Genomic DNA, 115,090 nt, shown 5'->3' with positions numbered 1-115,090 from the left:
TGGCCGGCCGCTGACCGCGACCGGCGCCGTGCGGCTCGCCTCCCAGCCGTCCCCGCCACGTGCGTCACGCCCGGGCGCGACGCACGGGTGACGGAGCGGTGACGACCCTCCGCCATCGTGACGGGGTGGGGGTCGACCTCACCGCTGCTACCCGCACCCGCCCCTCGGGACCGGGTCGGGATCCGGGAGCACCGCTCCGCGGAGCGAGCGGGGCCGACCACGGACGAGGGGGACGACCATGACCGCCACGGACACGCCACGCCTGGACGGCGTCCACCACCTCAAGCTGCCGGTCAGCGACCTGGCCCGGTCCCGCGCGTGGTACGAGAGCCGGCTCGGCTACCGACTGCACATCGAGTTCGTCGAGGACGGCTTCCTGAGGGGAGTGGCGCTGTCCCACCCCCGCGGTGGTCCGGAGCTCGCCCTCCGGCTCGACCCGGATCGGGCTGCCGCGGTGGCGGGGTTCGACTACTTCTCGATCGGCGTGCCGTCCGAGGAGGACATGCACGACCTGGCCGTCCGGCTCACCGCGCTGGGGGACGAGCACGGCGGCGTGCACCGTACGTCGATCGGGTGGATCCTCCCCTCCACCCACGACCCCGACGGCCACGAGGTGCGGTTCTACACGACCCAGCGGCACGCGGGTGTCCCGTCGGACGGGGTCCTGCGCACCGACGACCTGCAGGAGGTGGCGCTCGGACGCGCCCGTGACCGCGGCGCCGGACCGCTGGCCCGGAGCTGAGCGGTCCGGAGGAGCGACCATGTCCACTCGCCTGATCCGTGCCGCCGCGGGCGACACCTACGACCACCTGGGCCTCCGCCTCCGGGTCCGCCTCACCGGCCAGGACACCGGCGGGAGCCTCGCGCTCATCGAGCACGTCGGGAAGCAGGGAGCGGGGTCGCCGCTCCATCGGCACACCCGCGAGGCCGAGACGTTCGTCGTCCTCGACGGAGCCCTCGACGGCTGGTCCGACGGCGAGCACACGGACGTGTCGGCCGGCGACTCCCTGCACCTGCCTGCCGGCACCGAGCACGCCTACCGGATCCGCAGCGACACCGCGCGCTTCCTCCTGCTCCTCACACCGGCCGGGTTCGACCAGTTCTTCGTGACCGACGGCACGCCCAGCGATCCCGGGACCGAACTGCCGCCCGTCCCCGGGCCTCCCCTCCGGAGGCGGTGGAGCGACTCGCCCAGGTGCTCAGCGAGTACGGGGTGACGATCACCGGCCCGCCACCAGCTCCGTGACGCCGTCACCCGAGACGCCGCCGTCCTGTGCGCGAATCGCCCCCGGGGCCCACGAGGGTCGAGGATCCGGCGATCCGCAGGTCCCCGTACGGCCTGCGGTCAGCCGGGCAGCCCGGCCAGGAAGGCGTCCGCCCGCTCCCGGCCCGCGCCGAACAGCCGGCGGAGGAACGCGGGCCTGCGGTCCAGCTTGCTGGGCAGGTCGAGGTCGAGGTCCAGGGTGATCTCACGGATCTCGATGCGCCGGTACGGGTCGCCGAGCCGGTCCGCCCACTCGCTGACCCTGCGGATGAAGAACAGCTCCTGCTCCAGCGACAGGTTGCCGGCCAGCTCGTTCCGCCGGTCCGCGATGTCACCCACCGTCCTCGGCTCGGTGGCCCGCGCGCGCGGGTTGACCCGGACCACCCAGATCTCGTCCGGGCCGGCGTCGGGCAGTTGGCGCACCGGCGGGTTCTGGCTGAACAGCCCGTCCCAGTAGTGCCGGCCCCGCTCCTCGACGGCGCGGAAGAGCAGCGGAACGGCGGCCGAGGCCAGCACGGCGTTCGCGGTGATCTCCCCGCGCCGGCTGGAGAAGGCCTGGAAGTCGCCGCTCAGCACGTCGACGGCGCCGACGAGCAGCAGCGGCTGGTCCTCCGGCGGGGACTCCTGCAGCCGGGCCAGCCGGTCGACGTCCACGTGGCGGGTCAGCAGGTCGGTGAAGGCCGGACCGGCGACGTCCGGATAGAGGTAGGGGCTCACCGTCGGGAGCGTCACCCGCCCCTCCAGCCGGGCCAGCCCGACCAGCCAGGCGTTCGCCGCCCTGTCGCTCAGCGTGGTGGCCGCGTTGTCCTCCCAGAAGCGCTCCAGCAGCCGGCCGGCCTCGGCCGCGCCGCCGGTCAGCAGGCCGTACCAGGCCAGCAGGGCGCAGACCGCGCCACCCGAGGTGCCGGACAGCGCCACCACCCTGTGGTCCTCGTCGGCCAGCAGACGTTGCAGCACACCGCCGGTGAACGCCGTGTGGCTGCCGCCGCCCTGACACGCGATCGCGACCGTTCTCATCTGGAGTGCCTCCCCCTCGCATCGAGGTGCCCACCATCTCCCAGCCCGGCGGTCGCTGCCGCACCGGCACGTACCCGACGGGGGTGCGCCACCCGGTCCGCCGGGTCACGTGCCGAGGCGCAGGACCACCCCACCCTCGATGACCTCGGGCGGGCTCACCGTCAGGTGGGACAGGTCCTGCTCCGGGTCCCTCGACGGTCTAGCGCAGGCGAGGTCTGCACCAGCCGGTAGCCCGCTGCAGACCTCGGGCACCCACCGGGCCGTCCGTCGTCCAGTGGCCGCTCGTGCCCCCGTCCGCCCTCGGGACCTCACCCGGGTGGGATGTTGTGGTTCACGTGGAAGAGGTTCCCCGGGTCGTAGCGCCGCTTGACCTCGACGAGCCGCTCGTACTTCCCCGGTCCGAAGACCGTGCGGGGGTCGGACCCGCGGTGCCCGGCCGGCTCGTGCCCCTGGAAGTTGACGTACTGACCCCCGGTGGCGAACGGCTCCATGTCCGCGGACAGGCCCCGGACGAACGCGACCCGGTCGGCGTCGTCGGCCGGATCGCCCCAGAAGCCGTAGATGTTCAGCCAGAACCGGGCGGCCCGGTTGGGGAACGGGGTCGCTCCCTCCGGCACGCGGCCGAACGCGCCGCCCATGAGGTGGACGTCGAACGCGGTGCCGGTCCAGGTCTGCTCGGCCCCCCGGCGGACCAGGACCTCGATCACCGGGTCGTCCAGCCGGTCGAACGAGGTGTTGCGCCAGTACGCCCGGACGCCCTTGGGGAAGACGGGGTCGAAGGCCTGTTGCCACTCGACCCAGCGCATGTCGCCGACCTCCTCCTCGTCCGGCGGGGCGAGCTCCCGCAGCCGGCCGACCAGGGCCTCCCCGGTGGCGCGGTCGGGCGCGGCCCAGGCGAACCCGACCAGCAGCAGGGGCTCGTCCCCCATCTCGGCGACGGGCGGTGGGGTCATGGTCGTCGTGATCGGCGTCATCGCGTCCGGCAGGTCCCGGGTCCACTCCTCCAGCGCGGTCCACGCCTGCCGCCATCGGTCCTGCCGGTAGACGAGGTTGCCGGCGAACACGCGCGGCCCGTGCGGGTAGGCACGGAACGTGAAGGCGGTGACGACGCCGAAGTTGCCACCGCCACCGTGCACGGCCCAGAAGAGGTCGGGGTGCTCGTTCGCGTCGGCCGTGAGCTGCCGGCCGTCGGCGGTCACCAGCTCCACCGAGACGAGGTTGTCGGCGGCCAGCCCGTGCGGCCGGGTGAGCCAGCCGACGCCCCCGCCGAGGGTGAGCCCCGCGACCCCGGTGGTGGACACGACCCCGCCCGGGACGACGAGCCCGTGCGGCTCCGTGGCCGCGTCGACGTGGGCCAGCGTGGCGCCCGCCTCGACGCGCACGGTCGGCGCCGCCGGGTCGACGGACACCGCGTGCAGGTCCGCGAGGTCCAGCACGAGGCCGTCGTCGACCGCGCCGTTGCCGGCGACGTTGTGGCCACCGCCGCGCACGGCCAGAGCCAGTCCGTGCTCCCGGGCGTACGCGATGACCGGGGCGACGTCGCCCACGCCGGCCGCGCGGACCACGGCCCAGGGACGGCGGTCCACCATCCCGTTCCACACGGCGCGGGCGCCGTCGTAGCCCGGGTCGTCGCGCCCGGTCACGGTGCCCGTCACCCGGGTGCGCAGGTCGTCCAGATCGGGTCGCAGCACTGAGGTGGTCATGGCGCCCCCTCGTCCGGCCGGGTCGTCCTCCGGCCATGCTCCGCCGGGCGCCGACGGCTCTCCAGGGGCGAAAGGACCCCGTCTGCCCGGCTGCCGACCGCCGCCGGCAGCGGTCAGGTCGACGGCGGGGCTGGGGGTGCGCCGGTCGGCGGGGTGCCGGCGGGGCCACCGCCGGGCGGCGCGCCACCGGGGACGCCGGACGGCGCGCCGTCGCCACCCAGCCCGCCGCCGACCGCCGAACGCACCCGTGCCCCCCGAGCCCTGAGGGACTCCAGGGCAGCCGGGACCCCGTCCACCACCACGGCGTCGGCGCCCGCCTCGAGCAGCGCACCGGCCAGGTGGACGTCCGGGCACCAGACCATCAGGCGGCGCCCGGCGCCGTGCACGAACGGCAACGTGTCGGCGACGGTGATCGGGTCGACCGTTCCGGTCCCGCGGTCGGCGAGGGACCCCACGTGCAGCCCGAGGACGTCGACGTCCATGTGCGCGCAGGCGGCCACTGCGGCGTCGAGGGGGAACCGGTGCCAGGTGAGCCAGCCCAGCGGCAGCGAGGGCGCCTGGGCGCGCAGCGTGCCCAGCGCCGCGGGGTCGAAGGACGTGACCAGCAGCTGACGGCGGCGCGCCTCGGCGGCCACGACGAGCGCCAGCAGGGCCGCGGTGGTGCGCGCCGGCGATCGCAGGCTGTCGTCGATCGCGGACTTGAGGTCCACATCCAGCCCGACCTCGGGCGGCAGCCGCTCCAGCAGTGTGTGCAGCCGGAGCGTGCCGCGCCGGTCGGCCTCAGCCGCGCCGATGTCGGCCACGCGGGTGCCGTCCGGGTACGCCTCGTCGTGCGCCACCACCAGGACGTCGTCCGCCGTCCGCCGGACGTCGGCCTCCACCCAGGTCATCCCCAGCGCGGCCGCCGCCGTGAACGACCCGAGGGTGTTCTCCGGGTGGCCGCGCACGACCCCGCAGCCCAGGCCCCGGTGCCCGATGAGCGCCGGCCCGCCGCCGAACACCCGGGCCGCGGGTGGGCGGGGCACGGCTCCGACGGGCTCACTGCGGGGCCGGGGCACCCCGATGGGCGTCATGGACGGCGTCCCCTCTGTTCGGGACGAGGCTCGGGCAGGCCGTTCGGCGTCCATTCCACCGCCGCGGTCGGCGCACGTCGATGGGGAACGGCGCCATCCGGTCCGGTCAGCGGCGCAGGGCCCGCACCAGCCGGCGGACGCCGGTCCAGGTCACGGCCGCAGCGGCGACCCAGGGCCCGGCCACGAGCACCGGGTCGAGGACCTGGTGCCGCGCGTCGCTGCGCCCGCGCCGCGAGCGCAGCCCGCCGCGGGTGAGCTCGCTGCGCAGCCCGGTCGCCGGCACGTCCGGGCGCCCGGAGGCGAACGAGCGCAGGTGGCTCCCCCACGCGTCGACCCGGTCGCCCACGATGAGCAGCAGCCAGTGCGCCAGCCGGCCCTCGCTGAACCGCCGGTAGGCCAGCTTCCGGATGGCCCCGGAGAGTCCCCTCAGCGGCTGCGCGGTGCCGAAGACCGGGGTGAGGAAGGCGTGCTCGATCGACCGCTCGCGCGGCTCCTTCTCCGGCTGGCGCTCCGGGAAGTCCCAGTGCGCGCCGGTGGTGTCCGGCGCGTACTGCAGCCGGGGGTGCGACGGCCGGTCCGCGGGGTCCAGATCGGCCCCCCAGCCGGGGATCCGGGCCCGCAGCTGCTCGCGGGTCTCGGTCGGTGTGCGCTTGTCCCGGACGTACGCGCTCGGGATGGCGGGGTCGGTCACGGTTCCTCCTCAGGCCGCGTCAGGCAGGACCAGCGGCTTGATGCAGCCGTCGAGCTTGGCGGAGAACACGTGGTAGGCCTCGGCGATGTGCTCCAGCGGGAACCGGTGGGTGACCATCGCCCGCGGCGTCAGGTGGCCGTTGCGCACGTGCTCGAACATCCGCGGCCACTGGCGCTTCACCGGCGTCTGGTTCATCCGCAGGGTGAGCCCCTTGTTCAGCGCGTCGCCGAACTTGACCGCGTTCGGGATCGGCCCGTACGCGCCGACGACGGAGACCGTGCCGCCCTTGCGCACGCCGTCGATCGCCCAGTTCAGCGCGACCGGGGAGCCGCCCTGCAGCTTGAGCTTGGTCCCGGTCACCTGCTGCAGGAAGTTCCCGTCGGCCTCCGCGCCGACCGCGTCGATGACGACGTCGGCGCCGAGGTGGTCGGTCTGCTTCTTCAGCTCGACCACGACGTCGTCGTACTCGTCGTAGTCCAGGGTCTCGGCGTAGGCCATGGTCCGCGCCTTCTCCAGGCGCTCCTGCAGGTGGTCGACGACGATCACCCGCCCCGCCCCCATCAGCCACGAGGACTGGGCCGCGATCAGGCCGACCGGCCCGGCACCGAGGACGACGACCGTGTCGCCCTCGGCGATGTCGCCCAGCTGCGCGCCGAAGTACCCGGTCGCGGCGGCGTCGGTCAGCAGGACGGCGTCCTCGTCGTGCATCCACTCGGGGATCCGCACCGGACCGACGTCGGCGAACGGCACGCGCACGTACTGCGACTGGCCGCCGTCGTAGCCGCCGGTGGTGTGCGAGTAGCCGTAGATGCCGCCGACCGCGGTGGCGTTGGGATTGACGTTGTGGCAGTTGGAGTACAGGCCCCGGACGCAGAACCAGCACGACCCGCAGAAGATGTTGAAGGGCACCATCACCCGGTCGCCGACCTGCAGGTTCTGCACCGAGGACCCGACCTGCTCCACGATCCCGATGAACTCGTGGCCGAAGGTGTGCCCGATCCGGGTGTCCGGCATGAGGCCGTGGTAGAGGTGCAGGTCCGAGCCGCAGATCGCGGCCAGCGTGACGCGCACGATGGCGTCGTTGGGGTGCTCGATGGCGGGGACGTCCTTCTCCTCGACCCGCACCTTGTAGGGACCCCGGTAGACCATGGCCCGCATCGCAGGACCTCCTCGCACTCGCGGGTGGCAGAGCGACCGCCCCCCGTCCGCCGGGAACGGCTCCCCGGCGTCCTCCGCACCCTGACCGACCGGCCGGCCGGCGGCCAGTCGGGGCGACCCGGGCACCGGTTCCCCCGGACGGGTGAGGCCCGCCGGGCAGCGCTGGAGGAGCCGGGCCGCGAGGCCGAGGACACCTGCATGTTCACCGCACTGCACGAGCGGCTCGCGACAGCCCTGCCCGAGGGCCGGCACCTGCCGGAGGAGGTCTGGCGCCGCCGGCACCGCGCGGTCCTCCGGGTCGCCGGGGGGCAGGCGGTGGGCCTGGGCGTCATGGCGCTGCTGCTCGGCCGGTCGCCGCTGACCGCCGGGCTGCTCGCGCTCGCGGTCGCCTACCCGCTGGTGTTCACGGTGCTGCCCGGCGCCGGCCGCGGGCTGCGCTCGGCGGCGGCCACGGCGTCCCTCCTCGCCGCCTCGGTGGTCCTGGTCTACCTGATGGAGGGCCTCACCGAGGCGCACTTCCACTTCTTCGTCATGGTCGGCCTCGCCGCGCTGTACCAGAACTGGGTGCCCTTCGGGATGGCGCTGGCCGTCGTCCTCGCCCACCACGGCGTCGTCGGCACGCTGTTCCCGCAGGCGGTGTTCGGGCACGGCAGCGCGCAGCACTCGCCGTGGACGTGGTCCCTCGTGCACGGGGCGTTCGTGCTGGCCGCGAGCCTGGCCCACCTCGCCGCCTGGCGGCTCAACGAGCAGCAGGGGCTGCGCGACCCGCTCACCGGCCTGGCCAACCGCACCCTGCTGCTGGAGACCACCGCCCGGATGCTGGCCCGGCGCTCGGGTCCCACCAGCGTGCTGTTCCTCGACCTCGACGACTTCAAGGACGTCAACGACTCCCGCGGGCACGCCGTCGGCGACGAGCTGCTGACCACGGTCAGCCAGCGGATCACCGGCTGCGTGCGCTCGGTCGACCAGGTGGCCCGGCTGGGCGGGGACGAGTTCGCCGTCGTGGTCGCCGGCTCCGCCCGCACGGCCGCGGAGGTCGGCGAGCGGGTGCTCGGCGCCCTGGCCGACCCCGTGGTCGTCGACGGCCGGGCGATCCACGTGCGGGTGAGCATCGGCGTCGCCGACTCCACCTCGGCCGGGGACCGCTCCGCGGACACGTTGCTGCGCAACGCCGACCTGGCGATGTACCTGGCCAAGTCCTCCGGCAAGAACCGCGTGGTCGTGTACGCCGAGGGCATGGAGCGGGCCGCCCAGGCCAAGGCCGAGCTGATCACCGACCTCGACTCCGCCGTCGCCGAGGGCCAGCTCGCCGTGCACTACCAGCCGACCGTCGAGCTGGGCGAGGGCGTGACCACCGGCTACGAGGCGCTGCTGCGCTGGCAGCACCCCACCCGTGGGCTCGTCCCGCCCCTGGAGTTCATCCCGCTGGCCGAGGAGAGCGGCGCGATCGTCGAGATCGGCCGGTGGGTGCTGACGGAGGCGACCCGCCAGGCCGCGCAGTGGTCGCGGGAGGCCGGTCGGCCGATCGACATCGCGGTCAACCTCTCCCCCCGCCAGCTGCTCGACGACGACGTGGTGTCCACCGTGCGGGCGGCGCTGGCCGACAGCGGGCTGCCCGCAGCGCAGCTGACCCTCGAGGTGACCGAGGGCGTGCTCATCGACGACGTGGAGGCGGTGGTCGACGTCCTCCGGGCGCTGCGCGGCCTGGGCGTCCGCATCGCGATCGACGACTTCGGCACCGGTTACTCGAGCCTGTCCTACCTGCGCCGCCTGCCCGCGGACGTCGTGAAGATCGACCGCAGCTTCGTGCAGGACCTGGGCTCCGGCGGGCGGTCGACCACCCTGGTGGCCTCGATCATCGAGCTGGCCCGCAGCCTCGAGCTCGAGGTGGTCGCCGAGGGCGTCGAGACCGAGGAGCAGCACGCCGTCCTCGGCCGGCTGGCCTGCTCGCACGCCCAGGGCTACCTGTTCGGCCGTCCCCAGCCGGCCGCCGTCCAGGACCCGGCCACCTCCGTGGAGGTGCCGCTGCCCCGCACGGAGGCGCTGCTCGCCGTCCGGTCCTGACCGACCCGGTCAGGACGGCCGGTCGCCCACGGCGACCGGCCGGTCCGGGTCGGCGCTGTACTGCGACCAGGAGCCAGGGTGGAGCCGCCCGTGCGGGAGGCCCGCCAGTTCCAGCGCGAGCAGGTTGTGGCAGGCCGTCACCCCCGAGCCGCAGTAGGACACCACGTCGGTGTCGGCGGTGACCCCGGCCGCGGCGAAGGTCGCGCGCAGCTGCTCGACCGGCAGGAAGCGGTCATCGACGCCGAGATTGGCCCGGCACGGCACGTTGACCGCGCCGGGCACGTGGCCGGCGCGCGGGTCCACCGGCTCCCGGTCCCCGCGGTAGCGCTCGGGGTCGCGCGCGTCGAGCACCACTGCGGCCGGGTCGAGGACGTCGTCGACCCCGGCCAGCCGCTCCGCCGGCCACGGGCGGGCGGTGAACACCGCCGGGGCCCGCTCCGGGACGGCACGCTCCAGCGGCCCGTCCCACGCCGCCGTGCCCCCGTCGAGCAGGGCCGCGTCGTGCCCGGTCACCCGCAGCATCCAGACCAGCCGGGCGGCGACCACCCCGCCGGCGTCGTCGTAGGCCACCACGGGATCGGCGTCGCCGACGCCCAGCCCGGCCATGCCCTCGGCGAAGACCTCCGGCTCAGGCAGCGGGTGGCGTCCGGCAGCGGGGTCGGCGGGCGCGGCCAGCCACCGGTCGAGGTCGACGAAGACCGCGCCCGGCAGGTGCCCGGCGTCGTAGGCGGCGCGACCGGACCGGCCGTCCAGGTACCAGCGCACGTCGGCCAGCACGACCTCGGAGCGGTGCGCGCGCAGCCAGGACAGGTCGACGACGGGAGGCAGCACGGCGGCGACCCTACGACCGGAACGGGTCACCTGCGGTCGCGCCCGGGCCCCCGCACGCGCGAAGCGGCTGCCTCAGTCCCGAGGCAGCCAGGTCAGCACGTGGTCCATGGTGCCCGCCCCGCCCGGGAACGCCTCCGCCGGCTCGAGGTGGCGCACGGTGCGCCACTGGCCGGGAGCCCAGGCACGCAGCACCAGCCCTTCGTCGGAGAACGCGATGAGCGCTCCCCCCTCGGTGACCAGCATCCCGGCCTCGACCCGCTCGTCCTGGTCCTCCACGACCTGCACCGTCCACGCCGGCATACCGTGCTCCCCCTGGCCCGGGGCATCTCTGTTCGACACCCGGTTCCAGAAACCAACCGGGCGCGGTCCCGGTCGTCAACGCTCGCCAGGCGCGCCCTCGCCCTGCGTAGCGGCACCATGCCGAGCGGATCTGGGCTCAGGCGCGCCAGGCCGGGCGCAGCAGCCGCCGGAGAACAGGCGCCCGGAGTGCCCGGTCCGGCCGCGTCGAGGCCCAGGTCCGCCCGCCGGTGCGCAGGCCGAGGCCGATCAGCCGGCGCAGCAGGAGGACCGCCGCGGCGGTGGCGAGCGCCGGCCAGCCCGTTTCGCCGACCAGCCGCAGCAGACCGGCGGCGACGAGCAGGTCGAGGAACACCGGCAGCGCCGCCGCGGGACGTCGGGTCGCGACCAGCGCCACCAGGCCGGCCAGCAGCGCCGCCGCGGTGACCAGCAGCGCCAGCGTCCCGGCGACCTCCTGCAGCGCCGCGGTCACGTGGCACGCGCCTGCCGCGACCCGGTGCCCTCGTCGGCCCGTTCCTCGGCGAGCTGGCGGCGCTCCTCGGCGATCTCCTTGGCGAGGAAGTAGTTCAGCGCCGTCCGGATCGCCGCCACCGCGGCGAGCTGGCCGAGCTCGCGGAAGCTGGGTGCCACCGCCGTCCGCAGCACGTCGCTGGCCAGCTGGAACTCCAGGCCCAGCGCCAGGAAGCGGCCCAGGGTGAGCCGGACCGGCACGAACGCGCCGGCGTCGCGCTCGCGCAGGCCGACGACCACGAAGCGGGCGAAGGCCCACAGCGCCCCGACGACGATCACCACGGCGCCGCACGCCTCCACGATGGGGACGAGGACACCGACCACCTCCACCAGCAGTTCCTCCACGGCCGCGCCCTACCCAGCACGTTCCGGCAGCACCCGGCTCGTCGAGGTGGGCTCGCCTGTTCGGCGGGTACCGGCCGTTCCGGATCCCACCGGCTCCCGGGAGGAATCGAGTGACGCCCTCGGACGCGCGCGCTCGCGCGCTGCGCAGCGGCGGCGATCGGCGTCCCGGGCAGGAGCCGGCTGCGCCCCCCGCCCCCGGAGGGCACTCCACGGCGCCCTTCGAGGCACCGGCCCGGGCCGCGACGGCGGTCTCGGGCGCGGCCGTGGCCGCCGTCGTCCTGGTCGAGCTGGCCGTCCCCGGTGGATGGGGCGACGCCGCGTGGGTCGTGCTGGTCGCGGGCCTGCTGCTCGGCCTGCCGCACGGTGCGGTCGACCACCTGGTGCCCGCCACGCGGCTGCGCTGGCCGCTGTCCCGGGTGGCCGGCTTCGCCGCCGGTTACGCCGCGCTGGCCGCCGGGGCCTGGCTGGCCTTCCGCGCGTGGCCGGGCCCCGCCCTGCTGGTGTTCGCCGCCGTCTCCGCCTGGCACTTCGGCAGCGGGGAGACCTCCTTCGCCGACCTGCGCGCCGGCCGCCCGGTGCGGCGCCGGGCGGCCGCGGCGCTCGTCGTGGGCGCCGTCGTGCTGCTCGTGCCCCTGGCCCGCGGGACGGCCGGGACGGCGGCGGTCGTCGCGGCCGTCGTCCCCGGCACCGACGGAACGCTCCCGCCGGGCGTGCGGACGGCGGTGCTCGCGGTCGTGCTGCCGGCCGCGGCGCTCCTGACGGCGCAGCTGGTGCGGCGGCGGCACCGGCTGGAGGCGGCCGAACTGGCCGGTCTCGTCGTCCTGGTGCTCGTCGTCCCGCCGCTGGCAGCCTTTGGCGTCTACTTCGGCTGCTGGCACTCCGTGCGGCACGTGGCCCGCGTGGTCGCCGAGGACCCGGGCAGCACTGACGACCTGGCCGCCGGCCGGATCGGCCGGCCGCTGCGCCGCTTCGCGGTCCGGGCCGCGCTGCCGACGGCCGCCGTCCTCGGCGTGTTGTGGCTGCTGTGGTCGGCCGCCGGTGGGTGGCGTGCCTTCGTGGCCACCGACCTGCCGCTGCTGGCCGCGCTGACGCTGCCGCACGTCCTCGTCGTCGGCTGGCTGGACGCCGCTCACCGCCCGCCGGGCCGGGACGGCCTCAGGCCGCCGGCTCGCCGAGGACGTCGGCGAGGGTGAGCCGGTCGGCCCCCGGCCGGTCCACGACGGTCACCGGGTCCGTCCCGGCTCCCCCGGCCGGCTCCGTGACGGTCTGCAGCAGGGAGCTCCAGCGGATGGCGTGCCGGCGCATCGACCGTGCCGGGACGGCCCGCCCGCGTGCGGTCTGCCCGCTCTCGGCGAGTTCCTGGGACGCGTTCAGCAGCACCAGCCGCACCGAGCGTCCGGCACGCTGCGCGGCGCGCAGGACGGCGGCCCGCCACCACAGGCGGGTCCAGGGGTCGGTGAGGACGACGACCGGCGCGGGCCCGGAGACGACGCGGAGCACCCGGATCCGGTGCCAGGCGTGCACCAGCGGCCGGACCAGGCGGTACGGGAGGCGCGCGCCCGCCGCCTGCACCCGCGCGGCGACGTCCTCGGAGTCCAGGCCGACGACCCCCGGCGACCGCTCGGCCAGCAGCCGGCGCAGCAGCGTCGTCTTGCCGCTCCCGGGGAGCCCGCCGACGACCACCAGGACGCCGTGCGGTGTCGCACCCCTGGAGGCCCGGTCGGCTCCGGTGGGGGCCGGGCCGGTCTGCACCACCACGTGCGGTCACCTCCTCCGTCTGTACTCCCCATGGTCACCGCAACGGCTCGGAGACAGCGGTGGGACGGCTGTGGGATCGCTGTGGGGTGCGCCCGTTCGCGTTCCGTCCACAGCTCGCTGACCTGCGCGTTAGGCGAGCCTCAGCTTGCTGGCGGGGTCGCCGGGGCCGTGCCAACCTGGGGCATGACCTCTCTCCAGGACATGCCCCGGGTTCAGGACTGCGCCGTCAGCAGCTGCTCGTACAACGCCGAGCACAACTGTCACGCGGGCGCGATCACGGTGGGGGGCGACCACGCCCACTGCGGCACCTTCGTGGAGATCAGCTTCCGCGCCGGTCTGGACCGCAACGGGATGGTCGGCGCCTGCCACCGCTCCGACTGCGTGCACAACGACAAGCTCGAGTGCCACGCCGCCGGTGTGCGCGTCGGGCCGGGCACCGACGCCGCCGACTGCCTCACCTACGAAGCCAGGTGACCTGAGGGAACGGCTCCGCTGCGAGCCCTGCCGGCAGCGGGTCCTTCGCCTACGAGGCCAGGGAGTCCAGGTCCCCCACCGACTCGGCCGTCAGCCCGCCGGCCGGGTCGGCGCGCAGCGCGCCGTCGGCCACGGCCAGCGCCGCGACCGGGTCGTCGTCGTCCACCAGGACGGCGCGGCCACCGGAGGCCACCGGGCGCAGTGCTGCGAGGACGGCGCGACGGTCGGGTGCGGCCAGCCCCTCGGTGAGCCGGTCGATGAGCACGATCGTGGCCCCCTGCTCGCGCACGGCCTCGATCGCCTCGATGCGCCGGTGCACGTCGTCGTCCGCGGCGGCCGCGAGGCGGTGCACCCGGACGGCGGAGTGGCCGGAGGCGCACCGCCCGCTGTCGTCGTCCAGCGCGGCCATCACCCGGCGACGGGCTGGTGCCGGCCCCAGCAGCACGGTCACGTCCCCGACCGGCAGTCGCAACCCCACCCGGACCTCCATCGCCTCGTCCCGCCCGCCGTCCGACGGGTAAGGCGAGGCTAACCTCCGTCCGGCGCCGCCGTCCAGCCCCGCCGGCTCCCGGGAACAGCGGAGCGGCGCCGCCCCCGGCGGGGACGGCGCCGCTGCTGCGCGAGGGGTCAGTCGTTGTGGTGGCCCCACCAGCCACCGTGGCCCCACGGGCGGTCCTCGTGCGTCGAGTTGACCCACTCGGTCACCCGCTGCTCCACGTCGGCCAGCCGCTTGTTGGCCACGTCCTGGGGCATCCCGCTCTCGACGGCCTTGGCGATGCCCTCGCGCTGGGCGGTGACCAGGGCGTCGACGAGGGTGTCCACTGCGACGCCCTTCTCCTCGGCGACCTTCGCGAGGGTGGCCCCCTCGGCCTCCAGCGCGGTGCGCAGCTCGTCCTCGGTCATGCCCAGCGCCTCGGCGGCGGCCTCCAGACCGTGCCAGCCGCCGTGACCCCAGTGGCCGCCGAGGCCGGAGTCGCCCAGCGTGGTGGCCACTTCGTCGGCCTGCTCCTGGCTGATCGACCCGTCGTCGACCAGGCCGGAGAGCGCGTCCTTGATCCGGTCCACGACGGACGTCGACGTGCTGTCCGCGTCCTCGGTCTGGGCGACAGCGGGGACGGCCACGGCCAACCCGGTGAGCGTGAGAGCGCCGGCTGCGGCGGCGACGACCAACTTCTTGCGCACGGTTGTCTCCTCGATCCGCGGCCGGACTGTCCAGCCGTCGAGGAGATGATCGACCCGGAACCTGTGACGGAGCTGTCAGTGCCCCGTGCCCTCCCTGGGGATCGAGGGCTCCTCGCCCGGCTGCTCCTCCACCCGACGGACGAGTGCGCGTGCGACCGCGCCACCCGTCCGGAAGCAGCACGGATGCGGCCGTGGCCGCTACGGTGACGCCCGTGCGCGGCGGGGAGGTCGGGACGACCGGCGTCAGCCGGTCTCCCCGGGGCTACCCCGGGGCAGCGCAGCGAGCAGGGCACGGCGTCAGCCGCCACCAGGAGCGCTCCGCGCACGACCTGGCGACTCCCTCAGGGAGCGGCTGCCTCCTCCGCCGCGCACGCCGGTGACGGCCGGCACCCGGTCCTCCCCCCCGCGGCCTCGGGCACCGCCACGGCGCTGCTGGCCGGGCCGTGGTCGCGGCGGACGATGGTCCGCCGGGTCGCGGTCGCCCTCGGCTTCGCACGCGCCCCGCGCTGGCCCGGCTGCTGGACCTGGACCAGGCCGACCTCGCCTGGTTCGCTGACGTCCGCGTCCTGGAGCGCACCGTCGACGAACCGCTGCGCCACTACCGCTGGCACGCGGTCGAGCGCCGCGGCCGGCTGCGGCTGCTCGCCGAGCCCAAGCCGCGGCTCAAGGAGGCCCAGCGGCGGCTGCTGCGGCACGTGCTCGCCCCGATCCCGGTGCACGACGCCGCCCACGGCTGCGTGCTGGGCCGGTCGGTGCGGACGGCAGCCGCGCCGCAGGCCGGCCGCGCCCTCGTCCTCGGCATGGACCTCGAGGCGTTCTTCGCCTCGGTGTCCGCCCCGCGGGTCTGGGGTCTGCTGCAGGGCACCGCCGGGCTGACCGAGCCGGTCGCCCACCTGGTCACCGCACTCGGAACGACGACCGCGCCGGTGTCGGTGTGGCGCGCCCTGCCGCTGCCCGGCGGAGTGGAGGCGCGGGAGCGGCACCGGCGGCTGGCCGCGCCGCACCTGCCCCAGGGTGCCCCGACCTCGCCGGCGCTGGCCAACCTGGTCTGCTTCCGCCTCGACCGCCGGCTGGCCGGCCTCGCCGCGAGCTGCGGCGCCCGCTACACCCGGTACGTCGACGACCTGACCTTCTCCGGCGACCGGCGGATCCGGGGCGACCGGCTCGCCGCGCTGGTCACCGAGGTCGCCGCCGAGGAGGGGTTCCGGGTCGACCCGGCCAAGACCCGGGTCGCCGGGGCAGGCTCCCGGCAGCGGGTGCTCGGGGCGGTCGTCAACGCCCGGCCCACGCTGCCCCGACCGGAGCGCGACGCGCTGCGCGCGCTGCTGCACAACTGCGCCCGGCACGGCTGGGCCACCCAGACCCGCGGGCACGATCCGGCGACCTTCCGTGAGCACGTCCTCGGCCGGGTGGCCTGGGCCGCCGCGCTGGACCCGGTGCTCGGCGAGCGGCTGCACGCCCTGGCCGCGCGCATCGACTGGAGCTGACCCCCGGCTCACAGGTCGACGGCCATCGTCCCGTCGGCGGCGCCCGGCACCGGGGCGAACCCGACCGAGCGGTAGAGGCGCACCGACGGGTTCCCGGCCTCGACGCTGAGGCTCACCCGCCCGATCCCCCGCCGGCGGGCCTCGTCGAGTGCCTGCCGCAGCAGCCCGCCGCCGATGCCCCGCCCGCGGTGGCCGGACCACACGGAGAGGCCGAGCTCCGGGACGCCGTCCGCCACGAACCCGTAGCCCGGGTCGTCGCCGTCGAGGAACAGCGCCCACACGACGCCGACGGTCAGGCCCCGGGTCCCGGCCACGAACCCGAGGTCGCCGCGCTCGGGCCGGAACACGGTGTAGTGGCGCAGGTCGGGCCGCTCGTCGACGTCGCGGGAGGTGAACCGCTGCTCCCCCGACCGGTTCACGTTCGCCAGGGTCGCCGTCCGCAGCAGCTCGCGGTCGCCGGCGGTGAGCGGGCGGGTGGTCACCTCGGTCGCCACGGGGACCTCAGATGAGGAAGCGGTAGGCCGTCGTCCCCGGGGCGACGTGCTGGATGCGCAGCGGGCTGGCCTCGATCCGCGCCAGCAGCGCCGGGAAGTCCGCCGCGCTGCCGAGCTCGATGCCGGTGAGCGCCGCCCCGGTCTCCCGGTTGTCCCGCTTGACGTACTCGAACAGCACGATGTCGTCGTCCGGGCCGAGCACCTCGTCGAGGAAGCGGCGCAGCGCGCCGGGCTCCTGCGGGAACTCGATGAGGAAGTAGTGCTTGAGGCCGCGGTGCACCAGCGAGCGCTCGACCACCTCGCCGTAGCGGCTGACGTCGTTGTTGCCGCCCGACAGCAGGCAGACCACCGTCTGCCCCGGCTCGACGGGCACCAGCCCGCCGGTCAGCGCGCCGGTCGCCAGCGCCCCGGCGGGCTCGGCGATGACACCGTCCACCTGGTAGAGGTCGAGCATCTCGGTGCAGATCTGGCCCTCCGGCACCGCGACCAGCTCCGCACCCGCGTCGCGCACCAGCGGGTAGGTCACGTCGCCGACCCGGCGGACCGCGGCGCCGTCGACGAAGGTGTCCAGCTGCGGCAGCTCCACCGGCGTCCCGGCGGCCAGCGCCGCGGCCATGCTCGCCGCCCCGGCCGGCTCGACCCCGACGACGCGGGTGCCGGGGCTGTGCAGCCGCAGCCAGGTCGCGCAGCCGGCCAGCAGGCCGCCGCCGCCGACGGGCAGGACCACGACGTCCGGCGGCGTGGGCAGCTGCTCGAGGAGCTCCAGCGCCACGGTCGCCTGCCCGACCACGGTGGGGACGGCGTCGAAGGCGGGCACCAGGGTCGCCCCCGTGTCACGCGCGAGGGTCAGCGCGGCGGCCGCCGCCTCGTCGTAGGAGTCGCCGGTGACGACCAGGTCGACCGTCTCCCCGCCCAGCGCGGCGATGCGGTCCCGCTTCTGGCGCGGCGTCGTCCCCGGGACGACGACCGAGCCGCGCACGCCCAGCGCCCGGCAGGCGTAGGCGACGCCCTGCCCGTGGTTGCCGGCGCTGGCGCACACCACGCCGGCGGCCTGCCGGGCGGCGTCGAGCTGGCTGATCGTGTTGTAGGCGCCGCGGATCTTGTAGGAGCGGCCGACCTGCAGGTCCTCCCGCTTGACCCAGACGTCGGCGCCGGTGGCGCCGGACAGCCGGGCGCTGCGTTGCAGCGGCGTCCGCTCGGCCACCCCGCCCAGCCGGCGAGCGGCCGCCTCGACCTCGGCGCCGAAGCGCTCCGCCGTCCCGGGGTCTGCGACGTCGACGCGGTTCTCCACGCGTCCATCCTCCGCGACCGGCGTCCGGGCGCCGGGTCGAGGCCGCGCGGTGCCGGGCCGGCCGGGGTCGACGCACGCTGGGGTGGTGAGCCCGCAGACCCCCGACAACCCCGCGACCCGGCGCGGCGTCGTCCGCCTGCTGAACACCACCGGCGGGCGGTTGCTCTGCCTGGCCGGCGCGGTCGACGCCGCTGCCGTCGAAGCGTTCTGGCGGCGCTACGGCCGCGAGCCGGCGCGGATCGACCGCATCGACGCCCGCTCGGTCACCGCGCTGTCCGAGCCCGGGCGCGAGCTGCTGCTCGACCACGTCGAGACCGCCGAGCTCGCCGGCCGGCCGGTGGAGCTGCGCCCCTCCCCCGCGGTCACCCGCGTGCTGACCGGCCGGGAGCGCGGCGCCGGTACCGGCTGACCGCGCGGCCCCGGGCGCCGCGGTGCCCCCCACGCCACCGTGCCCGGCCCCGTCCGGCGGGTCCGCCGGACGGGGCCGGGCACGGCCGGACCCCGGGGGGTCACTTCCGGATGAGGGCCCCGAAGCGCGCGCAGCTCTCGTCGATGGCGGCCTGGGCGGCGGGCGAAACCGTCCCCATGTCGAAGAAGCCGTGGATCAGGCCGTCGTAGCGCCGTACGTCGGCATGGACCCCGGCCGCCTCCAGCGCCTCGCCGTAGGCCTCGCCCTCGTCGCGCAGCGGGTCGTACTCGGCGGTGACGATGACCGCCGGCGGCAGGCCGGAGAGGTCGGCGCCGTGCAGCGGGGACAACCGGGCGTCCTTCGCGTCCTCCCAGGCTCCGGCGTAGTGCCCGTAGAACCAGTCCATCGTGTCCCTCTCGAGGAAGTAGCCCTTGGCGTTCTGCACGCGGGAGGGGTACTCGCCCTCGGCGTCGACGGCGGGGTAGATGAGGAACTGCCCGGCCAGCGGGGTGCCGTCGGCGGTGAGTTGCTGGGCCACGACCGCGGCGAGGTTGCCGCCGGCACTGTCGCCGGCGACCGCGAGCCGGTCGTCCCCGCCCAACTCGTCCAGGTGCCGGGCCACCCAGCGGGCCGCGGCCACCGCGTCGTCGGCCGCAGCGGGGAACGGGTGCTCAGGGGCCAGCCGGTAGTCGACCGCGACGACCACGGCGCGGGACCCCCGGCAGATGTTGCGGGCCATGTTGTCGTGGGTGTCCAGGTCGCCGATCACCCAGCCGCCGCCGTGGAGGAAGACGACGGTCGGGAAGGGCCCCTCGCCCTCGGGCCGGTAGACCCGCGCCCGGAGTTCGCCCTCGGCGCCGGGGACGGTGCGGTCCTCGGTGCTCGCCACGGGGACGATCTGCTCGGGGGTCCGGGCGCCGTGGGTGAGCTGCAGGTACAGGGCGCGCCCCGCCTCGGGGCTCCCCTCGTACATGGGCGGCGCGCCGGACTCGTCGAGCACGGCGAGCAGGGCGGCGGTGTGCGGATCGACCGGCACGGGGATCTCCTGACCTTCGGTGATGGGGGTGGTGGGGTGCGCGGCGGCGCGCGTCGGCGTCCGCCGGTGGACCGCTGCTGCGGCTCAGCTGTACTGCAGGGACTTGTCGTCGAGGTCGGCAGCGGGCAGCGCCGTCCGCTCGTGCGCGTACTCCTGCAGATGGGTCCACGGCTCGCGGTCGCCCTGCTTGAACAGCAGGTGCATCGAGCGCAGCACGTAGCCCGCGTTGAAGTTCTCCGGGTCGGCCCACGGCAGCAGCGGCATGTCGGCGTCCTCGGGACGCAGGGTGGGGACGACGGTCGTGGCGCCCTGCTCCTCCATGTGCGCCAGCAGCCGGCACACGAACTCGCTGACCAGGTCGGCCCGCAGCGTCCAGCTGTTGCGGAAGTAGCCGAACACGTAGGCCATGTTCGGCACGCCGCTGATCATCACGCCGCGCCAGGTGACGCGTTCGGGGAAGTCGACCGGCTCGCCGTCGACGGTGAACGCGACCCCGCCGAAGAGGCTCAGGTCGAAGCCGGTGGCGGTGACGACGACGTCCGCCTCGAGCTCCTCCCCCGAGGTCAGCCGGATCCCGGTCTCGGTGAACGTCTCGATGGTGTCGGTGACCACCGACGCCGTCCCCTCGCGCAGGGCCGTGAACAGGTCCCCGTCGGGGACGACGGCGAGGCGCTGCTGCCACGGGCGGTAGCGGGGGTTGAAGTGCTTGTCGATGTCGAACCCCTCGGGGAGCAGCGGGCGCATCGACTCGATGAGGAACGCCCGCAGCTCGTCCGGGGACTCGAACGACATCCGGGTGATCTCGTCGCTCTCGGCGATGTAGGCGCGCCGGAGGATCTCGTGGGTCCACTCGTCCGGGACGTCCAGGGCGCGCAGCGTCTCCGCCAGCTCGTGGGTCTTGGGTCGGGCGAAGAAGAACGTCGGCGACCGCTGCAGCATCGTCACGTGCCCGGCGGTCTGCGCCAGGGCCGGGACGAGGGTCGCCGCGGTGGCGCCGGAGCCGATGACGACGACGCGCTTGCCGGCGTGGTCGAGGTCGTCGGGCCACTGCTGCGGGTGCACGACCACGCCGCCGAAGCGGTCCATGCCCGCCCACTGCGGCCGGTGGGGGCCGGAGTGGTCGTAGTAGCCCTGGCACATCCACAGGAAGCCGGTGGTGAACCGCAGCTGCTCCCCGGTGTCCTCCCGGGTGACCTCCACCGTCCAGCGCCGGTCCTCGGTGGACCAGCTGGCAGCGGTGACCCGGTGCCGGTAGCGGATCACCTCGGCGAGGTCGTCCTCGTCGATGACCTCGTCGAGGTAGGAGAGGATCTCCCCGGAGGTCGCGATCGAGGGCCCGCGCCACGGCTTGAACCGGTAGCCGAAGGTGAACAGGTCGCTGTCCGAGCGGGCACCGGGGTACCGGTGGGTCCACCAGGTGCCGCCGCGGGCCTCCAGCGCATCGAGGACGACGAAGGACCTGCCGGGGAACCGCTCCCTCAGGTGGTGGGCGGCTCCGATCCCGGAGATCCCGGCACCGACGATCAGCACGTCGACGTGTTCGGTCTCCTGTGCCGCCTCCACTGCCCGTTCGGTCAGCGTCATGCCCGCACCTCCGCTCTCCTCGTGATCTGGACCACACGGACGGTAGGAAGCGATCCGGGTGTGAGCCATGGCACGATCGGCCACGAGTTGATAGATCCGGCCAATCCCGTCGACGCCGCCGCCCGCGGTACGGGCAGCGCGGCGCTGCTGTGCGCGCTCGCGGCCGAGCACGGCCTGCCGGCCGCACGGGTGCTCGCCGGCACCGGCATGGACGAGGCGGCACTCAACGACCCGGCCGCGGAGATCACCGCCGCGCAGGAGGTGCGCCTCATCGCCACGCTCGCCGACGCGCTGCCCGAGACGATCGGCCTGGCGGCGGGCGCGCGCTACCGGCTGACCACCTACGGGATCTGGGGCTTCGCGCTGCTCTCCAGCCGCACGATCCGGGAGAGCAACGCGGTGGCCATGCGCTTCCTCGACCTCACCTACGCCCTGACCCGCATCAGCGCGCAGGAGGGGGACGGCGAGGTCGCGTTCTTCTTCGACGACCTCGACCTGCCCGAGCCGGTGCGGCGGTTCGTCCTGCTGCGCGACAGCACGGCGGCGCTGCAGCTCTGGCGGGAGCGGCTCGGCCAGGCGGTGGTGCCGCTGCGCGTGGCGCTGCGGCTGCCCGACCCCCCGGACCCGGGGCCGTACGAGGCGGCCTTCGGGGTGCGGCCGGTGTTCGCGGCGCCGCGCTCGGTCGTGGCCTTCGACGCCGGGCTGCTCGACTCCCCCCTCCCCCAGGCAGCCCCGCTGACCGCCGCCCTGTGCGAGGCGCAGTGCCGTGATTTGCTCGACCGCCGCCAGTCCCGCCGCGGCACCAGTGGCCGGGTGCGCGACCTGCTGCTGCGGGACCCGCGGCGGATGCCCGGCCAGGAGCAGGTGGCCGCCGAGCTGCACCTGAGCGTGCGGACGCTGCGCCGGCACCTCGACGAGGAGGGGACGAGCTTCCGCGCCGTCGTCGAGCAGACCAGGGAGTATCTCGCCGAGGAGCTGCTGGTCACCGCGGGCCTGAGCATCGAGCAGGTCGCCGAGCGCATCGGCTACTCCGAGGCGTCGAGCTTCGTGCACGCCTTCCGGCGCTGGAAGGGCACCAGCCCGCGCCGCTGGGCGCAGTCGTCCCGCGCCCGCGCCGGCGGGTCGGACGGCACGGGACGACCGGCCCGGGCCCACCGGCCCGTCGGCACCTGAGCCCGGCACGTCCGGGAGCCCGCCGGCGCGGACCGGCCCCGGCGGCGTGGGTGGACCGACTGCACCCGGGGTACCCGGGCGCCCATGAGCGGGAAGTCGGCGGAGGACTACGCGGACGACTACACGGATCCGGAGCTGCGCGAGCGGCTCAAGGAGGAGATCAAGGCGGGCGACCGCGGCGGGGGGCCCGGGCAGTGGAGCGCCCGCAAGAGCCAGCTGCTCACCCGCGAGTACGAGGCGAACGGCGGCGGTTACCGGCACGAGGGCGAGCGCACCGCGTCGCAGCAGCACCTGCAGGAGTGGACCGAGCAGGAGTGGCACACCGCCGACGGCGGCGATCGCGCCCGCGGCTCCGACGGCACGTCGCGCTACCTCCCCGACGCCGCCTGGCAGCTGCTGAGCGACGAGGAGAAGCGGGCCACCGACCGCCGGAAGAAGAGCGGCGCGGACCAGCACGTCGCCAACACCGACGCGGCACAGGAGGCCCGCAGGGCCGCCGAGCTGATCGACGTCGACGCGGCCGAGGCGCGCAAGCGGGTCGGGCAGATGTCCGGGCGCTCCCAGCTCGACCGCGCCGAGCGGGCCGAGCGCGAACTCGGCAAGGGGCGCACGACGGTGCTCGAGGCGATCGAGCACCGGCGCGGCCGCACCTAGTCCGCCGCGGCCGGAGCCGGCGGGGGCGGGGTCCCGGTGTCCCCTGATCCCGCTCGCGTGGGGTATGACGACATCGACGTCGCCGCCGCCTGCCGGCCGCGACAGGAGCTCGGCCGGCAGGCGGCGGAGCGGCGGGACGGGTCGAGCACGGTGCGCCGCGACGTCGCGGCCGACCGGGAGGGAGCGGCATGAGGGTGGCGCTGTTCGCCACGTGTCTGGTGGACACGGTGGCGCCGCAGGTCGCGATGGCGACGGCGAGGCTGCTGGAGCGGCTGGGCCACGAGGTCGTCGTCCCGGCCGGTCAGGCCTGCTGCGGGCAGATGCACGTCAACACCGGCTACCGGCGCGAGGCGGTGCCGATCGTGGCCAACCACGTGCGCGCCTTCGCCGGCGCCGAGGCGATCGTGTCGCCGTCCGGGTCGTGCGTGGCCTCGATCCACCACCAGCAGGCCATGGTGCTGCGCCGGGCCGGCGAGGAGGAGCTGGCCGCCGAGGCCGAGGCGCTGGCCGGGCGCACCTACGAGCTCTCCCAGTTCCTCGTCGACGTCCTCGGGGTGACCGACGTCGGCGCCTACTACCCGCACCGGGTCACCTACCACCCGACCTGCCACTCGCTGCGGCTGCTCCGGGTGGGCGACCGGCCGCTGCAGCTGCTGCGCGCGGTCCGCGGGCTGACCCTCGTCGAGCTGCCGGCCGCCGAGCAGTGCTGCGGCTTCGGCGGGACCTTCTCGGTGAAGAACGCCGACACCTCGACGGCGATGCTGACCGACAAGATGGCCAACGTGCTGTCCACCCACGCGGAGGTGTGCACCGCCGGTGACGCCTCCTGCCTCATGCACATCGGCGGTGGGCTCTCCCGGCTGCGGTCGGGGACGCGCACCGTGCACCTGGCCGAGATCCTGGCCTCGACGGAGGACGCCGTGAGCCCGCACCAGACCACGCAGCCGGCCATCCCCGCGGGGACTGCCGAGGTGTCGGCATGACCACCGCTCCCGAGCGCACCGAGCCCACGCCGCTGGCCCCGGGAGCGCCGAAGTCGGGGACGACGTTCCTCGGCCTGCCCACCGCACCCCGCGGGGTCGGCCACCTGCGCGGCGACCGCTCCTTCCCGGACGCCGCCCGCGGCGCGCTCCGCGACGGCCAGCTGCGGGCCAACCTCGGCCACGCGACGAGCACCATCCGCGCCAAGCGGGCCGCGGTCGTCGGCGAGGTGCCCGACTGGGAGCAGCTGCGCCAGGCCGGCAAGGCGCTGAAGACCGCCACCATGGCCCGGCTCGACGAGCACCTGGTCGAGCTCGAGCGCCAGGTGACCGCCCGCGGCGGCACGGTGCACTGGGCCCGCGACGCCAACGAGGCCAACGCGATCGTCACCCGGCTGGTCCAGGCCACCGGCACCGACGAGGTGGTCAAGGTCAAGTCGATGGCCACCCAGGAGATCGGCCTCAACGAGGCGCTCGAGGACGCCGGCATCACGGCGCACGAGACCGACCTCGCCGAGCTGATCGTGCAGCTCGGGGACGACGCGCCCAGCCACATCCTGGTGCCGGCGATCCACAAGAACCGGGCCGAGATCCGCGAGATCTTCCTGCGGACCATGCCGCAGTTCCAGGGCCCCGACGCCGATCGCGACCTCCCCGCCGAGCCGCGCCGGCTGGCCATGGCCGCCCGCACGCACCTGCGCGAGCGGTTCCTGCGTGCCCGGGTGGCCATCAGCGGCGCCAACTTCGCCATCGCCGAGACCGGCACCCTCGCCGTCGTGGAGAGCGAGGGCAACGGCCGGATGTGCCTGACCCTGCCGCAGACGCTGATCACCGTCATGGGCATCGAGAAGCTGCTGCCGACCTGGCAGGACCTCGAGGTGTTCCTGCAGCTGCTGCCCCGCTCCTCCACCGGGGAGCGGATGAACCCGTACACGTCGATGTGGACCGGGGTCACCCCCGGCGACGGTCCGCAGGAGTTCCACCTGGTGCTGCTCGACAACGGGCGGACGGCGGTGCTCGCCGACGAGGTGGGCCGCGAGGCGCTGCACTGCATCCGCTGCTCGGCCTGCCTCAACGTCTGCCCGGTGTACGAGCGCACCGGCGGGCACTCCTACGGCTCGGTGTACCCGGGCCCGATCGGCGCCGTCCTCTCCCCGCAGCTGACCGGTGTCGAGGACAACGCCTCGCTGCCGTACGCCTCGTCGCTGTGCGGTGCCTGCTACGACGCGTGCCCGGTGGCGATCGACATCCCCTCGATCCTGGTGCACCTGCGCGGCGAGCACGTCGAGGCGCAGGAGCGGACGACGCCGGAGGCGGTGGCCTTCAAGGCGCTGTCGAAGGCGATGTCGAGCCCGCGGCTGTGGCACCTGGCGCAGCGGGCGGCGGGCCTGAGCCGGTTCCTCGCCCGCGGGAAGCCTACGATGCCGTCGATGCTGCCGCCGCCCGTATCGGGCTGGACCCGCAGCCGCGACCTGCCCACCCCGCCGCGGGAGACCTTCACCCAGGCCTGGGCTCGGGAGCACGGGGCCCAGTCGTGACGAGCGCTCGTGAGGAGGTGCTGGGCCGGATCCGCACCGCGCTGGGCGAGAACCGGCCGGAGGTGCGAGTCCCCCGCGACTACCGCACCGCCGACGATCGCCCGGCCGAGCAGCTGCTGGACGTCCTCCTCGACCGGCTCGAGGACTACAAGGCCTCGGTGCTGCGCTGCGGCCCGGACCAGGTCGGCGCCACCGTCGCCGCCGCCCTCGACACCGGCCTGGGCGCCGGCTGGGACCCCGGCGCCGTCGTCGTCGCCCCCGGGGTGCCGGCCGGCTGGCGGCCGGACGGCGCCTCCGAGGACGACGGCCGCCCCGCCGTCGAGCTGGCCGCGTTCGCCGCGACGCTGACCGGGATCGCGGTGGCCATCGCGGAGACCGGCACGCTGGTCCTGGACGGCGGCCCGCTGTCCGGCCGGCGGGCGATCTCGCTGCTGCCCGACTGCCTGGTCTGCGTGGTCGAAGCCGGGCAGGTCGTCGGCGGCGTCCCCGAGGCGCTGCACCGGCTGGACCCGAACGCGCCGCTGACGATGGTCAGCGGCCCGTCCGCGACCAGCGACATCGAGCTGCAGCGGGTCGAGGGCGTGCACGGCCCGCGCACGCTGGTCGTGGTGCTGGTCGCCTGACGCCGGTCAGGTCGTCGGGCCGGCGCCGGGCGACTCCGGGGCCGCGCTGGCGCCGGCGCCGTCCCCGGTCGGCGGACTGTTCTGGGGCGAGCTGCTCGGCGTGCCGGCGTCCGTGCCTCCTCGACTCCGAGGTGAGCTGCTCGGCGTAGCGGTGTCCGTGCTGTCGTCGGTCGACGCGGACTCCTCCGAGGGCAGCGACGTCCCGCTGCCCTCCGTCGGCGAGGGCTGCTCCGGCGACGGCTCGGCGGAGGGCTCGGCGGAGGGCTCGGCGGAGGGCTCGGCGGAGGGCTCGGCGGAGGGCTCGGGCGTTCCCGGGGTGGTGTCATCGGACGGCGGGGTCGGCGTCGCGGCCGGCGTCTCCGCCGGAGAAGACTCCTCGGCCGGCGCGGAGTCCTCGGTCGAGGCGGACTCCTCCGCCGGAGCGGGGACCTGGGCCGGAGCAGCGTCCTCAGCGATCGATGCCGGCGCGTCCTCGGCGGGCGTAGGAGGAGCGGACTCCTCCTCGGGTGCGGTGGGCGACGCCGCGACGATCACCGCCACCTGGTCCCCCGGCCGGACCTCGGTGCCGGCCGGGTCGAGCGCGGTGACGGTGCCCGGCGTGACCCCCGGCGTCACCTCCGCCTGCCGGCCCACGGTCAACCCCAGTCCGGTCAGCTCGTCGGCGACCTCCTCGACCGGACGCCCCACGTACTCCGCGGCGGTCAGCACGAGACCCGGGTCCGCCGATGACGGCGCGACGGCCGACGGCGGCACGGCCGCCGGCGGCGGCGCGACGGCCGTGCTGTCGCCGTCGCCGAGCCCGCCGACCAGCACGACCGCGCCCCCGCCGAGCAGCAGGACCGCGACCGCGGCCAGCGCCAGCAGCAGCGGCCGGCGGCGGGAGCCGCGGTCGTCGTCGTGGGGACGCCGCGGCAGGCCGGTCGGCGCCCTGTGCGCCGCCGGTGGTACCGCTGCGGCGACGGCGGCCGGGGCGATCGGCCGGGTCGGCGCCGCGGTGCCGGACTGGCCGTGGACGGTCTCCTCGATGGCGTGACGGAACGCGTCGCCGTCGGGCAGGCGCTGCTGGGGGTCCTTGGTCAGCGCGGCGTCGATGAGGTGCCGGACGTCGGGCGGGACCTCATCGGGCAGCGGGTCGGGGTCCTCGTACACGTGCTTGAGCGCCACGGTCACCGGGTTGGTGCCGGCGAAGGCGGCGTGTCCGGTCAGCGACTCGTAGCCGACCAGGCCGAGTGCGTAGACGTCGCTGGCCGGGCCGACCCGCTCGCCGGCGGCCTGCTCGGGCGACATGTACTGCGGGGTGCCGATGACCTGGCCGGTGCCGGTCAGCGGCACGCTCTCGGCCGAGCAGGCGATGCCGAAGTCGGTGAGCTTCACGCTGCCGTCGGGGCGGACCAGGATGTTGCCGGGCTTGACGTCACGGTGGACCACGCCGGCGCGGTGCGCCTCCGCCAGCCCGGCGGCGGCCTGGGACAGCACCGAGAGCGCGGCACCGGGGTCCAGCGGCCCCTCCTCGGTGAGCAGCGTCGACAGCGGCGCGCCGTCGACCAGCTCCATGACGAGGAAGGCGACGTTCTCGCCGGTGTCCTCCGCCGTCCCCTCCCCGTAGTCGAGGACGGTGGCGATGTTCGGGTGGCTCAGGGCCGCGGCGTGCCGGGCCTCGGCGCGGAAGCGGGCGAGGAAGGTCTGGTCGTCGGCGTACTCGCTGCGCAGCACCTTCACCGCGACCGGCCGGTCCAGCATGGTGTCCCGACCGCGCCAGACCTGCCCCATCCCGCCTGTGGCGATGAGCTGTTGCAGTTCGTAGCGGCCACCCAGGGTCTGTCCTCCCCCGTCGACCGTGGTCACACCGCACCCCGTCCCGTGCTCGCCGGCTGGGTCCCTCCGCTGCTGGCGGCCCCGGGAGGCATCGCCGCGGCGGCCCACGCAGCACCCGCGCCGGTCGGGCGGGCGTGGCTGCGTCATGCCTCCCTGCCCAACCCCGGGACGAACTGAACGACCCGGTCCGGCCGGACCCCGACACACCGGGCGGTCACTCACGCACGGTCGTGGCCGGGCGACACGGCGCCGAGGTGTGCGTCCCGAGCCGGCGAGCGGGAGGGCGTCGGGCGGCCCCCTCCAGGGCACCGCCCCGAGCGTGCGAGGGGTGGGGAGCAGGGGTCCTCCGACTCAGGACAGGACGACGAGCAGGTCACCGCCCTCCACCTGCTGGACGCCGCCGATGGCCAGCCGCTTGACCGTGCCGGCGACCGGCGCGGTGATCGCGGCCTCCATCTTCATCGCCTCGATCGTGGCGATCGGCTGCCCGGCCTCGACGGTGTCGCCCTCGCCGACCTGCAGGGTGACCACGCCGGCGAAGGGCGCCGCGACCTGGCCGGGGTCGCTGCGGTCGGCCTTCTCGGCGGCCTTGACCTGCGCGTCGACCGAGCGGTCGCGCACGCTCACCGGCCGCAGCTGCCCGTTCAGCGTGCACATGACCGTGCGCATGCCGCGCTCGTCGGGATCGGAGACGGCCTCCACGCCCACCAGCAGGGTGACCCCGAGCTCGAGGTCGACGGCGTGCTCGTCGCCGGGGCGCAGCCCGTAGAGGAACTCCTTGGTCGGCAGCACCGAGACGTCGCCGTAGGAGTCGACGTGCGCCTCGTACTCGCGCGTGGGTCCCGGGAAGAGCAGCCGGTTGAGGGTCTGCCGTGGCCGCTCGGCCAGCCCGCGCTCGTCGTCCGCGGACAGCTCGGCCGGCGGCTCGGCCGGACGGCGGCCCTCCAGCGCCCGGCTGCGGAACGGCTCTGGCCAGCCGCCGGGCGGGTCGCCGAGCTCGCCGCGCAGGAAGCCGATCACCGAGTCGGGCAGGTCGTACTTCCCGGGCTCGGCGGCGAAGTCCTCGACCTTGACACCGGAGCCGACCAGCTGCAGCGCCAGGTCGCCGACCACCTTCGACGACGGCGTGACCTTGACCAGCCGGCCCAGCAGCCGGTCGGCGGCGGCGTAGGCGTCCTCGACCTCCTCGAAGCGCTGCCCCAGGCCCAGGGCGATCGCCTGCTGGCGCAGGTTCGACAGCTGTCCGCCGGGGATCTCGTGGGTGTACACCCGCCCGGTCGGCGCCGGCAGCCCGGACTCGAAGGGCGCGTACACCCGGCGCACCGCCTCCCAGTACGGCTCCAGGTCGTTGACCGCGGCCAGGTCCAGGCCGGTGGCCCGCTCGGTGGCGTCGGTCGCGGCCACGATCGCCGACAGCGGCGGCTGGCTCGTCGTCCCGGCCATGGAGGCCACCGCGCCGTCCACCGCGTCGACCCCGGCCGACCAGGCGGCCAGCAGGGTGGCCAGCTGGCCGCCGGCGGTGTCGTGGGTGTGCAGGTGCACCGGTGCGTCGAAGCGCTCGCGCAGCGCGGTCACCAGCCGGGCGGCGGCCGGTGGCCGGAGCAGGCCGGCCATGTCCTTGATCGCCAGCACGTGCGCGCCGGCGTCGACGATCTGCTCGGCCAGCCGCAGGTAGTAGTCCAGCGTGTAGAGGTCCTCGCCGGGGTCGGAGAGGTCGCCGGTGTAGCACAGCGCCACCTCGGCGACCGCCGTTCCGGTCCCCCGGACGGCGTCGACCGCCGGGCGCATCTGGCCGACGTCGTTGAGCGCGTCGAACACCCGGAAGACGTCGATACCGGTGGCCGCGGCCTCCCGGACGAAGGCGTCGGTGACCGCCTCGGGGTAGGGCGTGTAGCCCACGGTGTTGCGGCCGCGCAGCAGCATCTGCAGGCAGATGTTCGGGACCGCCTCCCGCAGCGCGGCCAGCCGGTCCCACGGGTCCTCGTGCAGGAACCGCAGCGCCACGTCGTAGGTCGCCCCACCCCAGCACTCCAGGCTGAACAGCTGCGGCGCGGTGCGCCCGACGTGCCCGGCGACGGCGAGCAGGTCCCGGGTGCGCACCCGGGTCGCCAGCAGCGACTGGTGGGCGTCGCGGAAGGTGGTGTCGGTGACCGCCAGGGCCGTCCGGGCGCGCAGGTCGGCGGCGAAGGCCTCGGGGCCGGCCGCGATCAGGCGCTGCCGGGAGCCGTCCGGCGGCGGCGTGCGCAAGTCGAGGTGCGGCAGCTTCTGCACCGGGTCGACCAGGTGCGGCCGCTCCCCGTGCGGCCGGTTCACCGTGACGTCGGCCAGGTAGGTCAGCAGCCGGGTGCCACGGTCCGCGGAGCTGCGCGAGGTGAGCAACTGGGGGCGCTGCTCGATGAAGGAGGTGGTGACCCGCCCGGCGGCGAAGTCCGGGTCGTCGAGCAGTGCCTGCAGGAACGGGATGTTCGTGGCCACCCCGCGGATGCGGAACTCGGCCACCGCACGCCGGGCGCGGGCGACCGCGATGCCGAAGTCCCGGCCGCGGCAGGTCAGCTTCACCAGCATCGAGTCGAAGTGCGCACCGACCTCGGCGCCCAGCGCCGAGCCGCCGTCCAGCCGGATGCCGGCGCCGCCCGGCGAGCGGTAGGCGGTGATCCGGCCGGTGTCCGGGCGGAAACCGTTGGCCGGGTCCTCGGTGGTGATCCGGCACTGCAGCGCCGCACCCCGGAGCATGATCGTGTCCTGCGACAGGCCCAGGTCGGCGAGGGTCTCCCCCGAGGCGATCCGCAGCTGGCTCTGCACCAGGTCGACGTCGGTGACCTCCTCGGTGACCGTGTGCTCGACCTGGATCCGCGGGTTCATCTCGATGAAGACGTGCCGACCCTCCCGGTCGAGCAGGAACTCCACCGTGCCGGCGTTGACGTAGCCGATGGCCCGGGCGAAGGCGACCGCGTCGGCGCAGATCCGCTCGCGCAGCGCGGGGTCCAGGTTCGGGGCCGGGGCCAGCTCGACGACCTTCTGGTGCCGGCGCTGCACCGAGCAGTCCCGCTCGAAGAGGTGGACGACGTTGCCCGCGCCGTCGGCCAGGACCTGCACCTCGATGTGCCGCGGCTCTACGACGGCCTGCTCGAGGAACACCGTGGGGTCGCCGAACGCCGACTCGGCCTCGCGCATGGCCGCCTCGATGGCACCGCGCAGCTGGGCGCGGTCGTCGACCCGGCGCATGCCGCGCCCACCACCCCCGGCCACCGCCTTGACGAACACCGGCCCCTCGAACTGCTCGGCGGCGGCGACCAGCCCGTCGACGTCGTCGCCGGGGTCGGTTCCCTGCAGCGTCGGCAGCCCGGCCTCGCGGGCCGCGGCGATCGCGCGTGACTTGTCGCCGGTCAGCTCGAGCACCGACGCCGGCGGACCGACGAAGGTGATGCCCGCCTGCGCGCACGCCTCGGCCAGGTCCGGGTTCTCCGACAGGAAGCCGTAACCGGGGTAGACCGCGTCGGCCCCGGCCCGCTGCGCCGCGCCGACCACCTCGTCGACCGAGAGGTAGGCGCGGACCGGGTGCCCCTCCTCGCCGATCTGGTAGCTCTCGTCGGCCTTGAGCCGGTGGACGGAGTTGCGGTCCTCCCACGGGAAGACGGCGACCGTCTCCGCGCCCAGCTCGTAGGCCGCGCGGAAGGCCCGCACCGCGATCTCGCCTCGGTTGGCGACCAGCACCTTGGTGAACACAGCGCTCCTCAGGAGTCGGGACGGCCCGATGAGCCTCCCAGACGGGAGGGGCGCCGCGGGAGGGCCGACCGGGGTCCCGGCCGGACGGGTGCGGAGCCCGGTCCTCGGGGACCGGGCTCCGCCGTGAGCCGGCGAGCGGTGGGCGGCAGGCGGCCCCCTGCGGGGTCCCACCGCCGGCCCCCTGCAGGGTCCCGCCGCGAGCTTGCGAGTGGTGGGGGGCAGGGGGTCCTTGTTCAGGGGACGAGGATCGCCCGGCCCCGGACCTTTCCGGCGTCGAGGTCGCGGAGCGCGTCCACGGCCCTGTCGAGCGGGTACTGCTGGGTGTGCAGGGTGACCTTGCCGGCCTGCGCGAGCACCATCAGCTCGGCCAGGTCGGTGTAGGTGCCGACGATGTTGCCGACGATGTTCTTCTCGCCGGCGACGAAGTCCAGCGTCGGGATCCGGAGCTCGCCGCCGTACCCGATGACGTAGTAGGAGCCGGCCGGGCCGGTCATGTGCCAGCCGTCCATCTCCGCGCCCTGCTCGGCGACGAAGTCGAAGACGACCTCCGCGCCCCCGCCGGTCAGGTCCTGGACCGCCTGCACCTGGTTGCCGTCGGCGACCACGGTCTCGTCCGCCCCGATCCGCCGGGCGAGCTCCAGGGCATCGGGGTTGCGGTCGACGACGACGATCCGGGTCCCCGACAGCGCGGCCAGGCACTGGACGCCGATGTGGCCGAGACCCCCGGCGCCCTGCACGACCGCCGTCGTGCCCGGGTGCAGCAGCGGCAGGGCCTTGCGCACGGCGTGGTAGGCGGTGATGCCGGCGTCGGCGAGTGCGGCGACGTCGGCGGGATCGGTCGACGGGTCGAGCTTCACGCAGGCGCGGGCGGTGGTGCGCAGGTACTCGGCCATGCCGCCGTCGTCGTTCGACAGCCCGGGGAAGAAGGCGTTCTCGCACTGCATGTCCCGGCCGGCGCGACAGGCCGTGCACAGGCCGCAGCTGGGCTGGGGGTGCAGTATCACGGTGTCGCCGACGGCGACGTTGGTGACCCCCTCCCCGACCGAGTGCACCCACCCGGCGTTCTCGTGCCCGATCACGTAGGGCAGGTCGGGGTTCTGCAGGTCGGCCCACTGGCCCTCGAGGATGTGCAGGTCGGTGCGGCAGACCCCGGCGCCGCCGATCCTGACGATGACGTCGAGCGGACCCTGGATCTGCGGTTCGGGGATGTCGTCGATCGTGGGGTCGGCGTGGTACTCGTGGACGCGTACGGCCTTCACGGGTGGGTGCCCTTCGAGACGGTGAGCGGGAGCAGGGGACGGTCCCCGGGGCGGGGCGCCTGGTCGGCCTCCGACCCCGGGTAGCGGGTGGCGAGCAGACCCCGGCAGAAGTGCGCGTTGCCGTCGACGGAGATGCGCACCGAGCGGGCCCGGCGCAGCACGAGCTCCGCCTGCGCGGGGTCGGGGCGGGTGCCGTCGTCGTGCACGAGCACCGGCGCCCCGTCGTCCAGGGGCAGGCCAAGGGTCGCCCGCCGGCGCAGCAGCGCGTCGGTGGTGTGCTCCCCCGCCGGCAGGTCGCCGAGGGTGAGCGCCGCGACGTCCACCGTCGGGTCGCTGCGGAGCAGCGCGGTGACGGCCCGCTCCATCGCCGCGGTGTGCGCCTTGCGCTGGAAGGTCGCCCGCAGCTCGTCGAGGGACTCCTCCGCCTCGGAGCCGAAGGTGCCGCGGTAGCCGGCACCGGCGGCCAGGCCGCGGTTGATCAGGTCGGAGTCGGAGTGGTCGTCGAGCTCGACCACCACCGACTCCACCCCGGGGACGGCGGACACCGCGTCGTGGGCGTCGGAGACCATCAGCCAGGCGAAGTTCGGCGCGCAGAACGAGGTGGGCAGCCGCAGGTGCACCTCGACGGCGGAACCGTCCACCGCCACCGAGCGGACGAAGCCGACGTCGGTGATCGGCTCGTCCAGTTCGGGGTCGACGACGGTGCCCAGCGCGGCGCGCACCTCGGCCTCGGTTCCGGTCAGGGCGGGGAGGACGGCGGTCATCGGCGTCCCCCTCAGACCGAGGCGAGGTCGGCGGCCGCCGGCTCGCGCGGGCCGGTCGCCGTCTCGTCGGCGTCGGGCAGCTGCAGCTCGGCCGGCACCGGCAGGTCGTAGAGCCTGGCGGCGTTGAGGCCGAGCACCTTCTTCTTCAGCGCGGTGGTGAGCGGCGCGTACTCGGTCATGTCCTCGGGGATCTGGAAGTCCACGAAGCGCTCGACCAGCCACTTGGGCGTCCACAGCGCGTAGTCGCTGGAGAAGAGGATGCGGTCCTCGCCGAGCCAGTAGGTGAGCTCACCCATGATCTGGGCGAAGTACCGCGGCCGGGTGTGGATGAACGGGATGGCCACGGCCAGGCCGGCGTACACGTTGGGCTCCTGGGTGGCGATCCAGCAGAAGTCCTCCAGGCGCGGCAGCCCGCAGTGCTCCACGACGAAGTTGAGGTCGGTGAAGTCCGTGGCCGCGTGGTCGACATCGGCGACGTCGAAGGCGTCGCGGTCCAGCGGGCGGATCGTCGGGCCCTTGTGGACGTGGATGTTCGTGATCCCCAGCTCGCGGCAGAGCTCGAAGTAGCGGTAGGCCATCGGGTCGGTGAGCTTCCAGCCGCGCGACTCGCCGTGCCAGTCGGCGGTGTAGAGCTTCACGCCCTTGAGCTGCATGCGCTCGGCGTCGGCGCGCAGCCGATCCAGGCCGTTCTCCCCGTCGCGCGGGTCCCAGTGGTGGTTGTAGGTCAGCTTGTCCGGATGGGCCTGCGCGAGGGCGAACGCCTCCTCGGTCTGCCCGAAGCCCCGGTGGTAGAACTCGGCCAGCCGGGCCGGCTGGAAGATCGCGTGGTCGACGATCCCGTCGACGAACACGTCGCGCATCAGCCGCTCGCCGCCCTGGTAGAGGTACTCCTCGTAGGGCCACACCTCGGACTCCGGGCTGAGGTTGCGGTGGTAGTCGTAGAAGCAGTCGATGAACTGCTTGCCGTGGATGTTGCGCTGGTTCTCCGGGCGCGCGTCCCACAGGGCGATGTGGGAGTCCACGACGTGGTACTGCTCGCCGTCCTTGCTGTACATGCCGGCCTCCGTCAGCTCGGTGTGAGGGCAGTCACACTGCTCGCCCGACGCTAGACAGCCCGACGGGTGACGAGTAGGCGGTCGTTGTCTCACTTTGGGACGCCACCCCGCCCTGGTCAGCGCGTACATTGCGGGTGGCGCAGGCCACAAGGCGGGAGGTCGTCGTGGACGGGCGCTCAGCTGACCTCGCGGCGGCACCGGCTGCGCCGACCGGCAGCCGGCCGGCTGGACGGGCCACGGCGCCGCGCGTGCGGGCGTCCTGGCACCGCAGCCAGCGCTACGGCGTCCCCCCGGACGAGGTCATCCCCGTCTTCACCGGGTCGCTGGACACCGGGTCCCTGCTGTACGAGTGCGCGCACCGGGTCCTCACCGACCTGCAGGCGACGATCCCGAACGAACCGGTCAGCCTCATGGTGGCCGACCCCACGGGCCTCGTCCTGGCCCGGCTCGGCGACGACCCCGACATCCGGCGGTCGCTCGACCGCGTGCACCTGGCGCCGGGCTTCTCCTACCACGAGCGCAACGCCGGGACGAACGGGCTCGGGCTCTCCCTCGCCGACCGGGCGCCCACCCTGGTCCGCGCAGCGGAGCACTACTGCACCGACCTGCGCGGCTACACCTGCGCGGCCGCGCCCGTGCTCGAACCGGTGACCGGCGAGCTGGCCGGGAGCATCAACCTGACCACGTGGTCGGACTCCTCGTCCGAGCTCCTCCTCGGGCTGGCCCAGACGGCGGCGAGCGCCACCAGCGCGCTCATGCTCCTCCGCGCGGGCGGGCGGACGCTGCGGCTGGTGCCCCGGGGCGACGTCTTCCACGTCACCGGGGGCCGCCTCGCCCCCGATGACGGCGAACCGTGCGTCTCCGCGAGCTGGCGTGCCGCCGTGGAGGAGGCCGCGTCGGCCGTCGCCGCCGGGCGGGTGACGGCCGTCGTGGGCGAGCCCGGATCGGGCAAGGCCACGCTCGCCGTGCTGGCCCGCCGCCGGCTGTCGTCCCGGCAGCGGATCCTCCGCGCCCGCGCACCCGAGGCCGGCGACGTCCCGGCCTGGCTCGCGCTGTGGACCCCCGGCCTGCGCGACGCGGACACCTGCGTCATCGTGTCCGGGCTCGAGGAGCTGCCGGCCTGGGCCGTCGGCGAGCTGACCCAGATCCTGACCACCGCCCGCCGTGCCGGCCGGCCGCAGCCGTTCGTCCTGACGGCGCCCGGCTTCGCCACCCTCCCCGACGAGCTGGCCGGGCTGGCCGACACCGTCGTGGAGGCCGCGCCGCTGCGGCTCCGGGCCGACGACGTCCTGCCGCTCGCGCAGCGGTTCGCGCGCGAGGAGCGCCACCGCGCGGTCGACTTCACCCCCCGTGCGGCGCGCGCGCTGGTCAGCTGCGCCTGGCCGGGCAACGCCACGCAGCTGCGCCGCGTCGTCCGGGACGCCGCGGCGCGCACCGACGTCGTGGACCTGCACCACCTCGCCCCCGAGGTCCTCGACGGCGGCGCGCGCCCCCTCGGCCGGCTGGAGCAGCTGGAGCGGAACGAGATCGTGCGCTGCCTGACCGAGCCCGGCACCACGGTCACCCGCGCGGCCGAGGAGCTCGGCATCGGCCGCGCCACGCTCTACCGGAAGATCGCCCAGTACAAGATCACGGTGCCACCTCGATCCACGGACTGACGGCCCGACCGCCTCGCCCGGCCGACGCCGCAGCGCCCGTGCTGACCTGTGAGTGACGACACCGACCAGATCGGTCGGTCGACCGACCGATCTGGTCGGCGAGCCGCGTACCGTCTCCTGCGTGGCACGACCGTTCCGCCAGCAGGTCGACGAGGGCATCCTCGACCGGGCCGCTGCCCTCTTCGCCCGCCGCGGGTTCGCCAAGACGTCGGTGCAGGACATCGCGGACGCCGTGGGGTTGTCCAAGGCTGGGCTGCTGCACCACTTCCCCAGCAAGGACGCACTGCACGAGGCGGTCCTGGCACAGGCCGAGACCCTGGTCCGGCGCGTGCTCGACCAGCTGGGCGACCTGCCCCCCGGTCCGGCCCGCGACCGGCAGGCGCTGGAGGTCCTGGTCGACGTCGCCCTGGCGCACCCCGGGCTCGTCGCGCTCGTGCTCGCGCCGGTCACCGATCTGGGCGCCGAGCCGGAGCCCGCCGTCGCCGGCCTGGTCCTGCAGGCCTTCGACGTCGACCCCGGGACCACGGAGCCGCCGCGCTCGGTCCGGGTCATCGGTGCGCTCGCCGCACTCGCCGTCCTGACCCTGGCGGCGCACGCCCAGGACCAGACCACCGCCTGGCGGCGGCACATCGTCGCCACCTGCTTCGACGCGCTCGGCCACCACGGTGCCGGCGCCCCCCCGTCCGACCCCGACCAGGTGGAGGCCTGATCCCCCATGGCTGTTCTGTTGTCCAGGCTCGGTGCGTTCTCGCACCGGCACCGCGCGGCCGTCGTCCTCGTCTGGCTCGTGCTGCTCGTCGGCGGCGGCGTCGGGGCGGCAACGCTGGCCGGCGAGACGTCGGACAGCTTCGCCATCCCCGGCCAGGAGTCGACCACCGCGCTGGAGCGGATCAGCGAGGAGTTCGGGGCCGCGGGCGGCGCGACGGCGCAGGTGGTGGTCGTCGCCCCGGACGGCCAGGCCCTGACCACGCCGGGGAGCGCCGCGGCCCTCGGCGCGCTGGTCGCCGAGCTGGACGAGCTGCCCGGCGTCGCGTCGGCCAGCAACCCGCTGGACCCGGCCGCGCCGTCGGTCAACCAGCAGCTGACCACCGGCTACAGCACGGTCACCTACGAGGCGCCGGTCGGTGAGGTCCCCCCCGAGCAGCAGGACGCGCTGACCTCCGCCGTCGAGGACGCCGGGGACGGCGCGCTCACCGTCGAGGTCACCGGCCAGGCGATCCAGGAGCCCCCGCACGTGGGCGGCCCCGCGGAGGTCATCGGCGTCGTCGTCGCGCTGGTGGTCCTCGCCGTCACCTACGGCTCCCTGGTCGTGGCCGGCATGAACCTGCTGACCGCGGTCGTCGGCGTCGGCATCGGCGTCCTGGGCATCACCATCGCCACCGGCTTCACCGACCTGTCCTCGACCACCCCGATCCTGGCCGCGATGCTCGGCCTGGCCGTCGGCATCGACTACGCGCTGTTCATCGTCAGCCGGTTCCGCCAGGAGCTGCGGCGGGGCGCCGACGTCGGCACCGCGATCGCCACGGCGGTCGGCACGGCCGGCTCCGCGGTCGTCACCGCCGGGCTCACCGTCGTCATCGCGCTCACCGGCCTGTTCGTCGCCGGCATCCCGTTCCTGACCCAGATGGGTCTGGCCGCGGCGGCGACCATCGTCGTCGCCGTCCTGGTCGCGCTCACCCTGGTGCCGGCCGCGCTGGGCTTCCTCGGCTTCCGCGCGCTGCCGAAGCGGCAGCGCGCCACCGCGCCGACGCACCACGCGGCCAGCCAGGGCTTCCTCGCCGGCTGGGTCGGCACGGTCACCCGGCACCGCCTGGTCGCCCTGCTGCTGTCGGTCGTCGCACTGGGCGCCGTCGCCGTTCCGTTCTTCTCGATGCAGACCACGCTGGTGCAGACCCCGCCGGAGGACAGCAGCCAGGCCCGGGCCGAGCAGCTGCTCGCCGACGGCTTCGGCGCGGGCTTCAACGGCCCGCTCACCGTGCTGTTCGAGGGCGACGGGGCGGTGCAGGCCGCGACGGCGGCCGCGGGCCAGGTGAGCGGTCTGGACGACGTCGCGATCGTGACCCCGCCGGTGCCGAACGCCGACGGCACCGCCGCGCTGCTGTCGGTCATCCCGGAGTCCGGGCCGACCGACCCGGCGACCGAGCAGCTGGTCGCCGACCTGCGCGACCTGCTGGCCGACGTCGACGGCGCGCAGGCCTCGGTCACCGGCGCCACCGCCGTCAGCGTGGACGTCGCCGCGAGCCTGGACGCCGCGCTGCCGGTCTACCTGGCCCTGGTCGTGGGCCTGGCCCTGGTGCTGCTCGTGCTGGTCTTCCGCTCGCTGCTGGTGCCGCTGGTCGGCGTCCTCGGCTTCGTGCTCACCGTCGGCGCCGCACTGGGCGCCACCATCGCGGTGTTCCAGTGGGGCTGGCTGGCCGACCTGGTCAACCTCGAGAGCACCGGCCCGCTGATCAGCCTCACGCCGATCCTGGTCATCGGCATCCTGTTCGGGCTGGCGATGGACTACCAGATCTTCCTGGTGTCCCGGATGCACGAGGCGCACAGCCACGGCACCGCGCCGCTGGAGGCTATCCGCACCGGGTTCCGGCAGGCGGCCCCGGTCGTGGTGGCGGCCGCGCTGATCATGTTCTCGGTGTTCGCCGGGTTCGTGCCCTCCGGCGACGCCACCATCAAGTCGATCGCCTTCGCCCTGGCCGCCGGCATCGCCTTCGACGCCTTCGTCGTCCGCATGGTGCTCGTCCCCGCGGCGCTGGCCCTGCTCGGCGACCGGGCCTGGTGGCTGCCGGGCTGGCTGCGCTGGCTGCCCACCCTCGACGTCGAGGGCGCTGCGCTCGAGCGGCAGCCCGACCGGCCGCAGGTCCAGCAGCCCGAGGTGGTCGGCGCCGGCGAGCGCTGACCCCTCCCGCACGCACAGCGCGGCCCGCCTCCCCTCCGGGAGGCGGGCCGCGCTGCTACCCGGACCAGGTCGGGGTCACTCGTCGAAGACGAGTGACGGGGTGTCGACGCGCAGGGTCTGGCCGCGGAAGAACTCCGGGTGCCGCGCCCGCCAGACGAGCATGAGGACCGCGCCGAGCAGCAGCAGCCCGATCCCGACGACGAAGACGCTGCCGACGCCGAACACCGAGGAGCCGCTGCCGTAGGCGGGGTCGAGGGTGTCGACCGCCGTTTGGACGAACACCGCGGTCAGCATCAGTGCGCCCAGCAGCGGCAGCACGCCCTTGAACACCAGGTCCCGCGCGCTGCGCCGCAGCTCGTGCCGGAAGTACCAGACGCAGGCGTAGGCGGTCAGGCCGTAGTAGAAGCAGATCATCAGGCCCAGCGCGTAGATCGTGTCGATGAGCACGTTCTCGCTGATGATCGTCATGCCCACGTAGAACGCCGCCGTGGCGGCCCCGGCGACCAGGGTGGCGGTCGACGGCGCCCGGAAGCGCGGGTGCACCTCCGCCAGCCGCTGGGGCAGGGCGCCGTAGGTGCCCATGGCGAGCATGGTCCGGGTGGTCGGCAGGAAGGTGGTCTGCAGCGACGACGCCGAGCTGGCGACGACGGCGAGGAAGAGCAGGAACGCCAGGCCCGGGCCCATGACGGGGCCGGCCAGCGCGGCGAAGACGTTGTCCCCGGTGTCGGGGTTGCCCAGGCCGGTGCCCTCGGTGCCGATGCCGGCGTACATCTGCACGACGATCGCCACGCCGACGTAGGTCACGATGATGACCAGCATGGTCAGCAGGGCGGCCCGGCCCGGGGTGCGGGCGCTCCCGGCGGTCTCCTCGTTGACCGTCAGGCAGGTGTCCCAGCCCCAGTAGATGAACAGCGAGAGCGAGAGGCCGGCGGTGAAGGCGCTGAAGGAGGTGATGGCCGTCGGGTCCAGCCAGGACAGCTCGAACGGGATGGCGCCCGGCGCCGAGCCGGACTTGGCAAGCGCCAGGACGGCGAACACCGCGAGCACGACCATCTGGAAGCCGACGAGCACGTACTGCACGCGCTTGGTGGCCTCCACGCCCCGGTAGGTGATCCAGGTCGCGACGGCGACGAAGGCCACGCAGGTGAGGGCGTTGACGACCGTGTTGTCGCCGAGCGTCGCCACCGACTCCGACCCGGTGATCTCACCGAGCAGCAGGTAGAAGAAGGACACCGCCACGCCGGCGAGGTTGGACAGCACGATGACCGTGGCCAGCAGCGCGCCCCAGCCGCACAGCCAGCCGACGTAGGGGTTGAACGCCTTGGTCGTCCAGGTGAACGACGTCCCGCAGTCCGGCGCCACCCGGTTGAGCTCCCGGTAGGCGTAGGCGACCAGCAGCATCGGCAGGAAGCCGGCCAGGAAGATCGCCGGCATCTGCAGGCCGACCTCGGTCACCGTGGGACCGAGGGTGGCCGTCAGCGCGTACACCGGTGCGATGCTCGACACCCCGAGCACCACGCTGGCCAGCAGGCCCACCGAGTTGGTGGACAACCCCTTCGTCCGCAGATCGGTCTGCCCGGTCCCGCGGTCCTGTCCCACCGCCATGCGGCCCTCCTGTCGTCGCACCGCTGTCAGCGGCCTGTCGCCGGCCCGGCGGTGTGCCGCGCCTCACACGGGACAGCAGGCCAGCCCCCCGTCCTGCAGGGGAAGAGGCCACGCTGTACACCCGGCTCGGGTTCCGTCGACACTCCGGCACGACCATGACCGACGGATCCGAGCGCACGGAGCATGCACCACGACTGTTTCGTGTGCGCGTCTCCGAGCGCCGCGCTCATTCCGTCGTGTGAGAGCGCGGGGAGCGCGGGTCACCGGAACGAACACCCGACGGAGGTCTTGGCATCTCGGAAACCGTCGTCTAACGTGTCCCTGGACACGGATTCCGTCGTCCAGATGGGTGCTGATCACCCGTACCCGCCGTCTCCTCCCGCTCGACCGATCGGACCTCGACACCATGACGCGCTACGGCGCCCAGTTCGGGCCGGACATCACCTACCTCGGCGTCGACCGCTGCGACCTGTCGGATGCGGCGTCGTTCGCCGGCGCCGACGTCGTCGTCCTCGGCGCCCCCTTCGACGGCGGCACGTCGCACCGCCCGGGCACCCGCTTCGGCCCCCAGGCGATCCGGATGACCGACTACCTGCCGCACGACGGCTCCCGGCCGAGCCTCGCGCTGCGCACCGACGGCCTGCGCGACCTGCGGGTGCTCGACGCCGGCGACGTCGAGATGTACTCCGGCGACATCGAGACCGCGCTGCCCGCCCTGGAGGCCGCCGTCGAGACCGTCACCCGGTCCGGCGCGATCCCGGTCGTGCTCGGCGGGGACCACTCGATCGCCTTCGCCGACGCCAAGGGGGTGGCCAACGTGCTCGGCCACGGCCGGGTGTCGATGGTCCACTTCGACGCGCACGCCGACACCGGCGACATCGAGTTCGGCTCGCTGTGGGGCCACGGCCAGCCGATGCGCCGGCTCATCGAGTCCGGGGCGCTGCGCGGCGACCGGTTCCTGCAGGTCGGCCTGCGCGGCTACTGGCCGCCGCCGGAGACGCTGGACTGGATGGCCGCGCAGCGGATGCGCTCCTACGAGATGACCGAGATCGGGCACCGCGGCCTCGACGCGTGCCTCACCGAGGCGTCCGCGATCGCCACCGACGAGTGCGACGGCGTCTTCCTGTCCGTCGACATCGACGTCTGCGACCCGGGGCACGCGCCGGGCACCGGCACCCCGGAGCCCGGCGGGCTCACCGCCCGGCAGCTGCTGGACGCCGTCCGCCGGCTGTGCCTGGAGCTGCCGGTCGTCGGTATCGACGTCGTCGAGGTCAGCCCGCCCTACGACCACGCCGACATCACCGCGGCCCTGGCCAACCGGGTCGTCCTCGAGGCGCTCTCGGCGCTGGCCCGCCGCCGGCGCGACGCCCGCGACGGCACCCGCTGGGACCCGTCCCTCCCCCTGCTCGCGAACCGCCCCGACACCCAGGAGAACCCGTCATGACCGAGCTCGCGACGTCCTGCCACGCCTCCGGCACGGCCGGCGGGCCCGCGACCGCCGGCACCCCGCACCCGCTCGACCCGCTGACCGGCGAGGAGTTCCGCGCCGCGGCCGCGATCCTGCGCCGGGACAGGGGCGTCGACGAGCGCTGGCGGTTCGCCTCCATCGAGCTGCGCGAGCCGGCCAAGGACGTCGTCCGCGCGTTCTCCCCCGGCGACCCGATCCGCCGCGAGGCCCGGGTCACCGTCTGGAGCCGCGACGAGGGGACGCCGTACAAGGCGGTGGTCTCGCTCACCGACGGCCACACCACCGAGGGCAGGGTCGTCTCGTGGGAGGCGGTGCCCGGCGAGCAGGCCAACATGACCCTCGACGAGTGGCACGAGGCGCACGAGGTGCTCATCGCGCACCCGGCCGTGGTCGAGGCGCTGACCAAGCGGGGGATCACCGACCTCGACCTCGTCCTCATCGACACCTGGGCGTACGGCCACTCGCTGATCCCCCAGGGCCTGCAGGACCGCCGGGTCGGCTGGACCGACGTCTGGCGCCGGTCGGTGCCCAACGGCAACCCCTACGCCAACCCGGTCATGGGCCTGCACTTCGTCGTCGACCTCAACACGATGGAGCTGCTCCACGTCGAGGACAACCCGCCCCCGGCGCAGGCCCCGGTCATGGGCGAGTACGTGCCCTCCCTCGTGCCCGGGCTGCAGCAGCGCACCGACGTCAAGCCGCTGGAGATCACCCAGCCGGAGGGCGTCTCGTTCGAACTCGACGGGCACGAGCTGCGCTGGCAGAACTGGACGATGCGGCTGGGCTTCAACCACCGCGAGGGCCTGGTGATCCACCGGGTCGCCTACGACGGGCGCCCCATCGCGCACCGGATGTCGTTCGCCGAGATGGTCGTGCCCTACCGCGACCCCAGCCCCGACCACCACCGCCGCACCGCCTTCGACGTCGGCGAGTGGGGCCTGGGCTTCATGACCACCTCGCTGAAGCTCGGCTGCGACTGCCTCGGCGAGATCACCTACGTCGACGCCGTCCTGCACGACACCCGCGGCGAGCCCTACACCATCGAGAACGCGATCTGCCTGCACGAGGAGGACGACGGCGTGCTGTGGAAGCACGTCGACGAGCAGGCCGGCGCGGAGGTGCGCCGGTCGCGGCGGATGGTCGTGTCGTTCCACGCCACCGTGGCCAACTACGAGTACCTGACCTACTGGCGCTTCTACCAGGACGGCACGATCCAGTGCGAGGTCCGCGCCACCGGGATCATGGTGACCAGCGCGTTCGAGGGCACCCCGCCGGCCTACGGCACCGTCGTCGACGAGCGCACCTACGCACCGATCCACCAGCACTTCGTCGTCGCGCGGCTCGACATGGAGGTCGACGGCCCGGAGAACACCGTCGTCGTCACCGAGAGCGAGGCGCTGCCGGTGTCGGAGGACAACCCGTACGGGCTCGCCGTCGTGACCCGCAGCCGGCCGGTGGAGACCGAGGGCGAGGGGCGCCTGGACGTCGACTTCGCCACCCAGCGCAGCTTCAAGGTGGTCAACCGGACCCGGCCCAACCGCCTCGGGACGGCGCCCGGCTACAAGCTGTACCCCAACTCGGCGCTGCCCTCGATGGCCTCCGCGGACGCGCCGTTCCGGCAGCGGGCGCAGGTCATCGACCACCCGGTGTGGGTGAGCCGGTTCGACGAGGAGGAGCGCTGGCCCTCCGGGGAGTTCTGCAACCAGAGCCGCCGCGACGCCGGCCTGCCGGAGTGGCAGCGGGCCGACCGCCCGCTCGTGGACACCGACGTGGTGCTCTGGCACGTGTTCGGCATCCACCACGTGCCGCGCCCCGAGGACTGGCCGGTCATGCCGGTCGACGTCGTGTCGTTCGAGCTCAAGCCGGTCGGCTTCTTCGACCGCAACCCCGCGCTCGACGTGCCGCCGGCCCCGGGCACGTGCCACTGAACGCGACCGCCCTCGAGCCGCTCGGCGCGGCGGCCCTGCCGCGGCTCCTCGCGCGCAGCGCGGCGGGGGCCGCGGCAGGGTGCGCCGCGGTGCACGGGCTGGCGCTGGTCGCCGCGCCGCACCCGGGGGCGGCCGGCACCGCCGCGCTCGCCGCGGCCTGCCTGCTGTGCGCGGTGCACCTGTGGCGCCGGCCCGGGCGGGCGGGGTGGGGTCTGCACGTCGTCCTGACGACGGCGATGCTGACCGCGCACCCGCCTGCGGTCGCCCACCATGCCGCAACCGGCCCGGCCGGGTGGGCCGGGCCGGTCGCGGCACTGCTGGCGGTCGTCGCGCTCCTGCTCGCCGGGGTGCGGGGATGCGGTGCGGTGCGCCGGCCCGGCTGACGATCAGCAGCGGTGTGCTGGTCGGCGGTCATCCGTCGCGGTCCTCGACACGGTCCCCGGTCAGCGCCGCGACAGGCAACGCACGCCCGGAAGGCGGCTCCACGGAGACCGTGGGGGCGACCGCTGTGGGTCCTCGTGCAGGGAACGAGGCGTCCGGAGCCCCGCCCTCCACCGCGGGCTGCGTACACCCGGCCGTCGGATCACCCGGCGGGCTGTTGCATCCGCGGCAGTCGGCCGAAGACCTCCGGGCCGACCCGCAGACCCTCCTCCGCCGAGACGGCCGGGAAGACCGAGATGTCGAAGACGTCATTCCACTCGAACACGATCTCCATGATCGGGGCGAAGGAATCTGCCGAGACGGCCGTGACGACCTGGTACTCCGCCGACAACGGCCAGTACTCGGTGGCCACCTCGACGCCATCGGGGTACCGCCAGGACGCCCGGCGCATCAAGGCGGCATCCCGTTCCTGCGGTGACAGCGACGGGCGGAACTTGAGAAGCGCCACGTACTCCACGAGGACCCCCAGGCGCCGAGACGATGAAGGATGGTCGGACGGTAGCGATGGGGAGGACACCGCTGGAAGGGTCGTTGGCCACCAGGGCTCGAGGGCGGCAGCCGTCACTCGCAGCGAGGCGGGCCCGCCGCCGCGGGGTCCTCGAGTGAGCCGCTCGACACTCACCTCGCACGTCCCCGAGCCCGCACGCCGGGGTGGAGACGCCTGGCCTCCACCCCGCCCGCGGCCGGAGCCGGTTCGTCGACCGCGCGCGGCCGACCTGAGCCGCCCCGGCGCTGGTGCCAAGGTCTGGGTATGACCAGCCTCGACGACGTCGCGGCCCTCGCCGCCGACGAGCACCACCTCGCGGTCGTCTCCACGCTGCGGGCCGATTCGACCATCCAGGCCTCGGTGGTCAACGCGGGGATCCTCGACCATCCGGCGACCGGGCGGCCGGCGCTGGCCTTCGTCACCTACGGCCGGGTCAAGCTGGTCAACCTCCGCGCCCGCCCGCAGGTGACCGTGACCTTCCGGTCCGGCTGGCAGTGGGCGACGGTGGAAGGACGCGCACAGGTCGCCGGGCCCGAGGACCCGCAGCCGTGGCTGGCCGACGCCGACCAGCTCCGCCTGCTGCTGCGGGCGGTGTTCGCCGCGGCCGGCGGCCGGCACGACGACTGGGACGAGTACGACCGGGTCATGGCCGAGCAACGGCGCACCGCCGTGCTGGTCGATCCGAACCGGATCTACAGCAACGGATAGGCGGCGCCGCGACCGTGCCCCTCGGGCCGGCAGCCCCGGCGATCACCGCGCCCTGTGCGCCGGAACGGCCTCGGCCTGGCCCAGCCGGTGCGGAAGGCCCTCCCCCACCGGGGCGTGGCCGGCGTCGGGGGGCCGGGGCACCGTCGGCGCCTGCGGAGGTGGCCGGCCGGGCTGGTTCAGTCCGGCCGGATGTTCTGGTTGAGACGGAACACGTTCCCGGGGTCGTACCGCCGCTTCAGCGCGCGGAGTCGTTCGTACTTCGCCTCGCCGTACGCCTGCCTGACGCGGGCGTCCCCCTCCTCCATGAGGAAGTTGACGTAGACGCTCGTGTGGAAGGGCGCCAGGGCCGACCAGTAGTCGCGCGCCCACTGCCGCTGGGCGTCGAACCCGTCTGCCGTGGCGGTGTTGCCGTTGATGTTGAAGGTGAAGCCGGCGTCGCGGCCGTTGAAGGCCGTCTCGTCAGCTCCCACCCGGGCGACCGCCCCGCCCATCTGCCACAGTGCGATGCTGCTCAGCGGCGAGCTGATCCGCCTGCCGTGCTCGGCGACGATGTCGATCACGTCGTCGCCGAGTTCCGCGACGTCGCACGAGCGGACGTAGTACCAGCAGCCGTGCCGGAACGACGGGTCGAAGAACCGCTGGTGGGCCACGAACGGCTTGGGCCCGAACACGTCCAGGACCGGTGAGCCGTGCTCCCGCATGGGACGCAGCACCCGCTCGCCGTCGTCGACGTCACCCGCGTAGCAGGCGGCCACCGCGATCACGGGACGGCCGACCAGCTCGGCCGGGACGACGGGCAGTGGCGGGGCCAGCCGCTGCACGACGATGGTCATGAGCTCGTCCGGGCAGTCCGCGAGCCAGGCCCGATGGAAGCGGAGCACGGACTCGGCCTGGTCCATCGGCCAGAAGGTCGCGCCGGCCATCACCTGCGGGCCGAGGGAGTGGAGCCGGAACCGGAAGTCGGTGACGACGCCGAAGTTGCCGCCCCCACCGCGCAACCCCCAGAACAGCTCGGGGTTCTCGTCCTCGCTGGCCCGCACCAACTCGCCCTCGGCAGTCACCACGTCGGCCGACGACAGCGAGTCCACGGTCAGCCCGTACCGGCGCTGGAGCCAGCCGGTGCCACCACCGAGGGTCAACCCGGCCAGACCGGTGTGCGACACGATGCCGGCCGGCACCGCGAGCCCGTGTTCCTGGGTCGCGGCGTCGAGCTCGCCGAGGAGCACCCCGGCCTGGACGCCGGCCACCCGCGCGTCGGGGTCGATGCGGATGCCGGACATCGGGCGCAGGTCGACCAGCAAGCCGTCGTCGCAGGTCGACAGCCCGGGGAAGCTGTGCCCACCGCTCCGGACCGCGATCGGCAGCTGGTGCTCCTGAGCGAAGCGGAGTGCGATGCGGACGTCGTCCACGCCGGCGCAGCGCGCGATGAGCACCGGACGCCGGTCGATCGAGCCGTTCCAGACCCGGCGGTGCTGCTCGTACCCGTCGTCCCCGGGAGCGACGACCTCGCCGAGCAGGGCGGCGCGGAGGTCCGCGACCGCCGTCGCGTCGACCGGGCGCGGGGAGACCGTGTCGGAGTTCGTCGGAGCGGCCATGCGCGGCAGTGTCGCGTCACCGCGGAGCGCCGGCAGCGACCGAGGTTCCACCCTGCACCTGACTGAGGCGGATCGGATCGAGGATGTCGATGTGGTCCGGGTGGGTGTGGATGACTCCGGCGTCCCGGAGGTCGCGGAGCACCCGCACGACCACCTCCCGCACCGTGCCGACGGACTCGGCCAGCTGCCGCTGACTGACCCGGACCTCCACCACCGGCTGCGCTCCCCGCGTGGCCCTCGACTCCTGGGCCGCCAGGTCCAGCAGGTGGCGCGCGACGCGCTGGCGCACGCTGGTGAACGCGCTGCCGGTGATCTCGTGGACGAAGCTCAGCACGCGATCGGCCAGCTCGTGCAGCAGTGCGTCGGCCACGCGGGGGTCTTCGGCAGCGGCCCGGCGCACGACGTCCGGGCACAGGTGCAGCAGCCGCGCGTCGACGACCGCCTGGATGCCCGCGGGCATGCGGAAGCCGGTGGCGTACAGCGACACGGCGCCGATCAGCGCGCCCCGCCGGCAGTACCGCACGGTCAGGGTCCGACCGTCCGGCGCGGTCACGAAGACCCGGACGAGACCGTCGACGACCAGTTCCAGGTGCTCGGTCGCCTCGCCTTCCCGGTGCGTCACCGAACCGGCCGCTGTCCGGACCACGCGGGCCCGGACCAGGAGCCGCTGGACGGCCGGGGCGGGGAGCCGAGCCAAGCTGGATGCGGCCAGCGCGGCTCGGACGCCGTCGTCCACCTGGCTACCATAGGGCGCGCGGCGGCGCTCTCGACCCCCGCGCACCACCGGTCTCGCGAGGGACCGGGCAGGCGGCCGCACCCGCAGCACGTGCTGATCGGCCGCAGTCGCCCTGCGCGCGCGACATCGACGCCCAGTCGCGCACCACGGCGAGGCCGACCGATCGGCGAACCTCGGCCGCCCTCTCTAGTACACAGCCCGGCGGCGGACCATCCTGGGCCGACGGCCCGCTGTTCGCGAGCGAGGAGGACCGTCATGGGGAGCGACGAGACGTCCACGGTCGCTGACCGGTCTGCTCCGACGAGAGCTGCCCCGGCGCCCGATCGGCGCTACGACTGTCTCGACGACGCCGCCCGGCTGGCCCGCCGGTACCTCGACGGGCCGGGGGATCGACCGGTGACCGCAGCGGCGGGGCTCGATGAGCTGCGCGCCGTCCTGGCGCGCCCGCTCCCCGACGAGGGCGAGGATCCCTCGGCGGTCGTCGAGAGCCTGGCGCGCGACGTCGAGCCCGGGCTCGTCGCATCGGGTGGACCGCGGTACTTCGGGTTCGTCATCGGTGGCGCGGTGCCGACCGCGGTGGCGGCCGACTGGCTGGTGTCGGCGTGGGACCAGAACGGCGGGGGCTTCGTCGCCTCACCGGCCCTGTCGGTGGTCGAGGAGGTCGCCGCAGCCTGGGTGCGCGAGCTCCTCGGTGTGCCGGCGTCCAGCGGGGTCGGGTTCGTCACCGGCTGCCAGATGGCGAACTTCACCTGCCTGGCCGCCGCGCGGCACGCGGTCCTGCGCGACGCCGGTTGGGACGTCGAGGCGCACGGGCTGCACGGGGCACCCCGGATCCGCGTCCTGACCGGCGAGTACGCGCACGTCACCATCGGGGTCGCCTGCCGACTGCTCGGGCTGGGCCAGCTCGTCGATGTGGTGCCGGCCGACAACCAGGGGCGCATGCGCGCCGACGCGCTGAGCGAGGCTCTCGCCGACGGCGCCGACGGCCCGACGATCGTCTGCGCTCAGGCAGGTGAGATCAACACCGGGGCGTTCGACCCGTTCCTCGACATCGCCCGCCTCTGTCGTGATCACCGTGCGTGGCTGCACATCGACGGCGCGTTCGGACTGTGGGCCGCCGCCAGCCAACGGCGGCACACTCTCGTGGCCGGCGCCGAGCAGGCGAACTCGTGGGCGACCGACGGCCACAAGTGGCTCAACGTCCCCTACGACTGCGGGATCGCCATCGTCGCCGACGCGCAGGCCCACCTCGCGGCCATGACCTCGACCAGCGCCTACGTCCCGGCCCACGCCGCCGACGTGCCCTACGGCCTCGACTGGACACCGGAGTTCTCCCGGCGGGCACGGGGGGTCACGGTGTTCGCGGCCCTGCGGCAGTTGGGCCGCCACGGCCTGGCCGACCTCATCGATCGGTGCTGCGACCACGCCGGGCTGATCGCTCGACGCCTCGCCGCCGAGCCCGGCCTCGAGATCGTCAACGACGTCGTGCTCAACCAGGTGCTCGTACGCTTCGGCGACGACGACGCCCTCACCGACGCGGTGATCGAGCGGGTGCAACGCGACGGAGTCTGCTGGCTGGCCGGCAGCACGTTCCGCGGACGCAGGGTCATGCGGATCTCGGTCGTCGGGTGGCAGACGACCCCAGCCGACGCCCACCGCAGCGCCGACGCGATCATCACCGCCGTGCGCGCAGCAGGCGGATGACGCGATGCCCGGCGGCCTCCATCGGACGGCCCGCGGACCGATCGACAGGACGGCGACGACCGCGACGCCGCCCGGGGCTCCCCAGCAGTCGGTGACCCGGTCCACGGGTCGGACGCTGTCGTCCCCCTTTCGGAGCCGCCCGCTGGCATCCTCCGGGAGTCGCCAACGGACAGGAGACCGACATGAGCGGCGGTTTCGCCTTCCCCAAGCCGGAGTTCGACATCGAGTCGACCGTCGAGCGTGCGATGGCGCTGATCAACCGGACCCTCCAACCCTCCCTCGAGGAGGCCCAGCAGGTCGTCGACAAGGTCCGTGCAGGAAGGCCCCTGGTCGCACCCGGGGACCTGGTCGGCCAGGTGACGCGCGGAAACCGGATCAGGGCGGCGCGAGCGGTCTCCTACTCCCTGCCGTCGATCCTCCCGGGTTACGGGACGGCGATCTCGGCTGCCGCGCTCCCGGTCGCGTTGAGGGAGGTCCTGAGGGAGTCGGTGAGTGCGGCGATCAAGGTCGGACTGCTCTACGACCGGGACCTCACCGACCCCGAACTGACCCGCATCGCCGTCCTCCTGGTCCTCACCGACGGCGCGGTCACGCTCGACAAGACCGGGCGGATCCGTCCGGACGCGATCCTGGGACCCCACGCGTCGCTGCTGGGGCGGACCGCTGCGTACGACGCTGTGGCGGCGCTGACGGCGGAGGAGCGGCAGGAGATCGCCGCCTCCCAGTCGGAGATGCTCCGGGCATGGGCGCTGGCGGTCGGACCGCCGCTCCTGGCCGGGCTGTTGCCCTTCGGCTTGGGCCCCATGGCCGCCGCGAACTACATGCAACACGTCCTGAAGGGGACGATCACGGCCGCCGCGCGGGTCTTCGGGCCCGCCACACCCGCGCCGGTGACCGTCGACGAACTCCCCGAGCGCGAGGTCCAGCCGGACCGCGCCCCATCCTGAGGCAGAGCGTCAGCCGGCGTGCGGGCGGACCAGCTGGAGACGCGGGTCCTCCCGATCGACGAGGTGGTCGACCCGGTGGCTCAGTCGCGAGGCAGGGCCCGGCCGTCGGGCAGGGTGCGGCCGCTCAGCAGCGCCACGAGGCGGCCGCTGTCGGCGCGCACGCCCTCGCCGCTGCCCCAGCTCCAGTCGGTGTCGGTGGCCTCGAGACGGACGCCGGTCAGGTCGACGCCGAACAGTGCGCCGTCGGCGGCGGTGAGCTGGTCGAGGACGGCGACCACGGCCGCCCCCGGCGCGACCGCCGGCCGGTCGAGCGCGACGGTGACGTCGAGGGAGTGGATGACGGCGTGGCTGAGCGCACCGGCCGCGCCGCCCGGCGGCTGCCACGCGTGCAGCAGCGGGGAGCGCAGCGCGGCCAGCTGGTCGGCCACCGGGAGGGAGGCGTCGCGCGCGGCCACGGTGTCGGACAGCACGGTGAAGTCCCCGCCGGCCGCCGCCATCTCGGCGCCGAACTGGGCGGGTGTCAGCCGGGTCGGCATCGCCACGTGCGCGATCACGTGCCGGACCTGCCACCCCTCGCACAGCGACGGGGCGCCCCAGGTGTCGGCGGGTGCGGAGGCGAGCAGGTCGGCGAGGCCGTCGTAGGTCGGTGCCACCCAGGACTGCGGGTCGGTCACGGTCGCTCCTCCCGGATCAGGCGGGCGAGGTGCTCCTCGAGCGCGTCGAGCGAGGTGAGGAAGCCGGCGCGGGCCTCGGGCGAGCGCATCGGCTCGGGCACGTGGCGCTGGTGGATGACGACCTCGGTGCTGCCGTCGCCGAGGTCGGTGAGCGTGCTGGTCGTGTGCACACCGCTGGCCGGCTCGACCCAGGCGAGCCGTTCGGGCGGCACGACCTCGGTGAACGTGGCGACCATCCGGTGGCTGCCGCGGTCGCCGACCATCAGGGTCTCGAACCGGCCCCCGGCGTGGAGCTCGACGACGATGCCGTCCAGCGGGGTGGACATGCCGCGCGGACCCCAGAACTGCGCGAGCTCCGTGGGCTCGGTCAGGCACCGCCACACCAGCTCGCGCGGCGCACGGAAGACCCGCCGGTGGACCAGCTCGTCGACGCTCACCGCTGCTGGCCGTCCTGCAGGCGGGCCAGGCGCGCCTCGAGCCGGTCCATCCGCTCGGCCCACGCCCGCCGACTCTCCTCGATCCAGGACACCGCGGCCTCCAACGCCTGCGGTTCCAGCCGGCACGGGCGGGTCTGCCGGTGCCGGCTGCGGCTGACCAGGCCGCACCGCTCGAGCACCCCGATGTGCTGGGACACGGCCTGCAAGGTCATGGCGTACGGGGCCGCGAGCTCCCCGACCGTCGCCTCCCGCTCGCTCAGCCGGGCCACGATGTCACGCCGGGTGCGGTCGGCGAGCGCGGCGAACATCGCGTCGAGCCGCTCGTCGTCGATGGTGACCGCCACACGGATTACTCAAGCAGATGCTTTATCAAGAGTCAACTGGAGTACCCCCACTGGCTCGGCGAGAGCTGCGACGCCCCCGAGGGCCGTCGGACGACCGCCCCGTCCCGGCCGCACCGGTGGCGCGCCGGGCCCAGTGGCCGTTCCTCGGTGCGGCCGCCCGGTCCCGGCCCACGGTCGGGCACGACGCCCCCGACGCCTGGCCTCCGGGCCACGGTCACCCACGTGGCAGAGGTGCTGTTCGACCTCGGCGGCGCTACGCGTCCCCCCGGTCCTCGAGCAGCCGGCGGATCGGGGCGAGCGCCGCCTCCAGGGGCATCGCGCGCGCGACCAGGTCACGCACGGCGGCAACCGGCCGGGAGGTCCGGAACAGCAGCCGGGCCAGGGACCGGGAGTTCTGCTGGGCGGCCTGCACCCGCGGCCGCTGCAGCGCCTCGTAGCGGCGCAGCGCTCCGGGCACCGACTCCCGCGTCGCCCCGGTCAGCAGCCGGCCCAGCACGGCGGCGGACTCCATCGCCATGCCCGCCCCGACGCCGGCCGTCGGGAGGAAGCCCGCTGCCGCGTCGCCCACCAGGCCGACGCGGCCGAGCGTCCAGGTCGCGGCCCGGACGTCACCGAGCGGCCAGGGGTGCACGCCGTCCCCGTGAGCCACCGCGGTCAGTGCGCGGTCGAGGCGGCCGTCCGTCGTGCGGAGGCGGGCCCGGACGCGGTCGGTGAACCCGGCCCTCCCCTCCTCGGTGGCCCGGCGGGGACCGCCCACGAAGACACCGACCTTGCCCGGCACCGGATAGGTGCCGAGGAAGAACCCGGGACCCCAGCACTCCTCGTAGCGGTCGGGCGCGTCGTCGGGCGGCATCCAGCCGACCCATCCGCTCCAGCCCGTGTCGTGGCCGGTGACCTGACCGGGCGGGAGGACCAGCGACCGGGTGGCCGAGCGGATCCCGTCGGCCGCGACGACCGCGTCGAACTCGGCCCGCTCCTCGCGGACGCCGTCGGTGAGCACGGCGCGGACGCCGTCCGCCGACTGCTCCAGACCGGGAACCGTCGCGCCGTGCGTCACCGGCGCTCCGGCCGTGGCCAGCGCGGCCAGCAGTTGCCCGCGCTCGATGCCGCGGTAGTCCCCGAACGCCAGCAGCCCCTCCAGGGTGTACTCGCGCAGCGGCCGGCCGGCCCGGTCCCGCAGGGCGTAGCGGCGCACCGGCACGCTGCGCTCCCGGTACGCCTGCTCCACTCCCAGGCACCGCAGCGCGGGGTCGACCAGCGGCATCAGCCCGAGCATGTAGCCGGGGTCGGCGTCCGGGGCGCGCCGCTCCACCAGGACGGGGTGGAGCCCGGCACGGCGGAGCAGCTGGGCGAGCGTCACCCCGGCCACACCGGCACCGACGACCAGGACGCGCACCGCGTCGTCCCGGACGGCGGCCAGCTGATCGGACAGGGGAACCGGTTCGAACACGTCAGCTGCCTCCTTCCCGGGTCAGCCGCCGGTCGCCGGACCCGGCGGATCGGGGTCGAGGAACTGCACGACCTCCACGTGCGTCCCCTCCGGCGCCACCAGGTGGAAGCGCCGCTGACCCCACGGCATGTCCTCCAGCGGGACGGCGATCGGCACGCCGGCCGCCCGCAGCCGGCCCTCCTCCTGCGCCGCGTCGTCGACCAGCACGGCGAGGGTCACTCCGTCGACGTCCCGTCCACGGAACGGGGCGGGGACCGAGGGGTGGTCCCTCGCGACGAGGTCGAGGACCTGCTCGGGGTGGTCGGGGTGGTGCAGGCTGACGTACCAGCCGAGGTCGACGGCCGGCGTGAAGCCGAGGTGGTCGACGTAGAAGTCCCGGCTGGCGGCGACGTCGCCGGTCGCCAGCGCCGTGGCCATCCTGGTGAACTGCACGGGATCCTCCGATCGCAGGGGTCGTAGCACGGTCGAGGCGTCAGCGGACGGCAGCCGTCCGGGCACCGGACGGGCGGCGATCAGCACGTGCACCACGACCGCCCCGGGATCCGGCTGTCGAGCCGGCCCGGCGGTGCACCACCGCGAGGAGCGCGGCGACTCGTCAACACGGCTCCCGTCCTCGACCGCCGCACCGAGCAGGTGGCCGCACCGGGAGTGCCCGACCCCGGGGAGCGCGCACGGGACCTCCTCACCTCCTCGACGGACTGCTGTTCACCCGTCCCACCGCCAGCGGTGCAGGTCGTCCGTCCCGGTCGGCGCAGTCCTCGCGGGACATGGTCGATCGCATGCCGAGGGCCGTCGGCATCCCGAGGTGACGCCGGCAACGCGTACCGGTGGCCGGGGCGAACCGGGCACCGGACTCCGCCGGCCGACCCCTGGCGCCACACCGCCAGGCCGGCAGGATCGCGTCCGCGAGCACGGACACGCTGACCCGGGCAGCCGAGCGAGGGGCTCCAGGCGCGGAACACCGGCTCAGGGGAGAGCGCGGCGCATCAGGACCCGGGGGAACCCGCCGGCGACGGCGTCGGTGTCCGCGGCCTTGGTGAACCCGGCCCCCTCGAACAGGCTCCGGGTGCCGACGAAGGCCATGGTCGGGTCGACCCTCCGGCCCCTGTTGTCGGCCGGGTACCCCTCGACGGCGGGAGCGCCCTGGGACGCGGCGTAGTCCACCGCCCCGCGGACCAGCGCGTGCGCGATCCCCCTGCCGCGATGACCTGGACGCACGCGGATGCACCACAGGGACCACACGGGCAGGTCGTCGACGTGGGGGATCTTCCGGGAGCGCTCGAAGGGCAGGTCCGCCCGCGGCGCGACCGCGGCCCAGCCGACCACCTCGCCGCCGTCGTAGGCGAGCACTCCCGGAGCGATCGGGCGGCCGGTCAGTTCGCGGACGTACTCGCGGCGTGCCGGTCCGACGAGTTCGCGGTTGGTCCTCGAGTCGAGTCGGTGGCTGAGACACCAGCACACGTTGGAGGCCGGGTTCTTGGGACCGAGCACGACCGCGACGTCGTCGAACCGCGTCCGCGTCGCCGGCTCGATCTCCACACCCACTCGGCCACGCTAGCGCCGGCGGCAGTACCCGACCACGCCCACGGGTGCCGCCCGGGAGCCCGACGCGCGGAGCACCGGCCACCGGCCGGCACCGCGCCGTCAGTCCTCGGGCAGCCGCACCGGTGCGAGCTCGTCGAACAGGTCGCCCGGGCCGGGGTTGTCCGGGTGGCTGCGCCCGCCGAGGTGGTGGACGACGCCCCACACGGCGTTGAGCGCCGTCTGCACCGCGCCCTCGGCCCAGCCGGCGGTCCAGGAGATGTCGTCGCCGGCGAGGAACAGGCCGCGGTACTGCTCGGGCAGCTCGTCCTGCTTGAAGTGGGTGAACAGCCGCCGCTGGTAGCGGTAGTGGCCGGGCAGGTTGGCCTTGAACGCGCCCATGAAGTCGCGCTCGGACTCCCAGGACACCGTCACCGGCGAGGCGATGACGTGCCGGCGCAGGTCGACGTCGGGGTAGATCTCGCGCAGCGAGGCCAGCATGACCTCCATGCGCTCGGTCGCCGACAGCGGCAGCCACTTCAGCGAGTCGTCGGCCCAGGTGTAGCTCAGGCAGATCAGCCCCGGCTGCCCCTCGCCCTGGTCGAGCAGGTAGGTGCCGCGGGTCATCCGGTCCGACAGGGTCATGCTCATCCGGTGCCGGCCGGTCCGCGGGTCGACGTCCTTCCAGAACGGCCGGTCGACCAGGCAGAACAGCTTGGTCGAGCCCATGTAGTGGGTGCGCTCGATCGCCGTCCAGTGGTCGATCGGGAACAGCTCCTCGTCGCAGACGATGCGGGAGAGCAGGTTCCAGCTCTGCGCGGTGAAAACCGCCGCCTGGTACGTCCGGATGCCGCCGGCCTCGTCGGTGACGGTCAGGCAGTTCGGCGCGGTCCGGTGCAGCCGGGTCACGCCGGGCAGCGGCCGCCCACCCGGGTGCAGCGACGCCAGGCTGGTGCCGGCCGGCCAGTGCACCGGCGACCCGACCTCGCGGCGCCACAGCCCGACGGGGATCTGCTGGCTGCCGCCCACGATGGACAGGTGGTCGTCGTCGGCAGCGGTGTAGACGACCCGCAGGATCTCGAGCATCGAGTTCGGGTAGTCGGTGTCCCAGCCGCCGGTGCCGAAGCCGACCTGCCCGAAGACCTCGCGGTGCCGGAAGGAGCGGAACGCGGGCGACGCGGCGAGGAAGCCGTAGAAGGTGGTGTCGTCGAGCTGCTCGACCAGCTCGTCCCAGATCACCTTGATCGTCTTGACGTCGCGGTCGCGGATCGCCCGCTGCATCTCCTCGAGGCGGGCGCCGCCGACGAGCGTCGCGTGCCAGGCGTCGGCGACCTCGCGGTAGAGCGGGGGCAGGTCGTCGAGGGTGCGCGCGTAGTGCGCCTCGCCCTTGAGGTCGACGACGGTGCTGGGGGTGGCGACGTCGAGCGGGTTGGGGAAGCGCGTCGTCCGCAGGCCCAGGTCGCGCACGTAGGAGAACAGAGCGGTGGACGACGGCGGGAAGCGCATCGCACCCATCTCGGCCACCACGCCGGGGTGGCCGTCGAAACCGACCGAGCGCAGCCGGCCGCCGATCTCGTGGGCCTCGTAGACGACGGGCTTGAGGCCCAACCGCAGCAGCTCGTAGGCGGTGACGATGCCGGACAGGCCGCCGCCGATGACGGCGACCTCGGTGCCGTGCGCGGCTTCGGGGACCTCGCCGAGCCCGGCCGGGGAGGCCAACCAGTCGTCGTAGGCGAAGGGGAAGTCCGGGCCGAACATCGTCAGCGGCCGGGCCGGGCGCTCCTCGCCCGGCTCGTGGGCGGCGACGGGGATGGCGGAGGTCATGCGCGGGTCTCCGGAGGGTAGAGCTCGGGGCGGCGGTCGGCCAGGTGGGTGTTCACCCGGCGTGATTCGATGAGGACGGCGGGGTCGACGTCGGCGAGCAGCAGCTCCTCGCCGCGGCCGGCCCGCGCCAGCTCGGTGCCGTCGGGGGCGATGACGCAGCTGGCGCCGCAGTAGACGAACTCTCCCTCGACACCGGTGCGGTTGGTGTAGGCGAGGAACACCTGGCTCTCGTAGGCGCGGGCCGGCACGAGGACGGTGCCGACGTGGCCGTAGGGGTCCATCAGCCCGGTGGGGACGACGAGCAGCTCGGTGCCGGCCAGGGCGTGCGCCCGCACCGCCTCGGGGAACTCGACGTCGTAGCAGACCAGCAGCCCGACGGTGACTCCGTCGAGGCGGAACTGCACGACCCCGACGTCGCCGGGCACGAACGCGTCGCGGTCGACGTCGCCGTACAGGTGCGCCTTGGCGTAGCCGGCGAGCAGGCTGCCGTCGGAGTCGGCGACCACGACGGTGTTGGCGATCCCGGTCGGGGTGCGCACCGGCAGCCCGACCGCGATCGCCAGCCCGTGCTCGGCGGCGATGGCGGCCACCCGGTCGGTCAGCGGCCCGGGCACCGGCTCGGCCAGCTCGGCGACCCGGTCGGCGCCGATGGCGTAGCCGGTCAGCGACATCTCCGGGGTCACCAGCAGCCGGGCGCCGGCCGCGGCCGCGCGGGCGGCGGCCGCGGCGACCGCCGCCAGCCCGGCCTCGGGGTCCGGCGTCTCGGCCGGGCCCTGCAGCAGCGCGATCCGCACGGTCAGCCGCCCGTGCGCAGGGCCGAGCGCCGGTATCCGTAGCCTAAGTACACGGCCAGGCCCAGCAGCATCCAGGCGAGGAACACCAGCCAGGTCGCCGAGCCCAGGCCGAACACCAGCAGGACGCAGAACAGCACGCCGAGCACCGGGGTCAGCGGGTAGAGCGGTGTGCGGAAGCTGCGTGGCAGGTCGGGGCGGGTGCGGCGCAGGATCAGGACGCCGACGTTGACCAGCGCGAAGGCGAACAGCGTGCCGATGCTCGTGGCGTTGGCCAGCTCACCGAGCGGGATCAGACCGGCCAGCAGCGCGATGAGGAGGCTGACGATGACCGTGTTGGCCACCGGGATCCGCCGGCGGGCACTGACCCGCGAGAACACCGGGGGCACCAGGCCGTCGCGCGACATCGCGTAGAGGATGCGGGTCTGCCCGTAGAGCACGGTGAGCACCACGCTGGCGATCGCGATGACCGCGCCGATGGAGAGCAGCACCGCCGTCCAGGTCTGGCCGGTGGCGAGGGTGAGCACGTCGGCGAGGGCGGCCTCCGAGCCGCTGATCTGCGGCCACGGCACCGCGCCGACGGCGGCCAGCGCCACCAGGCAGTAGACGACGGTGACCACGAGCAGCGACAGGATGATCGCGCGGGGCAGGTCGCGCCGGGCGTCGCGGGCCTCGTCGCCGGCGGTGGAGGCGGCGTCGAAGCCGATGTAGGAGAAGAAGGCCTGCGAGGCCGCGGCGGTGACGCCGGCGATGCCCATCGGCAGGAACGGCGCCAGGTTGCCGGCGCGGAAGGCGGTGAAGGCGACCACGCAGAAGAACAGCAGGACGCCGACCTTGACCACGACCATCGCGGCGTTGACCCGCGCGCTCTCGCTGGTGCCGCGCAGCAGCAGCACCATGGCGAGCAGGACGACGGCGATCGCGGGGACGTTCACCACCCCGCCGTCGCCGGGCGGCGCGGACAGCGCGACGGGCAGCACCGTGCCGATCGTGTTGGCGGCGAGGTCGTCGATGTAGGCGCCCCAGCCGACGGCGACCGCGGCCACCGAGACGCCGTACTCGAGCATCAGGCACCAGCCGCAGACCCAGGCGACGAGCTCGCCCATGGTGGCGTAGGTGTAGGAGTACGAGGACCCCGAGACCGGGATGCTGCCGGCCAGCTCCGCGTAGGACAGCGCCGAGAACAGCGCGGTGACCGCGGCGAGCACGAAGCCGAGGACGACGGCGGGGCCGGCCAGCGGCACCGCCTCGCCGAGGATGACGAAGATGCCGGTGCCCAGCGTGGCCCCGATGCTCAGCGCGGTCAGCTGCCACAGGCCCATCGACCGGCGCAGCCCGTGCCCACCGGCCTCCTCGTGCTGGGCGACGATGACGTCGACCGGCTTGATCCGGAACAGCTGGCTGCCGCGGGCCGGTGCCGGGGTGCCCGTCCCGCTCCTGGTGGTGTGCACGTGCGCTCCTCTGCGGCCGGGGCCGGCGTCGTCCACCCAGGGTCCTCCGACGGTCCCTGTGGCGTGGGTCGCAGGGAGCATCACCACCGGTTGCTCACTTGTCAACCACGGTTTCCTAAGCGGACGGCGGAGCGGCCGCCCTCCCTTCGGACAGCGCCGGGGCGAACACCCACAGCACGCGGGTGACCCCGTCGGTGCGCAGCGAGCGGAAGCCGTGCTCGGCGCCCGGCGAGAAGGTGAACGCGTCGCCGGGCCCCAGCGCGGTCACCTCACCGGCCACGGTCACCTCGAGGTCGCCCTCGAGGACGAAGACGAACTCCACCTCGGCGGGCAGCGCGTAGGCCTCCTCGCCACTGCCGCCGCCCGGCGCGATCTCGGAGAGGATGGCCTGCACCCGCCGCTCACCGGCGGGCGTGAGCAGGTACTCGGTCAGCCCCCGGCCGCCGAACGCGATCGGCGGGTAGCTGCCCGCGCGCACCGCCTCGCCACCCGGTGCGGCCTCGAACAGGCTGCCCGGCGAGATGCCCAGCGCGGCGCACACCCGGACGAGGGCGGCCACCGAGGCGCTCGCCTGGTCGCGCTCCAGCTTGCTGAGGAACCCCTTGGTCAGCCCGCTGGCCTCGGCGACGTCGGTGAGCGTGAGCCGGCGCGCCTGCCGGACGGCCTTGAGCCGCCCGCCGATCCGCGGCACCCCGGCCTCGGACACTGCCTCCATCACACCTCCCCGGTCCTCGCGGACAGTAGTTCCCCGCCCGGCGTTGACAAATGGGAAACACGAGTTGACAGTGGCGTGCGACCCGGACGGGGGAGCCCGTCCTCGCGCACCCCGTGGGAGACCCCGTGCAGGAGCAGCCCCCGATCGGCCCCACCGACGCCACGCGGATCCCCCGCTACGCCGGACCGCCCACCTTCGCCCGGCTGCCGCGGTTCGACGACGTCCCTCGCGCCGACGTCGCCGTCCTCGGGGTGCCGTTCGACTCCGGGGTCAGCTACCGGCCCGGCGCCCGCTTCGGCCCGGGGCACGTGCGGGCCGCCTCCAAGCTGCTGCGGCCCTACAACCCGGCGCTCGACGCCACCCCCTTCGGCACCCAGCAGGTGGCCGACGCCGGCGACATCGGCGTCAACCCGTTCGACCTCGGCGAGGCGATCGAGACCATCGACCGCGAGGTGACCGCGGTGCGCGCCGACGGCGCCCAGCTGCTCACCATCGGCGGCGACCACACGATCGCGCTGCCGATCCTGCGCTCGCTGACCCGCGACCACGGCCCGGTCGCCGTCCTGCACTTCGACGCCCACCTCGACACCTGGGACACCTACTTCGGCGCCCCGTACACGCACGGCACGCCGTTCCGCCGCGCCAGCGAGGAGGGGCTCATCGACCTGCAGCGCTCGCTGCACATGGGCATCCGCGGCCCGCTGTACAGCAAGCAGGACCTCGAGGACGACGCCGTGCTCGGCTTCCAGGTGATCCGCTCCGACGACTACGAGGTCGACGGCGTGCGCAGCATCGTGGAGCGGATGCGCAGCCGGCTGACCGGCGGCCCGGTCTACGTGTCGGTCGACATCGACGTCCTCGACCCGGCCCACGCGCCGGGCACCGGGACGCCGGAGGCCGGTGGCCTGACCAGCCGCGAGCTGCTCAACACGCTGCGCGGGCTGGTCGGGCTCGACGTCGTCGGCGCCGACATCGTCGAGGTGTCCCCGCCCTACGACCACGCGGAGCTGACCGGCATCGCCGCGGCCCACGTGGGCTACGAGCTGCTGTCGGTCCTCGCGCTCAACCGCGCCGGCGCCTGAGCCGTCGTCAGAGCCCGGCGTCGGCGGACGCCGGGCCCTGCGGGCCCCGGGTGCCCCAGGCGTAGGTCTGCTTGGCCAGGCCCAGGTAGAGGTGGGCCTCGGTGGACTCCACGCCCTCCACCGCGCGGATGCGGGCGACGACGTCGAGCAGCTGGTCGTCGTCCTCGCAGACCACCTCGACCAGCAGGTCGACCGACCCGGCCGTGATGACGACGTAGTCGACCTCGGAGAACTTGGCGATGCGGTCGGCCGCGGTCCGGGCGTCGCCGCTGGTGCGCACGCCGACCATCGCCTGCCGCGAGAAGCCGACCTGCAGCGGATCGGTGACCCCGACGATCTGCATGACGCCGGCGTCGAGCAGCCGCTGCACGCGCTGCCGGACGGCGGCCTCCGACAGCCCGACGGCCGCGGCGATGCGCGCGTAGGGACGGCGGCCGTCCTCCTGCAGCTGCTCGATGATCGCCCGCGAGACGTCGTCCAGCACGAACTGCCGACGGATGGTCATCCCGGTCCTCCCCGCGCGTCGTCCCGGCGGACCCGGGCCCCCGGATGGTAGCCAGGCCCGGCCGCTCACAGCATGGCCCGTCGGGGTGGCTCGACGCTTCGATCCGGGCACTTCCAGCCGATCCGGACGACGGGATCCGCAGCTGGATCGATCCCCGAGCAACGCGTCGCAGCGCCCGGTCGGCCCGTCGGCGCGGGTGCCGAGGACGGCGACCGGCCGTCGTGCCGCCGCCGGACTAGAAGCCCAGGGCCCGCCAGGTGGCAGGCCCGACGATCCCGTCGGCCACGAGCCCGGCGCGCGCCTGGAAGTACCGCACCCGGGCGTCGGTCCTCGGACCGAAGTCCCCGTCGACGGCGAGTGGCGGCAGGCTCGGGTACCAGCGGTTCAGCGTCTCCTGGAGCCTCCTGACCGCATCCCCCGTGCTGCCCAGCCGCAGCACCGGCATGGGAGGCGGCGGTGGGGGTGGCGGTGTGGTGCCCTGCACCACCTGGTTGAGCCGGTCCACGGTCAGACCGCCGTTCGCGGCCCACCACATCAGCTCGACGTGCCCGTGATCGGTGTGCGGCGAGGACCCGGAGTACGGGCGCCAGTCCGGGGCGATCGAGGACCAGATCCGCCGCTGGTGGATGACGCACTGGACACCGAGCTCCTGGGAGTTGAGGCGGAAGGTGTCCATCACCCCCCAGGACCAGTCGTTCCCGACGGGTGTGCCCAGGTCGGCGGCACGTCCCTCCGCGTGGAGGCTGAGCACGGCTCCGCCACTGACCGGACGACAGTTGTAGATGCCGAGGTTCGTCGCGCCCCGGTTCCCGTAGGCGCCGAGCCACCAGGACATCAGGTTCCGTGCGCCCTGGGTGGGACCTCCGGTGCAACTCCGTGCGCCCTGGTATCCCCCGATCTGGATGGTCACCGGCCGACGTCCTCCGGTGCGGGCACCGCGTGTGGCGCCGGCTCGACGAACTCCGGGTCCGCCGGGTCGTCGATGGGACGGAGAGGGGGTTCGGCGCTCTCCCCCTCGGGTCCGAGCGCCACTTCCGGGTCGGCGTCCAGCTCGTTCGGCAGCCCGGGGTCTCGGTCCGACACGACGCACCTCCTCCATCTCGTCGGGACCGGCTTGTCGGCGGGTCCCCGTCGGCGCCCCTCCGGAACCGGGCACCTCCGCATCCGCGGGTTCGTACTCTGCTCGCGCCGGTGAGTGGTTGACCACGGCCGGTCGCCACCGTTCCGGCTCGGCGCGCCGGCCCTGCGGCGCGGCCACCACGAGGAGGTCCCCAGGGCGCTACCGGACGTGCGGGCCGAGGGCGGCGTCCCGCCCGTTCCGACGCCGACCGGACGAGGTGGCCGCCCACGGAGGCGGTGCTCCCGCGGTCACCGGGGTCGGCATCCCGGCGGCGGCTGACCGGGACGCCTCGTCCCGGCCGGCCGACCCCGGTCAGCCCACGGTCCGCACCAGCCGGCGCAGCTCCGCCACCACCACGCACACCCGGCCCAGGAGGTCGTCGGGGGCGGACGTGGCCTGCTCGCGGACGGCGGTGAAGCGGGCCAGCGCGGTCGCGTGCCGGTCGGCGAAGGCGTCCGCGTCGCCGTCGGCGTCCCGCAGCAGCGCCGCCACGAGGGCCCACCGCAGCTGGTCCACCTCCTCCCGCAGGGCCGCGCGGGCGGCGACGGCCCAGTGCGACATGCCGGCCTCCTCCGCGGTCCAGGCGTGCACCCGCGGGAGCGCCAGCAGCTGCTCGACGGCGGCGTCAGCCTCGACCACCCGGCCGATGCCGACCCCGGCGGTGCGGGCCACGCCGGCCAGGTCGACCAGGTCGGCCCGGCACCCGAGGACGGCGACCCGCGCGGCCAGCTCCGGGGTCGCGCCCGCGGCGGTCAGCTCGGCCCGCAGCGTGCGGGCCCGGTTCCCGGCGGCGCCCGGCCGGTCCAGCCACGCGGCCGGCTCGAGCTCGGCGACGACGGCGGCCAGCGCCGGTGCCACCGCGGTCAGTGCCGCGGGGTCGGGGTGGACCCGCAGCAGCCGGTCGGCCGTCCGCTCGGTGGCCGCCTGCAGCTCGGGCAGCGCCAGCCGCTCCACGGCCAGCGGCACCCCCTCACCGACGCGGCCGTCCACCCGCGCCCACAGGGGGGCGAGGTCGAGCACCTGCGTGGCGACCGTGTAGGCGCGGGCCGCCACCGGGGTGGGAACGCCGGAGCGCTCCTCCAGCCGCAGCAGGAAGCCCGGGCCGACCCGGTTGACCAGGTCGTTGGCCAGCTGGGTGGCGGTGATCTCCCGGGCCAGCGGATGGGCGGCCACCCGGTCGGGCCAGCGCTCGCGCACCGCCCGCGGGAAGTAGGCGGCCAGCACCCCGGCCACCGACGGGTCGTCGGGCAGGTCGCTGCGCATCAGCTCCTCGCGCACCAGGTTCTTGGAGTGCGCGAGCAGCACCGCGGCCTCGGGCCGGGTGAGCCCGGCCCCGGCCTGGCGCAGCCGCTCGACCTCCGCCTCCGACGGCAGCCCCTCGAGGTCGCGGTCCAGGCCGTGCCGCTCGAGGTCGCCGATCAGCTGCGCGTGCCGGTCGAGCAGGAACGGCGCCTGGGCCGCGCACACCGACAGCGCCCGGGCCTGCAGGGCGTTGTCGGCGAGCACCGCCGCGGCCACCTCGTCCTCGACCGAGCGCAGCACCGCGTCCCGCTCGGCGCGCGGCACACCGACCAGCAGGATCTTGAGGTTGACCTCGCGGTCGGAGGTGTCCACGCCGGCGGAGTTGTCGATGAAATCGGCGTTGAGCGCGACGCCGGCATGGGCCGCCTCGATCCGCGCGCGCTGGGTCAGCCCCAGGTTGCCGCCCTCCCCCACCACCCGGCAGCGCAGCTCCCGGGCGGTCACGCGGACGGCGTCGTTGGCGCGATCGCCGACCTGCGCGTCGGTCTCGTCGGCGGCGCGGACGTAGGTGCCGATGCCGCCGTTCCACAGCAGGTCGACCGGCGCCCGCAGCACCGCCCGCACCAGCTCGGCGGGAGGCAGCTCCTCGGCGTCCACCCCGAGCCGGGCCCGCACCTGCGGCGAGAGCGGCACGCTCTTGGCGTCGCGGCGGTGCACACCACCGCCCGGGGACAGCGCCGAGCGGTCGTAGTCGTCCCACGACGAGCCCGGCAGCGCGAACAGCCGGCGGCGCTCGGTCGCCGACCGCGCGGGGTCGGGGTCCGGGTCGAGGAAGACGTGCCGGTGGTCGAAGGCCGCCACCAGCCGCAGCTCGTCGGACAGCAGCACCCCGTTGCCGAAGACGTCGCCGGACATGTCGCCGACGCCGACCGCCGACAGCGGACCGTCGGGGTCCACGCCCAGCTCGCGCAGGTGCCGGCGCACCGAGACCCAGGCGCCGCGGGCGGTGATGCCCATGGCCTTGTGGTCGTAGCCGCTGGAGCCGCCGGAGGCGAACGCGTCACCGAGCCAGAAGCCGCGGCGCTCGGCCACCTCGTTGGCCAGGTCGGAGAAGGTGGCCGTGCCCTTGTCGGCGGCCACCACCAGGTAGGGGTCGGGCCCGTCGTGCACCACGGTGCGGGCCGGGTGGACGACGCGGTCGCCGTCGCGGTCGTCGGCCACGTCCAGCAGCGCGTCCACGAAGGTGCGGTAGGCGCCGGCCACCCGCTCCTGCACCGCCGCGCGGTCCAGGCCGCGCAGGTCGTCGCGGACGACGAACGCGCCCTTGGCCCCCGCGGGCACGATCACCGCGTTCTTGACCATCTGCGCCTTGACCAGCCCGAGCACCTCGGTGCGGAAGTCCTCCGGGCGCTCGGACCAGCGCAGCCCGCCGCGGGCCACCCGGGCACCGCGCAGGTGCAGCCCCTCCATGCGTGGCGAGCAGACGAAGGTCTCCACCTCCGGCCGCGGCCTGGGCAGCAGGTCCAGCTGCGCGGCGGCGATCTTCAACGCCAGGGCCGGCCGGGGTGCTCCCGTGGCGTCGGCCTGGTAGCGGTTGGTGCGCACCACGGCGGCGAGCACGTCGCGCAGGCCGCGGAGGATGCGGTCGGAGTCCAGGCTCGTCGTCCGGGTGAGCAGCTCGGCCAGGTGCTCGGCGGCCGACGCCGCGGCCGCGGGGTCGGCGGCGTCGGGGTCGTGCCGGGCGGCGAAGTGCGCCAGCAGCGCGCGGGCGAACTCCGGCGCGCCGAGCACCGTCTCCTCGACGTAGCCGCGGGACAGCCCCAGCCCGACCTGGGCGAGGTACCGGCAGGCGGCGCGCAGCACGGCGACGTCGCGCACCGGCAGGCCGGCCCCGACGGTCAGCCGGGAGAGGCCGTCGAGCTCGGTCTCCCCCGCCCAGGCCGCGGCCAGGGCCTGCTCCAGCCGGGGCAGCGCGGTGGCCGCCGCCGTCCCCTGCGGCAGCAGCAGCTCCAGCCGGGTGGCCGGCGCACCGTCGTCCCCGGGGACGGCGACGGCGTCGGCCACCCGCACGCCGAGCCGGTCGAAGACCGGCACCACGTCGGCGAGCAGCGGCCGGGCGGCCGGCCAGGTGGCCAGGCCGCACACCCGGTCGCTCCCGGCGGGGCCCTCGGGGCGCAGGGTCAGCCGGCGATGCCCACTGGCCGGCTTCCGCGACCCGGTCCGCTCCTCGCTCGCTGGCGCTCGCTGCGATGCTCCCGGGTCTGTCAGCCGGCGGTCGGAGCCGGCGGCTGGGGCGCTCACTTCCCGGCGTGCGCGTCGAAGGCGGCGTCGAGGACGTCGAGCCCCTCGGTGAGCAGGTCCTGCCCGATGACCAGCGGGGGCAGGAAGCGCAGCACGTTGCTGTGCGTGCCGGCGGTCAGCGTGATGACGCCCTCGGCGTGGCAGGCCTTGGAGATCGCGTTGGTCAGCGCGGCGTCGGGCTCGGTCGTGCCCGGCTTGACCAGCTCGACGGCCAGCATCGCGCCGCGGCCGCGGACGTCGCCGACCACGCCGCTGCGCTCGGCCAGCGCGTGCAGCCGCGGGAGCATGGTGGCCTCGATGGCGCGCGCGGCGGCGTTGAGGTCGTGCTCGCGCATGGTACGGATGGTGGCCAGCGCGGCGGCGCAGGCCACCGGGTTGCCGCCGTAGGTGCCGCCCAGGCCGCCGGTGTGGACGGCGTCCATCAGCTCGGCGCGGCCGGTCACCCCGGCCAGCGGCATGCCGCCGGCGATGCCCTTGGCCGTGGTGATCAGGTCGGGGACGACGCCCTCGTGCTCGGAGGCGAACCACGCGCCGGTGCGGCAGAAGCCGGTCTGCACCTCGTCGGCGATGAACACCGCGCCCGAGCGGCGGCACCAGTCGGTCAGGGCCGGCAGGAAGCCCGGCGCCGGGACGACGAAGCCGCCCTCGCCCTGGATCGGCTCGATGAGCACCGCGGCCACGTTGGCGGCGCCGATCTGGGTCTCGATCAGGTCGATCGCCCGCGCGGCGGCCTGCTCGCCGGTCATCCCCGGCTCGTCGCGGTACGGGTAGGACATCGGGACCCGGTGGACCTCGCCGGCGAACGGTCCGAAGCCGTGCTTGTACGGCATGTTCTTCGCCGTCAGCGCCATCGTGAGGTTGGTGCGGCCGTGGTAGGCGTGGTCGAAGACCACGATGGCCGAGCGGCCGGTGGCGACCCGGGCCACCTTGACCGCGTTCTCCACGGCCTCCGCGCCGGTGTTGAACAGCGCCGAGCGCTTCTCGTGGTCGCCGGGGGTCAGCCGGTTGAGCTCCTCGGCGACGGCGACGTAGCCCTCGTAGGGCCCGACCATGAAGCAGGTGTGGGTGAAGGCGGCGACCTGCGCCTGGACGGCGGCCACGACCTCGGGCGAGGCGTGGCCGACGTTGGTGACCGCGATCCCCGAGCCGAGGTCGATGAAGGAGTTGCCGTCGACGTCGACGACCACGCCGCCGGAGCCACGCTCGATGTACACCGGCAGGACGCTGCCGACGGCGGAGGTGACCGCCCCGGCACGGCGGGCGGCCAGCTCGCGCGAGCGCGGGCCGGGCAGCTCGGTGACCAGGCGCCGCTCCTGGGCGACGGTGCCGGGTCCGGTGAGCAGGTCGGTCATCACGGTCTCCTCGTGGGGGCTGCCTCCCCCGACGGGGGAGGTCCTCGTGTCCAGGGTCCGTGGCGTGCGTCTCCCCCGGTACCGTCCGGATCGGCACCCCCGGGGCGTCCGGGTGTCCAGATCGTCGAGAGGTCCTCCCCGTGCCGGTCACCGTCGCGACCCTGCTCGGCACCGCGTCGCTCGAGCTGACGCTGCACACCCGCAGCGCACCGGTCGACCGTGCCGTCTCCTGGGTGCACGTCAGCGAGCTGGCCGACCCCACGCCGTTCCTCGCGGGCGGCGAGCTGCTGCTGACCACCGGCCTGGCGCTGGCGCCGGAGGGGACCGGCGAGTACGTCCGCCGGTTGGCCGCGGCCGGCGTGGTTGGCCTGGGCCTGGGCACCGGCCTGAGCCACGCGCAGGTGCCCGCCGAGCTGGTGGCCGCGGCCGACGAGCACGGCCTGGCGGTCCTCGAGGTGCCGCGGCAGACGCCGTTCATCGCCCTGTCCCGCACGGTCTCCGGCGCACTGGCCGCCGAGGAGTACGCGGCGGTGACCCGGACCTCGACGGTGCAGCGGGAGCTGACCCGCGCCGCGGTCGCCCCCGGCGCCCCGGGCACCGTCGTCGACCGGCTGGCCCGGCACCTCGGCGGCTGGGCGCTGCTGGTCGACGCCGCCGGGACGCCGCTGGAGGCCGCGCCGCCGTCCGCCCGGGGACGCGCCGGCGACCTCACCGCGGCGGTCGACCGGCTGCGGACGGCCCGGCCCCCGGCCGGGGCGGCGCTCACCCAGCCCGGCGAGACGGTGCTGCTGCAGTCGCTGGGCACCGGCTCGCGGGTGCGCGGCTTCCTCGCCGTCGGGCGGCCGGGGCCGTTCCCCGCGGGCGACCGGCACGTGGTCAACGCGGCGGCGCTGCTGCTCACGCTGCGGCTGGAGCAGTCCCGGGCGCTCGACAGCGGTACCGCGGCGCTGCGGGCCGCGATCCTGCAGCTGCTGCTGGCCGGGCAGCGCGCCGCGGCCGGGCCGGTGGTGGCGGCGCTGGGCGAGCGGCTGCCGGACGGGCCGGTGCTGGTGCTGGCCGTGCTGGGCACCGCCGAGCAGCGGGCCGCGGCCGTCGACGTGGCCGCCGACGCGGCCGCTCACGTCCGCGAGCCGGTGCTGTCGGCCGAGCTCGACGACACCCTCGTCGTCCTGGTGCCGGCCGACGGCCCGCTGCCCGGACGGCTGACCGTGCTGCCCGAGCGGGTGCCCGGCACCGTCATCGGGACCGCACCGCCGGTGCCGTGGGACCGGCTGGCCGACGGCGTGCGGCAGGCCCGGCAGGCAGCCGGGCACGGGCGGGCCGCCGGACAGCCGGTCACCGCCTTCGCCGACCTCGCCGGCCGGGGCCTGTCCGCCCTGCTCGACCCCGGGGCCACCGCGGCCTTCGCCGAGGCCGCGCTGGCGCCGCTGGTCGCCGCCGACCGGGCCGGCCCCGGCGACCTGGTCGAGTCGCTGCGGGTCTGGCTGGCCGCGCACGGGCAGTGGGAGCCGGCCGCGGCCCGCCTGGGCGTCCACCGGCACACCCTGCGCAAGCGGATCCGGCGGGCCGAGGAGCTGATCGGCCGCGACCTGGACTCCCCCGGCGTGCGCGCCGAGCTCTGGCTCGCCCTGCACCCACCCTCGACCTGAGGAATCCGTCGTCCCGATCTGGGAGACTGGACAGATCAGCGGTCGGCGGTGACGATGGCCACCGGATCAGCGGTCCCGGCGACTCCGGGATGCACGACGAGAGGACCCCCGGTGAGCGAGAAGCTCGAGCTGCGCAACTTCGTCGGCGGAGAGCACGTCGACGCCACCGACGGCCGTCGGATGGACCTGGTCGACCCGGCGACCGGGGAGGTGTTCGCCTCGGCCCCGGTGTCGGCGCCCGAGGACGTCGACCGCGCCTACACCGCGGCGGCGGGCGCCTTCCCGGGCTGGCGGGACGCCACCCCCTCGGAGCGATCCCTGGCGCTGCTCCGCCTCGCCGACGCGATCGAGGCGCACGCCGACGAGCTGGTGGCGCTGGAGAGCCGCAACACCGGCAAGCCGCTCGGGCTGACCGCGAGCGAGGAGATCCCGCCGATGGTCGACCAGATCCGGTTCTTCGCCGGCGCCGCGCGCAACCTCGAGGGCAGGGCGGCCGCGGAGTACCTGGCCGGGCACACGTCCTGGAGCCGGCGCGAGCCGGTCGGGGTCATCGGCCAGGTGACGCCGTGGAACTACCCGATGATGATGGCGGTCTGGAAGTTCGCGCCGGCCATCGCGGCCGGCAACACCGTCGTCCTCAAGCCCAGCGACACCACGCCGGCGACGACGCTGCGGATGGCCGAGCTGGCCGCGGAGTTCCTCCCGGCGGGTGTCTTCAACGTCGTCTGCGGCGACCGGGACACCGGCCGGGCGCTGGTCGAGCACCGCACCCCGCAGATGGTCTCGATCACCGGATCGGTGCGGGCCGGCATGGCGGTGGCCGAGTCGGCCGCACGCGACGTCAAGCGGGTGCACCTGGAGCTGGGCGGCAAGGCCCCGGTCGTCGTCTTCGACGACGCCGACCTCGAGGCCGCCGCCGAGGCCATCGCGGTCGCCGGCTACTTCAACGCCGGGCAGGACTGCACCGCCGCCACCCGGGTGCTGGCCGGGCCGGGCATCCACGACGACTTCGTCGCGGCGCTGACCGAGCAGGCGAGGAACACCCGGACGACGTACGAGGGCGGCGCCGGCGACGAGGACGCGCTCGTGCCCCCGGTGAACAACGCCAACCAGCTCGCGCACGTCACCGGCTTCCTCGACCGCGCCCCCGACCACGCCGAGATCACCGCCGGCGGCCGCCGGCTGGGCGACCGCGGCTTCTTCGTCGAGCCGACCGTCGTGGCCGGGCTGCGGCAGGACGACGAGATGGTGCAGAACGAGGTCTTCGGCCCGGTCATCACCGTGCAGCGGTTCTCCGACGAGGAGCAGGCCCTCGCCTGGGCCAACGGGGTCCCGTACGGGCTGGCCTCCAGCGTCTGGACGAGGGACTTCGGCCGGGCGATGCGGATGAGCAGGGCGCTGGACTTCGGCTGCGTCTGGATCAACACGCACATCCCGCTGGTCGCCGAGATGCCGCACGGCGGCTTCAAGCACTCCGGCTACGGCAAGGACCTGTCGATGTACGGGTTCGAGGACTACACCCGCGTCAAGCACGTCATGGCCAACCTGGACAGCTGAGGCGCCTTCCCCGGCCAGGGCGCCTGGACGGGTCGATCATGGGGTTGTTGCAGGCGACACCCGCGGTCACGCCGCCCGAGCCGGCAACAACCCCATGATCAACAGCGGTCGAGGGACGACCGTGCTGGGTCCCGGCCGCCTCGAGGTCTCAGCGTCGGCCGGGGGTCCCTCGGCCTGGGATGGCCCCCTCCAGAGGCTCGCCGCGAGCTTGCGAGCGGTGGGGAGGAGGGGGTCCTTCCTCAGACGTCGATGCCGGTGAGCACGAGGACGCGCTCCTCGGTGAGGTCCTCCATCGCCGCGTGCACGCCCTCGCGGCCGGTTCCGGAGTCCTTCACCCCGCCGTAGGGCATCTGGTCGGCGCGGAAGCTCGGCACGTCGCCGACCACCACTCCCCCGACCTCGAGCACCTGCGCCGCGCGGAAGGCCACCTGCAGGTCGCGGGTGAAGACGCCGGCCTGCAGCCCGAACCGGCTGTCGTTGACCCGCGCGAACGCCTCGTCGACGGAGTCCACGGTGTCCAGGACGACGACCGGCCCGAAGACCTCCTCGCAGGACACCTTCGCGTCGGCCGGGACGTCGGTGAGCACCGTGGGCGCGTAGGTGGCGCCGTCGCGGGTGCCGCCGGTGAGCACGCGCGCGCCCGCGGCCACCGCCTCGTCGACCCAGCTCTCCACCCGCCGGGCGGCCTGCTCGTCGATCAGCGGCCCGACGTCGGTCGCCGGGTCGGTCGGGACGCCGGTGACCAGCCCCTCCACGGCCGTGACGACCCGCTCGGTGAGAGCGGTCGCGACGTCCCGGTGGGCGAGCACCCGCTGCACCGCGATGCAGGACTGCCCGGCCTGGTACATCGCGAAGGCGGCGATGCGGGAGGCCGCCCAGTCCAGCGCCGCGTCGTCCTGGTCGGGGGCGACGACGGCCGCCGCGTTGCCGCCGAGCTCGAGGGTCACGTGCTTGCGCGGCACCGACTCGCGGATCGACCAGCCGACCGGCACCGACCCGGTGAAGGACACGACCGGCAGCCGCGGGTCCTGCACCAGCCGCGCGGCGACGTCGTTGGGCACCGGCAGCACCGACCAGGCGCCGGCGGGCAGGTCCGTCTCGGCCAGGATCTCCCCGAGCAGCAGGGCCGACAGCGGCGTGGCGGGCGCGGGCTTGAGCACGATCGGCGCCCCGACGGCGATCGCCGGCGCGACCTTGTGCGCCACCAGGTTGAGCGGGAAGTTGAACGGCGCGATGCCCAGCACCGGGCCGCGCGGAACGCGCCGCACCAGTGCCATCCGCCCGGTGGCCGCGGGGTCGGTGTCCAGCCGCTGCAGGCTGCCCGACCAGCGCCGCGCCTCCTCCGCGCCCCAGCGGAAGGTCGACACCGCGCGCGCCACCTCCAGGCGCGCCCACTTGAGCGGCTTGCCGGACTCGGCGGTGATCAGCGCGGCGACCTCCTCGCTGCGCTCGGCCAGCCGCCGGGACACGGAGTCGAGGGCGGCGGCCCGCGCGTGGGCGGGCAGCGCGGCGCAGGCGGCGCGGGAGGAGGAAGCGGCCGACACCGCGGCCTCGACGTCCTCGGCGGTGGCGTGCGTCGTCCGGCCGGCCTCGGCGCCGTCGAACGGCGAGCGGACGGCGACGACGTCGGTGCCGGTCCGGGGCTCCCCGGCGACCCAGTAGGGGGTGGGCATGCGTCCTCCTCGGGACGTGGGCGGTGTCCCCGCTGAATCTGCGAGACGCGACGCCCACCGGCCAGTGCCGGTCCGTCCACCGGGAGAGGTGCCGACGCACCGACCTGGCACGCGGCCGCGCCTCTACGGTGAGCCGCGGTCCCGCACGGACGTCGTCTGGAGGAGCCGTGGTCCACACCGAGACCGACCCGGTCGGGAGGAGCGCGCTGCGCAAGGTCGCCTGGCGGCTGGTGCCATTCCTCGGGCTCCTCTACTTCGTCAACTACCTCGACCGCACCAACATCGGCTTCGCCAAGCTGACGATGAGCGAGGACCTCGGCCTCACCGAGACGATGTTCGGTCTCGCGTCGGGGTTGTTCTTCATCGGCTACCTGTTCTTCGAGGTGCCGAGCAACCTGGCGCTGCACCGCTTCGGGGCCCGCCGCTGGATCGCCCGGATCATGGTCAGCTGGGGCGTCGCCGCGAGCGCGATGGCCTTCGTCGACTCGGCGGGCTGGCTCTACGCGCTGCGGGTGCTGCTCGGGATCGCCGAGGCGGGTTTCTTCCCCGGGGTCCTGCTCTACCTGACCTGGTGGCTGCCGCGCGCCCGGCGGGTGCAGCTGATCGGGGCCTTCCTCGTGGCCGTTCCGCTCTCCTCCGCCCTGGGCGCACCGCTCTCGGGCGCGGTCATCCAGTACGGCGACGGGCTGTTCGGACTGGAGGGCTGGCGGGTGATGTTCCTCGTCGAGGGGCTGCCCGCCGTGCTGCTCGGCGTCGTGTGCTGGTTCTACCTGACCGACCGGCCCGAGCACGCCCGCTGGCTCACCCCCGAGGAGCGCGGCTGGCTGACCCGCACCATCACCGCCGAGGGGGAGACGCCCGGCCGGGAGGCCTCGCCGTGGCGGGCGATGGCCGACCCGCGGGTGGTCGGTCTCGGCTTCGTCTACTTCGGCGTCGTCTACGGGCTGTACGCGGTGTCGTTCTTCCTGCCGACCGTGGTGGCCGGCTTCGCGGAACGCTTCGACGCCGACTACTCGATCTTCGAGACCGGTGCGATCGTCGCGGTCCCGTTCCTGGCCGGTGCCGTCACGATGGTGCTGTGGAGCCGGCACTCCGACCGGACCGGTGAACGGCGCTGGCACCTGGCCGTCCCGGCAGCCCTGGGTGGGGTGACCATCCCGGTGGCGCTCTACCTCGACTCGCCCTTCACCGTCATGGCCGTCATCACCCTGACCGCGATCGGCATCTGCTGCGCGCTGCCGGTGTTCTGGCACTTCCCGCCGCTGATCCTCACCGGCGCGGGCGCCGCGGCGGGCATCGCACTGATCAACTCGCTGGGCAACACCGCCGGGTTCGCCGCCCCCTACCTCACCGGGTGGATCTCGGATGCCACCGGCAGCATCCGGCCGGCGCTGTGGCTGGTCGGCATCGCCATGCTGCTGTCGGCGGGCGGTGCCCTCCTGCTGTCGCGCCGCCGGGCACCCGTTCCGACGACGACCGGCGGGCGCGACGCGGTGCTCGACTGAGCGCCGGTTCCCGGGCAGGCCGCGGTGCTTGACTGAGGGGGTGACCCAGGCTCCCGAGTGGTCGTCGACCGTGCTGACGGCGCTGCTGGACGCACTTCCCGCCGACCGCGTCCTGGCCGACGACGACGTCGTCGGCGGCTACGTGCACGACGAGGCCGAGTGGGCGCCGCACGGCGCGCCGCTCGCCGTCGTCCGCCCCCGGTCCACGGTGGAGGTGCAGGCCGTGGTGTGCGCCTGCCTGGCGCACCGGACGCCGCTGGTGCCGCGCGGGGCCGGCACCGGCCTGTCCGGCGGGGCGAACGCCGTCGACGGGTGCGTCGTGCTCTCCACCGAGCACATGCGCGACGTCGTCGCCATCGACCCGGTGGAGCGCTACGCCGTCGTGCAGCCCGGCGTGGTCAACGACGACCTGCGCGCCGCCTGCGCCGAGCAGGGCCTGTGGTACCCGCCCGACCCGGCCAGCTCCCCCTGGTCGACCATCGGCGGCAACGTGGCCACCAATGCCGGCGGCGTGTGCTGCGTCAAGTACGGCGTCACCCGCGACTACGTGCTCGAGCTCGAGGTGGTCAACGGTCTCGGCGAGGTCGTGCGGCTCGGGCGGCGCACCGCCAAGGGCGTCGTCGGCTACGACATGGTCGGGCTGATGGTCGGCTCCGAGGGCACCCTGGGCGTGGTCACCGAGGTGACCGTGCGGCTGCGGCCGGCGCGGGCGCCCGAGCGCACCGTCGTCGGCTACTTCGACTCCGTGGTCGACGCCGGGCGGGCGGTCGAGGCGGTCGGCGCGGCCGGGGTGACGCCCTCGGCCCTGGAGCTGGTCGACCGGCACTGCCTGGCCGCCGTCGACGAGTGGAAGAACATGGGCCTGTCGGTCGACGCCGCCGTGGTGCTGCTCGGCCGCACCGACGCCCCCGGCCCGGCCGGCGACGCCGAGGCCGACGCGATGCTGCGCAGCTTCGAGCTCGGCGGCGCCACGTGGGCCGCGGCGTCCACCGACCCGGCCGAGGCCGAGGCGCTGATCGCCGCGCGCCGGCTGGCCTATCCGGCGCTGGAGCGGCTGGGTCCGCTGCTCACCGAGGACGTGTGCGTGCCCAAGTCCGCCGTCCCGGAGATGCTCGCCCGGATCGAGGCGGCGGCCGTCCGCAACGACGTGCTCATCGCCAACATCGCGCACGCCGGGGACGGCAACCTGCACCCGCTGCTGATCACCCCGCCCGGCGATGCCGAGGCGCGGGCCCGGGCGCAGGTCGCGTTCGGCGAGATCATGCGCGACGCCGTGGCGCTGGGCGGGACGGTGACCGGCGAGCACGGCGTCGGCCTGCTCAAACGCGACGGGCTGGCCATCGAGCTGGCCCCGGCGGTGGTCGCGATGCAGCGCGCGGTCAAGACCGCGCTCGACCCGCACGGCATCCTCAACCCCGGCAAGGTCTTCCCCGACGAGGGCAGCGCGTGAGCGCCGACGACTTCCCCGAGCACGTCGCGGTCCAGCGGCCCGACGGCCGCCGGGTGCACGCGTGGCGGCGACCGGGCAGCACCCGGCCGGTGCTGGGCATCCACGGCATGAGCAGCACCTCGCGGCTGTGGGCCTGGACCCTCGCCGCGGCGCCGGACGTCGACCTGGTCGCCGCCGACCTCAGCGGCCGCGGGCTGAGCACGCCGCGGTCGGACGCCTCGACCCTGGCCGGGCACGTCGCCGACCAGCTCGCCGTCCTCGACGCGCTGGAGCTGGAGACCGTCGACGTCCTCGGCATGTCGCTGGGCGGCTTCATCGCCGTGCAGCTCGCGGCCGCCGCACCGGAGCGGGTGCGCAGCCTGACCCTGCTCGACGGCGGGCCGCCGATGGTGCGCCGGCCCACGAGCCGGGAGCAGCTGGAGGCGGCCTTCGCCGACCGCACCGCCCGGCTGGGCACCGACTGGCCCGACCTGGCGAGCTACGTCGACTTCGTCGTGACGAACACCGGGCCGCTGCTCGACCCCGCCGACCCGCACCTGGCCACCTGCCTGGCGCACGACCTGGAGCGGGGCCGGGACGGCGGCCGGGTGCGGCTGGACGGCCGGGCGCTGGTCGACGACGCCGCCGACGTCTTCCTCACCGACACCGCCGCCGACGCGCTGCGCCGGCTCTCGGTGCCCACGCAGCTGCTGCACGCCGAGTGGAGCGTCGGCGCCGGGTCGCCGCCGGCCTACACGGACGAGGAGGTGGCTGCGGTGGTGGCCGCGTCCGACGGCCTGGTGACGGCGGAGCTGCTGCGCGGGCACGACCACGCGGGCGTGGTGATGAGCGACTCGGGCGCAGCTGCCTCGGTGCGGGCGCTGCGCCGCTCCTTGGCGGGCTGACCCCCGGGTCACGGTCCGCGGGTGGCCGGCTTTTGGCGCACCCGCTTGCGCCGAGGTCCCGGTCGAGGGCTGGGCCCGCATGCCGCACGGAGCGGGGACGGCGGGCCGGTCAGTCCGCCGCGCGCCGCTCGCGTGGCAGCCAGGCGAACGGGTCGCCCTCGCCCGGCAGGTGCTCGAGGGCGACCCAGCCGCCGTGGCCCACGTCCTCGAGCCGGCGCAGGTGCCGCACGAGGTCGAGCTCCCCGGTGCCGGGCACACCCCGCCCCGGTGCGTCGGCGATCTGCACGTGCGCGGCCGGGGGCCGTGGACGGCGACCACCCGGTCGAGGTCCTCGCCGTTGACCGCGGGGTGGTAGAGGTCGAGGAGCAGTCCGATGCCGCCCACCCCGGTCTCCGCCGCCACCCGGTCGGCGACGGCGACCGCGTCCTCCGCCGTCCGCAGCGGGTACCGGGGCGCGGCGCTGAGCGGCTCGAGGAGCACCGTGCCGCCGATCCGCGCCGTCGCCCGCCCGGCCAGGGCCAGGTGCTCGACGGCGAGCGCGTCCTGCGCGGCGGGGGTAGTGCCGTCGGCCCGGTTGCCGTACAGCGCGTTGAACAGCCGCACGCCCAGCCGCTCCCCGAGGCCGACCGTGGCGGCGACCGCGTCGCGCCACTCCGCCTCCCGGCCGGGGAGCGACACCAGCCCGCGCTCGCCGTCGGCCATCGCACCGGCCGGGAAGTTGAGCGCGACCAGCTGCACCCCGGCGTCCTCGACCGACCGCACGAACGCCTCGACGTCCCGGTCGGCGGGCGTGGCGGAGTCGAAGGGCCACCACGACTCGACCGCGGTGAACCCGGCGGCGCGGGCCGCCTGCGGCCGGCGCTCCAGCGGCAGGTCGCCGAAGAGGAGGGAGGTGTTGACGGCCCAGCGCACCGCGGTCCCCTCAGCCCCGCCCGAGGTAGGGCATGCCGGTGGCCAGCATCGTGGTGAACGGAACGCTGACCTCGAGCGGCAGCCGGGCCATCTGCACCACCGCGTCGGCGACGTGCGCCGGGTCGAAGGTGGGCTCGGGCCGGACGGAGCCGTCGGCCTGGCGGGCTCCGTGCGCCATCCCGGCGGTCATCTCGGTGGCGGCGTTGCCGATGTCGATCTGCCCGCAGACGATCCGGTGCGGGCGGCCGTCCAGCGCGATCGCCTTGGTCAGGCCGGTGACGGCGTGCTTGGTGGCGGTGTAGGCGACGCTCCCCGGCCGCGGCACGTGCGCGGAGATCGAGCCGTTGTTGACGATCCGCCCGCCCGGCGGGTCCTGCGCCTTCATCAGCCGGACGGCGGCGCGGGCACACAGGAAGACGCCCGTGACGTTGACCTCCACGGTCGTCCGCCAGTCGGCGACCGCGATCTCGTCCACCTCGCCCGCGGGACCGAAGGTGCCGGCGTTGTTGACCAGCAGGTCGAGCCGGCCCCAGGTGTCCCGGACGGCATCGAACGCCGCGTCCACCTGCGCCTCGTCGGCGACGTCGGTGGGCAGCACGAGAGCGCCGTCCCCGCCTCCGGCCGTCTCCTCCAGCGACGGGCGGGTGCGCCCCAGCAGCGCCACGGACCAGCCGTCGGCCAGCAGCGCCCGGGCGGTGGCGCGGCCGAGTCCGGAACCGCCGCCGGTCACCACCGCGGTGCGGCGGTCGGGGGTCACGACGCGCACCGCACGGCGGCACCGGCTGCGGGACCAGGGCTGGGGAGGTCGTCCACGGGCCCATCGTGGTCCGCGATGACCGCCGGGACCAACCGTGCCGGCGCGGCCCGTCCCGTGGGGGACGGGCCGCGCTGGTGGGGTGCTGGAACGGCCACCCGTCAGGGGCCCGTGCCGAGCCTGGTGACGTGTTGGAACGGCCCCGTCCAGAGGCTCGGCGCGAGCTTGCGAGCGGTGCGGAGGACGGGGTCCTCAATGGATGTGCGAGCCGCCGTTGACGTCGTACGTGGCCCCGGTGATGTAGCCGGTCTCCTGCCGGCACAGGTAGGTGATGAGGTCGGCGACGTCGGCGACGTTGCCGTTGCGGCCCACGGGGATCCCGGCGACGAGCTGCGTCTTGCGCTCGCCCTCCAGCGCGCCGCCGGTGATGTCGGTGTCGATGAGCCCGGGGGCGACGGCGTTGACCGTCACGCCGTGCGGCCCGAGTTCGCGGGCCAGTGCCCGGGTGAAGCCGAGCTGGGCGGCCTTGGCGGCGGAGTAGGCGACCCCGCCGAACACCCCGCCGCCGCGCTCGGCCGAGACCGAGGAGAGGAAGACGATGCGGCCGAAGCCGCGCTCGGCCATGCCGGGTGCGACGCGGCGGGTGATGTTGTACGCGCCGCGCACGTTGACCGCGAAGATGCGGTCCCACTCCTCGCCGCTGACCTCGAGGAACGGGGTCGGCGAGGTGATGCCGGCGTTGTTCACCAGGGCGCCCACCGGGGGCACCGAGCCGTCGAGGGCGGCCAGCGCGCTCTCGACGGACGCCTCGTCGGTGACGTCGCAGCCGATGCCGACGGCCTGGACGCCGTGCTGCTCGGCGATCTCCTGGGCGGCGTCCTTCGCGCTGCCCTCGTCCAGGTCGAGGATGGCGATGTTCCAGCCGGCGGCGGCCAGGGTGTGGGCGGTGGCGCGGCCGATGCCGCGCTTGGAGCCGGCGCCGGTGACGACGGCGGTCTTGTCGGAGACGGACATTCGTTCCTCCAGGGGTGTTCGGGGGTGGTGTCAGGCGGTGGCCGGGTCGGGATCGGCCGCCCAGGGGGCGTGCGTGCCGCCGCCCAGCTCGGCCTTGACCTTGGCGATGACGGCGTCGGTCGACAGGCCGTAGCGGTCGTGCAGGGTGGGCAGGGCGCCGGCGGCGAGGAACTCGTCGGGCAGCGCGATCGGCACCACGCGCGTCCCGACGCCGGCGAAGGCCAGCGTCGAGGCGACCGACTCGGCCAGGCCGCCGACGACGGTGTGGTTCTCCAGCGTCACCACGAGCCGGTCGGTGCGGGCCGCCCGCAGGATCGCCTCGGTGTCCAGCGGCTTGATCGTCGGGACGTGCAGGACGGCGACGTCGACGGAGTCGGCCTCCAGGCGGGCCGCGGCCTGCAGCGCCCGCATGGTCATCAGGCCGGTGGAGATGAGGACGACGTCCCGGCCGGCGCGCAGCTCGGCGGCCTTGCCGAGCTGGAACCGGTAGTCGTACTCGTCCAGCACGGTGGGCACCGCGCCACGGAGCAGCCGCAGGTAGGTGGGGCCGGGTGCGTCGGCCAGGGCCGGCACGGCCTGCTCGATGTCGACGGAGTCGCACGGGTCGACGATGGTCAGGTTGGGGCAGCCGCGGAGGATCGCCAGGTCCTCGGTGGCCTGGTGGCTGGGCCCGTACCCGGTGGTGAGGCCGGGCAGGCCGCCGACGACGTTGACGTTCAGGTTCGGCTCGGCGATGTCGAGGCAGAGGAAGTCGTAGGCCCGCCGGGTGGCGAACACCGAGTAGGTGGAGGCGAAGGGCACCAGCCCGACCTCCGCCATCCCGGCCGCGGCCCCGAGCAGCGACTGCTCGGCCATGCCCATCTGGAAGAACCGGTCGGGATGGGCGTCGCGGAACACGTGCATGTCGGTGTACTTCGCCAGGTCGGCCGACAGCCCGACGATCTCCGGCCGTTCCTCCGCCAGGCGGTTGAGCGCGTGCCCGAACGGTGCGCTGGTGGTGCGCTGACCGGGGTCGGCGAAGGAGGCGATCATCGCCGAGGTGGTGAGCTTCTTGCGGGGGGTGGTGCTGGTCATCGGGCCAGTCCTTCCTCGAGCTGGGTGCGGGCGGTCTGCCACTCGTGCTCGGCGACGCTCATGAAGTGGGCCTTCTCGCGGGTCTCGAGCAGCGGCACGCCGCGGCCGATGCGGGTGTCGCAGATCAGCACCGAGGGTGAGCCGCGGTGCGCACGCAGCTCGTCGAGGGCGTCGACGAGCGCGGCGACGTCGTTGCCGTCGACGCGCAGGGCGTGCCAGCCGAAGGCCTGCCACTTGTCGGTCACCGGCTCGGTGCGCAGCACGCCGGCGGTGGGGCCGTCGGCCTGCAGCGCGTTGACGTCGACGATGGCGGTGACGTTGTCCAGGCCGTGGTGGGCGCAGGCCATCGCCGCCTCCCAGGTCGAGCCCTCGTCCAGCTCGCCGTCGGAGAGCAGGTTGAACACCCGCGCGGAGTTGCCCTGGTGGCGCAGCCCGAGGGCCATCCCGGTGGCCACCGGCAGCCCGTGGCCCAGCGAGCCGCCGGAGATCTCCACACCCGGGGTGTAGGAGGCCATCGCCGACATCGGCAGCCGGGAGTCGTCCGACCCGTAGGTCTCCAGCTCCTCGAGCGGGATGGTGCCGGCCTCGGCCAGCGCGGCGTACAGCGCGATGGCGTAGTGGCCGATGGAGAGCAGGAACCGGTCCCGGTCGGGCCAGTGCGGGTCCTCGGGGCGGTAGCGGAGCTGGTCGGTGTAGACGACCGCGAGGACGTCGGCGACGCCCAGCGCCTGGCCGATGTAGCCCTGGCCCTGCACCTCCCCCATGTCCAGGGCGTTGCGCCGGATCCGGTACGCGGCCTCGCGGATCCGGGTGATCCGCTCCGCCCGATCGGCCGTGCCGGCCGGGTTCGAGACGGCCGGGCTCGTGGGTGCGTTCATGCTGGAGATCTCCTTTGTTCGATTTCCGTCAGGCGAAGATGCCGAGCACGAGGACCGCGCCCAGGCCGACGAAGGACAACAGCCCCTGGGCGACCGTGTAGACCTGGAAGGTGCCGCGCACGGACAGGCCCAGCAGCGTCTTGAAGATCCAGAAGGTGTTGTCGGTGACGTGCCCGCCCAGGGCGGCCCCGGACGCGGCGGCCAGCCAGATCAGCACCGGGTTGAGCCCCAGGCTCCCGACGACCGGCGCCAGCAGCAGCGCCGCGGTGATGGCGGCCACGGACCCGGAGCCCTGGGCCAGGCGCAGCAGCGCCGCGACCAGCCAGGCCAGCACGAGCGGGTAGGCCGCGTTGGCGCTGAAGAGGCCGGCCACCAGGTCGCCGATGTTGGTCTCGGCGATGACCTGCCCGAGTGATCCCGCGACGCCGGTGAACAGCAGGATGACGCCGCTGGTCCCGGCGGCCCGCACGATCACCTCCTCGACGCCCGTCCGGCCCAGTGACGGCACGGCGAGAGCGGTGCCCACGAGCAGCCCGATGAGGAGGGCCACCACGGGATTGCCCAGGAAGCCGAGCAGGCCGATCTCCGCGCCGGCCGCACTGCTGCTGGTGTCGGCCACGATGAGCAGCACCGGGATGAGCAGCGGGAGGAGGGCGACGAGCAGGGGCAGCTGCCTCCCTGACCCCTCGCCGCCGGCGCCGGCGGGGGTAGTGCCGCGCTGCGGGTCCTCCGTGACGGCCGTCGCTGCACCGCCGCGATCGACCTGCGGGGCCTGCTGGTCGTGCGCGATGGCTGCCTGCTCACCGGAGGGTTCGGCGCCGGGCGGGAGGCCGTATCCGGCGATCTCACCGGTGTGCTCGGGGTCGGTCAGCGGGTCGTCGTCCTTCGCGTCGTTCCAGGTGAAGCGCATGAGCAGGCTGTGCAGCAGGATGGAGACGACGATGACCACGATGCCGAAGGGGATCCCCCACAGCAGCATGGTGCCGAGCGGGATGCCGAGGGCGGCCGCGATGGCCAGCGCGGCTGCACCGGGCGGGACCATCAGCAGCGCCACCTCGAGGCCGATGGCCAGGGAGCCGGCCAGCGGCGCGATGCTGAGCCCGGTCCGCAGGGCGATCGAGCGGGCCATGGGCCCCAGGATCACCAGCGCGACATCGAAGTAGATCGCCGGGAAGACGATCCCCGAGGTCAGGCCGATGACGTAGGGGGAGCGCTTGGCCCCGACGAGGCGCAGCATCCCGTCCACGACGCGGTGCAGCGTCCCCATGGCCGACAACAGGGTCCCCAGCATCACGCCGAAGCCGATGATGAGGCCCACCTCGGCCATCAGGTTGCCGAAGCCCGTCACGACGGCGGTCGTCGTGCCCTCGTAGCCCAGCCCCGCGGCGATGCCGAGGTAGAGGGCGCCGATCACCAGCGAGATGACCGGGTTGATCTTCACGAAGACGATGAGCCCGACGACGATCGCCACCGTGATCGCGGTGTTCAGCAGGAGCAGCGTGGTGTCGGTCATGTCAGTCCCCCTCCGACCTGCGAGAGCCGGTGGAGCTGCGCGTCCCGATCGTCGCATCGACGGGGCACCCGACGCTGACCTCCTCGGTCGGGGCGCCCTCGAACAGGTGCCAGACGGCGACGTCCTCGAGGTGTTGGGTCGTGGAGTGCTGGGTGCCGCTCGGTCATGGTGGTCTCCGGTCTCCGGTGGGCGAGAGAACCCCGTTAGTCGTTGACTGTTGACAGTTAACTGCCGACCAGAGTGGGTGGTGCGCGTCATGGTGTCAAGGGTCACTTCCCAGCCCGGGCATCGGTGCAGGTCGGGGTGGGCAGTCCGACGAGCCGGCCCTCCTGCAGGGTCCCGCCGGGAGCACGCGAGCGAGCAGAGCCACCGCGTCCAGGGCACCGGAGGCCCCGTCCCGGGTCCCGCCCCGAGCCTTCGAGGGGCGGGAGGACGGGGGTCCGCTCAGGAGCGGTGGGCAGGGCGGCGCCGTCCCGAGCTCGCGGGGGACGGGGCGGAGAGGGGCCCCGCTACGCGGACTCGGTCGCCTCGGCGAAGTGCTCGGCGGCTGCGGTCATGTGCTCGTCGACGACCCGCACGGCCGCCTCGACGTCCCCGCGCTCGATGGCCTCGACGATCGGCACGTGCCGGTCGCGGGCCATCATCGGCGCCTGCCAGGCCGCGCCGTTGAGGATGGCGACCCGCATCCGGCCCTCGAGCCGCTGCCACGCCTCGACGAGCATGGAGTTGCCCGACAGCTGGCACAGCAGCAGGTGGAAGGCCAGGTCGGCCTCGATCCGCGCGGCGGCCTCGTCCTCGTCGGAGAGCCGCTCCACGGCCGCCCGCAGCGTCTCCGCAGCCGCCTCCCGCCGTGCGGAGGCGATGACCTCCCGGACGGCCAGCCCCTCCAGGGCGGCACGAACGCGGAAGAGCTCGCGCACCTCGGCGGAGGTCAGGCTGTTGACCCGGAGCATCCCGCGGTTGCCGGTGGTGACCAGACCCTCCTGCTGCAGGTGCCGCAGCGCCTCGCGCACCGTGCCCCTGCTGACCCCGAGCGATCCCGCCAGCTCCACCTCGCCGAGGTGGTCGCCGGGCCGGTACCGGCCGGAGAGGATGGCCGACCGGAGCGCCTCGAGGGACCGCTCGCGCAGCGTGCTCCGGTCCAGTGCCGACAGTGACTCAACGCTCACGCAGCAGCCTCCTCGTCGACGTCATGGTAGCCGCGCCGTCCTGGCGTCCGTGCCGACTGTCGACAGTGTTCCCCCCTCGAGGGGTCAGCGCGCCACGACGTTGCGCAGCTCGCGGCCGGCGAGCAGGGCCTCGAGGTTGCCGCCGACGAGCTCGTCGGCACCGACCGGCCGGCCGCCGGCGGCGTGCGGGGTGAGCAGCAGGTTCGGTGCGTCCCACAGCGGGGAGTCCGCCGGCAGCGGCTCGACCTCGGTGACGTCGAGTGCCGCGCCCGCGATCCGGCCCTCGGTCAGCGCCGCGACCAGCGCCGGCTCGTCGACCGTCGTCCCGCGACCGACGTTGACGACGAGCGCGTGCCGCGGCAGCGCGGCCAGCCGGCCGGCGTCCAGCGCGTGGGTCGTGGCCTCGGTGGCGGGCAGGATCATGACGAGGACGTCGGTCTGCTCCAGCTCCGCCTCCAGCCGGTCCTCGGCGACGACGGGGAAGCCGGACCGCTCCCCCGCGCTGCGCCCCACCCCGCGCACCTGCGCGCCGAGGGCCCGCAGCAGCGGGGCCAGGTTCTGCCCGATGTTGCCGAAGCCCCAGACGAGCACCCGGGCGTCGAGCAGCGTGGTCACCGCCCCCTCCGGGTGCAGCGGCTGCAGCCCGCCGAGCTCGTCGGCCCAGCGGTGCTCGGCCTGCGCGGCGAGCGCGGCCGGCAGGCGGCGCAGCAGCGCGAGCACCAGGGCCAGGGCGTGCTCGGTGACCGGCCGGTCGTGCAGGCCCGCGCCGGAGGTGACGACGACGTCGTCGGGGAGGCCTGCGCCGAGGACGGCGTCCGGCCCGGCCGCCAGCGTCTGCACCCACCGCAGCCGCGGCATCCGCCCGGCGACGGCGCGCAGGTCGCTCGGTGCGTTGCCCCAGACCACCAGGGCCTCGGCGTCGAGGTGCTCGTCGGGCACCGGGGCGGCCACGTCGTAGTGCACCGCCTCGACCCCCTCGGGCAGCGCGGGGACGAGCGGCAGCGAGTCAGGGAGCAGGATCTTCACGGCCCCAGCCTCTCCCGGCGGCACACTCCCTGTCGCGCCACGGACCCCCGGCGCCGCGGCGGCCGGGCTCGGTCGGCCAGGCGCTGCGTCACCCGGTCGTGGAAGGCGCCGATGTGGTGCTCGGAGGGGACCAGGACGCCACCACGGGCGTAGGCACGGGAGGATCCGGCCGACTGGGCCGCTCCCAGGCCGCGAAGTCCTGCTCGTCGACCCGGTGGAACGGCTCCCCCGAGCGCGACGGGTCCGTGCCCGACTCCACCACTCGACGCTCGCCGTCTCACCGTGGAGATCGACCTCACACCGGACCCTTGACTCGCTCTGCGGGGGGCCACCAGGCTGTTCCGCGACGAGCAGGCCGTTGCGTCCATCGCAACCAGCGACTCGGAGAGGTCATGGTCCCGGTGTGTCCGACTGCAGCACTGAACCCGGGACCCGGCACCCACCGGCGCGCCACCTCGACGCAGCGAGGGAGCACGACGTGAGCCGGCAGCAGTACGACGTCGTCATCGTGGGCGGCGGATCCGCAGGCAGCGTCCTCGCCAACCGGCTCAGCGCCGACCCCGGCAACCGGGTGCTGGTGCTGGAGGCTGGCCGCAAGGACTCCCTCTGGGACGTCTTCGTCCACATGCCCGCCGCGCTCACCATCCCGATCGGCAACCGGTTCTACGACTGGAAGTACCAGACCGAGCCGGAGCCGTGGATGGGCGGCCGGAGGGTCCACCACGCCCGCGGGAAGCTGCTCGGCGGCTCGAGCAGCATCAACGGGATGATCTTCCAGCGCGGCAACCCCCTCGACTACGAGCGCTGGGCTGCCGACGAGGGCATGGCCACGTGGGACTTCGCGCACTGCCTGCCCTACTTCAAGCGCATGGAGAACTGCACGGCCGCCGCCCCCGACGACCCGTTCCGCGGCAAGGACGGCCCCCTCGTCCTCGAGCGGGGGCCCGCCACCAGCCCGCTGTTCCAGGCCTTCCTCTCCGCGGTGCAGCAGGCCGGCCACCCCCTCACCGACGACGTCAACGGCTATCGGCAGGAGGGGTTCGCCCCCTTCGACCGCAACGTGCACCGCGGCCGCCGGCTGAGCGCGGCCCGCGCCTATCTGCACCCGGTGGTGTCCCGCCCGAACCTCACGGTCCGGACCCGGGCCCACGTCACCCGCGTCCTCTTCGAGGGCCGGCGCGCCGTCGGCGTGGAGTACCGCCGCGGGCGCGGGCCGGCCCGCACGGTGCACGCCGGCGAGGTGGTGCTCAGCGGCGGCGCCATCAACACCCCGCAGCTGCTGCAGCTCTCCGGCGTCGGGAACGGCTCGGAGCTGCGGGCCCTCGGCATCGACGTCGTGGCCGACCTGCCGGGTGTCGGGGAGAACCTGCAGGACCACCTCGAGGTCTACGTCCAGCACGCGTGCACGCAGCCGGTGTCCATCGCGCCGGGCATGACGTGGTGGCGCAAGCCCGGGATCGGCGCGCAGTGGCTGTTCCTGCGGACGGGACTCGGCGCCACCAACCACTTCGAGGCCGGCGGGTTCCTGCGCGGCAACGACGACGTCGCCTACCCGAACCTGATGTTCCACTTCCTGCCCATCGCGGTCCGCTACGACGGGACGATGCCGGCCGGTGACCACGGCTACCAGGTGCACGTCGGGCCGATGTACTCCGACGCCCGCGGCACGCTCAAGGTCAGGTCCCGGGACCCACGGGTGCCGCCGGCGATGCGGTTCAACTACCTGTCCACCGAGCAGGACCGCCGGGAGTGGGTCGAGGCGGTGCAGGTGGCGCGGCAGATCCTCGGGCAGCCGGCGTTCGCCGAGTTCAGCTCCGGCGAGATCTCCCCCGGGCCCGCGATCGAGACCCCCGAGCAGATCCTCAGCTGGGTGGCCCGCGACGCCGAGACCGCGCTGCACCCCTCCTGCACGGCGAAGATGGGCACCGACCCGCTGTCGGTGGTCGACCCGAGGAGCATGCGGGTGCACGGGCTGGAGGGTCTGCGGGTCGTCGACGCCTCGGCGATGCCCTACGTGACCAACGGCAACATCTACGCGCCGGTCATGATGATGGCCGAGAAGGCCGCCGACCTGATCCTCGGCAACACCCCGCTCGCCCCCGAGCACGTCGAGTTCCACCGGCACCGGCCGGCCTCGGTCAGCGAGGTCACCGGCCAGAGCTGAGGGAGCACCCCTGCCCCGGGACGCCGCGCGTGGTGCCCTCGTCGAGGCGGAGCCGATCGGCCGATCCGCCCCGACGAGGAGGACGCCGGATCAGTTGGGGACCCACTGCGGGGGATCCGACCGGCGGGGAGCGGGGATCGGCTCCTGCAGTCGCAGGAACTCCAGGTGCCGCTCGTACTGGTCGAGGACGTCGTCGATCAGCTGCGAGTGGGTGTACCCCATCACGTCGTAGCCCTGGCCTCCTTCGCCGAGGTGCACCTCGAGCCGGGAGTACGTCTCGTCGCCGGGCCGGGTGCGGCGTCCGTACCCGGGGATCGGGAGCGCCCGCACGCAGATCCGGTAGGCGAACGGGTGATCGCCCCGCAGGTCGGCGGTGAGCTCGACGCAGCCCTGGCCGGTGTCGTCGGTCGCCCGGCGCGCCTGCGCCTCGATGCCCTCACCGCGCAGCTCGGCCGCGACGTCCTCCAGAGCCGGCGCCGCCACCTCGTCGAGGTACTCCCGCGCCGAGGCCTGGCCCGGGAAGGCCATGGCCCGGTTCAGTCGCAGCCGCCAGCCGGGCGTGCCGTTCCCGTCCGGAGCTCCCAGCGCCCGCCCGGACAGCCGACCCGGGAGGGTCTGGTGGTGGCTGGTCGCCCGGAGGGCCTCCACCCGGAGGGCCTTGTAGAGGCCCACCATGACCAGCACCATCACGAAGGTGAAGGGCAGCGCCATGATGATCGTGGCGTTCTGCAGCGCGGGGACACCACCCACGAGGAGCATCGCCGCGGTGAGCAGCCCGGTGGCGACCGCCCAGAAGATCCGCACACCCTTGCCGCCGTCGTGCTGCGGAGTCCGCAGGTGGGAGCACAGGTTCGCCATCACCAGGGCGCCGGAGTCGGCCGACGTGACGTAGAAGAGCAGGCCGACGAAGGTCGCGACCGCGCCGATGAAGGGGAAGGCCGGGTACTCCATCAGCAGCGTGTAGAAGCCCTGCTCGGGGGTGTTCATGGCCAGCTGCCCGAACGCGGTGTCCCCGTCCCGGATGCGCTCGATGGCGCTGTTCCCGAAGATCGAGATCCACATGACGATGTAGCTGAACGGGATGACCATCGTCCCGACCACGAACTGGCGGATCGTCCGCCCGCGGGAGATGCGGGCGAGGAACAGGCCGACGAAGGCAGCCCAGGCGATCCACCAGGCCCAGAAGAAGAGCGTCCAGCTGTTGAGCCACTCGACCGGGCGCTCGAAGGCGAAGGTCTGCATCGTCAGGCCGGGGAAGCTGCTGACGAAGTCGCCGACGTTGAGCACCAGCCCGTTGAGGAGGAAGGTCGTCTTCCCCGCGAAGAGCACGAACGCGGCCAGGCCGATGGCCAGCAGCACGTTGAGCTGCGAGAGCCGCTTGATCCCCCGGTCCACGCCGCTCACCGCGGACACGGTGGCCGCCGCGACGGCCAGGACGATGAGCCCGATCTGCGCCGCGCGTCCCTCGGGGATGCCGAAGAGCACCTCCAGGCCGAAGTTGAGCTGGACGACGCCGATGCCCAGCGACGTGGCGACCCCGAAGATGGTGCCCAGGACCGCGGCGATGTCCACGCCGTGGCCCAGGGGGCCCTGGACGCGCTTGCCGAAGACGGGGTACAGCGCGGACCGGATGGCCAGCGGCAGGTTGCGGCGGTAGGAGAAGTAGGCCAGCGCCATCCCCATCACCGCGTACATGCCCCACCCGGTGAGGCCGTAGTGGAACAGCGTCCAGACCGTCGCCTCCCGCGCCGCCGCCACGGTCTCCCCCTCGCCGACCGGCGGCGCGAGGTACTGCGTCACCGGCTCGGCGACCGCGAAGAACATCAGGTCGGTGCCGATGCCGGCGGCGAAGAGCATCGACGCCCAGGCGAAGGTGCTGTACTGCGGCGTCGAGTGCTCGGGCCCGAGCTTGGTGCGGCCGTAGCGGGAGATGCCGAGGAAGAGCACGAAGACGAGGACGGCGGTCGCGAACAGGATGTAGAACCAGCCGAACCACTCCGACGTCCAGCCCACCAGCGTGCCGATCGTCTCCGCAGCCGCCGTCGGGGAGACCATCGCCCAGCCGGCGATCAGCAGGACGCCGATCGCCGAGCCGTAGAAGACGGGGCCCTTGATCCGGGCCGGTGGGGCGGGGTCGGTCGTGGCCTCCGCGGGGGCCGCTCGTTTCCTCATGACAACTCCATGGGGTCGTGGTGCACGGGTCACCGGGCGGGTGGAGCGGCGTCCGGTCGGGAGGCGGTACCGGGGGACGGCGAGCGGCGCGGGCCGCCGGCCGGGTCCGGCGGGCTCAGGGGCCTCAGGCCCCGTTCCCCGCGGGCCGGCCGAACCAGTCCTGCCGGGCGGGCCGGGTGTTGTGCCAGATGTGCTTGGCCTCGCGGTACTCGGCCAGGCCCGCCGGGCCGAGCTCGCGACCGTTGCCCGACCGTCCGAACCCGCCCCACTCCGCCTGCGGGAGGTACGGGCCGAAGTCGTTGATCCAGATCGTTCCGTGGCGGAGGGCGCGGGCCACCCGCTCGGCGCGGGCGGTGTCGGCGGTCCAGACCGCACCGGCGAGCCCGTAGCCGGTGTCGTTGCCGAGCGCGATCGCCTCCGCCTCCGTGGTGAACCGCTCCACGGTGAGGACGGGCCCGAAGGACTCGTCCTGCACGATCCGCATGTCCCGCCGGCAGTCGGCGAACACCGTCGGCAGGTAGAAGAACCCGCCGGCCAGGCCCGGCTCGTCGGGACGGCGGCCACCGGTGACCAGCCGGGCGCCCTCGCGGACGCCGACCGCGACGTACTCCTCCACGCTCGCCCGGTGCTCCTCGGACACCAGGGGTCCGCTCTCGGTCGCCGGGTCGAACCCGTTGCCGAGGCGGATGCGCTGGGCGCGCTCGACCAGGGCCGCGACGAACTCGTCGTGGATCCCGTCCTGCACGATGAGCCGGGTCCCCGCCGAGCACACCTGGCCGGAGTGCAGGAAGGCCGCCGTCAGGGCGTTGTCGACGGCGGTGTCGAGGTCGACGTCGGCGAAGACCACGTTGGGGTTCTTGCCACCGAGCTCGACGGTCACCTTCTTCACCGTCTCGGCGGCGGCCCGCAGGATCTCCTGCCCCGTGCTGAGGCCGCCGGTGAACGACACCATGTCCACGTCGGGGTGCTCGACCATCGCCGCTCCGACGTCCCGGCCACCGAGGACGAGGTTGACCACGCCCGCCGGGGCGCCGGCCTCCTCCAGCAGCTCGGTGAGCCGGATGGTGGTCAGCGGGGTGACCTCGCTCGGCTTGACGACGATGGTGTTCCCGGCCGCGAGCGCCGGCGCGACCTTCCAGGACACCTGCAGGAGCGGGTAGTTCCACGGCGTGATGAGCGCGCACACGCCGACCGGCTCGTGGACGACGCGGCTGACGATGCCGGGACGCCCGGCGTCGACCAGGCGGCCGGGGTCCTTGTCCGCCAGGTCCGCGTAGTAGCGGAAGACGGCGGCCACGTCGTCGACGTCCTGCCGGCTCTCGCCGACCGTCTTGCCGGTGTCCAGCGTCTCCAGCCGGGCGATGTCCTCCCGGTCGCGCACCAGGAGATCGGCGACGCGGCGCAGCAGGGCCCCCCGCTCGGCCGCCGGGGTACCGGACCACTCCCCCGCGTCGAAGGCGGCCCGGGCCGCTCCGACGGCCGCGGCGACGTCCTCGACCGTCGCCTCGTCCACCTTCGCGACGACGCTCTGGTCGAAGGGGTTGACGACCTCGCGCTGGTCCGACGAGGCCCCCGGCCGCCAGGTGCCGCCGATGAGGAGGTTGGCCATGGCACTCCCTGGTCCGTCGCGATGGTGCGGGACTGTTGCGGTCGGCGAGGCAGCTTGGTGGGCGACCCGGGTCACGTCAAGAACCGGTCCGGGCCCGCCGCACACCCCCCGACGACCACCAGCCTGCCGGGTCGCCGTCCACGGGGGCGACCCGGGGACGGCGGAGTGCGGCCGCCAGCCGGCCGGTCAGCGGAGGACGACCGTGCGCCGTCAGAAGGGTTGGTCGCCCGTCGCCGGGGTGCGCGCGCCGGTGAGGTGCTCGGCGTAGGCGGGCAGGTCCAGCTGGCCGTTGCCGGACAGTCCCACCACCAGGACACCGGCCTCCCCGGTGTCCGCACGGCGACGGGCCTCGGCGATCGCGCCGGCGACGGCGTGGCAGGACTCCGGTGCCGGCACCAGCCCTTCGGTGCGGGCGAACAGCAGCCCGGCGTCGAACGCCTCCTGCTGCTCGACGGCCTGGGCGGTGATCAGTCCCAGGTCCACGACGTGGCTGACCATCGGGGCCATGCCGTGGTAGCGCAGCCCACCGGCGTGGATGGCCTCGGGCACGAAGTCGCGCCCGAGGGTGTGCATCTTCATCAGCGGGGTCAACCCGGCGACGTCGCCGTGGTCGTACTCGTAGCGCCCCTGCGTGAGCGACGGGCACGCGGCGGGCTCCACGGCCACCACCCGGGTGTCGGTGCGCCCGGCCAGCCTCTCCCGCAGGAACGGGAAGGACAGCCCCGCCAGGTTCGACCCGCCACCGGCGCACCCGAGGACGACGTCGGCCGCCGTCTCACCGAACACCTCGAGCTGGCGCAGCGCCTCCTCGCCGATCACCGTCTGGTGCAGCAGCACGTGGTTGAGCACGCTGCCCAGCGCGTACCGCGCCGCCGGGTCCGGCGCCGCCGACTCCACGGCCTCGCTGACCGCCATCCCGAGGCTGCCGGTGGTGCCGGGGAACCGCTCGAGGAACCCACGGCCGGCCTCGGTGAGCCCCGACGGGCTGGCGTGGACCACGCCGCCGAAGGTCTCCATCAGCATCCGCCGGTACGGCTTGCTGTCGTAGGAGGCGCGGACCTGCCACACCTCGCACTCCAGGCCGAAGAGCGCCGTGGCGAACGACAGCGCGCTGCCCCACTGCCCGGCGCCGGTCTCGGTGGTCAACCGGCGCACGCCCTCGGCCGCGTTGTAGTACGCCTGCGCCACGGCGGTGTTCGGCTTGTGGCTGCCGACCGGGCTGACGCCCTCGTACTTGTAGTAGATGCGCGCCGGCGTCCCCAGCGCCCGCTCGAGGCGGTGCGCCCGGTACAGCGGCGAGGGCCGCCACAGCCGGTAGACCTCGCGGACCGGTTCCGGGATCGGCACGAACCGCTCGCCGGTCATCTCCTGCTCGATCAGCGCCGCCGGGAACAGCGGTGCCATGTCGCCGGCCACGAGGGCCTCGCCGGTGCCCGGGTGCAGGTGGGGCGGCATCGGCGCGGGCAGGTCGGCGGCCAGGTTGTACCAGTGCGTGGGGATGTCCGCGTCGGCCAGCACGGCCTTGGTCATCGGCGCCGTGGTGGCCGGGGCGTCGGTGCTCGTCACTCCTGCTCCTCCGGGGTCGTGGCCCACCGGCCGTCCGGGGAGGAGCTCCTCGGACCGTCCGGAGGGTCTGGGACGGTCCGAGCGCGCGTCAGCGGGCCTGGGTCGTCCTCGACGACCGGGCCCACCACTGCGCGCGTCGGCTCACGCCGGCCACCCTAGCGACGAGCTGTCGCGGCCGCGTCCCGAGGGGACCCGGACCGCAGCGTCCCGCCCGTCCCGCATCGTCCGCGAGGGCCCCGATCAGCCGCCGACGTAGGCCGCCAGGTGCTCGCCGGTGAGGGTGGAGCGGGCGGCGACGAGGTCGGCGGGGGTGCCCTCGAAGACGATCCGGCCGCCGTCGTGGCCGGCGCCGGGGCCGAGGTCGATGATCCAGTCCGCGTGTGCCATGACCGCCTGGTGGTGCTCGATGACGAGGACCGACTTGCCGGAGTCGACGAGCCGGTCGAGCAGGCCGAGCAGGTTATCCACGTCGGCGAGGTGCAGGCCGGTGGTCGGCTCGTCGAGGACGTAGACGTCGCCCTTCTCGGCCATCTGCGTGGCCAGCTTCAGGCGCTGCCGCTCGCCGCCGGAGAGCGTCGTGAGTGGCTGGCCGAGGGTGAGATAGCCCAACCCGACGTCGGCGAGCCGGTCGAGGATCGTGTGCGCGGCGGGCAGGCGCGCCTCACCGTCCCCGAAGAATTCCTCGGCCTCGGTGACCGACATGGCGAGCACCTCGCTGATGTCCCGGCCGCTGAGCCGGTACTCCAGCACCGCCGCCTGGAACCGCTTGCCCTCGCACTCCTCGCAGGGTGACTCGACGGTGGCCATGACCCCCAGATCGGTGTAGATGACGCCGGCGCCGTTGCAGGTGGGGCAGGCGCCCTCGGAGTTGGCGCTGAACAGCGCCGGCTTCACGCCGTTCGCCTTCGCGAAGGCCTTGCGGATCGGCTCGAGCAGGCCGGTGTAGGTGGCGGGGTTGCTGCGCCGGGATCCGCGGATGGCGCCCTGGTCGATCACCACGACCCCGTCGCGGCCGGCGACCGACCCGTGGATCAGCGAGCTCTTGCCGGACCCCGCGACGCCCGTGACCACGCAGAGGACACCGAGCGGGATGTCGACGTCGACGTCCCGGAGGTTGTGGGTGCCGGCGCCGCGGACGGCCAGCTCCCCGGTCGGCGTCCGAGCGTCGGGCTTGAGCGCCGCGCGGTACTCCAGGTGGCGGCCGGTGAGGGTGCCGCTCCCCCGGAGCCCCTCGAGGGTGCCTTCGTAGACCACCTCGCCGCCGGCCGTGCCCGCCAGCGGGCCGAGGTCGACGACGTGGTCGGCGATCGTGATCGTCTCGGGCTTGTGCTCCACGACGAGGACCGTGTTGCCCTTGTCCCGCAGCTGCAGGAGCAGGCCGTTCATCCGCTGGATGTCGTGGGGGTGCAGGCCGATCGTCGGTTCGTCGAAGACGTAGGTGACGTCGGTGAGCGAGGACCCGAGGTGGCGGATCATCTTGGTGCGCTGCGCCTCTCCGCCGGACAGCGTCCCCGACGGCCGGTCGAGGGAGAGGTAGCCCAGGCCGATCTCGGTGAACGAGTCGAGGAGGTGCTGCAGCCCGGCGAGCAGGGGGGCCACCGACGGCTCGTCGAGGCCCCGGACCCAAGCAGCCAGGTCGCTGATCTGCATCGCGCAGACGTCGGCGATGTTCTTCCCGTCGATCTTCGACGACCGGGCCTCCGGGGCGAGCCGGGTGCCGTCGCAGTCCGGGCAGGTCGTGAAGGTCACCGCCCGCTCCACGAAGCGCCGCACGTGCGGCTGCAACGCGTCGACGTCCTTGGACAGCATCGACTTCTGCACCTTCGGGATCACGCCCTCGTACGTGAGGTTGATGCCCTCGACCTTGATCTTGGTCGGCTCCTTGTACAGGAGGTCGTGCATCTCCTTCTTCGTGTACCCGCCGATCGGCTTGTCCAGGTCGAGGCCGATGCCCTGGAACAGGCGCCCGTACCAGCCGTCCATGCTGTAGCCGGGGACGGTGAGTCCGCCCTCGTTCAGGGACTTCGTCTCGTCGTACAGCGCGGTGAGGTCGAAGTCGTTGAGCGAGCCCATGCCCTCGCAGCGCGGGCACATCCCGCCGAGCCGGTTGAAGGTCGCCTTCTCCGCTCTCGTCTTCCCACCGCGCTCGACTGTGATCGCGCCGCTGGCCCGCACGGACGGGGTGTTGAAGGAGAAGGCGTTCGGCCCACCGATGTGCGGCCGCCCGAGCCGGCTGAACAGGATCCGCAGCATCGCGTTGGCGTCGGTGGCGGTGCCGACGGTGGAGCGGGGGTTCGCGCCCATCCGCTCCTGGTCGACGATGATCGCCGTCGTCAGCCCGTCGAGGACGTCGACCTCGGGTCGTGCCAGCGTCGGCATGAAGCCCTGCAGGAAGGCGCTGTAGGTCTCGTTGATCAGCCGCTGCGACTCCGCGGCGATGGTGCTGAACACCAGCGAGCTCTTGCCCGAGCCGGAGACGCCGGTGAACACCGTCAGCCGGCGCTTCGGGATCTCGACGCTGACGTCCTTGAGGTTGTTCTCGCGCGCGCCCTGCACGCGGATCAGCTCGTGGCTGTCGGCGACGTGCGGTGCAGGCGAGTGCGTGTCCGTCCTCGTGGCCATCCCCATCGTCTCTCTCTCCGTCGGGCGGGGCCGCCGTTCGCGGTCCCCGTCGGCGTCACCCTGCTCGACCTGACCGGCGGCGAGCGGTACGTCCGGTCCGATCCCGTCGGCGCGGTCGTGGCAACGGTCCGCTGTCTACCTGATCGGCGGTGTCGACCGGGGGTGGCACGACGCCCGTCGGGCCGTTCCGGGCCGGGATCCCCCGGCGAGGCAGGGAGCCCCCGTGCCCTGGCGGCGTCGCGGTGTGACCGCTACCGGACACGGGACGGCTTCGATGACCGATGACCCGCTCCTCGCTCTCCGGTCTGACCTGCATGACGTACCGGACGGTCACCTCCGCTGACGGCACCTCCATCGCCTACGAGGTCTTCGGCGCCGGCCCGCCGCTGATCGCCGTCTGTGGCGCCACGTGCGACCGCGCCCTGATGCGTCCCACGGCCCAGGCGCTCGGCGAGCACTTCACGACCGTCGACTACGACCGGCGCGGTCGCGGCGACAGCGGCGACACGCTCCCGTACGCGGTCGAGCGGGAGATCGAGGACATCGCCGCGCTGATCGACCGGGTCGGCGGCCGGGCCCACCTCTACGGGCACTCCTCGGGCGCCGGCCTGGTGCTGCACGCCGTCGCGGCCGGCCTGCCCGTGGACCGGTTCGTCCTGCACGATCCGCCCTACTCGCCCGACGACGAGTCCGCGCGGGAGGAGGCGCGCCGCTACGGGCAGACCATCCGCAGCCTGCTGGCCCAGGACGAGCGGGCCGACGCGCTGGAGACGTTCTGCCGCCTCACCGGGATGCCGGACGAGGTGATCGACGGGATGCGGGGAACGCACCGGTGGGCGGAGTTGACCGCACTGGCACCCACCCTCGCCTACGACTCGGCGGTGATGGGCGACATCGAGCGCGGCGGCGAGGTCCCGGAGGACGTCGCAGCCCGGGTTCCTCGACCCGGCGTCGTCCTGGTGGGCGACGAGAACCCCCCGTTCATGGCGGAGGTGGGCCGGCGGCTGGCACAGCTCCTGCCCGAGGGCAGGCACCACGTCATCGCAGGGCACGGCCACGTCGTACCGCCGGACGTGCTCGCACCCGTGGTCGCGGAGCACCTGCGCGGCTGACCAGCGGCTCCTCGATGCGGCCGCGCCGGCGGAGGGACCGTCGAGCGGGTCTCGACGGGTACCTCCGTGCAGCTCAGCGGGGAGCCGGAACACCAGAGGCGGGTCCGACCGCTCCGTGCGCACTCGCACGCCGGCAGGCGGCGCCCTCGTCAGGGCGTGGTCGCCGCGCGGATCTCGGTGGTCGCCCGCTCGATCTCCCGGCGCAGCTCCCGGCGGCGGCCGGCGGCCTCGTGCCGGCGGCGCTCCTCGGCGGTCCGGGGCCGCCACGGCGGGACCTCCTGGGGACGCCGGTCCGGCCCGATGGCGACCATCGTGAAGTAGCAGCTGTTGGTGTGCCGGACGACCTGGCTGACCAGGTCCTGGGTCGTCACCCGGACCCCGATCTCCATGGAGGTGCGTCCGGTGCGGTTCACGCTGGCCTGGAAGGTCACCAGCTCGCCGAGGTGGACCGGTTCGCGGAAGACGACCTGGTCCACCGAGAGCGTGACGGCGTAGGTCCGTGACCAGCGGGTCGCGCAGGTGTAGGCGACCTGGTCGAGGTACTTCAGCAGCAGGCCACCGTGGACGTTGCCCGCGAAGTTGGACATGTCCGGCGTCATCAGGATCGTCATCGACAGGCGGTGCAGGTCGTCGTCCCCGCCGCCGCGGTCCGCCGGTGGCTCGCCGTTCGTGGACATCTCGGGTCCTCCGGTCGCGGTCCTCGGCGGTGAGGGTCCCGTCGGCGTCCCGACCCGTTCCCCGACGCGCTCGGGGCTGCGAGGGGTCGGGATGGGGACGGTGTGCTCGCCGCGGTCCAGGGCTCGGGCGGAGGACCCCTCAGGTCGCGGGTGTGCGGGCACCGGCCGGCGCGTCGCGCAGGGGGAGAGCTGTTCCCGTCGTCGCAGGGAGAGCTCGGTTCTCTGCGAGGCGAAGGCTCCTCCTAGTCCTCGATGACGTCCAGCCCCTGCTCCCGCAGCTGCGTCAGGTGATCCAGCATCCCCTTCAGGACCTCCGGGTCGTGCCCTTCCCAGCTGTCCACCTCGCCGACGACGCGCAGCGGGTGACGGGTGCGGTAGGACTGCGTGGGGTTGCCGGGGAATCTCTTGTCGGTCACGTTCGGGTCGTCCTCGAAGGGACCCAGGGGCTCCACGACGTAGACGTGTCCCCGCTCGCCGCTCCCGGCCAGCGCTGTCGCCAGCTCGGCTCCCCAGATCGCTGTGTCCACGAGCGCGGTGAAGTAGATGTTGTTCGACACCCGGCCCTCCTGGAAGTTGGAGCCGTAGCCGGGCACCAGCTCATCGCCGACCTCCAGTGCGGACTTCGTGCCGTGGTAGAAGGGCCCCCTGACCTGCGCGCAGCGTTCGTAGGTCACGGGGACGCGGTCGCTGCCGTTCTCAGCCACAGCCCTCCTCCTCAGGCATCACGGTCGGCCGCCCCGCTCCGGGGTCAGGCAGACCGCCCGGCCTGCGAACGGCCAGGGCCCATCCCGCTCCACCACACGAGCGATGGTGCCGGAGCGATGCCGCGTGGCAACTCCAGGCGCGTCGGGCGAGAGCCCGCAGGACGGTGGCCACCCGGCTCGACGAGGCCGGACCGTCGCGGACGGCGGATCGCCGACCACCTCGGGCACGGCCGCCTCGTCCCCGGGCGGAGGCACTCCCGCTCCGGGACGAGCGTGGTCTCCCAAACCGCCGTGCCCGGCTGACTGCGTCCCGCCGGCACACCAACCCAGACAGCAGCGGAGGGCGGGCGGTGCAGCGCGGCGGGGCCGGGTGGGCCATCGCGCCGGACGGCGGTGGGATCCGCTGCCTAGGGTGTCGGCGTGTTCTTCCTCTTCGGCTTCGGCACCAAGCAGCAGGACCTGGGCCCCGGCGAGATCCGCACCTGCCCGCGCTGCGGCAACACCACGCAGTGGGCACGGGTGCGACAGGTCAAGCAGTTCACGGTGTTCTTCGTGCCGATCGCCCGGTGGGGACGCCGGCAGCTCGAGGTCTGTGGGATCTGCAGCACCGCCGTCGAGGTCTGAGCACGGTCGTCCGGAGTCCGGTCGTCAGCCGCCCGCGGGGTTCGTCGTCCCTCGCAGTCGTGCCGTTCCTGCCGCTCGGGCGACTGCGGTGCCCGCATCCGCTCAGCCTGGTGCTGGCTCGTCCGGATCGTGCGTTGCTGTACCGGTTGCCGCATGACGCCTTCGCAGCGGCTCAGCGCGAGAGGTGCACGGGTCCGTGCCGGCCCGGTGCACCGTCAGGCGGGCACCACCTCCCGACGGCCGGTGCCACCTCTGCGGCACGCCATCCCCGCAGCGAACTGAGCACCGCCACCCCCTGCGCCCGCTCGAGGTCGGCCACGTGGAGCACTCGCTCCCGCAGCCGGCCGGTCTCGAGCAGCCGCGCGCGCTCGACGCCGGGGAGGCACCCGGACTCCAGAGGGGGCGTCCACCACCACCCGTCGAGCTCCAGCGCCAGGGTGGCCCGGGTCGCCTCGGTCAGCTCTCCCCTCGTGTTGACCATGATCACGTCGTCGACGTCCGGTCGCCGCTCACGGCGCCGGTCGTACGGCTCCCGGCAGGTGGTCTTGTGGTACAGCCACGTGTCCCGCGGATCGACCGGCTCCTCGTCGACTGCCAGCAGCACCGGGCCGGGCGATGGTGGCGGCAGCGCTTGGACGTCGACGGCGAGAGCCCCGTCGCGGCGGAGCCGGATGCGGACGCGTGCCGCCGGCTCCCCCGCCAGCCGGGCGTCCAGCACGCGCTCCGCCGTCGACAGGTCGCACCCGAACCCCAGGTGGTCGGCAGACCGCGCCAGGCGCTGCAGATGGCGGTCCCGGTTCCGCAGCCCACGCCGGGGCTCGTACCGCATGGTCTCCAGGAGCTCGAACTCACGAGGGCGAGCGCGGAGGACGGCCGCCTTGGTGAGCACTTCGTCGTGTTCGGCCGCCGCGTCCGACCCCCAGGTGATGCCACCGCCGGTGCCGTACACGGCCTCCCCCGAGGACGTGTCCACCACAGCGGTCCGGATGGCCACGCTGAAGCGGGCCCGGACCGGCGCGTCCGGTGGCCCCACCCAGCCGATGGCTCCGCAGTAGACGCCGCGCGGGTCGGATTCCAGGGACCGGATGATCTCCATGGAGCTCGCCTTGGGCGCTCCCGTGACCGAACCGCAGGGGAAGAGCGCCCGGAACAGGTCCACCAGGTCCGTTCCGGGTCGCAGCCGGGCCGTCACGTCGGAGGTGAGCTGGAGCACGGTCTCGTAGCGCTCGACCGTGAAGAGCGCGGGCACCTCCACGCTGCCGATCTCGGCGATCCGGCCGACGTCGTTGCGCACGAGGTCGACGATCATGACGTTCTCCGCCCGCTCCTTGGGGCTGGCACGGAGCTCGCCGGCGACGCGCCGGTCCTCGTCCCGGTGACGGCCACGCCGCGCCGTGCCCTTCATGGGGCGCAGCAGCACCTGGTCACCACGGCGCTCGAAGAACAGCTCGGGGCTGGCACTGGCCACGGCGAACCGGCCGAGGTCGAGATGGGCGTTGTAGGCGCCGCGCTGGCCCAGCGCCAGGTCCCGGTAGAGGAGGAAGGGGTCCCCGGGCACGTGGCCGGACATCCGCACGGTCAGGTTGCACTGGAACGTGTCCCCGGCGGCGATCCGCTCCCGGACCTCCCGGACGCCCTGTGCGTGCCCGGCCGCTGTCCACGTGGGGCGCCACCGGGCGGTCAGGGCCGGGTCGGCGCCGGCCGGCTGCAGCGGAGGCACGGGAACCGGCTCCTCGCAGATCCCGAACCAGACCAGCGGCATCCCCATGGGCGTGGACGGGTGCACCGCGAGCTGCGGATCCAGTCCCGCGGCGGCCTCGTAGGCGACGTAGCCGAACGCCCACCGCCCGCAGTCCGTGGCCCGCTGGACCTCGGCCAGCACGCCGACGACCTCACCGGGGTGGTCGGCCACCAGGATCCGGTCGGGCGCGGGACACCGGAGCGCCGTCCCGGTGCGGAGGTCGTCGAAGCGGGCCCAGGTCACTGCGGCACCGTTGCCCCGTGGACGGCGGCGAGCAGCTGGGACGAGCCGCTCACCACGACCCGCACGGCCCCGTCCGCCTCCTCTCCCGCCCGGTCCTGCGGGTCCCTCAGCGCACCGGGCAGCGCCCGCGCGCGGCCGGGCTCCACGCCTGCCCGACCCCGCTGCGCCCCGAGCTCCTCGTACGGGTACCGGTGGACGCGGTCCAGCGCGGCCGCGGGCGCCAGCAGGCCCGCCGTCCCGGTTCCCACCAGACCTCAGCGGCTCAGCGGAAGACGACGGTGCTGTTCCCGTTGAGCAGCACCCGCTGCTCGCTGTGCCAGCGCACCGCCCGGGACAGCGCGAGCGCCTCGGCGTCCTGCCCGACGGTGGCCAGCGCACGGGGGTCGTAGGTGTGGTCGATGCGGATGACCTCCTGCTCGATGATCGGGCCCTCGTCCAGATCGGGGGTGACGTAGTGGGCGGTCGCCCCGACGAGCTTGACGCCGCGGTCGAAGGCCTGGTGGTAGGGCTTGGCGCCCTTGAAGCCCGGCAGGAACGAGTGGTGGATGTTGATCGCCCGCCCGTGCAGCGCCGCGCACGTCTCGTCGGAGAGCACCTGCATGTACCGGGCCAGCACCACCAGGTCGACGCGGTACTCGTCGACCAGCTCGAGCAGCCGGGCCTCGGCCTCGCGCTTGGTGGCCGGGGTCACGGGCACGTGCACGAAGGGCAGGCCGGCGGCCTCCGCCATCGGCCGGAGGTCCTCGTGGTTGGACACCACGGCGACCAGCTCTCCGCCGAGGTTGCCGGCCCGCCACCGGAAGATGAGGTCGTTGAGGCAGTGCCCGAGCTTGGACACCATCACGAGCACTCGCTCCGGCCGGTCGCCGGCGACCAGGTAGGACATGCCGAACGCGTCGGCCACCGCCTGGAAGGCCGCGGACAGCCGGTCGGCGTCGGTGTCCTCGGCGCACACGAAGGCCGTACGCAGGAACAGCTGCCCGCGGAGCGCATCGTCGAACTGCTGGTGCTCGACGATGTCGCAGCCGTGCTCGAACAGGAACGAGCTGACGGCGTGCACGATGCCCGGGCGTTCGGCACAGCTGAGGGTGAGGGTGAAGGGTCGGGACACGGGTGCCTCCTCAGCACTCGACGATGTTGAGCGCCAGCCCGCCACGGGCGGTCTCCTTGTACTTGTCCTTCATGTCGGCGCCGGTCTCCCGCATCGTCTTGATGGCCTTGTCGAGGGAGACGTGGTGCTGACCGTCACCGCGCACGGCCAGCCGGGCCGCGGTGATGGCCTTGACCGAGCCGATGGCGTTGCGCTCGATGCACGGGATCTGCACCAGCCCACCGACGGGGTCACAGGTGAGGCCGAGGTTGTGCTCGATGCCGATCTCGGCGGCGTTCTCCACCTGCTCCGGCGTCCCGCCGAGGAGCTCGGCGAGGCCGGCGGCGGCCATCGAGCAGGCCGAGCCCACTTCCCCCTGGCAGCCGACCTCGGCGCCGGAGATGGAGGCGTTCTCCTTGAAGAGCAATCCGATGGCGGCGGCGGTCAGCAGGAACCGGACCACGCCGTCCTCGGAGTAGGAGCCGACGAAGTCGCGGTAGTAGTGCAGGACGGCCGGCACGATGCCGGCGGCACCGTTGGTCGGCGCGGTCACCACCCGTCCACCGGCCGCGTTCTCCTCGTTCACCGCCAGCGCGTAGAGCGTGACCCACTCCATCGCGCGGAGCGGGTCGGCCTCGTCCGGGTGCTCCTCCAGCTGGGCGCGCAGCGCCGCTGCGCGCCGGCGGACCTTGAGCCCCCCGGGGAGGACGCCGGCGGTCCGGGTGCCGCGCTCCACGCACTCCTGCATCACCGACCAGGTGTGCAGCAGCCCGGCGCGGACCTCCGCCTCGCTCCGCCAGGAGAGCTCGTTGGCGAGCATCACGTCGCTGATCCGCAGGCCCGTCTCCCGCGTCCGGGCCAGCAGCTCCTCGCCGGTGCGGAACGGGTACCGGACGGGCGTGGGGTCCTCGACGATGGCCGGGTTCCCGGCATCGTCCTCGTCGAGGACGAACCCGCCGCCCACCGAGTAGTACTCGCGCCGGTCGACCTCGTCGCCCTCGGCGTCCAGGGCACGGAAGCGCATGCCGTTGCTGTGGAACTCCAGCCGCTTGCGGCGGTGCAGCACGACGTCGTCGTCCACGGAGAAGGCGATGGGGTGCTCGCCGGCCAGGGCCAGCTTCCCCTCGCGACGGACGGCGTCGACCCGCGGGCCGGCCGCCGCGGGGTCGACCAGGTCCGGCTGCTCCCCCTCGAGGCCGAGGACGACCGCCTTCACGCTGCCGTGGCCGTGCCCGGTCGCCCCCAGCGACCCGAACAGCTCGCAGCGCACCGCGGCGACCCGGGCCAGCCGCCCCTCGTCGCGGAGCCGGGACGCGAAGGTGCAGGCCGCCCGCATCGGGCCGACGGTGTGCGAGCTGGACGGGCCGATCCCGACCTTGAACAGGTCGAAGGCGCTGATGGTCACCGGTACCTCCCTCTCCCCGCTGATGCCGTGGCACACCATCTGCGATCCAGGTACACAGTTGGTATATCAGATGTACTGTGAAGGTATGTCGATCCCTCTGAAGAGGCAAGGCCTGGTGGCCGCCGACCTCTACGATCTGGTCGTGAGCGCTGAGCCCCTGGATCTCGACTCGTCTGCTGCCGCGTCGCTGGCGGACAAGGCCTACGTGGCGATCCGGGACCGGCTGATCATGCTCGACATCCGGCCGGGTGACCCGATCGACGACGACGAGCTGGCCAAGGACCTCGATGTGGGCCGGACCCCGGTCCGCGAAGCGCTGAAACGGCTGGAGGGCGACCGCCTCGTGGTGTCCTACCCTCGGCGGGGGACCTTCGCGACCGGGATGGACATCTCCGACCTGGCGCACATCTCCGACATCCGCGCCCAGCTCGAGCCGTTGGCAGCCCGTCGTGCCGCCGAACGGGCCGTCCGCACGGCGCACGCCGAGCTCGAGGACCTGGCCTCACGCATCCAGCACCTCGACGTCACCCAGATCGACCGGACCGAGCTGATGCGCTGGGACCTCGCCGTGCACCGGGCCATCTACCGGGCGGCCGGCAACCCGCACCTGGAGGACGTCCTGATCCGCTACGACAACCTGGCGACGCGGATCTTCTGCCTGTTCCTCGACCGGCTGCCCACGGTGGACGAGCACGTCGGTGAGCACGTGGAGCTGCTCCGCGCGATCGCCGCCGGCGACGCCGATCAGGCCGACGACCTCGCCCGTGAGCACGTCCTGGGCTTCGAGCGGGCGATCCGTTCGGTGATCTAGAGGAAGTCGAAGGACCCCGTCCTCCTCACCACTCGCAGGCTCGCGGCGAGCCTCTGGACGGGGCCGACCCTGGACGGGGGCGGGGCGAGCCCCGGGACGGGGCGCGTTCTGGACCGGGCGGGCTATCCCGTGCCGACGGCGTCCAGCACCGCCAGGACGTCCTGCGTGGCCGCGACGTCGTGCACCCGCAGCACCGCGGCACCTCGCTGGGCGGCGATGAGCGCCACGGCCAGGGAGGCGGGCAGCCGGTCCCCCACCGCCCGTCCGGTGAGCTGTCCGAGCACCGACTTCCGGGACAGCCCGACCATGACCGGGACCCCCAGGCTGCGCAGCCCGTCGAGCGAGGCCAGCAGCGCGACGTCGTGGGCCGGCGTCTTGCCGAACCCGAACCCCGGGTCCACCACCAGGTGCTCCTGCCGGATGCCGGCGTCGAGGCAGGCACGCACCCGCTCGGCGAGGAAGGTGCGCACCTCCACGACGACGTCCCGGTAGCGCGGGTCCTCCTGCATGGTCTCCGGCGAGCGCTGCATGTGCATCAGGCACACCGGCACGCCGAGCTCCGCGGCGGCCACCAGGGCGCCCGGCGACCGCAGCGCCCGGACGTCGTTGACCATGCTCGCGCCGGCCGCCACGGCGGCCCGCATGACCTCGGGCCGCGAGGTGTCCACGGACAACGGCACGGGGGTCCGCTGCACGAGGGCCTCGACCACCGGGACGACGCGGGCCAGTTCCTCGGCGAGGGTCGGCGGGCGCGAGCCGGGCCGGGTCGACTCCCCGCCGACGTCGATGAGGTCGGCACCCTCGGCGGCCAGGGTGCACCCGTGCGCCACGGCTCGGTCCAGGTCGTCGAACCGCCCGCCGTCGGAGAACGAGTCGGGGGTGACGTTGAGGATGCCGCAGACCAGTGGCCGCCCCGCCGCGAGCGCCCGTGCGAGGGGGTGCGTCGACGTGCCGGTGCCTGCGGGTGGGCGGTCGGCCAACGCCGTGCCGGTCATCGGGTGCTCCGTTCTCTGTCATCCGACCCGCTGCTGGCCCGTGTGAGGACCCCTCGAAGGACCCCTCGCCCCCCACCGCTCACACGTTCGCGGCGGGCCCCTGCGAGGGGCCGCCTCGCACGTTCGGGGTGAGCCTCGGGACGGGGGCCTCTTCAGCCGCGCGCGGACGCGACCGTGTGCTGCAGGAGCAGTGCCGTGGTGACCGGGCCGACCCCGCCGGGGACCGGGGTCAGCCCGGCGGCGCGCCCGGTGACCGCGCCGGCGTCGACGTCGCCGACCAGCCCGCCGTCGGGCGTCGGGTTGGTCCCGACGTCGATGACCACCGCGTCCTCGCCGACGTGCTCGGCCGTGATGAGCTCCGGCCGCCCGACGGCGGCGACGAGCACGTCCGCGGTCCGGGTGACCGCGGCCAGGTCCTTGGTGCGGCTGTGGCAGACGGTCACCGTGGCGTCCCGCTGCAGCAGCAGGTGCGCCGCGGGCTTGCCGACGACGGTGGAGCGCCCGACCACGACCGCGTGCGCGCCGGACAGCGGGATCCCGTGGTGGTCCAGGAGCACCAGCACGGCCTCGGCGGTCGCCGGCGGATGAGCGGGCAGGCCCACGGCCAGCCGTCCCAGGCTGAGCGGGTTCGCGCCGTCCACGTCCTTGGCGGGGTCGATCGACGCGGCGAGGTCCGCGAAGACGGCGTCGGCCGGCAGCGGCGTCTGCAGGATGATGCCGTGCACCGCAGGATCCGCGCTGAGCGCGGCCAGCTCGGCGCCGATCCGCTCCGGCGTCGCCGTCTCCCCGAGGTCGACGACCGAGCAGGCGATGCCGGTCTTCTGCGCGGCGCGGGCGATGGAGCGGACGTACCAGGCGCTGGACTCGTCGGCCGTCGCGACGACGACGGCGAGCCGGGGCGGTGTCCCGGCGGCGGTCAGCTCCGCGGCCGCGGCGGTGACCTCGGCGCGGATGCCGGCGGCCGGCCCGGTCCCGCTCAGCGTCGCGGTCATCGGACCAGCCCGTCCCGGACGGCGGCGGTGACCTTTTCCGCGCGCAGCACGAGGTCGTCGACGGTGTCGACGGCCGCGGCGAGCTCCCCCCAGGTCGCCGGGTCCTTGATGCCGCCGAGGTTGACCTCGACGTTGACCCGGGCCGTCGTGGCCGCGGCGCGGGCCGCCTCGGCGGCGGCGGCCACGTCGCTGACCACGTTGCGGTTGCCGATCGGCAGCAGCTGCTCGGCCAGGCCCAGCACCTGGTCGGCGACGGCGACGACGACCGCCGGCACCCGGGCCGCCGCGACCAGGGCCGCCGAGATCGCCTCGGACCGGGCCGCGGCCTCGTCGGGCGTCCCCTTCGGGAGCCGGTAGGCGTCGGTGACCGCCGTGAAGGCCGCGGCGTCCTCCTCGGCCAGGCCCAGCGCGTTCTCGCGCAGCCGGTCGGCGGTGGCCGTGACGGTGGCGATCTCCTCGGCGTGCTCGGCGTACTTCGCCGAGTCGCTGTAGCGGGCGACCATCGCCACCAGCGCAGCGGCCTGGGCCGCGTGCAGCGCGGCGGTGGCCCCGCCTCCGGGGGCGGGCACCCTGGCGGCGAGCTGCTCCAGGAACGTCTCGACGGTGTCGGTGCGCATGGGCGGGGTCCTCCTTCAGCCGCGGAGCCGGGTCATGCCCGGGTCCACGAGCGGCTCGGCAGTGACGGTGGCGGGGATGCGGGTGCCGAAGTACTCGATCTCGACGCCCGTGCCGACGGTCGTCGACGCGGGCAGCCAGGCGTAGGCGATCGGCCGGCCGACGGTGTGTCCGAAGGCCGCGCTGGTCACGTAGCCGGCCGGTCGGCCGTCGACGAACACCGGCTCGTGGCCGAGGACCACGCTGCAGCCGTCGTCGATCGTCAGGCAGGACAGCCGGCGGCTCACCGTGTCGTCCCCTCTCCCGGCCAGAGCCTCCCGCCCGACGAAGTCGGCCTGCTTCTGCCTGCGGACGGCGAACCCGAGACCGGCCTCGTAGGGGTCGTGCTCGGTCGTCATGTCGTGGCCCCAGGCCCGGTAGCCCTTCTCCAGCCGGAGGCTGTTGAACGCGGCCCGGCCCGCGGCGACCACGCCGAGGTCCTGGCCGGCGCGCCACAGCACGTCCCACAGCCGCTGGCCGTTGTCGGCGCTGGTGTAGATCTCCCAGCCGAGCTCGCCGACGTAGGACAGCCGCATCGCCGTCACGGGGACCCCGCCGATCCGGGCCCGCTTGGCGCGGAAGTACTTGAGCCCGTCGTTGGTGAAGTCGTCGGCGCTGACCCGCTGCACCAGGTCGCGGGCGCGCGGACCCCACAGCCCGATGCAGCAGGTGCCGCCGGTGACGTCGCGGACCTGCACGCTGCCGTCGTCCGGCGCCTCGCGCAGCAGGAGGTCGTGGTCGAGGGGCCCGTTGGCGCCGATCTGGAACAGCTGCTCGCCGAGCCGGGCGACGGTGAGGTCGCTGCGGATGCCGCCGGCCTCGTCGAGGGCGAGCGTGTAGGTCACCGACCCGACCGACTTGTCCATCTCGCCGGTCGTCAGCCGCTGCAGGAGGGCCAGGGCGCCGGGGCCGCTGACCTCGAGCCGCTTGAGCGGCGTCATGTCGTACAGCGCCACGGCGGTGCGGGTCTTCCACGCCTCGGCTGCCGCGATGGGGGACCAGAACTGCCCCGCCCAGGCGTCGCGCTCCCGCGGCACCCACTCCGCGGGCAGCTCGTCCACCAGGTGCGCGTTGGCCTCGTACCAGTGCGGCCGCTCCCAGCCGGCCGCCTCGAGGAAGACCGCGCCGAGCTCCTGCTGCCGGGTGTGGAAGGGGCTGACCCGCAGGTCGCGCGGGGACAACCGCGGCTGCAGCGGGTGGATGACGTCGTAGACCTCCACGAAGTTCTGCTGCGAGGTCTCGCTGACGTACTCCGGGGCGAGCTGGACGTCCTCGAAGCGATGCACGTCGCAGCCGTGCAGGTCGACCTCGCTGCGGCCGTCGACGAGCAGCTGGGCCACCGCCCGGCCGACCCCGGCGGAGTGGGTCACCCAGACCGCCTCGGCGATCCAGAAGCCGGCCACGTCCCGCGACTCACCGATCAGCGGGCCGCCGTCCGGCGTGAACGAGAAGACACCGTTGAAGCCGTTGTCGATCTTCGAGGTGCGCAGCGAGGGCAGCAGCAGCTGGCTCTGCTCCCACGCCGGGGCGAAGTCCTCCTCGGTGAAGGGCAGCATCGAGGGCATCGACGACTCCCGCACGCCGTCCCCCTGCGGCAGCTCGCGCAGGTCGACCGGCATCGGCCGGTGGGCGTAGGAGCCGATGCCCAGGCGGTCGGCGCGCTCCCGGTAGTAGAGGTCCTGGTCCTGGTGGCGCAGGATCGGCAGGCTCGCCTCGCTCAGCTCGTCGTTGCGGCCGACCAGCTCGGGCACCTGGCCGGTCCAGACGAACTGGTGGGCCAGCGGCAGCAGCGGCACGTCCATGCCGACCATCGCGCCGAGCTCCTGTCCCCAGAAGCCGGCGCAGGAGACGACGACGTCGGCAGGGATGACGCCGTCCGGGGTCCGGACGCCGGTCACCCGGCCGCCGGTCTGCTCGATGCCGGTCACCCGGGTCGAGCCCTGGAAGCGGGCACCCCGCGCCTCGGCGCGGCGAGCCAGCGCGACGACCGCCCGCGACGCCTTGGCCAGGCCGTCGCTGGGGATGTGCAGGCCACCGAGGATGCGGTCGCGGTCGACCAGCGGGTGCAGCCGCACGCACTCGTCCACGTCGACCACCTGCGACTCGACGCCCCAGGAGGTGGCCCAGCCCTGCTTGCGGTGCAGGTCGGCGAGCCGCTCAGGAGTGGTGGCGATCTCGAGGCCGCCGACCTGGTTGAAGCACCAGGCGCCGTCGACGTCGATGCCCGTGAGCTTCTCCACGGTGTAGCTGGCGAACGCGGTCATCGTCTTGGAGGCGTTGGTCTGGAAGACCAGCCCCGGCGCGTGCGACGTGGAGCCCCCGGTCAGCGGGAGGGGCCCCTGGTCGACCACGGTGACGCGGTCCCAGCCACGAGCGGTCAGCTCGTCGGCCAGGTTGGCGCCGACGATCCCCGCTCCGATGATGACCACACGAGGGGTGGTGGACATTGCTTTCGCTCCTGACGTGCCGGTGGATCCGGGGACGGCCGACGGGGGTCGGTCAGCTGGTGGGGGTGGGAGTGAACTCGAGGGCCGCGTCGAGCAGCCAGTCGGCGAGGTAGCCGGCGAAGGACGACCGGACCAGGACGACGACGTCATCGCCGGCGTCGGAGAGCGCGAGCAGCACCACGCCGGCCTGGCCGAGCGTCGTCTGCGCGCTGCTCCCCCGGCCGAACACCCGCGGGTGCAGGTCGACCGAGCAGCCCTTGGCCAGGACGTCGCGCACTCGCGCCCCGGTCAGCCGCAGACCGATCCGCTGGGCGGAGACGTCCGTCGCGGACCCGCCCAGCGGGACGACGGCGGCCCGGACCCGGGCCTCCAGCTCCTCGGGCGCCTCGGTGGTGCTGGTGAGCAACCACTCGTCCGGGCCCAGCCAGACGGCGCGCCCGCTGCCGGCCGGCGCCCAGGTGTTGGGCGCGGTCGGCAGGTCGGCGCCCAGCGCCGCCGACGTCTGGGCGCCGACGGTGCCGAGCCGGACGTCGACCATCGCCACGTACGGCTCGACGGCGATGCCGACGGTCTCGGGCAGCTGCTCGAAGGCGGCGTGCCAGGCCTGGAGCGGGTGGGTGCGCAGCAGCTCAGCCATCGCGACGGGCTCCTTCGGGGTCGATCAGCACCGAGCCGGTGACCTCGACCGGGACGAGGGTGCCGTTGACGGGGACGTGGACGGTGTCGCCGATGCGCTCCCGGCCGCCCCTGACCAGGGCCAGGGCGAACGGGCGGGCGAGCTCGGCGCTGCGGTAGCTGGAGGTGACGTGGCCCAGCATCGGGACCGGCGGGGGCGGCAGCTGGCCGTCGGCGCGGAACTCGACGATCTGCGAGCCCTCCGGCAGCACGGTCTCCCGGTCCACCGGCAGCAGCCCGACCAGCTGCTTGCGCAGCGGGTCGGCGTTGGCCGGGCGGGCGAAGGAGCGCTTGCCGACGAAGTCGGGCTTCTTCTTGGAGACCGCCCACGCCATGCCCAGGTCGTGCGGGCTGACGGTGCCGTCGGTGTCCTGCCCGATGATCGGGTAGCCCTTCTCCGCGCGCAGGACGTGCATGGTCTCCGTGCCGTACGGCGTGATGCCGTACGGGCGGCCGGCCTCGAGCAGCCGCTGCCAGACCGCGACCGCGTACCAGGGGTTGACGTAGACCTCGAACGCGAGCTCGCCGGAGAAGCTGATCCGGGCCAGCCGGACCGGCACCCCGTCGAGGGTGGCGTCCCGCCAGGTCATGAACGGGAACGCCTCGGCGGAGACGTCCACGTCGGGGAAGACGGCGCCGACGACGTCCCGGGACCGCGGTCCCACGACGGGGAAGGTGGCCCACTGCTCGGTGACCGAGGTGCAGTGCACCCGCAGGTCCGGCCACTCCGTCTGGAGCCACTCCTCCATCCAGTCGAGGATCTTCGCCGCGCCGCCGGTGGTGGTGAGGACGAGGAAGCGGTCCTCGGCCAGGCGGAACACGGTCCCGTCGTCGATGACCATGCCGTCGACGCCGCACATGACGCCGTAGCGGACGGAGCCGACCTTCAGGCTGCTCATCAGGTTCGTGTAGAGCCGGTCCAGGAGGACGGCGGCGTCCGGGCCCTGGACGTCGATCTTGCCGAGGGTGGAGCCGTCGATGATCCCGACGCCGGTCCGGGCCGCGGCGCACTCCCGCAGGACCGCGGCCTCCATGTCCTCGCCGGGCTGCGGGTAGTAGCGGGGGCGCTTCCACTGGCCGACGTCCTCGAAGACCGCGCCGGCTGCCACGTGCCACTGGTGCAGGGCCGTGACCCGCTCGGGGTCGAAGAGCCGGCCGCGGTCGCGGCCGGCCAGGGCGGCGAAGGCGACCGGGGTGTACGGCGGCCGGAACGTGGTGGTCCCGGTGTCCTGCACCGGGATCCCGAGCAGCTCGGCGGTGATCCCCGAGGTGAGGACGCCGGAGGTCTTGCCCTGGTCGTGCGCCGTCCCGATCGTCGTGAAGCGCTTGACGTGCTCGAGGGAGCGCAGGCCGGCGCCGACCGCGCGGGCGATGTCGGCGACCGTCGCGTCGCGCTGCAGGTCGACGAACGAGGTGCTGCCCTCGGCGCCGGAGGTGTCCGGCACCCGCCACAGCACCAGCGGCGCGGCCGGGATGACAGCCTCCGGGGCGGCGGGCAGCGGGTCCTCCCCAGCCGGCGGGATCGCCAGCGCGGTCAGCGCGGCGCGGACGACGCGCTGACCGTCGGCCAGGCACCCGGCCAGGTCGAACCCGCCGGCGGCCGAGCCGGTGACGGCCAGGCCGTCGAGTTCCTCCCCCGGGAGGAAGGCCCCGAGGGTCTCGTCGTAGCGGAGCCGGCCGCGGGCCTGGCTGAACAGGTGCACCGCGGGGTTCCAGCCCCCGCTGACCAGGAGCAGGTCGCAGCCGATCGCGCTGCTGGCGCCGACCTCGCCGTCCGCGAACGGGGCGACCAGGGCGTGCGTGACCCGCTCGACGCCCTGCGTGCCGGTCACGACGGCACCGGACAGGACGCGGATGCCGGCGTGCTCGCACTCGTCGCGGCGCGGCGAGCCCTCCGGCCGGGCGTCGACCACCGCCTGCACCTGCACACCCGCGTGGTGCAGGTCGAGGGCGGCGTCGTAGGCGCTGTCGTTCGTGGTGAACACGACGGCCTCGCGACCGGGCAGCACGCCGTAGCGGTGCAGGAAGGTCCGGGCGGCGCCGGCGAGCATGATCCCCGGGCGGTCGTTGTCGGCGAAGACGACCGGGCGCTCGTGCGCCCCCGTCGCGACGACGATCGAGCGGGCCCGGATGCGCCACACCCGCTGGCGGGAGACGTGCCTGGGCGCGCCGGTGCCGAGGTGGTCGGTGCGCCGCTCCAGTGCCAGGACGAAGCCGTCGTCGTAGCTGCCGAAGGCGGTGGTGCGCTGCAGGTGCAGCACCTCCGGGTGCGCGGCCAGCTCGGCGACCGCCGCGGCGACCCACTGCGACGCCGGAGCGTCGTCGAGCCGGTCGGTGCCCGACAGCAGCGAGCCGCCGGCCTCGGACTGCTCGTCGACGAGGGCGACGCGGGCACCGGCCCGGGCGGCGGTGAGCGCGGCGGCCAGCCCAGCGGGTCCGGCCCCCACGACGAGCACGTCCACGTGGTGGTGGACGGCGTCGTAGCGAGCGGAGTCGGGGACCTCGGCGAGGCGACCCTGCCCCGGCAGACCGTGGGCGACCAGGCCGTCGTACAGCTCGACGGTGGTGGCCAGCAGCATCGGCTCGGGGAAGGGCGCCTCGATCTGCACGAGGCTGCCCGGGTCCTCGGCCCACGCCGCGGCGATGCCGCGCGGTCGGCCGAGCTTGATGCTCGTGGCGACCTGGTGCCGGCCGTTGGCGAGCAGCGCCGAAGCCAGGGTGTCGCCGGGGTGACCGGGAAGGGTCTGCCCGTCGAAGGTGATCTCGACGGTGGTGGCGCGGTCGATGCGGCCGCCATCGGGGGTGCGGAACGGGCTCGTCATGGGGCTGTGCTCCTGCGTGAGCTCGCGAGCTCGGTCGCGAGCGGCTTCGGGTCATCGAGGCGGTAGACGCGCTCGAAGCGGTAGGTCGTGGTGTCGCGGATCGCGTTGAACCAGCGGCGGCAGCCGGCGCTGTGGTTCCAGCGCTCCGCGAAGCGGCCCTTGGGGTTGTCGCGGAAGAAGACGTAGTGCGCCCACTGCTCGTCGGAGAGCTCGGCGGGGCTGTCCGGGTAGGGGACGTGGGCCTGACCGCCGTAGGAGAACTCGACCTCCTCGCGGGGGCCGCACCACGGGCATGCGATGAGTTGCACGGGGAACTCCTGGGTCGGGGGGCGAGGCGTCAGTGGGCCACGGCGGCCGCGCCGTGCTCGTCGACGAGCGCGCCGGTGACGAAGCGGTCGAGGGCGAACGGCGCGACGAACGGGTGAGGCTCGTCGTGGGCGATGGTGTGCGCCAGGGCCGAGCCGATGCCGGGCGTGGCCTTGAACCCGCCGGTGCCCCAGCCGCAGTTGAGGTAGAGGTTCTCGTAGGGCGTGCGCCCGACGATCGGCGAGGCGTCGGGGCTGACGTCGACGATGCCGCCCCAGGTGCGCAGCAGGTGCGCCCGCGCGAACACCGGGAAGAGCTCGACGGCGGCGGCCATCTGCCGCTCGATGATGTGGAAGGCGCCCCGCTGGCCGTAGCCGTTGTAGGAGTCGACGCCGGCGCCCATGACGAGCTCGCCCTTGTGCGCCTGGGAGACGTACACGTGCACGGCGTTGGACATGACCACCGTGGGGTGCACCGGCTCGAGCAGCTCGGAGACCAGCGCCTGCAGCGGGTGGCTCTGGATCGGCACGCGGATGCCGAGCATGTCGGTGAGGACGGAGGTGTGGCCGGCCGCGCAGAGGGCGACCGTGCCGGCGCCGATGGTGCCGCGGGTCGTCTGCACCCCGGTGACCCGGTTGCCGTCGGTGGCGAACCCGGTGACCTCGCAGTCCTGGATGAGGTCGATGCCGGCCTCGTCGGCCCGGCGGGCGAAGCCCCAGGCCACGTAGTCGTGCTTGGCGATGCCGGCGCGCGGCTGGTACGTCGCCCCCAGGACCGGGTAGCGGATGTCGGCCGACGTGTTGACGACCGGGCAGATCTTGCGGACCTCGTCCGGCTCCAGCCACTCCGCGTCGACGCCGTTGAGCTTGTTGGCCTCGACCCGGCGCACGCTGTCGCGGACGTCCTGCAGGGTGTGGGCGAGGTTGAGCACGCCGCGCTGGCTGAACAGGATCGGGTAGCCGAGGTCCTCCTCGAGCCCCTCCCACAGCTTCAGCGCGTGCTCGTAGATGGTCGAGCTCTCGTCCCACAGGTAGTTGGACCGGATGATCGTGGTGTTGCGGGCCATGTTGCCGCCGGCCAGCCAGCCCTTCTCCAGCACCGCGACGTTCGTGATGCCGTGGTTCTTGGCGAGGTAGTGCGCCGTGGCCAGGCCGTGCCCGCCGCCGCCGACGATCACCACGTCGTAGGAGCGCTTGGGCTCCGGGCTCCGCCAGAGCGTGTCCGGGTGCTCCGGCAGGTCCGCGCCGGGGGTGCGCGGGGTGCGGGTGGCGTGGGAGGAACCGGGGCTCATCGGGAGACCTCCGTCAGGTCGGGGTAGAGCGGGTGGCGGTCGGCGAGCCGGGTGACCCGCGGGCGGAGCGCGGCGAGCTCTCCCTCACCCACGGCGGGCCGGAGCGCGGCGGCGATCACGTCGGCCACCTCGGCGAAGTCCTCGAGGTCGAAGCCGCGGGCGGCCAGCGCCGGGGTGCCGATGCGGACCCCGGAGCTGACCATGGGCGGGCGGGGGTCGAAGGGCACGGCGTTGCGGTTGACGGTGATGCCGATGGAGTGCAGCCGGTCCTCGGCCTGCCGGCCGTCGAGCGCCGACTCCCGCAGGTCGACCAGCACCAGGTGGACGTCGGTGCCGCCGCTGACCACGTCGATGCCCGCTTCGCGGGAGTCGGGGGCCAGCAACCGGTCGGCCAGCAGCCGGGCGCCGGCGAGCGTGCGCTCCTGGCGCTCGCGGAAGGCCGGCTCGCCGGCCAGCTTGAAGGCGACGGCCTTGGCGGCGATCACGTGCTCGAGCGGGCCGCCCTGCTGGCCGGGGAACACCGACGAGTTGAACTTCTTCGCCAGGTCCGCCGTGGCCAGGATGACCCCGCCACGCGGCCCGCCCAGGGTCTTGTGGGTGGTCGAGGTCACCACGTGCGCGTGCGGCACCGGGGAGGGGTGCAGCCCGGCGGCGACGAGCCCGGCGAAGTGCGCCATGTCGACCATCAGGTAGGCCCCGACCTCGTCCGCGATCCGGCGGAACTCGGCGAAGTCCAGGTGGCGGGGGTAGGCCGACCAGCCGGCCACGATGAGCTTGGGCCGCCGCTCCTGCGCCAGCTTCTCCACCTCGGCCATGTCGACCCGGTGGTCCTCACGGCCCACGTGGTACGCGGCCACGTCGTAGAGCTTCCCGGAGAAGTTGAGCCTCATCCCGTGGGTCAGGTGGCCCCCGTGGGCCAGGTCCAGCCCCAGGATGGTGTCACCGGGCTCGAGCAGGGCGGCCATCGCCGCGGCGTTGGCCTGCGCACCCGAGTGCGGCTGCACGTTGGCGTACTCCGCGCCGAACAGGGCCTTCAGCCGGTCGATGGCCAGCTGCTCGATCACGTCCACGTGCTCGCAGCCGCCGTAGTACCGCCGGCCGGGGTAGCCCTCGGCGTACTTGTTGGTCAGCACCGAGCCCTGGGCCTGCATGACGGCCACGGGGGCGAAGTTCTCGCTGGCGATCATCTCCAGCGTGGTCTGCTGCCGGGTCAGCTCGGCGGTGATCGCATCGGCGACCTCCGGGTCGGTGTCCGCCAGCGACCGGTCGAGCACGCGGTCCGGAACGGCCGAGGCCGGTGGCGCTCCGTCAACCTGGACGACCATGCCGGAGTCCCTTCTGTCATGAGATGATGCCGAGGACTGGTATATCAGTCGTCCAACACCGTAGGGTGAGCGCCGGACGGGGTCAAGGGGTGCTGCGAAAGGACCTCCCTGGCCCCACCGTGAAAGGACCCTCCTGCCCCCACCGTTCGCAAGCTCACGGCGGGGCCCTGCAGGAGGGCCGCGGCAGGCCCATCAGGGAGGCCGCCGTGTCCGGTCCGCACATCCGCGAGAGGAGATCCACCGTCATGGCCTACGAGGTGAAGGGCGTCGTCGCCCGCAGCAAGGGTGCCCCGGTGACCGTCGAGACGATCGTCGTCCCCGACCCCGGTCCCGGGGAGGCGGTGGTCGACATCCAGGCGTGCGGGGTGTGCCACACCGATCTGCACTACCGCGAGGGTGGCATCACCGACGAGTACCCGTTCCTGCTCGGCCACGAGGCCGCCGGGGTGGTGTCCGCGGTCGGGGAGGGGGTCAGCAACGTCGCGGTGGGGGACTTCGTGGTCCTCAACTGGCGGGCGGTCTGCGGGCAGTGCCGCGCCTGCCTCAGGGGCGAGCTGCAGTACTGCTTCAACACCCACAACGCCGCGCAGAAGATGACGCTCACCGACGGCACCGAGCTGTGCCCGGCGCTGGGCATCGGCGCGTTCGCCGAGAAGACGCTGGTGCACTCCGGGCAGTGCACTCCGGTCGACCCCCAGACGCCGGCCACCGCCGCCGGGCTGCTCGGCTGCGGCGTGATGGCCGGCGT

General features: G+C 74.2%; 102 protein-coding genes and 1 pseudogene (1 of these 103 cut by a window edge). 34 read left to right on the top strand and 69 right to left on the bottom strand.

Features of this window, described 5'->3' with window-relative positions:
• The 3 genes from BUB17_RS11995 to BUB17_RS11985 all read left to right on the top strand — a co-directional run.
• Window positions 1-14, top strand: partial view of a MalY/PatB family protein gene (locus BUB17_RS11995; protein WP_072918234.1) — the final stretch only. 1,147 nt of this gene lie to the left of the window's left edge; 14 of the gene's 1,161 nt are visible here — the last part of the coding sequence; the start codon falls outside the window, past its left edge; it ends in the stop codon at window positions 12-14.
• 224 nt (window positions 15-238) lie between these two features.
• Complete coding sequence (locus tag BUB17_RS11990; protein WP_072918232.1) at window positions 239-742, top strand: VOC family protein; 504 nt, start codon at window positions 239-241, stop codon at window positions 740-742.
• Window positions 743-761: 19 nt separating this feature from the next.
• The gene (locus BUB17_RS11985) at window positions 762-1,217 is read left to right on the top strand and encodes a quercetin 2,3-dioxygenase (RefSeq protein ID WP_072918231.1); all 456 of its coding nucleotides are present in this window, start codon (window positions 762-764) and stop codon (window positions 1,215-1,217) included.
• Between the two features lie 128 nt (window positions 1,218-1,345).
• On the opposite strand, the gene BUB17_RS11980 is transcribed toward BUB17_RS11985, so the two are convergent.
• The 5 genes from BUB17_RS11980 to BUB17_RS11960 form a co-directional block, all read right to left on the bottom strand.
• Window positions 1,346-2,281: a patatin-like phospholipase family protein gene (locus BUB17_RS11980; protein ID WP_072918229.1), complete on the bottom strand. Its 936-nt coding sequence runs from the start codon at window positions 2,279-2,281 to the stop codon at window positions 1,346-1,348.
• 308 nt (window positions 2,282-2,589) lie between these two features.
• Window positions 2,590-3,984: an FAD-binding oxidoreductase gene (locus tag BUB17_RS11975; protein ID WP_072918228.1), complete on the bottom strand. Its 1,395-nt coding sequence runs from the start codon at window positions 3,982-3,984 to the stop codon at window positions 2,590-2,592.
• 113 nt (window positions 3,985-4,097) lie between these two features.
• Window positions 4,098-5,009, bottom strand: a complete 912-nt coding sequence (locus tag BUB17_RS11970) for a glycerophosphodiester phosphodiesterase (protein WP_175561345.1) — start codon at window positions 5,007-5,009, stop codon at window positions 4,098-4,100.
• Window positions 5,010-5,163: 154 nt separating this feature from the next.
• Entirely contained in the window at window positions 5,164-5,748 is a 585-nt protein-coding gene (locus BUB17_RS11965) for a hypothetical protein (protein ID WP_083606290.1), read from the bottom strand.
• 9 nt (window positions 5,749-5,757) lie between these two features.
• Window positions 5,758-6,906 carry a zinc-dependent alcohol dehydrogenase gene (locus tag BUB17_RS11960; protein ID WP_072918316.1) on the bottom strand — a complete coding sequence of 383 codons (1,149 nt, stop codon included), beginning with the start codon at window positions 6,904-6,906 and terminating at the stop codon, window positions 5,758-5,760.
• Window positions 6,907-7,104: 198 nt separating this feature from the next.
• Here BUB17_RS11960 and BUB17_RS11955 point away from each other — a divergent pair, with 198 nt between their 5' ends.
• On the top strand, window positions 7,105-8,970 hold the full coding sequence (locus BUB17_RS11955; RefSeq protein ID WP_072918315.1) for a putative bifunctional diguanylate cyclase/phosphodiesterase: 1,866 nt from the start codon (window positions 7,105-7,107) through the stop codon (window positions 8,968-8,970).
• 9 nt (window positions 8,971-8,979) lie between these two features.
• Here the strand turns inward: BUB17_RS11955 and BUB17_RS11950 are convergent, their stop codons facing one another.
• From BUB17_RS11950 to BUB17_RS11935, 4 genes are all read right to left on the bottom strand, one after another.
• On the bottom strand, window positions 8,980-9,801 hold the full coding sequence (locus tag BUB17_RS11950; RefSeq protein WP_072918225.1) for a sulfurtransferase: 822 nt from the start codon (window positions 9,799-9,801) through the stop codon (window positions 8,980-8,982).
• Window positions 9,802-9,873: 72 nt separating this feature from the next.
• Window positions 9,874-10,101, bottom strand: coding sequence for a hypothetical protein (locus BUB17_RS11945; protein ID WP_072918223.1), 228 nt, complete (start codon window positions 10,099-10,101; stop codon window positions 9,874-9,876).
• A 136-nt stretch (window positions 10,102-10,237) separates the two neighbouring features.
• Window positions 10,238-10,570, bottom strand: coding sequence for a hypothetical protein (locus BUB17_RS11940; RefSeq protein WP_072918221.1), 333 nt, complete (start codon window positions 10,568-10,570; stop codon window positions 10,238-10,240).
• On the bottom strand, window positions 10,567-10,953 hold the full coding sequence (locus tag BUB17_RS11935; RefSeq protein ID WP_072918220.1) for a DUF1622 domain-containing protein: 387 nt from the start codon (window positions 10,951-10,953) through the stop codon (window positions 10,567-10,569). The genes BUB17_RS11940 and BUB17_RS11935 overlap by 4 nt, the downstream gene beginning before the upstream one ends.
• A 110-nt stretch (window positions 10,954-11,063) precedes the next feature.
• Here BUB17_RS11935 and BUB17_RS11930 point away from each other — a divergent pair, with 110 nt between their 5' ends.
• Window positions 11,064-12,146: a beta-carotene 15,15'-dioxygenase, Brp/Blh family gene (locus BUB17_RS11930; RefSeq protein WP_072918217.1), complete on the top strand. Its 1,083-nt coding sequence runs from the start codon at window positions 11,064-11,066 to the stop codon at window positions 12,144-12,146.
• On the opposite strand, the gene BUB17_RS11925 is transcribed toward BUB17_RS11930, so the two are convergent.
• The gene (locus tag BUB17_RS11925; protein ID WP_083606287.1) at window positions 12,109-12,711 is read right to left on the bottom strand and encodes an ATP-binding protein; all 603 of its coding nucleotides are present in this window, start codon (window positions 12,709-12,711) and stop codon (window positions 12,109-12,111) included. The genes BUB17_RS11930 and BUB17_RS11925 overlap by 38 nt on opposite strands.
• Window positions 12,712-12,894: 183 nt before the next feature.
• On the opposite strand from BUB17_RS11925, the gene BUB17_RS11920 reads away from it, so the two are divergent.
• Window positions 12,895-13,185, top strand: a complete 291-nt coding sequence (locus BUB17_RS11920) for a DUF1540 domain-containing protein (protein WP_072918216.1) — start codon at window positions 12,895-12,897, stop codon at window positions 13,183-13,185.
• Window positions 13,186-13,234: 49 nt separating this feature from the next.
• Here BUB17_RS11920 and BUB17_RS11915 read toward each other — a convergent pair whose 3' ends face one another.
• On the bottom strand, window positions 13,235-13,675 hold the full coding sequence (locus tag BUB17_RS11915; protein WP_072918214.1) for a hypothetical protein: 441 nt from the start codon (window positions 13,673-13,675) through the stop codon (window positions 13,235-13,237).
• 137 nt (window positions 13,676-13,812) lie between these two features.
• The gene (locus BUB17_RS11910; protein ID WP_072918212.1) at window positions 13,813-14,367 is read right to left on the bottom strand and encodes a hypothetical protein; all 555 of its coding nucleotides are present in this window, start codon (window positions 14,365-14,367) and stop codon (window positions 13,813-13,815) included.
• Window positions 14,368-14,810: 443 nt separating this feature from the next.
• Here BUB17_RS11910 and BUB17_RS11905 point away from each other — a divergent pair, with 443 nt between their 5' ends.
• Window positions 14,811-15,854: a reverse transcriptase family protein gene (locus tag BUB17_RS11905; RefSeq protein WP_208983383.1), complete on the top strand. Its 1,044-nt coding sequence runs from the start codon at window positions 14,811-14,813 to the stop codon at window positions 15,852-15,854.
• Between the two features lie 8 nt (window positions 15,855-15,862).
• On the opposite strand, the gene BUB17_RS11900 is transcribed toward BUB17_RS11905, so the two are convergent.
• Window positions 15,863-16,348 carry a GNAT family N-acetyltransferase gene (locus tag BUB17_RS11900; RefSeq protein WP_072918211.1) on the bottom strand — a complete coding sequence of 162 codons (486 nt, stop codon included), beginning with the start codon at window positions 16,346-16,348 and terminating at the stop codon, window positions 15,863-15,865.
• Window positions 16,349-16,355: 7 nt separating this feature from the next.
• Complete coding sequence (gene ilvA, locus BUB17_RS11895) at window positions 16,356-17,639, bottom strand: threonine ammonia-lyase IlvA (protein WP_072918209.1); 1,284 nt, start codon at window positions 17,637-17,639, stop codon at window positions 16,356-16,358.
• A gap of 85 nt (window positions 17,640-17,724) precedes the next feature.
• Between ilvA and BUB17_RS11890 the strand changes: the two genes are divergently transcribed.
• Window positions 17,725-18,048 (top strand): hypothetical protein, encoded by a 324-nt coding sequence (locus BUB17_RS11890; protein ID WP_072918310.1) that lies wholly within the window; start codon window positions 17,725-17,727, stop codon window positions 18,046-18,048.
• Window positions 18,049-18,148: 100 nt separating this feature from the next.
• On the opposite strand, the gene BUB17_RS11885 is transcribed toward BUB17_RS11890, so the two are convergent.
• Together BUB17_RS11885 and BUB17_RS11880 are read right to left on the bottom strand one after the other, a co-directional pair.
• Complete coding sequence (locus BUB17_RS11885) at window positions 18,149-19,084, bottom strand: alpha/beta hydrolase (RefSeq protein WP_072918208.1); 936 nt, start codon at window positions 19,082-19,084, stop codon at window positions 18,149-18,151.
• 84 nt (window positions 19,085-19,168) lie between these two features.
• A complete protein-coding gene (locus BUB17_RS11880) occupies window positions 19,169-20,668 on the bottom strand; it encodes a flavin-containing monooxygenase (RefSeq protein ID WP_072918206.1) in 1,500 nt (499 codons plus the stop codon).
• Window positions 20,669-20,728: 60 nt separating this feature from the next.
• On the opposite strand from BUB17_RS11880, the gene BUB17_RS11875 reads away from it, so the two are divergent.
• The 6 genes from BUB17_RS11875 (at window position 20,729) to BUB17_RS11855 (ending at window position 25,636) form a co-directional block, all read left to right on the top strand.
• Window positions 20,729-21,841, top strand: coding sequence for an AraC family transcriptional regulator (locus tag BUB17_RS11875; protein WP_208983382.1), 1,113 nt, complete (start codon window positions 20,729-20,731; stop codon window positions 21,839-21,841).
• Between the two features lie 84 nt (window positions 21,842-21,925).
• Window positions 21,926-22,495, top strand: a complete 570-nt coding sequence (locus BUB17_RS11870) for a hypothetical protein (RefSeq protein ID WP_072918205.1) — start codon at window positions 21,926-21,928, stop codon at window positions 22,493-22,495.
• A gap of 57 nt (window positions 22,496-22,552) precedes the next feature.
• Complete coding sequence (locus tag BUB17_RS28225) at window positions 22,553-22,687, top strand: hypothetical protein (protein ID WP_280173877.1); 135 nt, start codon at window positions 22,553-22,555, stop codon at window positions 22,685-22,687.
• Window positions 22,684-23,478 (top strand): (Fe-S)-binding protein, encoded by a 795-nt coding sequence (locus BUB17_RS11865; protein WP_072918203.1) that lies wholly within the window; start codon window positions 22,684-22,686, stop codon window positions 23,476-23,478. The genes BUB17_RS28225 and BUB17_RS11865 overlap by 4 nt, the downstream gene beginning before the upstream one ends.
• Window positions 23,475-25,013 carry a LutB/LldF family L-lactate oxidation iron-sulfur protein gene (locus tag BUB17_RS11860; protein WP_208983381.1) on the top strand — a complete coding sequence of 513 codons (1,539 nt, stop codon included), beginning with the start codon at window positions 23,475-23,477 and terminating at the stop codon, window positions 25,011-25,013. Before BUB17_RS11865 ends, BUB17_RS11860 begins: the two co-directional genes overlap by 4 nt.
• A complete protein-coding gene (locus tag BUB17_RS11855; RefSeq protein WP_072918202.1) occupies window positions 25,010-25,636 on the top strand; it encodes a LutC/YkgG family protein in 627 nt (208 codons plus the stop codon). The genes BUB17_RS11860 and BUB17_RS11855 overlap by 4 nt, the downstream gene beginning before the upstream one ends.
• 6 nt (window positions 25,637-25,642) lie before the next feature.
• Here BUB17_RS11855 and BUB17_RS26835 read toward each other — a convergent pair whose 3' ends face one another.
• The 5 genes from BUB17_RS26835 to BUB17_RS11830 form a co-directional block, all read right to left on the bottom strand.
• Window positions 25,643-27,481: a serine/threonine protein kinase gene (locus tag BUB17_RS26835; protein WP_072918200.1), complete on the bottom strand. Its 1,839-nt coding sequence runs from the start codon at window positions 27,479-27,481 to the stop codon at window positions 25,643-25,645.
• Window positions 27,482-27,802: 321 nt separating this feature from the next.
• Window positions 27,803-31,177, bottom strand: coding sequence for a pyruvate carboxylase (locus tag BUB17_RS11845; protein WP_072918199.1), 3,375 nt, complete (start codon window positions 31,175-31,177; stop codon window positions 27,803-27,805).
• A gap of 233 nt (window positions 31,178-31,410) precedes the next feature.
• Window positions 31,411-32,436: an NAD(P)-dependent alcohol dehydrogenase gene (locus tag BUB17_RS11840; protein ID WP_072918197.1), complete on the bottom strand. Its 1,026-nt coding sequence runs from the start codon at window positions 32,434-32,436 to the stop codon at window positions 31,411-31,413.
• Window positions 32,433-33,200 (bottom strand): metal-sulfur cluster assembly factor, encoded by a 768-nt coding sequence (locus BUB17_RS11835; protein ID WP_072918196.1) that lies wholly within the window; start codon window positions 33,198-33,200, stop codon window positions 32,433-32,435. Before BUB17_RS11835 ends, BUB17_RS11840 begins: the two co-directional genes overlap by 4 nt.
• 11 nt (window positions 33,201-33,211) lie before the next feature.
• Window positions 33,212-34,255, bottom strand: a complete 1,044-nt coding sequence (locus tag BUB17_RS11830; protein WP_072918194.1) for an amidohydrolase family protein — start codon at window positions 34,253-34,255, stop codon at window positions 33,212-33,214.
• A 248-nt stretch (window positions 34,256-34,503) separates the two neighbouring features.
• On the opposite strand from BUB17_RS11830, the gene BUB17_RS11825 reads away from it, so the two are divergent.
• The 3 genes from BUB17_RS11825 to BUB17_RS11815 all read left to right on the top strand — a co-directional run bounded on the left by BUB17_RS11825 (window position 34,504) and on the right by BUB17_RS11815 (window position 38,809).
• Complete coding sequence (locus BUB17_RS11825) at window positions 34,504-35,913, top strand: helix-turn-helix domain-containing protein (protein WP_072918193.1); 1,410 nt, start codon at window positions 34,504-34,506, stop codon at window positions 35,911-35,913.
• 121 nt (window positions 35,914-36,034) lie between these two features.
• The gene (locus tag BUB17_RS11820; RefSeq protein WP_072918191.1) at window positions 36,035-36,622 is read left to right on the top strand and encodes a TetR/AcrR family transcriptional regulator; all 588 of its coding nucleotides are present in this window, start codon (window positions 36,035-36,037) and stop codon (window positions 36,620-36,622) included.
• 6 nt (window positions 36,623-36,628) lie between these two features.
• A complete protein-coding gene (locus BUB17_RS11815; protein ID WP_072918189.1) occupies window positions 36,629-38,809 on the top strand; it encodes an MMPL family transporter in 2,181 nt (726 codons plus the stop codon).
• 75 nt (window positions 38,810-38,884) lie between these two features.
• On the opposite strand, the gene BUB17_RS11810 is transcribed toward BUB17_RS11815, so the two are convergent.
• A complete protein-coding gene (locus tag BUB17_RS11810; RefSeq protein WP_072918188.1) occupies window positions 38,885-40,414 on the bottom strand; it encodes an APC family permease in 1,530 nt (509 codons plus the stop codon).
• A 406-nt stretch (window positions 40,415-40,820) separates the two neighbouring features.
• Here BUB17_RS11810 and speB (BUB17_RS11805) point away from each other — a divergent pair, with 406 nt between their 5' ends.
• Genes speB (BUB17_RS11805) through BUB17_RS11795 form a run of 3 tightly spaced genes read left to right on the top strand, consistent with a single transcriptional unit; the run spans window position 40,821 to window position 44,193 of the window.
• Window positions 40,821-41,858, top strand: coding sequence for an agmatinase (gene speB, locus BUB17_RS11805; protein ID WP_072918305.1), 1,038 nt, complete (start codon window positions 40,821-40,823; stop codon window positions 41,856-41,858).
• Entirely contained in the window at window positions 41,855-43,810 is a 1,956-nt protein-coding gene (locus BUB17_RS11800) for a primary-amine oxidase (protein ID WP_072918186.1), read from the top strand. The genes speB (BUB17_RS11805) and BUB17_RS11800 overlap by 4 nt, the downstream gene beginning before the upstream one ends.
• Window positions 43,801-44,193 carry a hypothetical protein gene (locus tag BUB17_RS11795; protein ID WP_072918184.1) on the top strand — a complete coding sequence of 131 codons (393 nt, stop codon included), beginning with the start codon at window positions 43,801-43,803 and terminating at the stop codon, window positions 44,191-44,193. The genes BUB17_RS11800 and BUB17_RS11795 overlap by 10 nt, the downstream gene beginning before the upstream one ends.
• A gap of 200 nt (window positions 44,194-44,393) precedes the next feature.
• Here the strand turns inward: BUB17_RS11795 and BUB17_RS11790 are convergent, their stop codons facing one another.
• Window positions 44,394-44,699 (bottom strand): DUF3303 domain-containing protein, encoded by a 306-nt coding sequence (locus tag BUB17_RS11790; protein WP_141242996.1) that lies wholly within the window; start codon window positions 44,697-44,699, stop codon window positions 44,394-44,396.
• 303 nt (window positions 44,700-45,002) lie between these two features.
• On the opposite strand from BUB17_RS11790, the gene BUB17_RS11785 reads away from it, so the two are divergent.
• On the top strand, window positions 45,003-45,446 hold the full coding sequence (locus tag BUB17_RS11785) for a TIGR03618 family F420-dependent PPOX class oxidoreductase (RefSeq protein WP_072918180.1): 444 nt from the start codon (window positions 45,003-45,005) through the stop codon (window positions 45,444-45,446).
• A 176-nt stretch (window positions 45,447-45,622) separates the two neighbouring features.
• On the opposite strand, the gene BUB17_RS11780 is transcribed toward BUB17_RS11785, so the two are convergent.
• Window positions 45,623-47,041 carry an FAD-binding oxidoreductase gene (locus tag BUB17_RS11780; protein WP_072918304.1) on the bottom strand — a complete coding sequence of 473 codons (1,419 nt, stop codon included), beginning with the start codon at window positions 47,039-47,041 and terminating at the stop codon, window positions 45,623-45,625.
• A gap of 16 nt (window positions 47,042-47,057) precedes the next feature.
• Window positions 47,058-47,777, bottom strand: a complete 720-nt coding sequence (locus BUB17_RS11775; RefSeq protein WP_072918179.1) for a Crp/Fnr family transcriptional regulator — start codon at window positions 47,775-47,777, stop codon at window positions 47,058-47,060.
• A gap of 255 nt (window positions 47,778-48,032) precedes the next feature.
• Here BUB17_RS11775 and BUB17_RS11770 point away from each other — a divergent pair, with 255 nt between their 5' ends.
• Entirely contained in the window at window positions 48,033-49,481 is a 1,449-nt protein-coding gene (locus tag BUB17_RS11770; RefSeq protein WP_083606282.1) for a pyridoxal phosphate-dependent decarboxylase family protein, read from the top strand.
• A gap of 182 nt (window positions 49,482-49,663) precedes the next feature.
• Complete coding sequence (locus tag BUB17_RS11765) at window positions 49,664-50,428, top strand: hypothetical protein (protein ID WP_072918178.1); 765 nt, start codon at window positions 49,664-49,666, stop codon at window positions 50,426-50,428.
• Window positions 50,429-50,508: 80 nt separating this feature from the next.
• On the opposite strand, the gene BUB17_RS11760 is transcribed toward BUB17_RS11765, so the two are convergent.
• From BUB17_RS11760 to BUB17_RS11715, 10 genes are all read right to left on the bottom strand, one after another.
• The gene (locus tag BUB17_RS11760) at window positions 50,509-51,102 is read right to left on the bottom strand and encodes a maleylpyruvate isomerase family mycothiol-dependent enzyme (protein ID WP_072918176.1); all 594 of its coding nucleotides are present in this window, start codon (window positions 51,100-51,102) and stop codon (window positions 50,509-50,511) included.
• Window positions 51,099-51,539 (bottom strand): SRPBCC family protein, encoded by a 441-nt coding sequence (locus tag BUB17_RS11755; protein WP_072918175.1) that lies wholly within the window; start codon window positions 51,537-51,539, stop codon window positions 51,099-51,101. The genes BUB17_RS11760 and BUB17_RS11755 overlap by 4 nt, the downstream gene beginning before the upstream one ends.
• Window positions 51,536-51,883, bottom strand: coding sequence for an ArsR/SmtB family transcription factor (locus tag BUB17_RS11750; RefSeq protein ID WP_208983380.1), 348 nt, complete (start codon window positions 51,881-51,883; stop codon window positions 51,536-51,538). Before BUB17_RS11750 ends, BUB17_RS11755 begins: the two co-directional genes overlap by 4 nt.
• Window positions 51,884-52,136: 253 nt before the next feature.
• Window positions 52,137-53,333, bottom strand: coding sequence for an FAD-dependent oxidoreductase (locus BUB17_RS11745; RefSeq protein WP_072918173.1), 1,197 nt, complete (start codon window positions 53,331-53,333; stop codon window positions 52,137-52,139).
• A 21-nt stretch (window positions 53,334-53,354) separates the two neighbouring features.
• Window positions 53,355-53,765 (bottom strand): VOC family protein, encoded by a 411-nt coding sequence (locus tag BUB17_RS11740; RefSeq protein ID WP_208983379.1) that lies wholly within the window; start codon window positions 53,763-53,765, stop codon window positions 53,355-53,357.
• Between the two features lie 534 nt (window positions 53,766-54,299).
• On the bottom strand, window positions 54,300-54,878 hold the full coding sequence (locus BUB17_RS11735; RefSeq protein ID WP_072918171.1) for a GNAT family N-acetyltransferase: 579 nt from the start codon (window positions 54,876-54,878) through the stop codon (window positions 54,300-54,302).
• A gap of 99 nt (window positions 54,879-54,977) precedes the next feature.
• Window positions 54,978-56,678, bottom strand: coding sequence for a flavin monoamine oxidase family protein (locus BUB17_RS11730; protein WP_072918169.1), 1,701 nt, complete (start codon window positions 56,676-56,678; stop codon window positions 54,978-54,980).
• The gene (locus tag BUB17_RS11725; protein ID WP_083606280.1) at window positions 56,675-57,472 is read right to left on the bottom strand and encodes a carbon-nitrogen hydrolase family protein; all 798 of its coding nucleotides are present in this window, start codon (window positions 57,470-57,472) and stop codon (window positions 56,675-56,677) included. Before BUB17_RS11725 ends, BUB17_RS11730 begins: the two co-directional genes overlap by 4 nt.
• A gap of 2 nt (window positions 57,473-57,474) precedes the next feature.
• Window positions 57,475-58,920 carry an amino acid permease gene (locus tag BUB17_RS11720; protein WP_208983378.1) on the bottom strand — a complete coding sequence of 482 codons (1,446 nt, stop codon included), beginning with the start codon at window positions 58,918-58,920 and terminating at the stop codon, window positions 57,475-57,477.
• A 115-nt stretch (window positions 58,921-59,035) separates the two neighbouring features.
• Window positions 59,036-59,635 (bottom strand): helix-turn-helix domain-containing protein, encoded by a 600-nt coding sequence (locus tag BUB17_RS11715; RefSeq protein WP_072918295.1) that lies wholly within the window; start codon window positions 59,633-59,635, stop codon window positions 59,036-59,038.
• A gap of 125 nt (window positions 59,636-59,760) precedes the next feature.
• On the opposite strand from BUB17_RS11715, the gene speB (BUB17_RS11710) reads away from it, so the two are divergent.
• A complete protein-coding gene (gene speB, locus BUB17_RS11710; protein ID WP_072918166.1) occupies window positions 59,761-60,717 on the top strand; it encodes an agmatinase in 957 nt (318 codons plus the stop codon).
• Between the two features lie 7 nt (window positions 60,718-60,724).
• On the opposite strand, the gene BUB17_RS11705 is transcribed toward speB (BUB17_RS11710), so the two are convergent.
• The 5 genes from BUB17_RS11705 to gabT form a co-directional block, all read right to left on the bottom strand.
• Window positions 60,725-61,222, bottom strand: a complete 498-nt coding sequence (locus BUB17_RS11705) for an Lrp/AsnC family transcriptional regulator (protein WP_072918164.1) — start codon at window positions 61,220-61,222, stop codon at window positions 60,725-60,727.
• A 235-nt stretch (window positions 61,223-61,457) separates the two neighbouring features.
• Window positions 61,458-62,057 (bottom strand): peptidoglycan-binding domain-containing protein, encoded by a 600-nt coding sequence (locus BUB17_RS11700; RefSeq protein WP_072918162.1) that lies wholly within the window; start codon window positions 62,055-62,057, stop codon window positions 61,458-61,460.
• Between the two features lie 71 nt (window positions 62,058-62,128).
• A complete protein-coding gene (locus BUB17_RS26830) occupies window positions 62,129-62,305 on the bottom strand; it encodes a hypothetical protein (protein WP_175561343.1) in 177 nt (58 codons plus the stop codon).
• Window positions 62,306-62,654: 349 nt separating this feature from the next.
• The gene (locus BUB17_RS11695; RefSeq protein WP_072918161.1) at window positions 62,655-65,729 is read right to left on the bottom strand and encodes an NAD-glutamate dehydrogenase domain-containing protein; all 3,075 of its coding nucleotides are present in this window, start codon (window positions 65,727-65,729) and stop codon (window positions 62,655-62,657) included.
• Between the two features lie 152 nt (window positions 65,730-65,881).
• Window positions 65,882-67,237 carry a 4-aminobutyrate--2-oxoglutarate transaminase gene (gene gabT, locus BUB17_RS11690; protein WP_072918159.1) on the bottom strand — a complete coding sequence of 452 codons (1,356 nt, stop codon included), beginning with the start codon at window positions 67,235-67,237 and terminating at the stop codon, window positions 65,882-65,884.
• Window positions 67,238-67,377: 140 nt separating this feature from the next.
• Here gabT and BUB17_RS11685 point away from each other — a divergent pair, with 140 nt between their 5' ends.
• Window positions 67,378-68,886 carry a helix-turn-helix domain-containing protein gene (locus BUB17_RS11685; protein WP_072918158.1) on the top strand — a complete coding sequence of 503 codons (1,509 nt, stop codon included), beginning with the start codon at window positions 67,378-67,380 and terminating at the stop codon, window positions 68,884-68,886.
• Between the two features lie 111 nt (window positions 68,887-68,997).
• Window positions 68,998-70,443, top strand: coding sequence for a gamma-aminobutyraldehyde dehydrogenase (locus BUB17_RS11680; RefSeq protein WP_072918156.1), 1,446 nt, complete (start codon window positions 68,998-69,000; stop codon window positions 70,441-70,443).
• 239 nt (window positions 70,444-70,682) lie between these two features.
• Here the strand turns inward: BUB17_RS11680 and BUB17_RS11675 are convergent, their stop codons facing one another.
• Window positions 70,683-72,116 carry an aldehyde dehydrogenase family protein gene (locus tag BUB17_RS11675; protein ID WP_072918155.1) on the bottom strand — a complete coding sequence of 478 codons (1,434 nt, stop codon included), beginning with the start codon at window positions 72,114-72,116 and terminating at the stop codon, window positions 70,683-70,685.
• Window positions 72,117-72,283: 167 nt separating this feature from the next.
• Between BUB17_RS11675 and BUB17_RS11670 the strand changes: the two genes are divergently transcribed.
• The 3 genes from BUB17_RS11670 to BUB17_RS11660 are packed head-to-tail and all read left to right on the top strand — an operon-like array spanning window position 72,284 to window position 75,955.
• Complete coding sequence (locus BUB17_RS11670; RefSeq protein ID WP_072918153.1) at window positions 72,284-73,621, top strand: MFS transporter; 1,338 nt, start codon at window positions 72,284-72,286, stop codon at window positions 73,619-73,621.
• 40 nt (window positions 73,622-73,661) lie between these two features.
• Entirely contained in the window at window positions 73,662-75,071 is a 1,410-nt protein-coding gene (locus BUB17_RS11665; protein WP_175561339.1) for an FAD-binding oxidoreductase, read from the top strand.
• Complete coding sequence (locus tag BUB17_RS11660; protein WP_083606277.1) at window positions 75,068-75,955, top strand: alpha/beta fold hydrolase; 888 nt, start codon at window positions 75,068-75,070, stop codon at window positions 75,953-75,955. Before BUB17_RS11665 ends, BUB17_RS11660 begins: the two co-directional genes overlap by 4 nt.
• A gap of 109 nt (window positions 75,956-76,064) precedes the next feature.
• Here the strand turns inward: BUB17_RS11660 and BUB17_RS27790 are convergent, their stop codons facing one another.
• From BUB17_RS27790 to BUB17_RS11620, 9 genes and pseudogenes are all read right to left on the bottom strand, one after another.
• Entirely contained in the window at window positions 76,065-76,241 is a 177-nt protein-coding gene (locus BUB17_RS27790) for a hypothetical protein (RefSeq protein ID WP_244277175.1), read from the bottom strand.
• 92 nt (window positions 76,242-76,333) lie between these two features.
• A pseudogene (locus BUB17_RS28415) lies at window positions 76,334-76,867 on the bottom strand (TIM barrel protein); the annotation flags it as partial.
• Window positions 76,868-76,877: 10 nt separating this feature from the next.
• Window positions 76,878-77,624, bottom strand: a complete 747-nt coding sequence (locus BUB17_RS11650) for an SDR family oxidoreductase (RefSeq protein WP_244277173.1) — start codon at window positions 77,622-77,624, stop codon at window positions 76,878-76,880.
• A gap of 249 nt (window positions 77,625-77,873) precedes the next feature.
• On the bottom strand, window positions 77,874-78,635 hold the full coding sequence (locus BUB17_RS11645) for an SDR family NAD(P)-dependent oxidoreductase (protein WP_072918150.1): 762 nt from the start codon (window positions 78,633-78,635) through the stop codon (window positions 77,874-77,876).
• A gap of 30 nt (window positions 78,636-78,665) precedes the next feature.
• Window positions 78,666-79,709 (bottom strand): transketolase family protein, encoded by a 1,044-nt coding sequence (locus BUB17_RS11640; protein WP_072918148.1) that lies wholly within the window; start codon window positions 79,707-79,709, stop codon window positions 78,666-78,668.
• Window positions 79,706-80,587: a transketolase gene (locus tag BUB17_RS11635; RefSeq protein WP_072918147.1), complete on the bottom strand. Its 882-nt coding sequence runs from the start codon at window positions 80,585-80,587 to the stop codon at window positions 79,706-79,708. The genes BUB17_RS11640 and BUB17_RS11635 overlap by 4 nt, the downstream gene beginning before the upstream one ends.
• Window positions 80,588-80,615: 28 nt before the next feature.
• Window positions 80,616-82,100 (bottom strand): GntP family permease, encoded by a 1,485-nt coding sequence (locus BUB17_RS11630; protein ID WP_072918145.1) that lies wholly within the window; start codon window positions 82,098-82,100, stop codon window positions 80,616-80,618.
• A gap of 509 nt (window positions 82,101-82,609) precedes the next feature.
• The gene (locus BUB17_RS11625) at window positions 82,610-83,269 is read right to left on the bottom strand and encodes a GntR family transcriptional regulator (protein ID WP_175561342.1); all 660 of its coding nucleotides are present in this window, start codon (window positions 83,267-83,269) and stop codon (window positions 82,610-82,612) included.
• 84 nt (window positions 83,270-83,353) lie between these two features.
• Window positions 83,354-84,295 (bottom strand): phosphoglycerate dehydrogenase, encoded by a 942-nt coding sequence (locus BUB17_RS11620; protein WP_072918144.1) that lies wholly within the window; start codon window positions 84,293-84,295, stop codon window positions 83,354-83,356.
• Between the two features lie 478 nt (window positions 84,296-84,773).
• On the opposite strand from BUB17_RS11620, the gene betA reads away from it, so the two are divergent.
• Window positions 84,774-86,459, top strand: a complete 1,686-nt coding sequence (betA, locus tag BUB17_RS11610; protein WP_072918142.1) for a choline dehydrogenase — start codon at window positions 84,774-84,776, stop codon at window positions 86,457-86,459.
• A gap of 90 nt (window positions 86,460-86,549) precedes the next feature.
• Here betA and betT read toward each other — a convergent pair whose 3' ends face one another.
• From betT to BUB17_RS11590, 4 genes are all read right to left on the bottom strand, one after another.
• The gene (gene betT, locus BUB17_RS11605) at window positions 86,550-88,631 is read right to left on the bottom strand and encodes a choline BCCT transporter BetT (RefSeq protein WP_072918141.1); all 2,082 of its coding nucleotides are present in this window, start codon (window positions 88,629-88,631) and stop codon (window positions 86,550-86,552) included.
• A 124-nt stretch (window positions 88,632-88,755) separates the two neighbouring features.
• Window positions 88,756-90,240, bottom strand: a complete 1,485-nt coding sequence (locus BUB17_RS11600) for an aldehyde dehydrogenase family protein (protein ID WP_072918139.1) — start codon at window positions 90,238-90,240, stop codon at window positions 88,756-88,758.
• Between the two features lie 210 nt (window positions 90,241-90,450).
• On the bottom strand, window positions 90,451-91,806 hold the full coding sequence (locus BUB17_RS11595) for a TrpB-like pyridoxal phosphate-dependent enzyme (RefSeq protein WP_244277171.1): 1,356 nt from the start codon (window positions 91,804-91,806) through the stop codon (window positions 90,451-90,453).
• Between the two features lie 240 nt (window positions 91,807-92,046).
• Window positions 92,047-94,428: an ATP-binding cassette domain-containing protein gene (locus BUB17_RS11590; RefSeq protein WP_072918138.1), complete on the bottom strand. Its 2,382-nt coding sequence runs from the start codon at window positions 94,426-94,428 to the stop codon at window positions 92,047-92,049.
• Window positions 94,429-94,709: 281 nt separating this feature from the next.
• Here BUB17_RS11590 and BUB17_RS11585 point away from each other — a divergent pair, with 281 nt between their 5' ends.
• The gene (locus BUB17_RS11585) at window positions 94,710-95,540 is read left to right on the top strand and encodes an alpha/beta fold hydrolase (protein ID WP_244277170.1); all 831 of its coding nucleotides are present in this window, start codon (window positions 94,710-94,712) and stop codon (window positions 95,538-95,540) included.
• Between the two features lie 149 nt (window positions 95,541-95,689).
• Here BUB17_RS11585 and BUB17_RS11580 read toward each other — a convergent pair whose 3' ends face one another.
• Both BUB17_RS11580 and arr read right to left on the bottom strand, forming a co-directional pair.
• Window positions 95,690-96,217 carry an acyl-CoA thioesterase gene (locus tag BUB17_RS11580; protein ID WP_072918136.1) on the bottom strand — a complete coding sequence of 176 codons (528 nt, stop codon included), beginning with the start codon at window positions 96,215-96,217 and terminating at the stop codon, window positions 95,690-95,692.
• 242 nt (window positions 96,218-96,459) lie between these two features.
• Window positions 96,460-96,891 (bottom strand): NAD(+)--rifampin ADP-ribosyltransferase, encoded by a 432-nt coding sequence (arr, locus tag BUB17_RS11575; protein WP_072918285.1) that lies wholly within the window; start codon window positions 96,889-96,891, stop codon window positions 96,460-96,462.
• A 450-nt stretch (window positions 96,892-97,341) separates the two neighbouring features.
• On the opposite strand from arr, the gene BUB17_RS11570 reads away from it, so the two are divergent.
• Window positions 97,342-97,545, top strand: a complete 204-nt coding sequence (locus BUB17_RS11570; RefSeq protein WP_072918134.1) for a zinc-ribbon domain-containing protein — start codon at window positions 97,342-97,344, stop codon at window positions 97,543-97,545.
• Between the two features lie 172 nt (window positions 97,546-97,717).
• Here the strand turns inward: BUB17_RS11570 and pabB are convergent, their stop codons facing one another.
• From pabB to BUB17_RS11550, 4 genes are read right to left on the bottom strand one after another with little or no spacing between them, the layout of a single operon-like run.
• Entirely contained in the window at window positions 97,718-99,529 is a 1,812-nt protein-coding gene (gene pabB / locus BUB17_RS11565) for an aminodeoxychorismate synthase component I (protein ID WP_083606276.1), read from the bottom strand.
• On the bottom strand, window positions 99,526-99,777 hold the full coding sequence (locus BUB17_RS11560) for a hypothetical protein (protein ID WP_072918133.1): 252 nt from the start codon (window positions 99,775-99,777) through the stop codon (window positions 99,526-99,528). The genes pabB and BUB17_RS11560 overlap by 4 nt, the downstream gene beginning before the upstream one ends.
• Before the next feature lie 14 nt (window positions 99,778-99,791).
• Window positions 99,792-100,640, bottom strand: coding sequence for a formyltetrahydrofolate deformylase (purU, locus tag BUB17_RS11555; RefSeq protein ID WP_072918131.1), 849 nt, complete (start codon window positions 100,638-100,640; stop codon window positions 99,792-99,794).
• Window positions 100,641-100,650: 10 nt separating this feature from the next.
• Complete coding sequence (locus BUB17_RS11550; RefSeq protein WP_072918129.1) at window positions 100,651-102,024, bottom strand: L-serine ammonia-lyase; 1,374 nt, start codon at window positions 102,022-102,024, stop codon at window positions 100,651-100,653.
• 142 nt (window positions 102,025-102,166) lie between these two features.
• On the opposite strand from BUB17_RS11550, the gene BUB17_RS11545 reads away from it, so the two are divergent.
• A complete protein-coding gene (locus BUB17_RS11545; RefSeq protein ID WP_072918284.1) occupies window positions 102,167-102,835 on the top strand; it encodes a GntR family transcriptional regulator in 669 nt (222 codons plus the stop codon).
• 122 nt (window positions 102,836-102,957) lie between these two features.
• Here the strand turns inward: BUB17_RS11545 and folP are convergent, their stop codons facing one another.
• The 9 genes from folP to glyA form a co-directional block, all read right to left on the bottom strand.
• The gene (gene folP / locus BUB17_RS11540) at window positions 102,958-103,830 is read right to left on the bottom strand and encodes a dihydropteroate synthase (protein WP_072918128.1); all 873 of its coding nucleotides are present in this window, start codon (window positions 103,828-103,830) and stop codon (window positions 102,958-102,960) included.
• Window positions 103,831-103,982: 152 nt separating this feature from the next.
• The gene (locus BUB17_RS11535) at window positions 103,983-104,822 is read right to left on the bottom strand and encodes a bifunctional 5,10-methylenetetrahydrofolate dehydrogenase/5,10-methenyltetrahydrofolate cyclohydrolase (protein ID WP_072918126.1); all 840 of its coding nucleotides are present in this window, start codon (window positions 104,820-104,822) and stop codon (window positions 103,983-103,985) included.
• On the bottom strand, window positions 104,819-105,439 hold the full coding sequence (locus BUB17_RS11530) for a cyclodeaminase/cyclohydrolase family protein (protein WP_072918124.1): 621 nt from the start codon (window positions 105,437-105,439) through the stop codon (window positions 104,819-104,821). The genes BUB17_RS11535 and BUB17_RS11530 overlap by 4 nt, the downstream gene beginning before the upstream one ends.
• A 15-nt stretch (window positions 105,440-105,454) precedes the next feature.
• Window positions 105,455-107,923 carry a GcvT family protein gene (locus BUB17_RS11525; protein WP_072918123.1) on the bottom strand — a complete coding sequence of 823 codons (2,469 nt, stop codon included), beginning with the start codon at window positions 107,921-107,923 and terminating at the stop codon, window positions 105,455-105,457.
• A 52-nt stretch (window positions 107,924-107,975) separates the two neighbouring features.
• Window positions 107,976-108,560 (bottom strand): sarcosine oxidase subunit gamma, encoded by a 585-nt coding sequence (locus BUB17_RS11520; protein ID WP_072918121.1) that lies wholly within the window; start codon window positions 108,558-108,560, stop codon window positions 107,976-107,978.
• Window positions 108,553-111,420, bottom strand: coding sequence for a 2Fe-2S iron-sulfur cluster-binding protein (locus BUB17_RS11515; protein WP_072918119.1), 2,868 nt, complete (start codon window positions 111,418-111,420; stop codon window positions 108,553-108,555). The genes BUB17_RS11520 and BUB17_RS11515 overlap by 8 nt, the downstream gene beginning before the upstream one ends.
• The gene (locus tag BUB17_RS11510) at window positions 111,417-111,728 is read right to left on the bottom strand and encodes a sarcosine oxidase subunit delta (protein ID WP_072918117.1); all 312 of its coding nucleotides are present in this window, start codon (window positions 111,726-111,728) and stop codon (window positions 111,417-111,419) included. Before BUB17_RS11510 ends, BUB17_RS11515 begins: the two co-directional genes overlap by 4 nt.
• Before the next feature lie 29 nt (window positions 111,729-111,757).
• Complete coding sequence (locus tag BUB17_RS11505) at window positions 111,758-113,017, bottom strand: sarcosine oxidase subunit beta family protein (RefSeq protein WP_072918116.1); 1,260 nt, start codon at window positions 113,015-113,017, stop codon at window positions 111,758-111,760.
• On the bottom strand, window positions 113,014-114,342 hold the full coding sequence (glyA, locus tag BUB17_RS11500) for a serine hydroxymethyltransferase (protein WP_072918114.1): 1,329 nt from the start codon (window positions 114,340-114,342) through the stop codon (window positions 113,014-113,016). The genes BUB17_RS11505 and glyA overlap by 4 nt, the downstream gene beginning before the upstream one ends.
• Before the next feature lie 206 nt (window positions 114,343-114,548).
• Between glyA and BUB17_RS11495 the strand changes: the two genes are divergently transcribed.
• On the top strand, window positions 114,549-115,090 hold a 542-nt coding region (locus BUB17_RS11495), incomplete at its 3' end, for an alcohol dehydrogenase catalytic domain-containing protein (RefSeq protein ID WP_244277168.1).

It is taken from the genome of Geodermatophilus obscurus (assembly GCF_900143215.1).
GTDB lineage: Bacteria > Actinomycetota > Actinomycetes > Mycobacteriales > Geodermatophilaceae > Geodermatophilus > Geodermatophilus obscurus_A.
Note: the sequence above shows the minus strand (reverse complement) of the source record. Positions and strands in the feature narration are given on the sequence as shown.

Bases quoted from the DNA above. Each gene is read 5' to 3' on its own strand.
- BUB17_RS11945 (WP_072918223.1), bottom strand. From the start codon at position 10,101: ATGCCGGCGTGGACGGTGCAGGTCGTGGAGGACCAGGACGAGCGGGTC.
- BUB17_RS11715 (WP_072918295.1), bottom strand. From the start codon at position 59,635: ATGGAGGCAGTGTCCGAGGCCGGGGTGCCGCGGATCGGCGGGCGGCTC.
- BUB17_RS11985 (WP_072918231.1), top strand. From the start codon at position 762: ATGTCCACTCGCCTGATCCGTGCCGCCGCGGGCGACACCTACGACCAC.
- BUB17_RS11800 (WP_072918186.1), top strand. From the start codon at position 41,855: ATGACCGAGCTCGCGACGTCCTGCCACGCCTCCGGCACGGCCGGCGGG.
- BUB17_RS11600 (WP_072918139.1), bottom strand. From the start codon at position 90,240: ATGGCCAACCTCCTCATCGGCGGCACCTGGCGGCCGGGGGCCTCGTCG.
- BUB17_RS11915 (WP_072918214.1), bottom strand. From the start codon at position 13,675: ATGGAGGTCCGGGTGGGGTTGCGACTGCCGGTCGGGGACGTGACCGTG.
- gabT (WP_072918159.1), bottom strand. From the start codon at position 67,237: ATGACCGACCTGCTCACCGGACCCGGCACCGTCGCCCAGGAGCGGCGC.
- BUB17_RS11870 (WP_072918205.1), top strand. From the start codon at position 21,926: ATGAGCGGGAAGTCGGCGGAGGACTACGCGGACGACTACACGGATCCG.
- BUB17_RS11765 (WP_072918178.1), top strand. From the start codon at position 49,664: ATGAGCGGCGGTTTCGCCTTCCCCAAGCCGGAGTTCGACATCGAGTCG.
- BUB17_RS11700 (WP_072918162.1), bottom strand. From the start codon at position 62,057: ATGTCCTGGTGGCTCGGCGCCTACGGGAACCGGGGCGCGACGAACCTC.
- betT (WP_072918141.1), bottom strand. From the start codon at position 88,631: ATGAGGAAACGAGCGGCCCCCGCGGAGGCCACGACCGACCCCGCCCCA.
- BUB17_RS11640 (WP_072918148.1), bottom strand. From the start codon at position 79,709: ATGACCAGCACCACCCCCCGCAAGAAGCTCACCACCTCGGCGATGATC.
- BUB17_RS11505 (WP_072918116.1), bottom strand. From the start codon at position 113,017: ATGAGCCCCGGTTCCTCCCACGCCACCCGCACCCCGCGCACCCCCGGC.
- BUB17_RS11960 (WP_072918316.1), bottom strand. From the start codon at position 6,906: ATGCGGGCCATGGTCTACCGGGGTCCCTACAAGGTGCGGGTCGAGGAG.
- BUB17_RS11975 (WP_072918228.1), bottom strand. From the start codon at position 3,984: ATGACCACCTCAGTGCTGCGACCCGATCTGGACGACCTGCGCACCCGG.
- BUB17_RS11705 (WP_072918164.1), bottom strand. From the start codon at position 61,222: ATGACCATCCGTCGGCAGTTCGTGCTGGACGACGTCTCGCGGGCGATC.
- BUB17_RS11990 (WP_072918232.1), top strand. From the start codon at position 239: ATGACCGCCACGGACACGCCACGCCTGGACGGCGTCCACCACCTCAAG.
- BUB17_RS11635 (WP_072918147.1), bottom strand. From the start codon at position 80,587: ATGAACGCACCCACGAGCCCGGCCGTCTCGAACCCGGCCGGCACGGCC.
- BUB17_RS11525 (WP_072918123.1), bottom strand. From the start codon at position 107,923: ATGTCCACCACCCCTCGTGTGGTCATCATCGGAGCGGGGATCGTCGGC.
- BUB17_RS11520 (WP_072918121.1), bottom strand. From the start codon at position 108,560: ATGGCTGAGCTGCTGCGCACCCACCCGCTCCAGGCCTGGCACGCCGCC.
- BUB17_RS11590 (WP_072918138.1), bottom strand. From the start codon at position 94,428: ATGGCCACGAGGACGGACACGCACTCGCCTGCACCGCACGTCGCCGAC.
- BUB17_RS11920 (WP_072918216.1), top strand. From the start codon at position 12,895: ATGACCTCTCTCCAGGACATGCCCCGGGTTCAGGACTGCGCCGTCAGC.
- BUB17_RS11730 (WP_072918169.1), bottom strand. From the start codon at position 56,678: ATGACCTCCGCCATCCCCGTCGCCGCCCACGAGCCGGGCGAGGAGCGC.
- BUB17_RS11630 (WP_072918145.1), bottom strand. From the start codon at position 82,100: ATGACCGACACCACGCTGCTCCTGCTGAACACCGCGATCACGGTGGCG.
- BUB17_RS11770 (WP_083606282.1), top strand. From the start codon at position 48,033: ATGGGGAGCGACGAGACGTCCACGGTCGCTGACCGGTCTGCTCCGACG.
- BUB17_RS11645 (WP_072918150.1), bottom strand. From the start codon at position 78,635: ATGTCCGTCTCCGACAAGACCGCCGTCGTCACCGGCGCCGGCTCCAAG.
- BUB17_RS11810 (WP_072918188.1), bottom strand. From the start codon at position 40,414: ATGGCGGTGGGACAGGACCGCGGGACCGGGCAGACCGATCTGCGGACG.
- BUB17_RS11515 (WP_072918119.1), bottom strand. From the start codon at position 111,420: ATGACGAGCCCGTTCCGCACCCCCGATGGCGGCCGCATCGACCGCGCC.
- BUB17_RS11780 (WP_072918304.1), bottom strand. From the start codon at position 47,041: ATGGCCGCTCCGACGAACTCCGACACGGTCTCCCCGCGCCCGGTCGAC.
- BUB17_RS11535 (WP_072918126.1), bottom strand. From the start codon at position 104,822: ATGACCGCGACGCTGAGCGGGACCGGGCCGGCCGCCGGCATCCGCGCC.
- folP (WP_072918128.1), bottom strand. From the start codon at position 103,830: ATGACCGGCACGGCGTTGGCCGACCGCCCACCCGCAGGCACCGGCACG.
- BUB17_RS11830 (WP_072918194.1), bottom strand. From the start codon at position 34,255: ATGTACAGCAAGGACGGCGAGCAGTACCACGTCGTGGACTCCCACATC.
- BUB17_RS11880 (WP_072918206.1), bottom strand. From the start codon at position 20,668: ATGACGCTGACCGAACGGGCAGTGGAGGCGGCACAGGAGACCGAACAC.
- BUB17_RS11865 (WP_072918203.1), top strand. From the start codon at position 22,684: ATGAGGGTGGCGCTGTTCGCCACGTGTCTGGTGGACACGGTGGCGCCG.
- BUB17_RS11675 (WP_072918155.1), bottom strand. From the start codon at position 72,116: ATGCCCACCCCCTACTGGGTCGCCGGGGAGCCCCGGACCGGCACCGAC.
- speB (WP_072918305.1), top strand. From the start codon at position 40,821: ATGACGCGCTACGGCGCCCAGTTCGGGCCGGACATCACCTACCTCGGC.
- BUB17_RS11585 (WP_244277170.1), top strand. From the start codon at position 94,710: ATGACCCGCTCCTCGCTCTCCGGTCTGACCTGCATGACGTACCGGACG.
- BUB17_RS11860 (WP_208983381.1), top strand. From the start codon at position 23,475: ATGACCACCGCTCCCGAGCGCACCGAGCCCACGCCGCTGGCCCCGGGA.
- BUB17_RS11785 (WP_072918180.1), top strand. From the start codon at position 45,003: ATGACCAGCCTCGACGACGTCGCGGCCCTCGCCGCCGACGAGCACCAC.
- glyA (WP_072918114.1), bottom strand. From the start codon at position 114,342: ATGGTCGTCCAGGTTGACGGAGCGCCACCGGCCTCGGCCGTTCCGGAC.
- BUB17_RS11835 (WP_072918196.1), bottom strand. From the start codon at position 33,200: ATGACCGCCGTCCTCCCCGCCCTGACCGGAACCGAGGCCGAGGTGCGC.
- BUB17_RS11580 (WP_072918136.1), bottom strand. From the start codon at position 96,217: ATGTCCACGAACGGCGAGCCACCGGCGGACCGCGGCGGCGGGGACGAC.
- BUB17_RS11955 (WP_072918315.1), top strand. From the start codon at position 7,105: ATGTTCACCGCACTGCACGAGCGGCTCGCGACAGCCCTGCCCGAGGGC.
- BUB17_RS11980 (WP_072918229.1), bottom strand. From the start codon at position 2,281: ATGAGAACGGTCGCGATCGCGTGTCAGGGCGGCGGCAGCCACACGGCG.
- BUB17_RS11530 (WP_072918124.1), bottom strand. From the start codon at position 105,439: ATGCGCACCGACACCGTCGAGACGTTCCTGGAGCAGCTCGCCGCCAGG.
- BUB17_RS11815 (WP_072918189.1), top strand. From the start codon at position 36,629: ATGGCTGTTCTGTTGTCCAGGCTCGGTGCGTTCTCGCACCGGCACCGC.